Genomic DNA, 112755 nt, shown 5'->3' with positions numbered 1-112755 from the left:
ATGAAGTTTTAAAAAACAAAAGCGAATAAACGTTCGCTTTTTTCTTGTGTATTTCTCAATAAGCTAGTATACTAGAAACAGGTAGAAAATTAGGTTTTCATTTAGAGGAGGATTTCTTTTGAGCGATCGTAAAGCAGCATTAGACATGGCGTTAAAGCAAATAGAAAAGCAATTTGGTAAAGGTTCTGTCATGAAATTGGGAGAAAAAACAGACCGCAATATCTCATCTGTTTCCAGTGGTTCTTTGGCATTGGATACAGCATTAGGAATAGGCGGCTATCCGCGCGGGCGTGTAATCGAAGTATACGGCCCGGAAAGTTCTGGTAAGACAACCGTTTCTCTTCATGCCATTGCAGAAGTTCAGGCTATTGGCGGAACAGCTGCATTTATCGATGCAGAGCATGCATTGGATCCGGTTTACGCAAAAAATCTTGGTGTTAATATTGATGAATTGCTGCTGTCTCAGCCGGATACAGGCGAGCAGGCATTGGAAATCGCTGAAGCGCTTGTCCGAAGCGGAGCGGTGGACATTGTAGTTGTCGACTCAGTTGCAGCGCTAGTACCAAAAGCTGAAATTGAAGGAGAGATGGGAGACTCCCACATGGGGTTGCAGGCGCGCTTGATGTCCCAGGCTCTTCGGAAGTTATCAGGAATTATCAACAAATCGAACACCATCGTTATCTTTATCAACCAAATCCGTGAAAAAATCGGTGTTATGTTCGGTAACCCTGAGACGACTCCAGGCGGCCGTGCACTGAAGTTCTATTCATCTGTCCGTCTAGAAGTGCGTCGTGCAGAAGCATTGAAATCCGGTACTGAGATTATCGGTAACAGAACGAAAATCAAAGTAGTTAAAAACAAAGTAGCTCCACCGTTCCGTACTGCAGAAGTTGACATCATGTACGGAAAAGGGATTTCCCGTGAAGGTGAGATCGTTGATATCGGTTCTGAACTGGAAATCATCCAGAAGAGCGGTTCTTGGTATTCATACAACGACGAACGGATCGGTCAAGGCCGTGAGAATGTTAAGCAATTCCTGTTGAAGAATCCGGAAGTCCGCAATGAAATCTCTAATAAAATCCGTGAGTCTTACGGAATGGCAGCTGCATCTTATACAATTGCCGGCAGCAAGGATGAGCCTGAAGACTTTAACCTATTGCTTGACGAAGATGACGAATAAAATCATTCCAATAATCTGGAAAAGCCGCCTAGCCTAAAGCTTAGCGGCTTTTCTTCTATGCAGAAAGCAAAAGAGCTAAAATGGTTAAGGAAACATACAATATCTAATGAAAATAGTATTTCTGCTTCGCTCAACTGCCTTCTGCCTCTGTGGTTGGCACGGCTGCTTCCGCTTTTCCTGATGTCCAGCTTCAACAGCCAGATTCTAGGGTCATAAGCCATTCTGGCTGTGCGGCAAAGAACGCCGCTTCGCCAGACTGTCTTATGCCCGTCGAATCTACACGGCTGCTTCCGCTTTTCCTGATGTCCAGCTCCAGCGATCAGACTCTAGAGTCATAAGTCCCTTTGGCTGTGCGGCTGGAGAGATGCCGCTTTGTCAGATTGTCTTACACCGGTCGGAGCTAAGCGGCCGCTTCCGCTTTTCGTGGGTTGACACGACATAAGTCCATCTATACAATTAAACTTGTATAATTTACTAATTATTAAACAGTTAAAACGAAAAAATTTATATTTATTTATCTTTTTTAACTGAAAAAAATTCAATAGCAAGAGGAGGTGTCCGAATGGGTATTAATGAGTTCATCTTCGCTTTGCTTGGTATCATCGTCGGTGTAGTTGTTGGTTATTTTGCATTGAAAAAAGCAAACGATTCCAATATTGCAGGCGCTAAAAATTCTGCGGAGCAAATTGTCGAAGATGCAAAACGAGAAGCTGAAGCGCTGAAAAAAGAAGCCTTATTGGAAGCGAAAGACGAAAATCATAAATTGCGTACTGAATCAGAATCTGAAATTCGGGAACGCCGATCTGAACTACAAAGACAAGAAAATCGGTTGTTGCAGAGAGAAGAAAATTTAGATCGCAAGGATGATGCATTAAACAAAAGAGAAGCGAGTCTGGAACGCAAAGACGAAGCACTCGCAGAAAAACAACAGCATATTGAACAGATGGAGAGCAAAGCTGAAGAGTTAGTCCGCCAGCAACAGTCCGAAATGGAACGCATTTCATCTTTGACACGCGAAGAAGCGAAGTCGATCATCTTGCAAGATGTTGAAAAAGAACTTTCAACTGACATTTCTGTAATGATGAAAGAATCGGAAGCCCGCGCCAAAGAAGAATCGGACAAAAAAGCGAAAAACATTTTATCACTGGCGATGCAGCGCTTTGCTGCTGACCATGTAGCAGAAACGACCGTATCAGTGGTCAATCTGCCAAATGACGAAATGAAAGGCCGTATCATTGGGCGTGAAGGACGCAATATCCGAACGCTTGAAACCTTAACGGGGATCGATTTAATTATCGATGATACGCCGGAAGCGGTTATTCTGTCAGGATTCGATCCAATCCGCCGTGAAACAGCTCGATTGGCGCTTGAAAAACTGGTATCAGATGGCCGTATCCATCCTGCACGCATCGAAGAAATGGTCGAGAAGTCAAGACGCGAAGTGGATGAACAAATTCGTGAAATTGGTGAACAAACCACATTTGACGTAGGTGTACATAACCTGCATCCTGACTTGATCAAAATTCTTGGACGCCTCCGCTACCGCACAAGCTATGGACAAAATGTACTGAAGCATTCTGTGGAAGTTGCATTCCTGTCAGGTTTGATGGCAGCAGAGCTTGGAGAAGACGTAACACTAGCCCGACGTGCCGGCCTTCTGCATGACATCGGTAAAGCGATCGATCATGAAGTAGAAGGAAGCCATGTTGAAATCGGCGTGGAACTCGGAACCAAATACAAAGAACATCCGGTTGTCATTAACAGTATCGCCTCCCACCATGGTGACACAGAAGCGACTTCGATCATTTCGGTCATTGTTGCTGCTGCAGATGCATTGTCTGCCGCTCGCCCGGGTGCAAGAAGTGAAACACTGGAAAATTACATCCGCCGCTTAGAAAAACTTGAAGAAATTTCCGAATCGTATGAAGGCGTTGAGAAATCATTCGCTATTCAAGCGGGACGCGAAATTCGCATCATGGTTCGCCCTGAACAAATCGATGACATGACGGCACATCGTCTGGCCCGTGATATCCGGAAACGGATTGAAGAGGAACTGGATTATCCAGGTCATATCAAAGTTACGGTTATCAGAGAAACCAGAGCAGTTGAATACGCAAAATAATAAGGGTGAGGCTTCGATGAATGTCTATTCAAAGAAGCCTTTTTCTTATGGAAAAAGGTGAGTTTGTGAAAATTTTATTTATTGGAGATATTGTAGGATCGATCGGAAGAGATGCATTGGAATCATATTTGCCAAGGTTGAAAAGAAAGTATTCGCCTGATGTCATTATCGCCAATGGCGAAAACGCAGCGGCAGGACGCGGGATCACAAAAGCTATTTATCAGGATCTTTTATTCATGGGAGTGGACATGGTAACGATGGGGAACCACACATGGGACCAAAAAGAGATTTTTGATTTTATTGACGAAGTGGATTATTTGATCCGTCCTGCAAACTTTTCGGACGAAGCGCCAGGGCGCGGCATGGCGACTGTGACCAAAAATGGCCAGACCCTGTCTGTCATCAATCTGCACGGCCGCGTTTTCCTGCCGCCGCATGAGGATCCATTCCAGAAAGCGGACGAGCTTGTAGCGGAAGCCAAAGCCATTTCACCATTGGTCTTTGTGGATTTCCACGCAGAAGCAACCAGTGAGAAAATTGCCATGGGCTGGCATTTGGACGGACGGGCTTCGGTCGTTGTCGGTACCCATACACATGTTCAAACCGCTGATGCACGCATTTTGCCGAATGGCACAGCGTACATCTCGGATGTCGGGATGACTGGACCGTATGATGAAATTCTCGGAATGGCCAAAGAAGCTGTTCTGTACCGTTTCAAGACCAATATGCCGACACGCTTTGAAGTGCCTAAGCGCGGCCGTTCCGTGGTTAGTGGCTTCTTCACGGAAGTGGATGACCAAACCGGCAAAGCCATCTCTTTTGAACGGGTTTACATCAATGAAGATTACCCATTTCAAGGGTAAATCTACAGCTTTTTGACGAAACTCCGACAATTAAGCCAGACGCCTTGTAGAACATGTCTGGTTTTCAGTATAATAAAGTATCGTTTAAAAGGTTTTCGTGAACGAACTTCAGAAAAAATGATATTCTGCGCAACTGATTTAACATCAGCCAGACACAAATATACGTGGATGAATTGAATAATGTGCTTGTGCAAGGCGGGAATCTTGTCGATGGTATTCATTTACCTGTACAATCAGAATCGATGGCAATACAAAACCGATCCAAGCATCTATTCACATGTGCGCTCTATCAGGCAGTTAAAATAACGCAAACTAAAAAATGGTAGCTGAACGATGAATTTACAAAAGTCGTATCAGGCCAAGAAATGGGTGTCTAGAAATGACGTATACAAAACAGGAAATCGTCGCCAAAGCGCGCGAAGTAGCAGATATGATTGCAGCAACAGAAGAAGTGGATTTCTTTAAGCGTGCAGAAGCACAAATTAACGAAAACCAGCAAATCCGGGAAAAAATTGCCAGCTTGAAGAGCTTGCAAAAGCAAGCGGTCAACTTCCAGGCGTACGGCAAAGAACGGGCGTTGACTTTGATTGAAGGCAAAATTGCCAAAATCGAAGAAGAAATCGATGCCGTGCCAATCGTTCAGGAATTCAAGCAATCCCAGAGTGATGTCAATTCGTTGCTGCAAATGGTGTCAACCGCCATTGCCAACCAAGTAACAAACAACATCATCACCGAAACAGGCGGAGACTTGCTGCGCGGTGAAACGGGATCAAAAGTTCGCAACGACAAACCGGGAAGCTGTTAAGCAGCACGCAAAACTGAAAATTTCCCTAAAGCATCCAACTGAAAGAGCCAAAGCTCTTTCAGTTTTTTCTTTTCCGCATTGATTTTTGGTATAATGGAGAAACGACGAATCGATTTGAAAGAGGTTTTATAATGGCACCGACACCGATGATGCAACAATATTTTCAAGTAAAGTCCGAATACCTGGACGCATTTTTATTTTTCCGGATGGGTGATTTTTATGAGTTGTTTTATGATGATGCCATCAACGCATCGCAAATTTTGGAAATTACGCTGACGAGCCGTGGTGGAACTGGAGATGACCGGATTCCCATGTGCGGTGTTCCCCATCATGCAGCGAAAAACTATATTGATCAATTGATCTTAAAAGGCCATAAAGTGGCCATCTGTGAACAAGTGGAAGATCCGAAAACGGCGAAAGGAGTCGTCAAACGCGAAGTGGTGCGCCTCGTCACTCCGGGAACACACACAGAAGGAAAAAGCGTCGATTCCAAATCGAATGTATTTTTAGCGGCTGCCGACGAACTGGCGGATGGATTTGGGTTGTCTTATATCGACATCAGCACAGGTGAAGCAACGGCGACATACATAATGGGGACGGAAAAGGCCCTGCTTCAGGAACTGCAATCTTTGAATATCCGTGAGCTGGTGGTTTCGGAACAATTATTTTTATTATTAAACGAAGAAGAACAGAACTTGGTGTTGTCCATTGAAACCATGGAAACTGCCTTCCCGGTACCCCCTTCGCAAGTAGCAGAGTGCCCGGAAGATTTACGGATGAGCTGCCAGCGTTTATTGACGTATATTTCGCGTACGCAAAAGCAGTCACTCGACCATATCCAAGCCTTCACCTATAAAGAAAACAATCAGCTGTTGAGCATCGATTTTCACTCAAAGCGCAATTTGGAGCTGCTTCAGTCGATTCGCGGCGCTGAAACAAAAGGAACGCTGTTGTGGCTGCTGGATGAAACCGTCACGGCGATGGGCAGCAGGAAACTGAAGCAATGGCTGCATCAGCCGTTGGCAAACAAGCGCATGATTGAAGAACGCCAACACATGGTAGCGGCTTTGATCGAGCAGTATTTCGTGCGTGTGGAGCTTCAGGGGCTATTGAAAGAAGTCTATGACTTGGAACGCCTGTCCGGGCGCATCGCCTTTGGCAGTGCCAGTGGGCGCGATTTAGCACAGCTTCGGAGTTCGCTGGAGAAAGTGCCGACGCTTATTGAAGAGCTGGCCAATTCCGGCAACCCGGCATTGCAGGAATTCAGCGGAAAACTGGACCGCTGCATCGAGGTCTGTGAATTGCTCCAGGCTATCAGTGAAAACCCGCCGTTGTCTTCAAAAGAAGGCGGCGTCATCCGTGATGGATTCCATCAGCAGTTGGATGAATACCGGGATGCTTCCCGCAACGGCAAAGATTGGATTGCGGAACTCGAACAGAAAGAACGCAAATTGACCGGAGTTAAAACCCTGAAAATCGGCTATAACCGGATTTTTGGCTATTATATTGAAATGTCCAAAGCCAATATGCATTTGGCGGATTTGGAGCGCTATGACCGGAAACAGACTTTGGCCAATGCCGAACGCTACACCACACCGGAGCTCAAGGAAAAAGAAGCATTGATCTTAACGGCCGAAGAAGAAAGCTTGTCGCTCGAATACGATTTATTTGTGGCCATCAGAGATGAAGTCAAACAGTATATTTCGCGTATTCAGCGCTTGGCTTCTTCACTCAGCGGACTTGATGTCTTTTTAAGTTTCGCCAATGTGGCAGAGAAATACCGTTTTGTAAAGCCGGATTTTAACGAACAAAATGAAATTTCGATTATTGAAGGACGCCATCCGGTTGTGGAAAAAATGCTCAACAAGCAGCATTACGTGCCAAATGATTGTGTTCTGGCGGAAGGCCAAAACATGCTGCTGATAACCGGACCAAACATGTCTGGTAAAAGTACGTATATGCGGCAGGTAGCGTTAACTATTGTCCTGGCGCAAATCGGCAGTTATGTGCCGGCAGAATCGGCGAGCTTGCCGATTGTAGACCAGATTTTCACGCGCATCGGAGCAGCTGATGACCTGGTTTCGGGACAAAGTACCTTTATGGTGGAAATGCTCGAGTCGCAGTATGCCATTACCCACGCAACCAAAAACAGCTTATTACTGTTTGATGAAATTGGCCGCGGTACTTCGACCTATGACGGCATGGCGCTGGCCCAGTCGATGATTGAATACATCCACCTGGAAATTGGCGCAAATACGCTGTTTTCAACCCATTATCATGAATTGACGGCATTGGAAAAATCACTCGATAATTTACGCAATGTCCATGTAGCGGCAATGGAACAATCGGGCAAAGTGGTCTTTTTGCATAAAGTGAAAAAGGGACCAGCCGATAAAAGCTACGGGATTCATGTGGCCGAACTGGCGAATTTGCCGGAGCCGATCCTGGCGCGTGCCCGCGAATTGCTGAAAACCTTTGAAGAGGATAAAAAGCAGCAGCCGAAAACGATTGAACAGTTATCGTTTTTTGATGAGACAGACACTGAAAGAGATGAAATCCTGCAGGCCATCACAGATGTTGAAGTGTCTGCAATGACGCCGCTTCAAGCGCTGCAGATGCTGAACGACCTGCAGCAAAAGCTAACCAATAAGGAGTGAGACCATGGGCATCATTCGATTGATGGACGAACCTCTATCCAATAAAATAGCCGCTGGTGAAGTGGTGGAACGCCCGACGTCAGTCGTCAAGGAATTGGTGGAAAACGCCATTGATGCCGATAGCACGGCCGTTGAAGTGCTGCTGATCGAAGCGGGACTGACATCCATTCAGATTATCGACAATGGTGCCGGCATGGACGCCGATGATGCCTTGCTGTCATTTTCCCGCCACGCCACCAGTAAAATTGCCAACGAACATGATCTGTTCCGGATCCGGACGCTTGGGTTCCGCGGAGAAGCGCTGGCCAGTATCGCCTCGGTCTCTAAAGTGACCTTGCATACATCGGACGGTTCGAGCGGGACTTTTGTCCAAATGGAAGGTGGACGCCTGACTGAGCATCGCGCCGGGTCTCTTAGAAAAGGCACGGATATCAAAATCGATCAACTGTTTTTTAACACGCCCGCACGGCTGAAATACATGAAGACGCTGCAGACGGAGCTTGGCCATACGATCGATTTGCTCAACCGCTTTGCGCTGAGTTATCCAGGCGTTGCATTCAAGCTGTCGCACGATGGCAGAACTATTTTGCAAACTTCCGGCAGCGGAGAAATCAAACGTGTGTTGGCTGATATATATGGAGTAGCGATTGCCAAGAAAATGATTCCTTTCGAAGGACAGTCGCACGATTACAAAGTATCGGGCTATGCGTCGCTTCCTGAAATCACCCGTGCCAATAAAAACTACATTTCCTTGTTCGTCAATGGACGTTGGGTCAAGCATTACGCCATTGCCAATACGGTGCACAGGGCTTATCATACCTTTTTGCCGCTCGAGCGTCAGCCAATTGTCGTATTGAATATCGAAGGCGATCCGTATTTGACAGACGTCAACGTCCATCCGTCCAAGCAGCAGATTCGTTTGAGCAAAGAAAAAGAACTGATGGAATTGATCCACGAAACCATACGCCGGACCATCAGTACCGTGGTCCGTGCACCGATCATCGACAAGCCGAAGCCGGTCAAACAAGCGCCGACCAAGCAATTGGATTTATGGAAAAGCTCGTTCACAGTGCAGGAACCCAAACAGCAGATGCCCGATCGTGCAGTAGAAGACTGGCACGAACTGCCGGTAGAGAAAGCGGTCGAACCGGTTCAGCCCGATCCGCTGCCACTGGATGAAGGCCTGCCGCAAGCAGAACCTCCGGAAGATGACAGCCCGCAATTTCCCGAACTGGAAGTAGTGGGCCAGATTCACGGCACGTATATTGTGGCACAAAGCAACGACGGCTTTTATTTGGTCGATCAGCACGCCGCGCAAGAGCGCATCAAATATGAATACTTCCGTGAAAAAGTAGGGGACATCGACAGCAATGAACGGCAGTCTCTGTTGTTGCCGCTGACTTTCCATTACAGCCGGGACGAAGCGCTAAGACTGAAAGACAATTTGGATGTCCTGTCCGACAGCGGTGTATTTCTCGAAGAATTCGGAGAGACTTCCTTTATTGTCCGGGAATACCCCACTTGGTTTCCAAAAGGATTCGAACAGGAAGTCATTGAGGATTTGATCGAGCAAGTGTTGACCGAACGCAAAGTGGATGTCAAAAAACTGCGTGAAGATGCCGCTATCATGATGAGCTGCAAACGGTCCATCAAAGCCAATCATTTCTTGCAGAAGCACGATATGGAGCGGCTGTTGAAGGATTTGAAAAATGCGGAGCAGCCTTTCACATGTCCGCACGGACGTCCCGTCATCATTCATTTCAAAACTTATGATGTGGAAAAGATGTTCAAGCGCGTGATGAATTAAACCATTGATGGCTTAGCCAAAAAAGATTTGGGTATTAGTATAGAATAGGTGAAACGACTCAGTAAGGAGGGGTGTGAAGCATGCAAGTAAGCAGTGATTATATACGTGTTTCTGACGGTCACGAACTCTTTTATGTCTGCTACAAACCGCCGAGCCCGATTGGACACGTCCATATCATACATGGAATGGCAGAGCACGTTGGCAGATATGCAGAATTTGCCGAGTATCTGGCCAACCGCGGTTTTATTGTCTCTGGACACGATCAGCGAGGGCACGGAAAAACGGCAGAACGCAACGGAGTACAAGGTTATTTTGGGGACAGGGACGGTTTTGGACGGATCGTGGAAGATGCCCACGCCATTATCGCCGAAGTCCAGCATGCAACCGGCAATTTGCCGCTGATCCTGTTCGGCCACAGCATGGGGTCATTTGTCACCCGCCGCTACATGCAACTGCATAGTGAAGAAATTAGCCGCGTGGTGTTGTCCGGCACTGGCGGCGATCCCGGTACTGCAGGTAAGCTTGGTTTGGCCGTTGCAATTGCCTCGGCGAAAACACGGGGCAAGCAGGAGCCGAGCAAAACCTTGGGGAAAATGACTTTCGGCAGTTTCAACAAGCCTTTCAAAGAAGATGGCTCGCCGTATGCCTGGCTAAGCCGAGACAAAGAGGCAGTGGCGAAATACGAAGCCGATCCTTTGTGCGGTTTTGAATCGACCAACCAATTTTACATCGATCTGTTTTCTGGACTTGCGGTTATCAACAAGCCAGCGGAAATTGCCAAAATCCGCGAAGACTTGCCGGTCCTGCTGATTAGCGGCTCCATGGATCCTGTTGGCAATAACGGCAAAGGGGTATTCAGTTCTGCCAACCAGTTTGTTGATGCTGGAATGGCCAACGTTAAAGTCTATCTTGTTGAGCAAGGACGCCATGAATTGCTGAATGAAATTGATCGCCATTCCCACTTTGAACTGATTGGTGATTGGATGTGCGGCAATGATTGACGTAGTAGCCATTGTCGGCCCGACTGCCTCCGGCAAAACGGCGCTGAGCATTGAACTGGCGAAGCGGCTGAATGGCGAAATCATCAATGGCGATTCCATGCAAATATACCGGGACATGACAATTGGGACAGCCAAGATTCTGCCGGAAGAAATGGCGGGCATTCCACATCATCTATTGGATATAAAAGAGCCGGATGAAAGCTTTTCGGTAGCTGAATACCAGACACTGGTGCGGGAAAAAATCGCTGATATCCGTGCGCGCGGCAAAATGCCGATCATCGTTGGCGGATCAGGGCTATATGTCCAGGCAGTGCTGTTTGATTACCGCTTCTCAGTGGAACCTGTTGACCAAAGCTTGCGTGACAGCTTGCACCAAGAGTTGGAAGAATTTGGTCCTGCACGGATGCACCAAAAATTGATGAAGCTGGACCCCCAGTCGGATATCCATCCGAACAACACGCGGCGTGTCGTCCGTGCAGTGGAGATTTTAATGAGCAGCGATCAAGAAAAAGGTGACCGTGAGTTAGCGTTGTCGCCGATGTACAATGAAGCCATTATCGGATTGGATATTCCAAGAGACGTGCTGTATGAACGCATCAACCAGCGTGTGGACACCATGGTTGAACGGGGATTGGTCGAAGAAGTCCAAGCCTTGCGGCAAAGAGGCATCCGGGAAGTTCAATCAATCCAGGCCATAGGCTATAAAGAGATTTATGCATATCTCGACGGGCAGGGAAGCTTCGAGGAAGCCGTTGTAAAACTTAAACAGAACTCGCGGAAATACGCCAAAAGACAGTTTACCTATTTTAAGAACAAGCTGCCGATTTTTTGGATTGATGCGCGCTTGGATCTTGAAAAGAATCTTGAGGAAATAACCGCTTTCATGCAGGAAACTGACAGGAACTGTCGAATTGATAAACTGACGGCAAATCAAACACAAGTAGAGAAATAGGGGGATTTTCATGAAACCGATCAATATTCAGGATGTCTATTTAAATCAGCTTCGTAAAAATAATATTTACGTAACGGTCTTTTTACTCAATGGCTTCCAATTAAAAGGAACCATTAAATCCTACGATAACTTTACGGTGCTGGTCGAAACCGAAGGCAAGCAGCAATTGATCTACAAGCATGCCATCTCGACATTTTCTCCGTCAAAACCTGTAGCGATTGAGCACGAAGAATAAAAAGCGATTCCGGGCTGCAGCTGCAGTCCGGTTTTTTTTGTATGGATCTGGCCTTAGAGGAAGTGCGTCTTATGCCTGTCGAATCTAAACGGCTGCTTCCGCTTTTCGGTGTCCAGCTCCAGCGCCCAGTCCCTCGAGTCGCTTCAGCCTTTCCGGAAATGGCTGAAGAACGCCATTACCGGCAAGGCTTCCAGCGCTTGTCGGGACAAACACGGGCGCTTCCGCTTTTCAGTGTCCAGACTCCAACGGCTAGCTCTTCAGGTCATAAGTCAACTCAGCTTTGCGGCAAAGAGCGCCACTTTGCTGATCTGCCTTATGCCCGTCAGAGCTGAACAGCCGTTTTCGCTTTTCTAGTGTCCAGCTCCAGCAGCCAGATTCTCGGGTCATAAGCCACTCTGGCTGTGCGGCAAAAAAAACGCCGCTTCGCCAGTGCGTCTTATGCCTGTCGAATCCAAACGGCTGCTTCCGCTTTTCGGTGTCCAGCTCCAGCGCCCAGTCCCTCGAGTCGCTTCCGCTTTTCTAGTTGACAGTTAGCTTTTGGGAGTATAGCATTTTCAGGTGAATACGATTTATATTCAGGAGGCGTACACATGAAAACCATTACAGCAGATGAATTGCAACAACGAGTAGAAGCTGGAGAAGAGCTGAACATTATCGACGTTCGCGAAGCGGACGAAGTCGCTGCAGGAATGATTCCTGGAGCAAAGCATATTCCGCTTGGTGAAGTGGAAGAACGCATCGGGGAGCTGGATGCTGGCAAAGAGTATCATATGGTCTGCCGTGCGGGACGCCGCAGCGAAATGGCATCAGGTATTTTAGAATCCAATGATTTCAAGACAGTTAACGTTGAAGGCGGCATGACCGCCTGGAACGGCGAAACAATCGCATAAGCAAAAAACAGACGGCCTGGATTTTCTTCCAGGGCGTCTGTTTTTTAAAAAAATCTATGATATCTGGATTTTGCGGGCTGGCAACCTCCATTTGAATGTGTAGGACAAAATCCGCAAGATTGTGATCAAAACAAACAAGGAATAAAGCATAAGATCTGAACCTGCCAAGCCAAAACTGATGAACAGTCCGGCCAGTGCTGCCCACACGGCATAAATTTCGGATTTTAAAACAAGCGGCTTTCGTCCAGCCAGCAGATCACGGATTATACCTCCGCCTGATCCTGTTAATACCGCTGCCACAACGACTGCATAGAACGGTAATTCCAATTCCACAGCGAAGATGGCGCCTTGCACAGCAAAAGCTGATAAACCGATAGCATCAAAAAAATAGCCCCAGCGATTCCAGTGGCCAAGCAATTTATGTGGAAACAAGAATACGATTGTAATGGAGATGAGGGCAAGTTGGAACATGAATTCCTGTTCCCACAATGCCGAAACGGGTACTCCGATCAATAAGTTTCGGATGGCGCCGCCTCCAAAAGCGGTGACAGCCCCGAGAAGATAAACGCCAAAAATATCGTATTCTTCTTCCATGGCGATAATTGCGCCGGACACTGCAAACGCAATGGTACCGATGGCGCTTAAGACTTCCCAAGCCATAAGCCTATTCCTCCTTAACGTACAACTCTATGAATTGTATCAGAATTTGACGCTATTTCAAGTCATGCCGCATAATAAGGTGAGAAGTTTAAAAGAATGGAGAATTACATGTTTACACTGATTAAAACAATAGAAGAAACGATTCAAGCTCAGCTGCAGCAGGCAGATGAAATTGCCTATGTAAACCAAAAAAAAGTATTGGATGCTTTTCAACAACAGCGAGTCAGCGACCATCATTTTAATCCGTCGACAGGCTATGGCTACGACGACGAAGGGCGGGATACACTGGAACGTGTGTATGCCGATGTTTTTAAAGCAGAAGCGGCGCTCGTCCGGCCGCAGATTATCTCCGGTACCCATGCCATTACCATCTCACTTTTTGGCATACTGCGCCCAGGGGACGAATTGCTGTACCTTACGGGCAAGCCTTACGACACATTGGATTCCATTGTCTCTGGAGGAGAAAAAGACACGGGGTCATTAAAGGATTTCGGCATCAGCTATCAGCACGTAGCACTGGCTGCTGACAATAAAATTGATTGGCCAGCAGCCGAAAGGGCAATCAGCAGCAGGACAAAAGTGGTTGCCATTCAGCGCTCGAGAGGATACGACACGCGACCGTCCTTTACTATAGAAGAAATTGGAGAAATGGTGGAAAAAGTTCGCCGCTTAAAACCGGACGCCATCATTTTTGTGGATAATTGCTACGGCGAGTTTGTGGAAGAACAAGAGCCGGTTGAAGTAGGGGCAGACCTGATTGCGGGTTCTCTTATCAAAAACCCTGGTGGTGGCCTGGCTAAAATCGGTGGGTACATTGCAGGCAGAAAAGATTTAATTGAAAAATGCGGTTACCGCATGACTTCCCCGGGTATAGGAGGAGAAGCAGGAGCTTCGCTTAATGCGCTGCCCGATATGTACCAAGGTTTTTTCATGGCTCCACACATCGTTTCGCAAGCATTAAAAGGGGCGATCTTCACTTCAGCGCTATTGGAAGATGCAGGAATGGAGACCACGCCTCATTGGAGCGACAAGCGGACAGACTTGATTCAGTCGGTGTCGTTTCAAACTGCTGAACAGATGATAGCATTTTGCCAAACGATACAGGCAAGCTCGCCGGTAAATGCACAATTTAAGCCGGAACCCGCATATATGCCAGGCTATGAGGACGATGTCATCATGGCAGCTGGAACGTTTGTACAAGGGTCAAGCATTGAGCTGACGGCTGACGGTCCTATCCGTCCTCCTTATACAGCATTTGTGCAAGGCGGACTTACGTACGAACATGTAAAAATTGCTGTATTGAATTCAGTCGATGCCCTTAAAAAATTAAAATTAATCTAATCTTTATCCCGTATAAATTATACGGGATATTTTTGTGTTAGAAAACATAACATTGATTTGACAAATAACCTGACATGATATATGCTAAAAGAGTAGTAATTATTTGAAATGGGTGAAACTTATGACGAACCGGGTGCGACGCACAATGCCGCTTCTTCCCATCAGCATTGTAATGCAGCTGACGGAATTGACTGCAAGACAAATTCGTTATTACGAAGAACATGAATTGATCAGCCCTGCCCGAACGGAAGGCAATAAGCGTATGTTTTCGTTGAATGACGTCGATACCCTGCTCGAAATCAAGGATTACCTGGATCAAGGGCTGAACATGGCTGGAATTAAGAAAATATACGATTTAAGAGAAACACCTGCAAATGAAAAAGCAGAGCCGAAAAATCTAAGCGATGCAGAACTGCGCAGGCTGCTCCATGAAGAGTTGAAACACCAAGCACGTCCATTTGAAAAGGGCGGCTTCAGACAAAGTGATTTATCCCGTTTTTTTAATTGAAATGGGCTTACATACAACTATAATAGGAGAGTGAAGAGAACATGGGCAAGTATTCAAAAGAAGACATTCAACGATTAGTAAAAGAAGAGGACGTAAACTTCATCCGTCTACAATTTACAGATATTCTTGGGGTCATTAAAAACGTTGAAATACCGACATCCCAATTGGACAAAGCACTCGATAACAAAATGATGTTTGATGGATCTTCTATCGATGGGTTTGTACGCATCGAAGAATCTGATATGTACTTATTCCCGGACCTTGACACATGGGTAGTATTCCCATGGATTACCGGCAAAGGGAAAGTAGCACGCTTGATCTGTGATATCTACAGCCCGGATGGTACGCCATTTGCTGGAGATCCACGTACGAACTTGAAGCGTGTATTGAAGGAAATGGAAGAGCTTGGATTTACACACTTCAACCTTGGACCTGAGCCTGAATTCTTCTTGTTCAAATTGGATGATAGAGGCGAACCGTCTCTAGAATTGAATGACCACGGCGGCTATTTTGACTTGGCACCGATGGACCTTGGCGAAAACTGCCGACGCGACATCGTACTTGAGTTGGAGGAAATGGGCTTTGAAATCGAAGCTTCCCACCATGAAGTAGCACCAGGGCAACACGAAATTGACTTTAAATACGCAGATGCGATCAAAGCATGTGACGATATCCAAACCTTTAAATTGGTTGTTAAAACGATTGCCCGTAAACACGGCCTTCACGCGACATTCATGCCGAAGCCATTATTCGGTGTCAACGGTTCAGGAATGCACATGAACGTATCGTTGTTTGATGGAGACCGCAATACATTCCTTGATGAAGATGGCGAATTGAAATTGAGCGAAACTGCTTACCAATTCATAGCCGGCATCATCGAACATGCTAAAGGCTTTACCGCTGTAACAAACCCGCTTGTCAACTCGTATAAGCGTTTGGTTCCAGGTTACGAAGCACCTTGTTACATCGCTTGGTCTGGCCAAAACCGCAGCCCGTTGATCCGTATTCCGGCATCACGCGGCTTGTCTACACGCGTTGAAGTGCGCTCAGTTGACCCAGCAGCTAACCCGTACTTAGCAATGGCTGTTCTTTTAGGAGCAGGCCTTGACGGAATCAGAAGAAAATTGACTCCGCCAAATGCGGTTGACCGCAACATCTATGCAATGAACAAAAGAGAGCGCGAAGCAGTCGGCATTGAAGACCTGCCAGGTACTTTGTATTTAGCTCTTGAGGAATTGCAGAAAGATGAAGTAATGACAAAAGCGTTAGGCGAACATATTTTGAACAACTTCGTCGAAGCGAAAGAAATTGAGTGGGACATGTTCCGCACAAGTGTACACCCTTGGGAACGCGAGCAATACTTGAAAATGTATTAAGATGAAAACCGTTGGGGCTCTAAGGCTCCAACGGTTTTTTCTGTTTTTATAAAAGTGGTCAATTAGGCAACTTTTTTTATTTGTCCAATTTTTGCCCAACTTTTTTTAAAAAGTGCTCATATAGTCGTCAAATTTCTCGATTGATCGTTCTTCCATCTTCTTCGATACATGGCTATAAACATCTGCAGTGATTTGGTAATTTTGATGTCCCAATCGTTCCTGGACATATTTCATGTCGGCACCGGCTTCCAGTAACATGACTGCATGTGTATGCCGGGTCGAGTGAATCGGAAGGGGAGGAGCATCAATTTTAGCCAAGCAGGATTTAAAGACATTGTACAATGTTGATTTGGGAAGGGGAGAACCATCTTCCCGACAAAAGATCAAATTCAAATCATGACGATAGGCTTCACCCAAATGCAGTTTTCGTTGATTCTGATACTTCAGGTGCTCCTGCAGCTCTTTCATGAAACTCTTCCGCATTTTTAATGCGCGGACAGAACCTTCTTTTTTTGTAGGTCCAAATAGTTCAGCAGGATCATCAGGTTGAAAGTCGAGTGTTTCTTCTATATAGATTATGTCGTTTTTCCAGTCTACTCTCGGCCATTTCAATGCAGCTGCTTCTCCTTTGCGCGCACCACTTTCAAAAAGGAACTTAAAGAAAACGCCATAGACATGGCCGCGCTTGTAAATTTCCGGATACAGAGCGTTTAAAAAGGTAGGCTCTAAGTATTTTAATTTTTGAACCTGCTTCTTCCGGATCTGAACATTCTCGGCCGGATTCTTTTCGATGTAGTTATTGATCACGGCCCTCTTCAAAGCTTGGAAGCAAACATTATGAACGCGTCTTGCCGATTCAGTCGATAAATTCTTCTCTCCCAAACTATCGATGAACTTTTGATACATCATCGGTTTGATCTCATGGATGCTTATGCCACCAAAATAGGGAATCGCATGATTCTCCAAGGCGGTCCGATAAGTTTTATAGGTATTGGGCCGTAGTTTATCTTTGACGTATTGTTCCAACCACTCTCGTACATAGGCAGCAAAAGCGAATTCTCCCTTGCCATACCCTTGAAGCACACTTTTTTCTTTTTTTGCTGCGGCCAACTGAGCTTCTTTTTTTGACGTAAATCCACTCTCGGTATATTCTCTTTTCTTTTCGGAAAAGGGGTCCATAACGACCACCCGATACTGCCACGTTTTCCCTCGTTTACGAAATGATGCCATTGCAATCCCTCCCTCTAACTTATCGTTATCCAAATTCCCGTATAGTTCAATCCCTACGAAAATACATTTAGTGAAGGTTTTGCTTGTTACCTAAATCCTTCTCTAAACGGTTTCCATATTCGTCACTGTATGCTTGAACTTCACCAATCAAATCGCCATCGACACGGCGAATCTTTTTAAAGACAGGGAAGACACCAGGAAGCTCTTTCTGTCTTTGGCCCAGTTTATTTAAAGGGATGTATTCTTCTTTTTTCATCAAATTTCACTCCTATCCATATAAAAAATTAGAAAGATACTGGCGCAGTCGTTTCTCTGCAAACCATCGTTCTACTCCAAAAGTCTCCATGATCATCCATACCGCTTCTTTTTCATAGTTAGGCAGTTCCATTTTATCCAGCATGAAAGTAGGGATACAAAGATGCTGAGAAAAATTCTCGGCCTTCCACTCTTGGTATTCACGCATAGAAAGAGGAATGAGTGCTTGATCGCCGGCATGCCAGAGTGCGTGACAAAGCTCATGTCCGAAATCTTGCCATAAATATGCGTCATTTTGTCGGTTGTCCAAAAACAGATTGCCTTCTATGGCCATTGAATCATGTGGGATGTAGTAAACGGATAAGCCGAGTCTAGGGTAAATATTTTCGATAGTCAGCTGATGCGGATGGAAAATGTCGATACGATGCAGCAATTTTGTAATGTACTCTTCTAAGTTATTGTATGTATTCGCCATTTTTTCACCCCTTTAAGAACATATGTTCTAATCAAGTGTATAAGAAATCCCTGCTAATTGGAAGCAGGGATTTCAATCTTTCTATTCACAGCCGATGCCATCTTCATCACGATCTAAATGTGTTCCATAACCGGAATCACCAAGACGAATCGGATCGGCTCCGGCTTCTCTAACTGCTGTGCAATTATCATAGTATATGGAGGAAGATGGGGTAGATGTTGGTGCATCCTCAGTGACATCAGTAGAATCAGTGTTATTAGAAGAATCACCATCTGCAGTATTGTATTCACTTTGACTCACTTCACAAGGTAATCCGTCATTATCTACATCTAAATCATGGGGATCATTGTCTGCACTATAGCCATTTTCATACCAAAATGCTAGAACCTCTTCAGTGGTAGAAAAATCACCACATTCTTTATCAGAATTCGCTAATGCTTCTTCTTTTGCAATTCTTTCTGCCTCTTCCTTTTCCTTCTTCTCCACTTCAGCCTCAGCTTCTTTATCTTGCTTTTCTTTTTCAACTAGGGCAGCAGCTGCTTGTTCTTTTTGTTCTTCATCTGTTTCAGAAGCCTCTGGCTCTTCTTGGACAATTTCTGCTTCAGGGGTAGAAGCCTCTTCATCTCCGAAAATAGCTCCGCATGCTCCAAAGATTATCATGATTATAAAAATAATTCCTAAACAACCTAAACAGCCGAAGCAACCGTTTTTCTGCTCCTCTTTTTCTTTGTTTTTCATAAATACCATTCCTTTCACTTTTAATGATAGATAAAAGAAAACCCTGCTAGCAGCAGGGTGGGTAAAACTAGCAATATTATTTAGGTTTAGTTAGATACAAGTTCATCAATTACCCTTTTGTATTCTTCTTCTGAACTTAATGGTTCATTAAACCGAAGTGTGAAAAAGCCGGCAGTGTAATCGTGGTATTCTGTCCCGATAGAGGCAGCTTCTTCCTCGGTTGGCCATAGGAAAATACTTACATCCTCAGTAGTAATCAATTGAGAGCAAGGCATATTTCCTTCGCCACATTGTATGTCCGTATTATCTCTCGGATCTATCAAACTAAGTCCTTCATTTTGAAACGCTTCAACTACATTATCTGCAGTATAAGAGCTTTCGCTTTCTAAGCTTTCACTAGCTTCAACAATATTCTCAAGCATAAACTCAAATTCAACTTCCGGAACTTCAGTTAATCCGGTTTGGGCTAATCCTTTGTTTGTTAAAGCTATTTTACCGTTAGCGATGTTTTGAACTTCAACCCCGAGTTGTTTTATCGATACATGAATAGCATTAACTTCTATATCTTTTTCGCTTGATAGGGCGACGCTGTGCCGTATTAACATTTCAATCTCTTCTTCATCACGTGAATCTGTAGAAAGTATTACATAATAGATGCCGGCATCATTCAAGTTTTCTTCTACTATTTCATAGTTCGGGAGGGTAGCTTGTTTTTCAACAGTTTCTGCTTCGGCGGCTTCCTCTTCTTTTGCTGCTTCTTTTTCTCTTTCCTCAGCAATGACCTTTTCAATGCGTTTAATCTCTGCAGCTTTTTCAGCCTTTTCATCTTTAGCTTCTTGGGAAGCAACCTCTGTTTGATTATCGTCAGCTGTCACAACTTCAGCTTCCTCTTCACCAATAAAGAAAGAACCGATAAATCCGAATAGAAGCATGTAAGCAATAACAGCGGTGATCTTCTTCCAATTGGTCCCTGATCTGAAGCCTAGAATCTTTTGGTGCCACTTACGGTCAACCTTCTCTACTTTGGCGTCACTTTTTTCTGTAGCCAGATTGAAAATATTTTTACCCTCGTTCGTAAGACGATAGTTTTGACCATCTAAAGTTAAATTCGTTCGCATGGCCAGATAATCAACTTTTATTTCATTAACATCTTTCCATAAAGTGTGGATAAGAGGAATCAGTTTTTCATTTTTATAATGATAGAAAAAAAGTCCTTCATTTGTAGCGATGGCAAATTCATTTTGGTTGGTACTGCCCTCAACGTTGCCACCAGTAATAAATTGAATCCCTGAATGTTCAAGAGCAGCTAACTCTTTTACTTGATCTATTTTTGATTTAACCTCTTTTTTCTCGCTCATTCTTCACCCTCCATTATTTTATAATTTACTAATATCCAAAATAGGTAAATATTTCTTTGAAGGTTATAAGAAAACCCCGCTCAGGGCAGGGAAGATGGCTATCTAACTTTATACGGTTATTATACTATAATTTATTAATTAAAAAGGTTATAAAAACTATTTCCCTTGCGTCTTCAATACTTCCCATACAGCCAATAAAGCCTTCTTGCGTTCTTCCGAACTTTCCTTCATTTCCTTATACAACTTGTAAACCGAAGGATCGTTCACCCATGCCTCGAACTCAGCTTCGTCTCCCCAGGAAGGGTAGTCTTTACTGTCATTCTTATTATAGTTTATTGATTGAGGGTTATCTGTTCGACCGAGAAGGTAATCAGTCGAAACATCTAAAGCATCTGCCAAAGCTAAAAGCATATCATTAGAGGGAGTACTATGCCCATTTTCATAATTACTTATAGTTGCTTTTGTAGTATTGACTCGTTTAGCTAAGCCTTCTTGTGTAAGTCTTGCGGATTTACGAGCAGCTTTGAGGCGCGTAGTTAACATAAATATTCCTCCTATCTAAAGAGTACAACTATATTGTACATCAAAGGTATTGCATTAAATAATAAGTACAAGAAATTTGTATTTATAAGTTGACATATGAAATACTTGTACTTATACTAAAGGTACAAGTTAATTATACTTTGGAGGTGAGGACATGAAGAATACGAACTTGACTGAAGCTAGAGAAAAGAAAAATCTTACTCAAGAACAACTTGCAAAAATGCTTGGGAAAGCAGGGAAACAATCAGTTTCTAACTGGGAAAATGGCCACAGCAAACCACCATTGCCAATTGCTTTTCGTATTGCAGAAATACTTGAAGAAGATATCAGCTTTTTATTTAGTTTTGAAGTACAAGATTCTCATATAAAAAGACTTTCTAAAAAAAAGCGAGTCGCCGTCTGAGAAAGGAGGCAACTAACTAAACGCATCCGATCACACTCTCCAATGAGTATTTAAACCGAGCAGAGTACGCCAAGACCTTCCAAGGTAGCGAGCAACACCGAAAGGTCATGCGACGACGTTTGAATGCTGATTGGAGAGTGTGTGGAAACAGTAGGAAATATTAAACAAGCAAAACTTTCGTTATCAGTTTTTAATTAGAAAATTTTGAATAAAAACTAGGAGGAATTGGAATGGAAAATCTTTTAGTAATGCACAATGATCAAGCAGTTACCAGCTCAACAAATATCGCTGAGAATTTTAACAAGCGTCACGATCATGTAATGCGTGACATTCAAAACCTTGCGGACGATGTCCCCAATTTTGGGGAGATGTTTTTCAAAACAGTAGAGCGTGATAAAAACAATCGTAATCGCTGGATCTATTTGATGAATAGAGACGGATTTACTTTGCTGGCGATGGGATTCACCGGATCTAAAGCATTGCATTTCAAATTGGAATATATCAACGCATTTAAGGAAATGGAGAAGGCTCTTATCCAGCCGAAACAACTGTCAGAAAAAGAGCAGCTAATGGCTTCCATGAGATTGAGTCTAGAAACAGCGGGTGAAATTGAAGTGGTGAAGAAGGAAATTGCCGAGGTTCGAGATATTGCCGTTAACCAAGTGACTTTAGATCATGGAGAACAACGCAGATTACAAAAAGCAGTTGCAATTAAAGTTTATGAAATTGAAACAGACCCAGCGGGCCAACGCCGGATGTTCAAAGAGTTATATCGAGAAATTAAAGATCGTTTCGCAGTTGCTTCTTATAAGGATGTAAAACGGAAGGATCTGCAGAATGCTATCCGGTATGTGGATGCTTGGCTGCCTAGAAAAGTTTCATAAAAAAGAGAGGGCGCGAGGAACGCCCTGGAGGAGGGAAAGCGATGAGACAGTTAGTGCAATTGGATGATGTCCAATTGGAAGGGATGATTCTCGAAGAAATCAGACAGCGCTTGAATCATTTGGAACATAGACACACGTTTTGGGACTTACCTGAATTAGAGAGGCAGACCTGCATGAGCAGATCCTTCATTTTAGATCAATTTTTCTATGATGACCGATTTAAGAAAATTAGATTCAAAATTGGTGCGAAATGGTACATGCCAGCTAAAGAAACTGAGGAATTTCTATTAACTTGGTTGAGGGAGAGGCAAGAGAGCTAAGCGAGGGCTTTTCTCTCTATATAACAATCATACAACGGCCTGATGTATATAAAAATACCCTGTGCCATACAAAAAAGGAGTGGAAGACATGAAGTTGAAACGTTCCGCAAATGCTGGAGAGGCAATCAATCGCTTGATTGAGGGAGAAGAAATGACTGGAGAACAAATCGCAATGGACTTGAATATTTCAGCGCAATTAGTGAGTCACATCAAAAAAGAAAGACGCACCATGCAGGCAGATATTGCACAAGAGTCAATCGCGCTTTACGACAATCCAGAATACACAATGGATATCTTATATGAGTTTTCCGGCGGGATGACATCACCAGTGCTGCGCGGCAAAAATATCGAGCAGCACCGGTTGGTATTTAGTGCTCATGCAAAACGCGAAATTGAAGAGAGTTTGGAAATGATTCAAAAGGTTTGTTTGGCAAAACCACCAAGTTCGCTGGACGTAAATGAAAAAGAGTCGGTTAAAAATTTGATGGATGAATTGCTGGAAGCACGGATTCACATCGACAATTTGCTAAGACAAGTACAAGTTGAATACAAAATATCCATGAAAGAAAGGATTAAATCCCTAATCCCAAGATGGAAAGCGAAAGGATGGTTGGCCTAATGGAATTCGGAGAACCGTTACACATTTCAGGAATGATGGTTTTTGTTTCTTTTATAAGCCTGCTGGTTGGTATACAAGTCGGCAGCATTAAAAAGGAACACAAAAAAACCGACTGACGGCAGGGTCAGACGGCAATTACTACTCTGTAAAACAAGTATAAACGAGGGCCTTGGCTCTCGTCAATAAGCTCAGGAGCGTTATTCCCTTTTCGTTCTTGGTCTTATTGATGGGACTCACTCCATCAGAAAGGAAGTGAACACATGACAGCGCACGGACAAGCAGCAATCAGCTTAGACGAATTCGACCAGTCAACCATGATGAAGCAGATTCTACAGCTAGTGGAGGCATCGAAGGAAACAGGCAAAAAGCAAACTCACTTTGCTTTCGACGAACTTGGAACATCCAGAGAAGCAATCTTCATCATCACGCTATTGCGGATCAAAGGATACACGGTTGATTTGGGAAACAGTGAAATTATTGTGAAGGAGGAAAAGTAAATGGTTAAAAAAGTAGAAGACTTGCAGGAATACCGAGATACAAAGGATTTGGAGACACGGATACACAAGCTGCCAAGCGATGCACAGACGCGCATCATTCAAAACATTGTCAGCCAAACTTGCTGGCACGGTCCAGCTACTCGTGAATGGTTGGAGAATGAAATCTCTTCGCAAGAGCAATTGGAGACGATGTTCAGCAAGCCTATTGAAGATCATCCAGTTGAAGATGTGTTCGGTTCGGAGATCCGCACTGGTGACAAGTGGTTTGAAGACGGAGCTGGGCGCGTGGTCTTGGAAGATAACGCAGAAGATTACCTGGTTGAAGTCACAGGCGTTCAATTTTTTCGGGCAATAAAATAAACCGGCTGCAGAAGCAACCGGATCACCGTCTCCATGTGGCGTGGAGCGACTAAATAAAAAAATATCTGTGCTAATTATAGCACGAATCCCAGGAGGAGACTACATGAAACAAGTACGCGTTAACAGACTCACCTTAACCAACTTTAAAGGCGTCAAAAGCTTCTCAGTTGATATGAACGGCTCTGACGCTTTCATCTACGGCGACAATGCTACTGGAAAAACTACTCTATTCGACGCATTCCTTTGGCTGCTATTCGACAAAGACAGCCAGAACAAAAAAGACTTTGAAATCAAGACTCTGCAAGATGGCGTTGCAATTCCAATGCTTGACCACGAAGTCGAGTGCGAACTGCTGGTTGATAACCAAATCATCAAACTAGGAAAAGTTTATCGCGAAAAGTACACCAAAACTCGCGGATCTGCAAAAGAAGAGTTTTCCGGTCATGAGACCAATTACTTTATTGATGGCACACCGTTGAAGAAAACGGAATACAGCAAACGGGTGCAGTTGCTCATGGAAGAAGAGCACTTTAAATTGCTGACATCTCCGACTTACTTCAATGAACAAGTGAAATGGCAGGACCGCCGCAAGATTTTACTCGAGGTATGCGGGGACGTATCAGAAGATGACATCTTTGCTTCGAACAAAGAGCTGCAGGGGCTGAAATTGATTCTGAGAGGTAAAACCCTCGATGACTTTAAAGCCACCGTAAATAGCCGTCGCAAGGCGATCAACGAAGAGTTGAAACGAATTCCAATTCGCATCAATGAAATCCAGAAATCAATTCCAGAGGATGAAGGAAATCTACCAGAACTGCGAACAGAAGTAGATAACCTAGACTCAGAAATTGAAGAGTTGCAGGCGCAAGTCAGTTCCATCAAAAACGGCAATGCTGTACTCGCCAAGAAAGGCGAATTACAAAAAGTTGAAATGGAGATACAGAATCTAAAACGAGATTTGGAAAGCGGCTCGAAAGATGAAGTGTATCGTTTGCGAGCGAAGCTCCAGGAAGAACAGTCTCATCTTCAAACATTCCAATCTCGGAGACTCTCGGCTGAAAACCAACAGCAATATAAACAAGATCAACTAGAGCGTGTAGAAAAAACTTTAGTTAATCTACGGAATCGTTGGCAGGAAAGAAATAAAGAAGAATTCACTCATGAAGTCGCCTGTGAATGTCCATCATGTGGGCAGGAGCTGCCTGAAGAGAAGGTTCAATCAGCGAAGGAAAAAGCATTGGCTCAATTCAACGCTCGTAAATCAACGGATTTAGGAAACATTCAGGAAGATGGCAAACGCGGCGCCACTGAAAAGAAAAAGTATGAAGATGAGGTCGCTCGTCTGCAAAAGGAAATTGAAGATCTAAGCGGACCAATTGCCGAAAAGGAAAAAGTTATCGAAGAGATTAAAACTGAACTGCTCGAGACAGAAAATACGGTTAAGGATATCTCCAAGGATTCTAATTATCTTGAGCTTACAGATTTCCGGGAGAATCTTCTTGGAGACATTGCTGATTTGAAAGAACGCGCAGAAGATGCTGCTGGTGATATCGGCGATGAAATCGCTGAAAAGAAAGAGAAGCGCTCAGAATTGAATGCAGAAATTGCTCGTTACGCGAATGTCGGAGCGTTGAAAAAACGGATTGAAGATTTGATGGACCAGGAAGAACAACTGGCTGCGGAGTACGAGAAGCTGGAACATTATCTTTTCCTTTCAGAAGAATTTACCCGTGCAAAAGTCAGCATCATTGAAGACAAAATCGCCGCTAAGTTCAAATACGCACGGTTCAAGCTATTTGAAACACAAATCAATGGCGGGCTGCAGGAAGTCTGCGAAACGACCTTTGACGGTGTGCCTTATGGCTCTGGATTGAACAATGCAGCCAAAATCAACATCGGGCTGGATATCATCAATACCTTGTCCGAATTCTACGGCATCCAGGCACCGATATTCGTTGACAACGCTGAGGCTGTTACGCAATTGGCCCAAACGGATTCACAACTGATTAGCCTGATTGTATCGGAGAAAGACAAAGCACTTCGAATTGAAACACCAAATTTAGAGGAGGCAATTTAATATGACAACTCAACCACAGGAAAACCAAAACAATCTGCCCGCTGAAAAACAAAATGCAATGGTGACTAGGGTCGCCGAAAGGGTTCAAAGCATGGTCGAAAGCAATCAAATCAACATTCCAGAAAATTACTCAATCGTTAACGCGGTTCAAGCTGCTTACTTCAAATTAACAGAAGTTGATTTCAAGAAAAAAACTTCCTTGATCGACAGTGCGACGAGAGAAAGTGTCGCCTTTTCGTTGCAAGACATGGCTATTCAAGCACTCAGCGTTGCAAAGAATCAAGGCTACTTCATTGTTTACGGCGATAAGATGCAATTCACTCGTTCTTATCATGGCACACAGGCCGTTATCAAGCGCATGAGCGGTGTTAAGGATATTTGGGCCAATGTCATCTGGAAAGGTGAAAAATTCGAAGTGGAGTATAACCAGCGAGGTCAATTGGCTTTTAAATCGCACGAAGTGGATTGGAAGGCTGCGACAGGGATTAAAGAAGATATTGAAGGCGCCTATTGCATCATTGAGCGCGATGACGGTGTGCAGTTCTTGACTGTTATGACAATCGAAGAAATTAAAACATCTTGGTCTCAATCAAGTATGGCAACAGTGCAAAACAAGTACCCGCAAGAGATGGCTAAACGAACAGTTATCAATCGCGCAGCTAAAGCATTCATCAACACTTCTGATGACAGCGATTTATTCATCGGGGCAATCAATCGGACCACTGAAAATGAGTTTGAAAATGAGCGAAGAGAAATTAATCCAGAGTATGAGGTTAAGAAAAATGCCAATACTGAATCACTTGATATTAAGCCGGAAATTATTGAATCACCAAAAGCTGAGAAAAATCCAGAAATCAAACAGGAGAAAGAGCCTGAGCCAGTCGGAACTGCAACTGCAGAAGACGACGCTCCACCGTTCTAATGATTGAAATCACGACACTTGCTACTGGATCGAAGGGGAACTGCTACTACATCACGGATGGCCACACGCCCCTTCTCCTGGAAGCAGGCATCAAGTTTCGAGACGTTCAACGGAAGTTGAACTTTCAGACACGGGATATTAAGGGTTGCTTGATCACGCACGAACATAAAGATCACTGTAGCGGCGTTCCCGAGGTTCTGAAAGCCGGAATCACCTGTTACCTATCCAATGGCACAAAAGACGCCCTGGGCATCGAGCATCACCGAATCATGGCTGTCGAGAACAAGAAACAATTTCAAATCGGCACATGGACCATCTTGCCGTTCGATGTACAACACGATGTCTCTGAACCATTCGGATTTCTACTGGTCAATACAGCTGGCGATAAGCTGCTGTTCGCGACAGATACCTATTACATTAAGTACAAATTCCAAGGTCTTACCCACTTGATGGTTGAGTGTAATTACTCACAAAAGATATTGGACGAAAACATTTTATCTGGGAGAACACCAGAAGTCTTGAGGAAGCGATTGATGCGATCCCACTTTTCTTTAGAGAACATTAAAGAATTTTTAAAGGCAAATGACTTATCGGAGCTGCAGGAAATATGGCTGCTTCATCTATCAGATTCCAACAGTAACGAGGAACAGTTTCGAAAAGAAGTAGCGGAGCTGACTGGGAAGATGATTTATATACCGTAATGAGTTGAGGAGGCGCAAGGGATGAGCAAGTACAGACAAGTGCAAGTCAGTTTTTGGCAAGATGCTTTCGTTCTGGATCTAACACCTGAGGAAAAATACTTTTATATCTATCTCATGACCAATAGTAAATCAACACAGATTGGTATCTATGAGCTACCCAAGCGAATTATTGAGACAGAGACTGGCTATAACCGTGAAACTGTCGAGAAGCTGCTACAACGCTTTGTCGATTACGGAAAAATCGGTTACTACGAACCTACAAAGGAAATCTTCATCTTCAATTGGGCGAAATACAATTGGAACAACAGTCCAAAAGTAGTTGCCAGAGTCCAGATGGAATTGAAAGAAGTAAAGCACAAACCATTCGCTTTAAAGTATCTCGAATTAGCCAATGAAGTTAAATCAGATACTGTATCGATACTGTATAACAGGGCTACCGATAGTCCCGAGATACTCAGCCGTAAAGAGAAAGAGAAAGAGAATGATAAAGAGAAGGATAAAGAACAACAACAATCAGAAGAACGAGAACAAAAACCAGTTGTTGCTGCTGATGGTCCCGGAAAAGCATTTCGCTTCTACGAACAAAACATCAGCCACTTGGTGCCGCATATTGCTGAACGAATTTCCATCATGATTGATGAATCATCTGAGGAGTTGGTTCATGAGGCATTGAAACGTTCAGTCGAAGGCAATGCGCGTAACAAAATGAATTTTGCTGACAGCATCCTTTCATCTTGGAGAAGTCAGAAGATCATGACGCTGGCCGATGTTGTAGCTGCAGACAAAGAATTCGAACGACGGAAGCGAGGGAACCCGAATGGAACCACTCCAAAGCATCATGCAGGATCTCCTGACGAAGACTGGGACGGAATCTCACTCTGAAGGCGTTCGGTGCGAACATTGCAACGAAATTGTTCCGCCACTTGAAATCGACGTCTTAGGCAAGACTCGCTGGGTGCAGCCAATCTGTAAATGTGAAGCGGATATCCAGAAGGCAGAGCTCGAGACATTCAAGAATGCGCAGCGTGAACGAGAGGTGCGGGATTTGTTCTCCATCAGCGAATTGGGCAAACGGTTTGAGGAATCCAATTTTGCTAACTTTGATTCTCGTCCAGGTGCAGAAAACGCGGAAAAGATTGCTCGGTACTATGCAGACAACTTTGAAGAATTCGGTCTCGAATCCATCTTGCTTTGGGGTGTGCCGGGTAATGGGAAATCACACTTAGCAGCAGCTGTTCACAATCAATTGCGCAAACAAGCAAAAGTTGTGGTCTTTGTCTCGATGCCGGATCTGTTGAAGAAAATCAAGAATACCTTCGACAAAGGCAATACCGATAGCGAAGAGAAAATCTTGAAGGCATTGAACATCTGCGATTTGCTGATCATTGACGATATTGGCGCAGAGAAAACAAGCGAATGGGTACAGGAAATTCTTTTCTTGATCATCGATAACCGGTACCGCCGCAACAAACCGATTATGGCTACTTCCAATTTGGAGCCCAAGTTTTTAGAGGGACAGATTGGCAAGCGTTCTTATGACCGCATCTTAGAAATCTCACAGCCAATTGAAAACAAAGCGACCAGTTACCGCCGGCAAATTGCCAAAGGACGCTTATCGAGGTTTGACGACTTACTCAAAAACTAGGAGGAACCCCAATGGATAAATTACTGAACCAACTCATCCTAATAGCCGGCGCGTGGCAAAAGAACGAAGATCCTGTCATCGAGCAGCAGTTTAGCATTTTGTTTGAGGAGTTGAAGCAGATTACCAAGCTGGATCATGAGGCTGCTGTAGCGCTTATCAATAATCATCGAGTTAGGAGAGTGGCGGCGTGAGAGAGATTAAATTCAACTTTTATAACACGCATACAAAACAATATACACGCTGGGAAGAATCGAATGCCGGCATGAATATGTGTTCCTTCTTCACGCATGAACATTTGAGGTTTTTGCAGTACACCGGCCTAAAAGACAAGAACGGCGTTGAGATTTACGAGGGAGATATTATTCAAGCGGATTCTTCTTCGCCAATAGGCAATGAAGTTACAGCGCAAGTTTATTTCAAAGAGGCAGGATTTGCATTACTGACTACACGCGGAAGCGATACGAGCATAGGATATTTAGTCATGATTTGCCCCTTTGCAGAAGTCATCGGAAATATCTATCAACATAAACATCTCTTGGAGGTGCAGCATGACTAAACAAGCAGAAGATCTGCAGTTCCTTAAAGACTTACAGAAGCAGATTCGCTACGAAAGCGAACATGATTACGATATGCAAGCATCACCGCGTTTCTGGGTGATTATGTCCTATCGTATTGCTCCAGGTAATGCAGATTGTGACAACGGCTATATGCAGCGCTACTGGAACAATGGTGATCATTCCGTTTTCGATGATTTTGAAGGTTTAAAAGAATTCATTGAAGATGATTACTCCGGGAATGACGAAGAAATTCCGGAAGATTTACAAGAAGCTATAGACAGTGGCAACTTTGATGAGCTTTGGGAAATGGTCCACGAAGATTACAACGAAGACGGGTATTACAGCGAAACGTTCGTGAAAGAAGAAGAGTATATCGTGCCCAATACGCTGTTCCTGACCAAGGAAGAAGCGAAGCAGCACATTGTATGGAATAAGCATAACTTGTCCAGCAAAGCTCACACATATGCTATGACGGCACTCAGAGCGCCGAAAGTTGAACGGCTGCTGAAAATCCTGAATGAATTTGATTTTGATTCATTGGAGGTTAAAAAATGAAAACCATGTCACTAATCGGCGGCATCGACTTATACGCATTCAACAAACGTTTCAAGTCTGAGGTCAGTCCGGCTGGACGCTCGGTATTCTTTTTATCGGAAAACGGACGGGGGATCGAGCTGGAACATGCGAAGACATTGCTTGCTGAAAATCAAATTTTAACTGTCAAAGAAATCTATGTTGGACGTTCGTCTTCAACCGTCGAGTTCGAAGAGTTCCCAGGAAGAAAATTTAACACAGTTATGTTCGCTGACTTGGATGATTCAGAAGAAGAGGAAGAGGACGACTTGTGGCTGCCGTTCTAAATTTTTTTACTCTTTCAATACCAATTTTTTCTTAAAAGTGAGGATTTAACGGAAATAGATTGGAAAACAATTGAAGGAGGACGGGACATGAAGTATTGGCATAAACACATGGGCTTTTGGGTGGAAGAACTAAAAGGCTATGGCATCTATTACGGGCCGAATGGTGAGGCGCTCGAGGACATGGAGTATCACGATCTTAAAGCCTATATGGTGAAAGTTCATTTGCAGCGGGACATTGAAGTGAAAGTGAGTCCGTGGTTCTGATGACAAGAGCAAAGTGGCTCTTGTTGTATCGATGGGAAATCGGACAAAAGGTTTGGCTTTACGAACCTTTGAAGTCAGGCGGAATCAAAAAGAGGCAACAGGAAGGGTGGCGAATCGTGGGATGAACTATCAACAAGTTTCTGCACTCAAGAAAAATGAACGCATTGAAGTTTGCGAAAACGGCAAATGGAAAAAAGCAACATTTCAAGGGTTTATCAACGGTGCTGATCCGGCTGCTTGGATTGCCTACGATGAACGGCAAACGGTGCCGGGTTCAATCATTGCAACAAAAGTCTATACAGGCCTGCAATTCACAGAAGAATACTGGAATGCTCAATATAAAAATTCGATATTCCGTAGCATCTCAGAAGAGGAACTGAATGCGGAGCTGTTGGAACACATGGAGGCGAGTGGTTGAGATGTTGATGACACCTGAAACGAAAGCGCTGATTGATGAGCGCAAGAACGAATATACCGGTGGCAAAGTAAAGGATGCGAATTATGACAAGTTAGTTGCGGCCATTCCTTACTGGAAGCCGACACGTGAAATTAGAACATTTGGTATCTCGGCCATCCAACAGATTTGCGGATGCGGATTCAAAGATGCAATGGAGCTGCGTGACACTCTTGAATACCAGGGTGGATTGCCAACTAAAAAATGGAGTGACGGCATTTAGTTGCCGCACTTTTGATGGAAACACTGAATGGAGGATGGATCCGGAATGAAAACAAGATCACCGTTAATCTGGTTCGGCGGAAAAAGTAAACAAGCCGATTTCATCATGAGTAAGATGCCAGATCATAAAGTTTACATTGAACCATTCGGCGGAGCTGCACATGTGATTGCTCAAAAGAATCGAGTGAATCATGAAGTTTATAACGACATTGATGGCATTGTAGTCAACTTCATCATGCAATCGATAGAAAACACAGAGAAACTAATTGAACGCTGTACCGAGCTTCCATACAGCAGAGAACTATACGAACGGTATCGGAGGGAAGAAATGCCTCGAGATCCTTTCGAACAAGCAGTGAGATTCTTTTACCTGAATCGTTCGGCCATATCAAAAGGAAATGCAGAAGAAGTGCCAAAGACAGGATGGCGGCACAGCACCAGCTCGAGTCAGAATCCGGCAATGGGTTACATCAGCGCTTGCCAGATCATTAGAGGATTTGCCAAAAGAATGCAGGGCGTCATGATCGAGCGAATGGATTTCAGAACACTTATTGAGAAGTACGATTCTCCAGAGGCATTGTTTTATGTTGATCCACCGTATGTCGGCCGAGAAAAGTTTTATGCTGGTGGATTCACGTTAGAAGATCATTACGCGCTTGGGAAATTGCTTAATCAAGTTCAAGCGAAAGTAATTTTATCTTACTATGGTGATCCAATTATTGAAGAGATATATGGCCACTGGACTATTGAAAGACATGGTGCATTTAAACAAGCGGTAGGTGGTCAAAACGTGGGTGGCCAGGCAGAAGAATTGCTGATTATGAATTACGAGACTAAACAACTTCAATTGTTTTAGTGCAACGTCCGCACAAAAAGCGCGACTAATAAAAAGGTACCGTCATTCGTGTCGGTACCAACAAGGAGGAAAACCGTGGTCATGATATTGAATGCTGCAGTCCTAAGTTTTTGGGTTGTTACTCCCATTATCTTTTTAAATAGCTATCGTAAATTTCTGAAAGAGGAAAAAGCTCAAGTGGTGGAAGTGCCGAGAAAAGGATAGGGGGAATCGTTGATGAATCTAACAAATTTATTTGAGACGCAAAAACTACTGGATGAGGAGATTGAAAAGAAGCATCCAGTGCAGCCAGGGGAAAACAGGCTTCGCAAAAAGATTCTCGCCACTTTAACAGAAGTGGCCGAATGCGCAAATGAATTCCCCGAGGTTTTTAAGTTTTGGTCAAACAAGAAAAACAATACCCAAAAAGGATTGGTTGAACTGGTCGATATTCTTCACTTCTTGCTATCGATAGGCAATGAACACAGAAAAGTAATTGTTCCTGCACAAGATATCAAAAAGAGTAGCGATACTGAGGATTGCATGATCGACTTATGTTTCCAGATTTCCTGTATCGAGTTTGTAGAAGAAGCGTACTCATTAGCTTTCTACCGATACTCGGAATTAACTCAACGACTCGGCTTTAGTTGGGAAGAGATTGAGCAAAGCTATATGGAAAAAAATAAGATCAACTATCAGCGCCAAGAAGCAGGCTATTGATATGACTACCATCCACAACCGTAAAGTAGGGGAGAAATACCGGCCGACTGTGGAAATCGTAAAAGCAAAAAAAGACAGAGTTACCGTTATCAACATCAATGGCGAATATTACCGTTTAGATTTAGATACAACGCAAAAAGAAGAGAAGGCAAAGAACTTGCCGCTTGTGGCCAAAAAGCACCGCTTGAAGCAGATGGGACGAACTTGAATGACGAAAGAAGAACGAGAGGCCATGATCCTCACTTTATCCGTAATGACATTTAAAGCACCTGAGTACTTTGACAAAATGAACGACCGGCGATTAGCAGAAGAATATGATCGCATGATGGAAATAGTTTGAGGGGTGAGCCATTGGAGACAATCAGTTTTGAAATTATGGGAGAAGCACAAGCCCAGGGGAGACCGAGAGCCGGGAAGAGTTTTTCCGGCAAGACGGTTCTCTACGATCCGGCAACATCCAGGGACTTCAAAAAATACGTGAAGCTCGTAGCTTCTCAGCATAAGCCACAGGAGCTCATTACAGGACCGGTACATCTGGAAATGACCTTCTATCAGCCGACACCTAAGAAATATCATACGAAGCCAAAACAAGCGTTAATTGAAGCGGGATTACTGCTGCCGGTTACAAAGCCCGACGTCGATAATCTGGCGAAGGGTGTGAAGGATGGACTGACTAAGATCATCTGGCAAGACGATAGCCAAGTGGTGAGTATGTTGGTCAGAAAGTTCTATAGCATGACGCCCAGGGTTGAAGTGCAGATTAGCTATTGATAAAACATATACCTGTTCATTTTTAAGAACAGGTATATGTTTCGTTCAGTTGAAAATTTTTTGTAAAAGATTCATCTCGGGTAATGGCCATGTAGTTTTAGTCAATTCTTTTTTCATAATGTCTTCAAGAGGAATTAAATAGGTTTTTTCACTTTCTTCATTAATTTCAGAATTGGGATCTTTCGAACAAATGCATATATCTTTATTATACATTCGAATAATATAAAGGTTATCACTATCGACTTCAGGCAGAACTATTTGAAATTTGTAATGACTCTTAATGCGAAAGTTTTGAACTACTTTAATGATTTTACCCACGAGTAAAAATGATACTAAAGCTATGAGCAAAGAGAGAATGAATACAGCCACAACGTAATTGAAGTCAATAACTTCATTTTCAATACCAGAAAAAAGCATAATAATACAAAAAGCCTCGATGAAAATGATGAAAGAAAGCATAGAAAGTCTATAATAATAAACTTTCAATTTTAGTTCATCCGTAAAAAAGGCCTGACTTAGTTCGGATTTAGAATTTAAAGAATTGTACTTAATTAGGAAGCTAATACAAGTAACTAATAATGCAATTACTCCTGAAATAATTCCAATTGCTACGATAATAATCACTCTTTCGTTGTTATTTAGCGAGCTAGGCTAATTGTAAATATAGAAAATTATACCATAGGAGGGAACAATTTTGAGGATGGAACCGGTAGAAATTTCCGAGACAGGGGAACTAAAGTTGGATATAATGAAGTTACCCATAAATTGTGTTCTGATTATTTCAGAAGGCCGAGTTAAGATGGGTGAGCTTCCTCCATATGCTGAAACGCGTATCAAGACGCATGGCGGGAAAGTTAAGCATGTGAATTTTGATGAGGGGGAAGAGTTTTGAGTAGTGAAATAATAGTTATGATTACAGCTTTGCTTAGTGCGCTATTAGGTGCATCGCTACCTGTGGCAGGCAAATTTATAGAGCTTAAGATAAAAAGAAAATCTGATTTAAAAGAAAAACACGAAGAGGTTATTCGCATTATATTGAGCGACTTTTTGCCGGAAATTGATCAAGCATTGAACTCAATTGAAGATTACTATGAAGCGGTCGATGATGTGAAGGTAGATTTTAATCTAGCTCGTTTATATGAAATAAATGAATTGTATGTTAATAAAATAAAAAATAGCTCACCACTAGAATTAATCGCAGACTTAGGAGAATTAAATTTCTCGATTAAGAGTTTAAATTACCTAATGATATTAGATGTTACAGAGGGAATTAAGTTTCATTATGATGAAGTATATTTAGAAGCAAAGGAATATTATAATAATCTAAAATTGAGAATTAATAAAACATATTTATAGTCCCACCAGACAACTGGAGGACACATGACAGCTTAACCGCTGTTTTGTGTCCTCTTTTTTATTTACTTAAAAGGAGAGATGGGGTCATGAGAACAATTCAGCAGCCACTTACAGAAAAAGGACTCTCAGATGGTCCAGGACGCATTGAACAAAAACCAAATGCAAATACTAACAGACAGATAAAAGAAACCTATAGCCGCAAAGAATGGGAAGAATTAATGGGCTTAAATCGTCCGACTTATCAAAAGCAAGGCGGCACTGTCCGGAGAAAACGATAGGGGGAATCAGAATGACATTCAATGACATGGAGCAATTGATCAGGGATTATCGCTGGATAAAAAATGAAGTAACACGGCTGCAACTAATCATTTACGGCTACCAGGTTCCCATGAACAGTTGGGGAGTTGCTCAGTACGGAATTGATGCTGCTATGCCGAAAGGTTCCTCCATCCGCAGCGTAGAAGAAATGGACGCTATGGATCTGCGCGATAAACGACAGTGGGATCGCTTAAAGAAATACGAGTCTTATATCTATGCGGTAGAGAAGGCGCCCGATTTCTTAGCAGGAGAAAAGAACAAAATTGTATTTGATTGCATGCTCGAAGGAATGAGTTACCGGAAGATCGGCAGCCATCTTGAAATATCCCGGGACAAAGTAAGAGAAGTTAAAGAAGACATTATCAGCCAATTATGCCAAAACGGCCATTTTAGTCAATTGTTGAATTGCGACAAATGCGCATAGTACACTGGAAGGCAGGTACGGGTAGGCAGGTTGTTCGAGTGATACACCTGGCTGCACGTTCAATTGAATACGGAATTTAACCCCTATCACTGGGGCTTTGAGCACCGTCACTTGGAGGTGCTTAGACTTTTTTATTTTGTGGGTAATATTGTATTTAAAGGTTTTTATTACTCCTCTAACGAATTTTAATAATATGGAGGAGGTGATAAGAATGAAATTATCTGAAGAACAATTAAAACAAGTAGAGCAAGCTCTATTAGAAAAAGGTATTGATTTGATTTGTAAAGAATGTGGCACTAAGGGTGCGGTTATAGTTGACGAAATAATAGTTTACAAACAAGCAAGTGGAGGAATAATGCCTGCTATCATGACTGGGTGCAGTAATTGCGGTAGAACGACTTCTTTTATGGCAAACAGATTAGTGCCCGGATTAGTGCCGCATGGTAGCCTAAAAAATTAGTTTTTGAAATTATGAACGTCTCTTCGGAGGCGTTTTTATTATGTCTAAAAACGCGACTAGCATAGAGGAGTGAATGCCTTTGAAAGATTTAGTGAAACGCAAGAAATCTGAGGTTCGGTATTGTGAAGCTCTTAGCAACGGCCAGCTCTTGAATGTTTACTTCTTTCGCAATAGAGAATCGGTACTTGAAAAAGAAGTAGATGTCTGGAATGTAGCGGTAATGATTTCCAAAACTCGCAAGCAAGCAAATGACTGGTTTAATCATACGAGCAAGCAGGATGACGAATTGATTACTGGCTGTTGTGGACTTGAGGGGTTGAAGAAGTCTTTGGATATCATCATCCAGTTTAGAAATAGTTTGAAAAAGAATGAGTATTTGTTTGTTCGTCCGAGTGATGATAAACGCAAGAGTGCCTATCGACGGTTGAAAAAATATGAATTTGAAGAATTTTATTTAGATGATGATTTTTACACTTATGCTGCTGTGAATCCTGCTTATTGGACATGGGTAGAAAATTAAATGGGTTATTTTATTAAGGGGGCGGCAGGTGATGTAAATGGCCAGAAAAAGAGATCCACGCAGAGATGAAGCGTTTGAGATATGGAAGAAGCATAAAGGCGATATTAAGTTAAAGGATATTGCTGAACGGTTAGGTGTCCTTGATACTCAAATACGTAAGTGGAAGAGCCAAGATAAGTGGGAACCTTCCAAAGGGAACGTTACTAATTCGAAAAGGAACGTTACCAAACCAAAAGAAGATAAAGAAGTCTTTGTTGAGTCGGAAGGGTTAACCGATAAGCAGAGGCTTTTTTGTATTTACTACATTAAGAGCTTTAATCAAACAATGGCAGCTATTAAAGCAGGCTATAGTCCGGACAGGGCGCACGTCACCGGAAGTGAACTGGTAAGAAATCGTAAGGTCGGCGAAGAAATACGGCGGCTTAAAGGTGAAATGCGACAGGGCATCTTCATTGATGCGATGGATATTCTTGAGAAGTATATCAAAATCGCTTTCTCTGACATTACGGACTATGTTCAATTCGGCACAAGAGAATCACCGGCAGTCAATATTGTTACTGGCGAACCACTCTTAGATGGAAACGGCGATCAAATCATGCAGCCGTATACGTATTTGGATTTAGGTGAATCTGCAATAGTTGACGGATCCTTACTTACAGAAGTTAAACAGGGTCGAGATGGCATTTCTGTAAAGCTTGCTGACAAGATGAAAGCTTTAGAGATGCTCTCGAAGTACTTCGACTTATTGTCTGAAGATGATAAGAAGCAGTTGCAGAAAGAAAAGCTGAAAGTCGACATCGCAAAATCGAATGCCGAGATTGAAAAAATCAATGGCGATGACGACGGCGGCCCAATCGAAATCATGATCAGCCGAAAGGGTGGTCGCTGATGGTTCTCGTTGAAAAAGAAGCCAATCCTCATTTCGAGGATTTTTTGTTTGACTGGAATCAGAAGTTTCAATTCCTGGTAGGCGGTTACGGGAGCTCGAAAAGTTACCATGCCGCTCTCAAGCTGATTATGAAGCTGCTGGAAGAGAAACGAACCGCTCTTGTCGTGAGGGAAGTCTATGACACACATCGGGATTCAACCTATTCGTTGCTTGAAGAAATCATCAATGAGTTGGGATTAGAAAATCGGATTCGCTGCGTAACTTCTCCCATGCAGATCCGCTTCCCAAATGGTTCGAAGATCATCTTCAAAGGAATGGACAAGACAGCCAAGCTGAAATCCATTAACAACATATCGATTATCTGGATTGAGGAATGCTCAGAAGTGAAGTATTCAGGCTTTAAGGAATTGCTCGGACGGCTGAGACATCCTTTCTTGGATTTGTTCATGATTTTAACAACGAACCCTGTGAGCGAAATCAATTGGACATTCAAGTATTTCTTTAAGGACCAAAAGAAAAAGATCCTGGTCCTGGACGACCAAGAACTTTATAAACGCCGCACAATCGTTGTGGGCAATACGTATTATCATCATTCAACAGCAGATGACAACTTATTCCTTCCCGAAAGCTATGTGGAGCAGCTGGACGAACTGGAAGCGTTCGATCCGGACTTGCACCGCATTGCTCGAAAAGGGCAGTTTGGTGTAAATGGTATTCGAGTCTTTCCGCAATTCCGTGTCAAATCGCATAGTGAAGTCATGGCTGAGATTGAACGCATCAGACGGCCACTCAAGAGAACCGGAATGGACTTTGGTTTCGAGACATCCTATAACGCATTGGTTCGCATGGTCGTGGATCGAGAGAAGCAAATCCTCTACATCTTCGGTGAATACTACAAGAACCGTCAGACTGACGACGTGACCGCTGAGGACTTGAAACACCTGAAGCGGGAGAACATCAAGGCTGATCCAGCAGAACCTAAGACCATCGCCTACTTTAGTAAGAGCGGCTTTCGTATGGAAGGTGCGAAAAAGTTTGCCGGCTCCCGCTTACAGTACACGAAAAAGGTTAAGCGGTTCACACAGATTATTTGCTCGGATGAATGCGAGAACACCATCTTCGAGCTGGAAGATTTAACATTCAAGGTCAATAAGCAAGATGAAATAGTCGAAGATGATTTCTCTATTGATCCGCACACACTCTCGGCCATCTGGTATGGCTTGGACGATTATGAGGTAGCGGATTTAAAAGGAGATTCAGTATTCAGTAGCGCGAGGGGGTATTAGAGCATGAACGAATGGACAGAATGGAACGAAGCGGTAGTCAAAGATGCGCATGGCGACATTCACAATTACCGAAAACTATATAACGGACAGCATATTGATCTTTTCCCTCGTGCGAAACGCTTAATTGAGGAAGAGGAAGCTTACGATGCTGATGAAATTGACGGCAAAGTCTCGGCGAATGTTAAGACGCCGTACATCATCGCTAACTTAGCAAAGCCTATTTGTGAGATTCCGGCAACGTATGTCAGCCGCTCCATTGGGAATGTGAAATCATCCATTGCCTATAACGAGCGGACGCAAGAGCAGAGTGAGTCGGACAATATCATCGAAGGACCTGAGGGTGATGCGGTTAATAATAGAGTCGAGGATTTGCAGCAGGAAACCATTGACCAGATCACAAAGAACAGCCGTTTGAAATTTAGACATTGGCAAAACGTGGTGCAGCATCAGATTGACGGCGGCATTATCGGCGTACCCGTGATGGACGATATTGGCATTCGTATTGATTTTAAAAAGCGGGACCTGTATTTCCCTCATGAAGATGGATTGGGAATTGATTTGCCCTACTACTTTAAAAAAGATGACATCGAGTATCTGCATGTTTATACAGAGCGCGTGGAAATCGATAACACTGAAAACGACCGCTCTTTGATCACGAGCAATACCTTGTATCAATTAGGAACAAGCACCAGTTTAAGAGCGCTTGATGAAGACGAAACGAAAAGAATTCTTGGAATGGAAGAGCTCATTAAAATATATGAAGGCCGCTCCACTCCATTTATTATGTATTGGGCCAATGATCCGACATTTGATGAGCCTAATGGGAAGAGCGTGTTAAAAGGACAGTTTGGTCGCCAGGATGAAATCAACTGGACGTTGACCAAGGCTTCTTCTATTTTCACGAAGAATGGCGAGCCGAAGATGGCCGTCTCAAAAGAAATCTTTCAAGCGGCTCAAGATAAATCATATGAGCGGTATCAAGAAGAAGGAATCATTGATTATCGGGATTTAAATATCGTTACCTACGACGAAAACGGGAAAGCCATGGAGCTCATTCAATTGGACACAACGAAGATCGGCAACATGGAGTGGGTACGGTCCCAACAGCGGGACATGCTCGCAGAAACGCGTACCAGCGAAAAGGCGGTCGATTTGTTCTCTGAAGGGAGCGGCGCCCAATCCGGTGAAGCGAAATGGTACGACCTGCTGACATCCATTATGAAATCCGAGCAGATACGTGATGAATACATTGCTTTCTTAAAGGAGCTCTATGAGTCAGCTTTGTGGCTTGTTCACTACGAGGAAAAGCAGAAGAATCCTGCAGTGCAGCCGCGCATCATCATTGAAGAGCCAAACATTGAAATGAGAGAAATGATTCCGTACAGCAGAAAAGAGCTGGTGGAGGAGAACATCAAAGCCTTCAAGGATGGTGCCCAGTCGCTTGAAACAACCCTTCGTAATATTCATCCATATGCTTCTGATGAGTGGATTGAAGATGAAATGGCGCGCATCGAAGCAGAGAAACAATCGGATGATACGACGACCTTGACTGCCGGGCGCAGTACATTGCTCAATTACATGGATAATCGAGACGCTAATGGTCAGACCGTAGAGGAGTGATTCTATGAATGAAGAGCAGCTGCTCAAATACTTTGAAGAAATCATTCTGGAACTCTCGATAGCTATTGCTGAAAAGGATTTAACGGAAGAAGAGCAACAAGCTGAATTGGCTGAAGAGATTCAATTGTTATTTGAAAGCTATGGAGCGGCCATCCTCGAAGCGATTCCGCAATTGATTATCGAGAAGTATTTCGGTGGTGTGGATCAAGCGACTGGGCTTCTGGTGAATGCTGGGGTGGCTGTCCAAGCAACTGCCGCTTTGACAGTTGGCGGACTTGTCGCTAAAGAATATCAGAAGAAGATTCATCTGGATGCTGTCGCAGAAATACTGGACGATACCTTATCAGACCTACAAGCCGCTTTTCGGACCGCTGAGTTAAACGCGATCAGCAATATCAATGAAACGGTTGCGAACGTCAAAGGGGATATTGCCAAAGGGTTAATTATAGGCGATCCACGCAAAGTTATGCAGGCAAAGGTGGCCAAGTCCTTTTCTGAAGGCGGCCTTACATCTTTCGTGACGAAAGACAATAAGGAATTGCCTCTCGATTTCTACGCTATGACTGTCACACGAACGAAGATGCGTGATGCTGCTGTCAAAGGCTCTGCTGATCGTTACACGGATTCTGGGCAAGATTTGGTGAAGATAGTAGGCAATAGCGATTTGTGTGGCGTCTGTGCGAAATATCGCAACCTTGTTGTCAGTTTATCCGGCAATACGCCAGGCTATCCGAAGGTCGGGGATAACGGAATAAAGCTCCCGCCGTTTCATCCGAATGATCGCTGTGGTGTTCAGCCTTTTGTAGCTCGCTTTAAAACAGATGATGAAATAGCAGAAGCGAAAAAGCGCAATGGTCAATATGATCCTGAAAAGGATAATCGTACAGCTGCTCAAAAACGCGCGTATGAGAAAGAGCAAACAGCACGGCGTCAGGCGAATGCAGAAAAGAAACAGTTCATGCGTTGGCAACAGGCTTTAGGAGCGGACGCACCAAAGACATTAGGTGCTTTCAGAAGAATGAAGAGATCGAACAGTCCGAAGTTCCAAGAACTGCAATCGAATTACCGTAGCTTGATGCAGACGAAAACAGGGGAGTAGCCATGCGGCTGCTTCTTTTTTATGTATTTGAAAGGTGGTGATGGATTTGAAATGGTACCTAAAGCAATTGCTGCCACTAACCTACCGCACTCATTACGAAGAAGGTGGAGTCAGACACTTCACAGTTTGGAAAATGTGGTTCGGCCGTTCTTTTGCAATCGATGATTATATTATCGGGTAGGAAGGATGTGATCCATCATCTCCTTTGGTCGTTGGGTAACGACTAGTCCATATCCGCGATTGGCGACTTTAAACTTCGTGAGTATCGGTTCCTGCACCTTACGCAGAGGAGGTAATAACATGAAATCGTTTTACACCATGTACGTTTGGCTTGTGGCCATGATTCAAAACCTATTTAAAAGCGACCTTCCCGCTCCAACGGAAGAGAAACAATATAAGCCGCTCCAGCTTGATTTGCAGTTCTTTGCAGATGAAGGGGACGACGATGATTCTGACGACGACAATGATGATTCTGGAGACGATGACGACGCGGATGATGACGAGCCAAGCTTAGATGAGTTACTGAAGAATCCTGCCTTTAAAAAGCAGTACAATCAGAAGCTCAAAGATCAGTTGGGCAAACGCATGAAGAAATTCGATGGCGTGGATCCGGAAGAATTTAAACGTCTAAAAGCGGCAGCTGAAAAGAAAGACGGCAAAAAATCTGATGAGGATGACGATCCATCTAAAGATGTCGAGCAACAAAAACGCCTCCTGCGTGCGGAACGCAGAGAAAAGAAAGCGGTAGTGAAAGAGTTTGCGGTTGATAACGGCCACAATCCGAAGCTGCTTGCACGTTTGCTTGATGTCGATTCCATTGAATTGGATGAAGACGGCGAGCCGGAGAACTTGGATGAGCTCTTCGAAGAGTTAGAAGCTGAGTTTCCTGAGCATTTCGGTGCGAAAAATGAAGCCGATGATGAAGAAGAAGATGACAAATCTTCTAAGCAAAAGAGCGGGTACGTTGCCGGACGCATGCAAAAAGGAAACAAGCAGAAGAAAAAGGATCCAAAAGCACGCGGGCTTGAATTGGCCCAAAGAATTTATGGAAACAAGGAGGAAAAATAAATGGGAAACTTACAAACACGCCGTGATTCAACGGTCTCGCGTCCCGAATTCCTACGTAACGCTGTAGGTCTTCAATACAAAACAGGTAATGTTATTTTAGATGTTACAAAACTAACACCAGGTACAAACGTAAATGGCGGCACGGCTGTCCATTACAACGAAACTTCACAGATGTATGAGCCAGTTGTAGCTGAAACACCTGCAACGATGGTCGGAGCGGTTCTGACGCGCGATGCTACTAAAGTATACGCCGGACAAAATCCGATGGTTGGTGCCCTTACGGCATGCAACGCAATTGAGCAACGCTGCACAGGCGTAACAGCAAACTTCAAAGATGCTGTTAAAGGCCGCATTGTTTTTGACGTTTAAAATAAACAAGTTTAACTAAAAAGGAGGAACATAGAATGGTTTTAGAATATGAAGATTTCGCACAACCGACATTAACAACGTTCGTCGAGAACGTACGATCACCAAGAACTTACCCACTGGCAGCGGTATTCCCAGAAGAGCCGACTGACGACATTGATTTCGCTTACGGCATCATCACTCAGCAGTACGCAAAAGCAGCATCGATCACAGGGTTCAACTCATCCGCTCCGCTCCGTTCTCAAAAGGAATTGGAGAAAGTAACAGGGGAACTGTCAAAACTACAGCATGCCCTTTACTTGGATGAGAAGGACTTGTACAAATTTAGCAATCCACGTACAGATGCAGAACGTCAGCGCATTATTGACCGGACGCTTACGAGTGTTGGTGACTTGTCTATTGGTGTTCAAGACACGAAAGAGTTATTGCGTGCCCAGGCTACTTACAATGGCCGCATCGAGTACCGTGACTCTGTAAACAAAACAGGAGTTGATGTGGTTTTCGACCGTCCTGCTGGAAATGACATCACGACGACGGTTCCTTGGACTGACAAAGTGAATTCAACGCCGCTTGCGGATCTTGAAGCAGCTGTTACTCAGTACAAAGCCGAAAATGGTCAAGTGGCTCCTGCTCGTTTGCATATTACATCAGCGACTGAATCATTGCTTAAAGGGAACGAAGAAATTCGGGTTCAGGTATTTGGTTCTGTGAGCGGTGGATCTCGTCGATTGAATTCAGAGGACATTCAAGGTGCTTTGACAGAGCTGGGAATTCCACGTTATGCAATCGATGATAACTTTACTGTTATGGAAGATGTGGATGGCGATGACCTTATTGTTAAACACTTGTCCGATGACAAAGTGGTCTTGTTCGCAGATACACTCGGCAAGACAATGATTGGGCCAACGAAAGAAAAAGGTTGGGCAACAGGCGTCTTCGCTAAGCCGATTGTTATGGAAGATCCAGAAGGCGAAAAAGTAATCGTGGGCGAAGCAACATTCCCTGCATTCGAAAAACAAAACTCAACCGTCATCGTAACAATCAAATAATCAAGGGAGTGTCTAACTGGCACTCTCTTTTTCTATTCTCAAAAAACAAGGAGGAAACACAATGCCAAAGTTCACAGCTAATTCATACCTATCTCACAAAGGGGCTCTCGTGAAACCCGGAGCGGAACTGGAATTAACCGAAGAGCAGGGCAAACGCCTGGCTGATAAAGTCACGCCGCATGCATCCGTTCCAGAAAAGCCATTAGATGAAAAGACGGTTCCAGAGCTGAAAGCGGAAGCGAAGCAACTCGAAATCGAAGGCTACAACGATCTGAAAAAAGACGAGCTCGTTAAAGCAATCACTGAATCACAAAAGTAAGGAAGTGGTCTGAATGGACTTCCAATCCGTAAATACCTATTTAGGCAAGATGCGCAAAACAGCTGGATATTTCGACTTAGATGTTACCGACCAAGAAAAAGAAGTGTTTGAAGCGATTGAATTGTTGAAAGATAATTTCGAGGCGTCAAAGCTGACTGATCGGGCGGTGGCGTTGCAAGTCATCTATACACTGGAAGGCGAAGAAGAGGAATACGGCAAGCTGAAAAGGCATGGGGTTAAATCGTATTCCGTTAAAGGCGTCTCCGTATCGTTTGAAGGCACAGGGATTTCTCCTGATGTCATTAGTCTATTGCTGCCGAAAGAACACAAGGCGATGGTAGGTAGGCTCGTATGATGCCGCCTATGAAACAGCGCGTCATCGCCTTCTTGCCTGTCTTAGATGAAAACGGCAATATCAGCAAGGATGAATTCGGTCGTCCATTGAGTGAGCGCAAGGTCGATTCAAAAGCCCGGGTACAGTTTAAATCGCAATTGGTCCAGGACGCACAAGGTCAAGAGCATCGGGTAGCGCTCGAAATCGACATTCCACCGAAATTTAATCCGGATGTCGGTACCGAGGTTGAATACCAGATGATTGATGGCCGGAAAGCTAAAGGGGTTATCCGGGCAAAAGATGAAGCGGTCAATTTGACGGGATCTAAGGTTTATTATCGGACGGTGTTTGTCGATGGTTAATCGCGGATTGAACTTCAACTTTGACTTGGATGGACTGGCTGACTTTGAGGATAAATTGAAGGACATGGAAAAAGAATTTGTGCGAAATGTCGAAACAGGCATGCGCGAATACTCCATGTTGGCAGAAGAAGGTTCTCGATCACTTGCTCCGAGAGATAGTGGTGATTTGGAAAGTTCCATTCATGCCACTTTGCCGGTTTGGGTAGGTGACCGAATTGAGAGCAGCGTCGGTTCTAATTTGTCTTATGCCTTATCTGTACACGAACGTCCGCAAGTACCTGGTACTCGGGACAAATACGATAACGGCGTGAAGTTCGAACGCTATTACCTAAATGGTAAAGGGCGTCGGACTTTCAGAAAAGCGAACTGGCGTGGTTTGAAAGCTGGACGTAAATTTATTGAGCGAGCTGTAGTTGCTACTGAAGAAGAGTACGAACAGATCATGGCTGAAGCTCTCGAAAAAACATTAGGAGGGAATTAATGATACAGACATTCTTAAAAGATAAGCTGGACGAATTGCTTCCTGACCTAATGTGGACTGCGAGTTATCGGCCGACTAATGATAATGTGGGTACGGTTTATTACGAAGGCGGCGGAAAGCCCGCTCAGTATGACGTGCCAACGCGTTACCCACGGTATATGGTTTATGTCTCATCTTCAGACTGGAAATATGCTGAGTATGCTGCAGAGGCTGTATATGAGGCCCTTCATAAGCTTGAAAACGAAATGGTCGAAGTGAGTTTTTATAAAGATGGAAACGTGGTGGCTACCAAAAGCTACCGCGTTTTTTTGATCACCGCAGCAGGTGAGCCAATTGATCTTGGCGTCAGCAATGACGTGCGGGATTTCAGCATCAATTTTGATGTGACATTAACAGAAATCAAAGGAGGCAACACAATATGAATCCAGAAGTGCGAAAGATTCCGTTCGGCCAATCCAATTTTATTATTGGAGAGGGCGATGACATCATGAAATTCGATGGTAAAGAGCAGCTGCAGGCAGAGGGCGGAGAAGTTACACTAACACCGATGTTTGAGGACGTTAATATTGCGGATTATGGTCCGGCTGTATACGACAAGCGTTTCGTGGGAATGGAGACGGCAGTCACAATTGTTGCTGCAGAAGAAACCATTAACATCATGGAGTTAGCCATGGGCGCTACAACTGCCATTACTGCAACAGACGGAGGCGCAACTGTCGGCCTAATGGATGCAGCAATTGGCACGAGCATGCGAGCAAAAGGCAAGCGCGTATTCATTCACCCTCGTCAGTACGCAGATACTTACACTGACTTGGATATCACAATCTACAAAATGATTGCAGATGGCGAATACACACGTTCTGCTGCCAATGAGCAAGGAAACGTCACGGTTACATTGACTGGCCTTCCGCGTGATGGTATGGATCCATCTAAACCAGGTAACTTCTACTTCATCGGCGGTACTGATCCGAATGCAGCAGTACCAGCAGGTTGATAAATGGATTTGAGAGAACTATGGTTCTCTCTTTTTTTGTACTCAAATTTTAGGAGGAAAAGACAAATGACAAAAGTAACTTTGAAGATGAAAAAAGGGGAAACCGTAGAAAAATCGCAACACGAAATTGAATCACTGACCATCGAACAATTCCAAGAATCCATGGGTGTGATCAAAGAGGTATTTGAAATCGTGCAATCAAACGAGGCTCTTAAAGACATGTTCAATCAGTTTTATAAAGACGAAGAACTGGACGATAAGGAACTATCAATTGACCTCATCTTTCAATATGCCATTGGCGCATATGATTTATTGCTAATTAATCTGCCAGACCAAGCGATTCGCCTTGTTTCTGCTATGTCAGGCATTAGCTTGGATGTGCTGAAGAAACAGAAACTAGAAGATTTCTATGATTTCTACGATGCAGTCCTTGAAGAAAATGATATTGAAAAGTTGTTTAAGCGGGGGAAGTTGTCTTTAGCTACAACCAAGATCAAGCTCAGCTTCGCGAAGAAACTCAAGAAAGCGACAGCTTAATCAGTCCAACCATTGCAGAAGCATTTGTTTTCAAACTCGGAAAGGTACTGGGCGGCCGTAAGGAAGTTGTGACTGCACCAGCAGTGGAGTTGCTTCAGTTTATGGACATGGAGTTGAAGAAAGAAAACCAACAGGCGGAGCGCGAACGTGCACGGGTCTGGCTGAATTACCTGGTCAACGTATTCACTCAACCCTCTATGGGCAAAGAAGATCCTAAGTTTTCGATGGCCAAGAAAGAATTTATCGAATCGATTAAGCCGGAGCAGAAAAAAGGGCCAGCTAAAGTTTACGAATATGACTTCGAACTTATGAAGAGACTGAAAGCGTCACAGGAAGGAGGATGATGAATGGCAACAGTCAGAGAATTAAAGGCGATGTTTTCTGCAGAAACTAAAGGCATCAAGGCAGCCTTTAAACAGATTCAGCAGGAAGCAGCCAAATTAAGCGGTACCACGAAAAAGACAACCGATGATGTGAATAAGCACTACAACAGCCTGACTCAATCAACGGACAAGCTTAAACGTGCATTAGAAGAGACGAACAACGTTGAAGCGTTCTCCGAGTTAACAGAAGCCTCTGAACTAGCACAAGAAGAGCTTCGGGAGACAGGCAAGGTCAGCGAACAAACCATGAATGATATGGAATCTGCTGTAGAGGATGCGGCTCGACGATTCAATTCATTGGGCCCGGATGCTCGTTCTAGTTTTGATGTAGTGGGTCGAGCCATTGAGGATATTAACGGAGATCTTGCTTCTTTACGCGATACTGCCGGCGATAGTTTGGACACGTTGGTTGATGCACAAGCAGATGCGGTACAAGGCTTTGAAAACTTGGGACAATCAGCAGGACGCATGAGAGATTCCATTCAAGTTGCCGGTCAGACAGATACCTTTTCTGAATTAACGGAAGCTGCAGACAGAGCGCAGCGTGAAATTGAAGAAACGGGATCTGTTACTGAAGACACGATGCAAGTACTGAGAAATGCGGTCGATGGATCGAGTTCGCACTTCAATTCACTTAGCATTGAAGCACGTTCAAGTTTGTCTGATGTCGAAAATGCGATTAACTGGATCAACGATGATTTAGCTCGATTGGAGCAGGCCTCTCAAAATAGCTTGAATGGATTGAGCGGAGCTTCTCAGAACGCACAACAGGATTTAAACAATGTTGGCGACGAGGTTAACGAATTAGACAATGAATTACAAAATCTCGGTGATGATAACGGCTTACAAGATGTCAATGATGATGCGGAAGAGTTAGGCGACACACTTGGTTCACTTGGTGGCGCAGGCGGTGTTATTGCAGGTGTCGGTGGTGCTTTCTTAGTTGCAGCAAGTGGTTTACTTGGTTTTGTAGCAGCAGGCGCCGGTGTCATCGGCTTTGTAAAGTCCAGTGATGAACTAAAGAGAGCTGTCAATGGTCTTGAAGCTTCAACTGGCGCAACCAATGAAGAAATGGATGAAATGCGACAGTCGTTGATTGATATTTACGGAAATAACTACGGCGACGGTTACGAAGATATTGCTACGTCAATAGGTGAAGTCAAGAAAGCACTGAATTTAACGGGAGACGAGCTGGAATTGGCTACAACTAAGGCGCTGCTGCTTAGAGATTCATTAGGCTGGGAAGTCCCTGAAACCATGATTGCCGTTAGAAGTATGATGGTTAATTTCGGATATGACGCTGAAACGGCCATGAACCTGTTAGTTCAGGGTGAGCAGGACGGCATCAACGTTGCTGGTGACTTACTAGATGTGTTCAACGAATTTTCAGGGGCGTTCAATGACCTTGGCTTTAATGGCGAAGATGCAATGAACATGATCCGAAGCGCGATGGATGCCGGAGCAAAGGACGCAAGTATCGCAGCCGATTCTGTCAACGAGTTCGCTACATTGATTCGTGATGGTTCTGATGCAACTAAAGAAGCTTTGCAAGATGCCGGATTAGATGCAAATTCGATTCTAAAGGAATTCGACAAAGGTGGTCCAGCTGCAGCTGCAGCATTCCAAAAAGTTACGGAAGCAGTTGGCGGAATCGGCAGTCAAGCCAAGCAAGAGCAGGTTGCTGTGTCGCTATTTGGTTCAATGGCTGAAGATGCCGGCGTAAAAGCTGTACTTGCACTCGGAGACGCAACTGGGCAAGTGGATGCAACGAAAGATACACTGACCGCTATGGACAGCGTTAAATATGACACACTTGGCGAAGCGATAACCGGAGTTGGAAGAAAAGCGGTAGCTCATGTTCTAATTCCGTTGCAAGACAAAGTAATGCCTGGTGTAAATGGTGCCATTAACGGAACTATCTCAAATATCGGTAGTTTAGTCGAGGCTTTCGGTTCCTTCATCCGAGGAGATGAGTCATCTGAAGATATCTTGAGTAGCTACGGGCTCGATCCAGACAATTTCAAAGGCGTTCTGGATGCCATGAACTTGATCCCTCACGCTTTATCTCGTATTCGAAGTGGATTCACAACTGTTGGAGACGTAGCAAAAGCGCTATTTGCTTTATTCCGTAACCAAGATGGTACGGCGATTGAATTATTGGCTGGACTCGGACTGGATCCACCGCAAATACAAGCGGTGATGAATGCGGTAGATAATGTTAAAAATGCCTTTACTGGATTCCTTTCATTCGTCGGTGACAATATCGATCGAATGAAGAACTTGTGGTCTTCCGGAGGTTCGGACATATTCGGCACCATTAAACGAGTCTTTATTGATTCGTGGCCAACTGTAAAAGAAACCTTGGCGGCAGTCGTTGGATTTATCGGCGGTCAGATTGCGAAGATCCTAGAGTTTTGGAATGAAAATGGCTCGCAAATTATGGCAGCTGTATCCAACATCTTCAATGGCATCATGGCAGTGGTCGAGTTCGTTATGCCGCTTGTTCTCGGTATTATCAAAATGGTATGGACAAACATAAAAGGCGTTATCTCCGGTGCACTGGATGTCATTATGGGACTTGTTAAAGTGTTCTCGGGTCTTTTCACCGGCGACTTCTCCAAGATGTGGGAAGGGCTCAAACAGGTATTTATGGGAGCGGTCACGTTCTTATGGAACTTTGTGCAGCTTACTTTCTTCGGAAAGATTCTTGGGGGTCTCAAGGTTTTCATTTTAAGTTTCCGTACGTTTTTTGACGATTTATGGAAAGGTATTATTTCACTTTTCAAAGGACAGACAAATTCGGCTATGACTACCATTCAGGTAGCTTGGCAAACGATCTTACGAGAAACAAAGTCAGTTTTTAATAACATCTATTCCTTTTTTAAAGACATTTTCCTATTTATTAAAAACGTCATAACAGGTGCGGTAAACGGATATCTTCGTATAATTCGAATCACATGGTCCACAATTTACAACACAACTCGTTCGACATTTACGAATGTGTGGAATTTCTTCAAGTCAATATTCACGACAATTCGAAACTTTATTTCAAGCTCCGTAACGGGCATCTACACAAGAGTAAGAGATACCTGGTCGATGTTACGGACCAACACGTCAAATGCGTTCCGTGATATTTTCAACGGCATTAAGTCAAGATTCACTAATATCGTTGATGCAGCCAAAGCGTTGCCGGGGCGTATCGGTGACGGCATTGGCTCAATGGCATCAAAAGTAACTTCAGGAGTCACAAAAGTCATAAATAAACTGGCTTCGACTCTTGGAAAAGGCGTAAACGGTGTCATCGGCGGGATTAACTGGGTGCTCGATAAAATCGGAGTAGACACTGACATACCTAAATGGACGGTTCCGGAGTATGCACAGGGTACTAAGCATAGGCGAGGAGCGCATCCGGGCGGCCCGATGATCGTTGGCGATGGAACGGGTAGCAATAAAGGGCCTGAACTAATCGAGACACCAGACGGCAAGCAGATGCTCTCTCCTTCGAAACCAACGTTAATGAACGGCGAAGAAGGAACAAAAGTCTGGTCGGCTACGGAAACGAAGAAAATCATGGCAATGGTTCCGCATTATGCTTTAGGAGACCTTAAAGATGGACTACGCTCTGCAGGCGATTGGGTAGCTGACAAATACAATGCTGGTAAGAAGAAAGTTAAAGCGGTCGGTTCGAAAATCAAAGATGTGGCAGTTAATGCATTCGACTACATCAAGTCCCCTGGCAAGTTCCTTGACCTGGCTTTGAAAACGCTCGGTATTGAGAAACCAAAAGGCGGTACCTTTATTGGCGACATGGCTGCAGGTGGATGGAACAAGGCGAAAGAAGAAGCGATCAACTATGTAAAATCCAAGTTGACGACCTTCGGTGCATCCCAAAGCGGCATCGCCTTAACTGGCGGCAACGGCGGAGGATTTGGTGCGCCATTCCGATTCACTTCGGGACCAGGGCCACGTAACACAGGAATTCCGGGCGCTTCAACGTATCACAAAGGCTGGGATTGGGCAGCTCCAATCGGAACCCCGATTCCTTCTGTCACAGACGGCGTTGGACATCGTGTAGGCTATCACCCTCTCAGCGGTAACTTTGTTGAGGTTCGTGACGCTTCCGGTAAAGTTCACCGTTACCAGCACAACAGCAAGAACATTATGCGTGTTGGGCAGCAGGTTAAAAAAGGACAGACTGTTGCGCTTGTTGGAGACACCGGCGTAGGGTCAGGCGCCCACCTTCACTATCAGGTAAATGGATATGAAGATGGCGGCATTGTTGATGGTCGCATGGGTGCGCAGTTGGCATGGCTTACAGAAGGAGGCTGGTCTGAATCGGTTATCAGCCACGATCCGGCTAAGAAGACAAGTCAAAAAGCAATATGGGAACAGACCGGGAAAGAGCTTGGTTTTAATACAAGTGATCCAAGGGTTCTTGAGTTCTTAGAAAGAATCGCAACCTCCAATGAGAGACTTCTTACTGAAGGTATTCCTCACGGTCACGATATTAGTGTCAATGGACGTCGATTCGCCAGTTTGTTGGAACCATTCATTACAGATAAGCAAGAGTTGAACAAAGCAGTGAAAAATGAGTTTAAACGTTAGGAGGTGGTAATTTTGGAAGGTTTAGGATTAACTTTTGGCGAAAGAAGACCTCCATTTGATTTAAGGGTTATAGAAAAACAAATAGGGCGCATTGCGCCCATCAGAAGAAAGTCACTCGTCATACCTGGTCGTCCAGGAGCCGTGCCGAATGGCTACGATACTGACGTACGTCCAATTAAAGTTGTGGTAGATTTTGAAGCTGAATCAAAACAAGAGTGGCTCGATAAACTCGAAGTGTTAGCTGCTTGGTTTATTCGTGAAGATCCGGAACCGTTAGTTTTTGAACAAGAACCCGGCCGGATCTACATGGCGGAAATGGATGGCGAAATCGAAACAAAAGAAATTGGCATTTACGGTCAAGTTACCATTAATTTCATTTGCAACGATCCGTATGTTTACAAGGGACAGTTTGCTACAAATTTCATAGAAGGAGTCGCTATTGTTCTTAATAACGGGAAGGTTGAGACTCCGCCAATCTATGAAATCGAGGTTTTGGACAGCATCACACATCTGGATATTTTTACGGATAAAAGCTACTTGAGATTTGGGGAACCGGCGCCGATTGAAAATGTGGTTTACCAACGTCAAACGCTCATTCTAAATGACAGCATGAAGTCTATGAATAACTGGACCACTCCGACAGAAATTGATAATGGTTATATTGGTGGAACGATGGTTGCCACACAGGCGGGATTTGAAGCTACTTCATTCGGTGCAGCTATTCAACCTTTAAAGTGGCAAGGTCCGGCAAAGCAGCGTTCATTGCCTGAGACAGTCCAAAATTTCCGTGCTGATATTCCAATTGAGCTATTAAATGTCACAAAGGAAACCGGCATGATTGAGATTTATTTTTTAGATGCCTTGGGAAACACAATCGCAAAGATTGGCATGGAAGACGTGTGGCCAACTCTTAAAAAGAATCAAGGGAAGTTTCAGCTTGGAAATGTCGATAACCGGAAATTAGAATACCACCGCCAAGCAGACTATGCTCCTGCATGGAATGATTTTAAAGGAATGCTTCGCGTACATCGTGACGGCAACTTATTTCGCCCTTACTTTGCACAAATTCAACCAGACGGAAAGCATGTGTGGGTATCTCAACAATGGAGTTATCGAGATGAAGCCCTGCAATATATGGCTCCTATTGCTCAAGTGAAGGTTGCTATTCGCAAATGGCCTGGAACCAGTACAAGTCAGGCGAATATGAGAATCAAAGGCATCAAAGTTTGGCGATACAACGATCCAGCAGAAGGGATTCCTTACATCGCAAACCAAGGTGACAAGTTCGTTATCGATACCGGAACAGGAATCGTCACATTGAATGGGGAAGAACGCGAGGATATGAAAGATTTCTTCAGTGATTTTTTTGATATCGAACCAGGAATGAACACCTTGCTTTTGCACCCCTTTGACAAGTTATCTGGAAAAGTAATCATTCGGGAGCGATCGCGATGAAAATATTAGCCCTCAATCCGCAAACAGATATGTTGTTAGGTGAATTAAATAATCGGGGAGATAAAATATTTTCTGAAGATAAGCATATTAAAGAAATCGATGGTGAAAATTCTTTTCAATTCATCACACCAATAGGAATTAAAGAAGCAAAGTTCTTTGATCAAAGAAGTCGAATCTTAATCCCCTCTGAAACAGGATCATTCGAAGAATTCATCGTCTTCCATACGAATGAATCAATGGATGATAAGAAGGAAGTCGTTTCGACAGCAGCGTACACCGAGATGGACAAAGAGTATGTTATTTCACCAGGTACTTATGTTGGTACGCTTCCGGAGTTAGCGAACGAAGCGTTGGCCTTCACAACATATGACTTAGGTGTTTATGAAAGCATACAGAAAAAAACCATCGTCGTAACAGAGCATGTCGGAGTCTATACCTATCTTTCTCGCTTAGCTAAAGAATTTGAGTTAGAAATGCCCGTTCGCGTTGAAACTTCAGGTACACGCTTCACCGGTCGCTTTGTCGATTTTGTAAAACGAATCGGACCAGATTTGAAAAAAGAGGTCATTTACGGTCGAGATTTAACCGGTATTGATAAAACGGTATATAGTGATCGGATCGTCACTGAACTTTTGTGCATTGGTCCTGAGCGTGAAGATGGTAGCCGTTTAAATACGGTTGTTAGAGATGAAGATGCGTTCCAGCGGTGGAATCGCAATGGTAAACCGATTATTGGAATTTATATTCCCGAATCCTCTGAACAGGATATGACATTGAAGCAACTTGAACAATACGGGCGGACAGAATTAAACAAACGGATTGCTTCGGTTGTTGAATATGTGATAACAGCAGCTTCAATGGAAAAAGCATTCCCGAATCAGAAAGTGGTGCTCGGTTGTTCACTCCGTATTAAAAATCCTGAATTTGATCCGCCTTTATATGCAGAAGCAAGAGTTATTCGCGTAGAACGTTCAATCTATGATGAAACCCAGAAGATTTATCACATCGGCGAGGTCAAAACCTATTCAGAAGAGGACATCTACAAAACCTTCCGGCAGCTGCAGGCGCAGTATAACTTGCGCGTCATTCGCTCGATTGATAGACCGGCAGGGAGCGCAAACAGAATCTGGATTCAGATAACTCCAGACAGTTCATTGGAGATCCCGCACGTATGGAGCGCTGAACTGAACGACTGGGTGAAGATTGCCCCCTCGACTGCAGCCGAAATTGGCGCAGAAACACCGGAAGGGGCACAGGATAAAGCAGATGAGGCTTTGCGGTTGGCGCGGGAAGACATATCAGGTGTTCAGGATGCCCTGGATTCATTGGAAGTGGGGATCAATACCACCTTTGCAGACGGTATTATCGAGGAAGCGGAAGCACGGGCTATCGAGACGTATCTGAATACAATTGGCACGGAGAAAGTCAGCGTGGACAATCGCTACACGGCAATTTATAGTGATGTGCTTTTGATTGGAACCGTAAAATCAACGTTATCCGAAGCGAAAACCCTGTTCAACATCGCACATGCCGATTTGACCGGATCCATCCGGATGGCCATTTCAGATGGCCGGACCACTGCAACGGAAAAAGCGGATGTGGAAGTGAAGTTCACGGCTTACCGCACACGGCTGGCAATACTGGCCACGGCCTTTGAAACGGCCGGCAGCGCCATCGCTTCAGCCAAAGCGGCAGTGGCCACCGAGGACGCTAAAGATTATACCGATGATCAACTGAGCAGTTTTGTTCCATTTATTGAGTACACCAATAAGCTTGCTGAGCTGCAGTCCCAGATTGATGGATCGGTCATGACCTGGTTTGAATTCGGACAGCCAACCGCTCAGAATTATCCAGCTTTGGAGTGGACGACAGAGGAGATGCGCAATATCCATCTCGGAGACGTCTACTACGACAAAGACACTGGATTCGCGTATCGATACACCATTGAGCAAGGAGTGCATACATGGACAGACCTCAAGGACAGTGATGTGACGAAAGCATTGAAAGATGCGGCAGAGGCAAAGGATACAGCCGATGGAAAACGACGCGTCTTTATTGCACCACCAATCCCCCCGTACGATCCAGGCGACTTATGGACGCAAGGTGCAGGCGGGGATATTTTGCGTTGCGTAAAACAGAAAATCATTGGCCAAGTCTATGCAGCTAGTGACTGGCAAAAAGCCGCAAAATATACTGATGACACACGTGCTGTACAAGCGGAAGAAAATGCTAAGGATCACGCAGACCAGCGTAGCACGGAGATCGCAGCAGAGATCAATCAGACCATCCAGCAAACCCGTATCAACCTGGAAACCGAACTCGCGGCCAAAGCAGGACTCAATTACGTCGATGGTCAATTCAATCTAGTTGATAGTGAATTGAACAGCATGCTCGGTAACATCAACCTAATCACCGGTGACGTTTCCGGAATTACTTCTCGAATCGATGGCCTGCAAGCCACTTCAAGTGATCTGCAGTCACGTGTTGCCCTGAATGAAGATGCGCTATTAGCCGGCAATGGGCGCATGACGACGTTTGAAACCGATGTGAATGAGCTGGCAGGCACCATGTCGACCACGATTACGCAGCTGTCGAACATCGAGGGCACGATTACCAATCAGCAGGCGCAGATTGAGGCGAATGCCACGGCAATCACTCTAAAAGCGAGCCAAGCTTCGCTGGATACGCTAACTGGCGAAGTCAGCGACATTGGTGCGGAACTGAGTGTTCAGGCAGGGAAGATCACTTTAAAAGCGGAATCTTCTGCTTTGGCGACGGTGGACAACAAAGTGACCGGTGTCCGGAACGATTTGGCGACACTTGAGGTTGGCGTATCCGGTATATCTTCCAGCGTAACAAGCTTGCGTACTGAATTTGATGGGTTGGAGATTGGTGGGCGGAATTTCATCCTGAACAGTAGCGATGCCTTTCGAAATTCAAGCGTCGGCACTTACACAGGTAGGCTTTCCCTTGAAGGCGATATTATATATCTTGCCGACTACGATATTAAGGTAGGCGATAAAATTACCTTCCGTGTCTATTTAGATTGTACTCAAAACACCCTTAAAGGTGGCCGGGCCCGCATTTCTTACTATCGTCCGGACAACACGTACAGCGCAGTTACTGGTGTAATTATAAATATCGGCCAAGAAGGTTATTCCACAGTTTCATGGGTTGTCGCAGAAGGTTTTAATCGCGTCCAAGTATTGATTCAAAACAGTAATACAGCAGTAACCACGGCAGAAGCAGTTCCATACAAAAAGGCGAAACTAGAAAAAGGAAACAAAGCCACGGAGTGGACGCCGGCGCCTGAAGATGTTGACTTGTCCATAAATAGCGTTCAGCAATTTGCATCCACCGTTGACCAGAAGGCAGATTCCATCATTTCCAACGTCAATTCCTTAACGCAAACAGTTAATGGGCATACTACTTCCATCTCGAATGCGCAGAGCAGCATCACGCAGCTGAGTAACAGCGTTGCTTTGAAGGCCGAACAGACGCAAGTCGAAACCATGGGAGGACAAATAGTCGCAGTAGATAACCGGGTAGCGAATTTAACCGTCGACGTGAACGGCATCTCTACTGGCGTTACTGCACTTTCACAAAAAGTCGATGGACATACGACTTCTATTTCAAATGCGCAGAGCAGCATCAACCAGCTGAGTAATAGTGTGGCTTTAAAAGCAGAGCAGACGCAGGTAAATACGATTGCCGGCCAAGTTTCAACTATGCAGAGCGACGTATCCAGTCTGACAGTAGGTGTGGATGGAATTACAACGAACGTTTCCAGTTTGCGCAGCGATTTGAACGGGTTGGAAGTCGGCGGAAGGAATTTACTAGTTGATAGCGAAAATATAAATTTTATCTCTAACAACAATGCAGTATACCCTATTACAGACCAGGTTTTTGAAAGCCATAGACGCGTTCGCAGAGCGTTCAATCAAACATCGACAGACGTTCGTTTATCAACTTATACTGCTAGGTTTTATCCGGTTGTAGAAGGACGTAACTATATAGAATCAATTGAAGTGAAGCCAGAATTTGAAGTTAGGTTGGCATTATCTTCGACAGGAGCTTATAAGCTTTGTCCCGCCGGTGTATGGACAAAGCTTATTGCGATGTTGACGCATACGGGCGCAGCTACAACAAAACGCTTTATGGGTATATACGGTTCTGGATTCTCGCTGGAATTTAATCCGTGGATTGAATATCGAAATCTAAAGTCTGAAGAAGGCAACAAAGCTACCGACTGGACGCCGGCACCCGAAGACACAGACGCTGCTATAGCTGCAGTGGGCTCACGAGTGACATCTGCTGAGTCTTCCATTACGCAGCTGTCGAATTCCATTGCGTTAAAAGCGAGTCAAAGTAGTATGGATGGCTTAACCGGAAGAATGAATTCCGCCGAATCCGCACTGACTGTGCAGGCTGGACAGATTTCATCGAAAGTGAGCACGACGGATTTCAACGGAAACAAACTCGTGTCACTGATCAACCAATCAGCCACGACTGTGGATATTGAGGCCAGCCGGATCAACTTAATCGGTGCGGTGACGGTTTTGTCCGATATCACCGGGCAATTGGGGAACATTACGGCAGGGACAATCGATGGGGTGACCTTCAAATCCGGCACTGGAACTTCCCGCAGCTTTACCTTGGCCGGGGGTATGGCCGAATTTATTGAAAAAAGTGGCCAGAGTGGCGTAGAAGTTCTGACACGGACGACGCTCAACGATAATGCGCTTTCCATCACTAACAGTATCAGCGGGGAAGTCTATTATTCTTCGCAGTTGCGGGCAGATGTCTTGCTGTTGAATTCCCAAGGACTAAATGCCGAATACGGGCACGACCGACTTTTGCTTCACCGGGGACTGACATCAGAAATTGCGTTATATGCGAACGCTTTTGCAAGTTCCGTCGTTTCAGCTAATGCGCTGCAATTGAGTGGAAAAGGGCAGACACTTTCTATTGAAAACGAAACCTTGCGTTACAATGGTTCGCCAATCGGTTTTTCTGGTAGGGAAGTTTTGTGGACAGGTGCCTTCTTTATGCGCGCGAATCAAACGATAACACCGCCGAGAAAACTTTCCGATTGCCCGACAGGTTGGCTATTGGCTTGGTCCAGATATGTCAACGGCGCTCCTGCAAACAGTGACTGGAATTATAAACTTATTCCTAAATCACATGCAGAAGAAGGCGGTGGGATATGGATGGACATTACAGCGGCCGATGTAAATGCCGACGTTCCACCGACAGCCCGAAAATACGTTTATGTAACGGACACGACGATAATTGGCCATGATCGAAACGGTACCGGGACTGAAACCGGCCAAGTATTGAGAAAGATAATAGCATTTTAACTAACAGGGGGAATCATTCATGCAAGTTAAAGTCCAGTATTCACAGTTAAGCAATACCATTAATTTATTGGCGGAAATGCCCTTAAAAGGGCTTAAATCGATTCATCGCACGCGATTTCAGAACTTGCTGCAGGAGCGTTTGAACCAAGTCGCGGAAGAAGAGATGGCCATCATCAAAGAACATGCCGGAATTACGATGGTAAATGGAAAAGAAGAGCCCAAGCGCAAAGAAAATGGTGAATTTGACATTGAAGATGTCGCCGCCTTTAAGCAGCAGCAGGAAGAGTATTTTAAAGAAGATTATGTGATTGATGGCGGCGATTCGCTCGTGATGCTGCTTTCTTTGAAAAATGCCATTGAGGACTATGAAGGCGAACTATCCGGAAAACAAGCCATTGCTTACGAGCATTTATATACAGCATTTGAACACATCAGCGAGACTAAAACAAAGGAAGGAGAGGATAAAGCGTGATGGATAAACTAAACATTGCGGTCAGTAACATTCGATTTACAGAACAGGACGGGGAACCGGTAGTTCAGGTCCACTTTAATACTATGGGTGGACAGATCAATATCAATGGCCATGTAGTTGTGGCACAAGCTGAGTTCTTTACAAACAGCGGATCCACAGAAGCAATGACCGAGATGGTCCGTGTAGAATTGACAGAATTATTGTCGCCAGTAACTTCTTAAAAGGAATTTTCCATCCCATTGTCGAATAACGACATTGGGGAAAGGGGAAAGAGAAATGAATCCTAATTTTAAAGAAGGCCTGACGTATCTTGATTGGCCAAAAAGACGAGCAATTGTACATTACAGATCAGAGGGAATTATGGTGGTTCGTTTGGTGTTCAACTTCAAAGAGGGCGTACCAGATGAACTGGATGAGGCGTTAAAGTTTTTTATGCGCTTTAGAAGCCAAGAAGAGGAAGATGAATACTTGAAAGCGAAGCGCAAGGAAGTATGGGATAAGCTGTGTAAATCTAGACAGAAACTTATATGAAGAGCGTCCATCCGGACGTTCTTTTTGTTTAATCATATAAATTTAATAATTGCTTCATTTAAAACTAAAAAACTTCCTGAAATAAACAGGAGTAAGGAAGAAATAAATATTAAGATAATATTGCTAAATTATCATAATTGTATTATTATTAAGAAAATAATAGTTCCCATTTCCTGTTTACATAATGATAAATATGGAAGGAGGGATAATTATGAATAACAAGTTTTTTTATTTAAAAGGCGTATTGGAAGAAAATATGGTGAACTTAGACACACGGTATAAGAACGCAAAAATCAGAGCAATTATTATGAAATTGATTCTAATTAGCTTAGCAGCAACGGTAACGTATTTAATTGGAGTAGATGCTTCTAAAGAGGTAATGCTAGCATTTAGTAGTGTATTGATGGTTTTTACGGGCATGGATCAATTTTTAAACATTACGGGTAGCCATAAGGTTCTTAAAAAAAGACTTGATCAAATCACTCATTTACATTTAAGTATGCATTTGTATTCCTTAGACAATAATAATATTACAAGAGAAGCATATGAAGAATTTAACAGACGTTTTGAAGATCTACTAGAACAAGTATTAACGACGCCAGATTCTCCTGCTGATCCTGGCGCCACTCCCGGTGCTAATCCTGGCGGCGCAGCAAATGCGAATCCGGTCATCAATCCCAATACTAGTCCGCGTCCGTAAAGTAATAATAACAACTGAATCTTTCAATGACTAAAATATTTATATAATTAAATATCGAATTGAAGGAGGTATTATCATGAGTGAGAAAAACTCTGAAAGCAAAACTGTAGAGAGATTAATACACATATTAAAGGATAAAAATTATATAAATTTACAAGAATTCGAAGAACTAAATAATCTTTTGAATGAAAGAAAAGATACTGTATTAAAGAGGCATCGAGAAATGTTTAAGGTTAGATCCGATGAAAAAAAATTCACTTTTAAAAAAGGTGATTAGTAATAGCAATTCAATAAGCTTAACAAATTTAGAGTGTCCAATCGGGCGCTCTTTTTTCTATGACAAAAATAGAGATAAGGGGGATGAGTATGCCTGATGGTAAAGGAGATGGCTCGATGTATAAAAAGATAGAAATAATCGACGACACGTTAGATGAACACGGAAATCGTATATCGGCTCTGGAAAAAGCGGACACTGAAAAAACCGAAACTATCAATCTCTTGGAAAACCAATTCACCAGTATCAAGTTGGACTTTACAAATTTAGAAAACACCATATGGAAGACGGCACAATCCACACAAGATATGATGACCAGTCAAAACACGCAGCAATGGAAGTTGATCGAGGCGTTGAATGGCGGAAATCAGGAAGAAAGAGCAAGGAAACATGATTTAGATAAAACGAAAGCAGAGAAACGTTGGGAGTTTGCGGGTAAACTGACGGCTCTTTTATTAAGTTCTGGCAGCGTTTTATATGTGATTTTGGAAATGGCATCAAAATAAAAGGAGGAATTACAATGGCAGCAGTATTAATATTCGCAGCAGTTCTCGCACCGATTATCACAGCATTAGTTGAAATGATCAAAAAGGCAGTGAACATGCCCATCAACTTTATTCCAGTTCTGGCTCTCCTAGTCGGCTTACTGATAGGTTTAATAGCACAACCGTTCACCGATTTAGATTACGTCAATCGACTATGGGCAGGTGGTTTAGCAGGTCTAGCCGCTACCGGCCTTTTTGAATTGGTGAAACAGCGTGATGGACAACCGAAAGAGGGGGAATTTTAAGATGGCAAAATTACTAAATGACAAAGGGCACGGTTTTAATACCTATCCACCTTCCAAAGGAATCGCGGCTGCTGGTGGCGTTTCAGGAATGGCCGAGCACTCGTTTAATGCAGCAGTCGGAGATGAAGTCGAACGCCTGTTAAAAGGTAAGCTGACAACCTATGGTGCTCAACCTTCTAACCGTGCAGACGTCTCACTTGCTACTCGTATCGCTAACTACAACGCGCAGTACCAATCAGATCATACCTCAATAGGGATGTCGCATCACGGAAACGCCGGAGCATCTTCTGTTAGAGGCTTTGGTGTTTTTTATTGGCATACTTCAGCAAATGGCAAAAAGTTGGCGCAAATGGTGCTGGCTGAATACAAGAAAGAGTTCCCAGGCTATCCGATTTGGGGCACTGGCTTATTCCCTTGTGTTCCTGGTACTTGGACAGACTTCTATCTGGTACGAGAAACAGCAGCACCTTTCGTCCTGATTGAGTGGGAGTTCTTTACGAACCACGCAGCACGGAAATTAATGTTGACAGTTGATTACCGTAAGCGTTGCGGTAGAGTGGCAGCTAAGGCCGCTTGCAATTGGTATGGCATTAAATTTGAAGAAAGCCAGCCAGTCGTTGCTCCGAAACCGGTTGTGAAACCAGCAGCACCGAAACCAGTGACAAAACCAAAGGAGGAACCTAAAGTGGACAAACCGATACCTGCATGGAAAGTAGAGTACAATCGTCAATCGGTACTAGCTAAAAAACTTGGCTTTACTGATGGAACGAGACCAACAGAAAACACTTCAAGAGAAGAGAGTGGCGTTATTGCTGCCAGAGTTTTTGAAGCTGTGCTTAAAGAATTAAAGGAATAAAATAAGAGTTGGAAACTAAATAGTATTACTTCACTAAAAGCCTAATGATTTGCCGGGAGTCGGTCATTAGGCTTTTTTTATTTGTCCAAATAGGATTGTTCATCCAATTTCAGTGGTATTATAAGAACGTACGTTCTTATTTTAACGAGGGGGTGGTCAATATGAAAGTAAATAAACATTTAAAACAGGTGGGGAATATCAAGGACCGCGGAGTGATTAAGTGGCAGGGAATGATGTTGACCGAACATGTGGATTTAATCCGTGCTTGGTACGAAGAGGATAAACAAGAAGCAAAGCCGGATTTGGATGAATACGATCTGCAACTGCTACAGGAAGAATTGATCTTGGCTGCGCAACGGATGTGCCAGGTGAAAATGAAGTCGTGGAAGGATAAAAAGTTTCATTATCACATCGGAATTATTCAGAAGCTGGATGGCCATACACGTTCCATTGTTTACAAAGATCCAATGGGAGTTCATCGGTTGCCAATGAATGAACTGATCGGCGTCTGGATGATTGATTGAAAGAAAAAGCCCTCAACCATAAAAGCGGCTGAGGGTTTTGTTATTCCTATTTATCAGCTAAAACTTCATCAGTCAAAGAAGTTAGCACCAAATCTTGGAATTTTTCTAGTTTGTCTTTATTTAATGCCAGCATATTATAATCTTTTTGCTTAGTTTCAATTTTGCTCACAAAATAGGGAACATCGATATTAGAAAATATTTCTAATATATCTTTTGTGTAATCAAAATCGCCGATTAAATAAAATTGTGCATTAATTAAAATGAAAGTTTTATCAACGCAATATTTATAAGAAAAATCATTAAAGTCAACTTTATGGACTCCAGTATCGTAACTTATGTTTTTTTCTAATAAACTTTTCTTAGTAATATCAGTCATTGCTTTACTTAAAGAAATATAAGTTAAATTTGAAGAGAGAATTTTAATGATATATCCGGCTGCACTATAGTTCTCTATTTCATTTGCTTTTACTGCAGCGTAGTACAAACCAACTTTATTCTCATGCGATAAATTTATTATCAAGTCTCTCTGTTTTACCTCATCCTGAACTGTTTTTTTCTTTTTACTAGAAAGTACTGAAAGAGCTTTGCTATTATCTGGTTTCTTCTCTTCTTCAACCAAAGTGAGAAAAATAGCCATTATAGTAGACAGTTTTTGAGTAATCTGAAGCTCTATCATGCTTATCAAAACAGAAAGGAATAGATGCTCAAAACGCTCTTTCCGAGACTTATTACCAAAATACATAGCATTTTCTTTAGGAGAGTTCATAAAAGAATCGATTCCCAACTCATCAGATTGTAACAGTTCAAATATTTCAAAGTTGTCATTTTTTATTAAATTAATAAATAGTGAGTACAATTCTTTAAAATAAATTTCTTCTAACTTTGAGGCTCTTAAACCAAATTCTTCTTTAGTTATATTTGTGTATATTTCGTCCTTGTATGCTAAACCAGTAAACATTGAAATCAATAATGTTTTATTATAAGTCCGGTAATCATAGCTACCCGAAGTTGCTAAAATTAGTTTCGAGTGTTGGTGTAGTAAACCCTGATAAATATCACTTAAAGGTTTTGGAACATTATTTTCTTGTTTGACGTGGAATAGCATCATTGCAAGCTTGCTGAAAGTAGAATTCCACCTAGTAAGATGCTCTTCCATACTTTTATCAGACTTTTTTTCAATGGTGTAGGTCAAATTTTGACAGTGGATTTCAATATCCAATATAAGATTTTTTACTTCTTTTTGTGACAAACTTACGGTTCTAATAACTCGAGTATTTACTCTTCGAGAAATTATTTGAAAAAATTCATCTACAGCAATTGTATATTTTAGAGTTGATAAAAGTAGCTTTTTTAGAACTACCATAGGTTGATGGGTATTTATCGCTCTCGATATCAATGAGTAACTATATTTTTGATTCTTATGATTCCTAATTATTATATTTAATATCTCTTCAGAGTTTTTCAATATTTGTTTTCTTTCTCTGAATAGAATAATAGGACTGGTGGGGTATATTCTTTTATTGATCTTTTTATTAAATCTTTTCATATTGTAATCAATCTTAAAACCTAAAATAAAATTGATTAGTGTAATTATAAATAGAGCTATTGAAACTAGATTTAAAAGTGAATAAAAGATTAAGAAGTTTTTTAAGGTTGTGCTTGTTACTTGATAATCAATTATAAAATTATAATTAGATATCAGCATTCCCGTGAATATAATAAACAAATTTACTACAATATTAAAAGTAAGCAACCCAATTTGATAAGATGCCCACATTATTGAAGACGAAATTTTTATTCGTGTAGTGTAAATATATATATTAGCCGAGACTGTTAATCCTAAAATAAATATAACTACTCTATTTGTATTTGAGATATAGTTTGTAATTTTACTAGTAGTTAGTTGGCTAGATGGAAAAACAAAATCATAAAAGTCTTGTGAAAACGTCGTCAAAATATCAAAAAAATCTTTAAACGTCGACATTAAAAAAAGGAGATTCAATTATGAACCTCCTCATTCACACGGAAGAAATTTCTTATTGCTTCATTCTCTATGAAAACTTTGAAGTTTTGTTGGGCATCTGTCCAAGGTGCTTCTTTATGAGTTTGATCAACAAGCTGAAAAGCGCTCATGTCCTTTAATTGAGTCCAGACAGCCTCAATTGTATCTTTTTGCGAAGGAGTCAGATTATCAAAATTATACTCGTCAGTTTGTATATCATTTTGACCGAACTTTTTAAAATAAGCATAAACCTCTCTAATAACTGGACCATAATCCCAAGCTTCAAATAGAGAATCTGTAATCAAGATATCATTGTCCCATTTGTAATGGCCGCCTTGACAATAATATAGTATTTTTTGAAGTTTTAAATTGGTTAGGGAAAAGTAGTGGCCACTTTCTTCATCCAAATCTCTAAGGTGAATTAAATAATTAGCAACATCCATTGCTTTTGCCAAAAAAACCCCTCCTTTTGAATTAATATAATTAACTGAATAAATAATTATATTAAAACTGTTCATTACTAATATACCCCATTAGTACCAAAATTAATACCCGTAAAATTAACTCACTTGTGTATTATTTATTAAAACTTTTATGTTCCATTATTTGAATGAAAAGGAGAGTCAAAACAGGCATTAGAAAATATATAAACAAGACTCCTTTTATATAGAAGGAACTCATTTTATAGAGACTCCTTTTTTGCCCAACAAGCATTTTAGAAATTGCCCAACTTTTGCCCAACTGCCCAACTACAAATAAACACAAATAAACAGAGTATTTTTTAAGAACGTTGATTTATTAATAACTCACCTCACACAAACACACTTAAAAACAGCGGGTATATAATCCGCACAAGCGTCCACCCTTGGGAACGCGAGCAATACTTGAAAATGTATTAATAGTTAAACTGGAACCGCTGAAGCTTTTGGGCTTCGGCGGTTTTTTTGTATTTAAGGCAATTTGAATAGCTACAAGCAACTTTTCTCTACTCTTCAAATATATAATAATCTCCTACCATCAGCACAATAAGCGCGAATCGTATGAGCCACTGCCCATTTCCTGTATGCTTAGTTTAATGGAAGGAACAGTTTCTTCCATTCAGAGGGGCAGCAAAATGGTGAATGAGAAAGTGAAGACGATGGAATCAGTTGTCAGCAGACTTTCTTCAACAATCCTGCGAACCCATTTCGGCAAAGGGCCAAAGTCAGTTTATGTAAATATAGTGCATCCGTATGTCTGTATTCAAATTAGAGAATTTATATCGCCTGTGGAGAAGATTCTTCTTAGTAAAAATGAAGGCACCAAAGTTTTTGAGCTTAGAGACTTGATGATGGACGAAATTAAAAGTGAGTTCAAAAGAAGTTTTTGGAAAGAAGCAGAGCTTGATGTAGTTGAACTATATGCCGATTGGAACTTAGATGGAAAATCTGGCATGATCCTGGCTATCCTCAAAGAAGGAAAAATTGAAAAACAGCTATGGCTAGAAGATGTAAACAAAAAAGATCTTCTGGAGGAGATCAGCAAGGTTAGTGAAGTGAGCCAAAAAGAACCGGGATCGACGGAGGTGTTTTGGCTGAGTGATAGATCCTTACTGATTCGGCGCATAGATATATTTACGCTGCTTGAAAAAGAACTAATTAACTTAGGATTTACAAAAACACTGAAATTGGCAAAACGGCCAATAGAGCAAAACCTTTTTAAACAATCTAATTTAGAGAGCATCCTGAAATGTTCCATACGTGAGATTTACATGGACTGGAATTTTAACGAAGACAAAGGGTACGCCGTTCTGGTATTGCAAAAATATAATTAAAAAAAGCATCCCTTTGGGGTGCTTTTTAATTTAAATATGACAGAATTAAAAGAATGGTTCATATTGAACTATAGAATTGCAGAAAACCTGCATCTTCAGCAACAGCTTCCATTTTAAAGTTGGTAAACATCTGTAAAATTCATTAAAAATTTCAGTGTTTAAATTGTTTACAACAGAATTTTTCAGGTTATAATTAAGTGCAGCCTTTATGTTTAATAACTCATACTGAATTTTCCTTTTAACGAAGGAAGATTTTGTGGGAGGGGATTAAATTGAGGAAAATACAAGGACTTCCAAGCCTCATTGAGTATTTGGAGTCAGTAAATTATCCGCTGGCTGCAGAGCAGATTACAGATTTGATGTCGAAAAGAAAGATTCCGCACCGCAAAGCATTCCAGGATACTGTGATTTTTAACTTAGAACACATAGACTGGTGGATTGCCGAGCAGCAGAAACGATCATAAGTTAAAGAATGTGCTGAACTGAAAAGAAGATCTCGCGCCCGTTCTGCAAGAACTGGGAACGGGGTTTTTCTTTTTTTCTTTTTTGGAAACTTTATACACTTTTGACCGTCTACTGTTATAATAATCTAAAAACCAAGGGGGTTCGGCTATGCGCTTTTTGATGACAATCCTTATCTTCCTCATCTTTTTTTCTTTTGCGGGAATTGGGGCTTATGTGGTAGGCCCGGATTTCTCAGCGGATCGTTTGGTTGCAGAAGCGACGGAAGAGTTGCGGAATACTGGCCAGATGGACAAAATAGTTGAGTATGTAGAAAGCGACCCACAGATGCTGGAGTACATAGAAGAAGCTCAAATTGCGGAACAGGACAGCGAATCTTTGCCATTTGAAACAAGCGGCGATGCAGCGGGTACCGTGATAAAAAAGGTGGGCATAACCGACTTGGCTAAAATGAAATCGGGAATTGAGGATGGCACGATGTCCGCTGAACAAGTGATTCAGGAACTGGAAGAAGATTTAAATGAAGAAGAAATGCTGGCGCTGAAAGTGCTCATGTATAAGGAACTATACAAACAGCAATAAAACATAGAATATGGTAGACTGATTCACGGAGACAAAGTAAATAGTTCAAAGGAGGCCATCGCATGAAATCATTTCAAGTAAAATTTAATTTTGATCAGGGAAATACAATTGTTCATAACGTTGAGGCTGTGGACAAAGAGTCGGCATTGGGTAAAATTCCTTCCAATGGGACTTATGAAATTTCTGATGTGGAGACAGGCCATATTTATCGCATTACAATCAATTTAGTTAAATATATAAAAGTCAGCGAATTGTAGAAGAATCTTTCTTGATAAGCTGCACAGGGGTGCTGCTTATGCGGCGCCTTTTTTTGAGCACATATTTACAAGCGACTAATCTGACAATGGAGGGATTACATGAAATTCAAAGGTTCAAGTGTATATGAAGAGAAAGATTTTTTAGCCAACTACCTGCAAAGAAGGAATCGAACGGATAGTCCGAATAACAGCATTGAAAAGCCGATGATCTACGAATTGCTTGGAGCCGTCCAAAACAAACAGATACTCGATTTAGGCTGTGGGGACGCACAGTTTGGAAAAGAACTTCTCCATGCGGGTGCAGGCAACTATCATGGAGTCGAAGGGTCTAAAGGAATGGAGGAGCTGGCAGCTCAAAATCTGAAGGGTCTGGATGCGCATATAACTTTAGCGACAATGGAATCATTCGATTACCCGAAAGAAAGCTACGACATTGTTGCTTCGCGCTTGGCAATCCATTATTTGCCCACTGTAGATGAGGTGTTCCGAAATATCCATCGAACATTAAAGCCTCTAGGAAAGTTTGTTTTCAGTGTCCAGCATCCGCTGACGACATCTACTTTCGAAAGTAAAAAATCGGGCGGAAAAAGAAGCAACTGGATTGTAGATAATTATTTTGCGGAAGGAGAACGTGAAGAGCCGTGGATCGATAAGTTAGTGGTTAAGCACCATCGGACCATCGAAAGCTATTTTACAGCGTTGACCAAAGCAGGCTTCGCGGTTACAGGACTTCAAGAAGGCATGCCAAAACGGCAGCACTTTGCGGATGAAACGGAGTATACGAGAAGAAAGCGGATACCCATCATTTTGGCTTTTGGCTGCACCAAACAATGAGCAGAAGTCTTTGTTTACATAATAATAATATAAATAAAAAACACCGGAGAATTTTCTCCGGTGTTTTTTAGTGGATCTGGCGGTAAACGCCAACAACTTTTCCGAGTATGGACACTTGGTCGACAATGATCGGGTCCATCGATGAGTTCTCAGGCTGGAGGCGGAAGTAACTTTCTTCACGGAAGAAACGTTTGACTGTCGCTTCATCTTCAGCTGTCATTGCAACAACGATGTCGCCGTTATTGGCAGTTTGCTGTTGCTTGACGATCACATAGTCGCCGTTTAAAATACCTGCCTCAATCATACTTTCGCCCATGATTTCCAGCATAAAGATGTGGTCATCTTCTGTGCCATAGCTTTGGGGAAGCGGGAAAAACTCTTCTACGTTTTCAATAGCTGTAATAGGAATGCCGGCTGTGACTTTACCGATTAAGGGCACGTGCAAAACTGGACTTTTATCAATAAGCGCTTCATCAGTGCTGATTACTTCAATTGCTCTTGGTTTTGTTGGATCACGTCGGATCAGGCCTTTGCTTTCAAGGCGTGCCAAGTGGCCGTGTACGGTCGAACTGGATGCCAGGCCGACTGCTTCACCAATTTCACGAACGGACGGTGGATAGCCTTTTAGGCGAACTTCTTCTTTTATGAATGTCAGAATATCTTCTTGTCGCTTGGATACTTTTTTCAACAGTTTCACCTCATTTGAGTAATTCTACTTGATTTCTACCAATAGTATACCAACTCGGGCTGTGAAATGCAAACATAGGTTCGAATTTAATTCTTGACAAAAACACCTGTTCGCATTATTATGAGAACATACATTCCGAACATATATTCTCAGGAGGCGATCAGAATGACAATCATCCGACAAAATTCTTACTTAATCGTATTTTTTGCTTTAATTGTGGTATTTACTTTTTATGCGATCCTGTCCCATAATACGAACAGTGCACAAATGAGCCAAGTTGAAATAGAAGAAGGCGATACACTTTGGACTTTAGCTGAATCGTTCAGCGGCACGACTCCCCATCATGAGTGGATAGAGGAAATCATGAAAGAGAACAACCTTTCAACTTCTAAAATTATCGCAGGACAATCTCTTAAGATACCCAGCGACCAATTAAAATTTGCTCCTGATGAGACCATTAAATTTGCAGGTGATGCTGAATGAAAAAAAATGCATTAATTTATTGCCGTGTCAGCACGACCAAAGATACTCAGGAATCTTCGCTTGAGAGACAGGAAGAGGAACTGATGAAGTTTGCGTTTGAACAATCCTATAAAGTAGAGGGCGTTTTTGCAGATCAGCACAGTGGCTACGAAATGGACCGCGAAGGGCTGCTTGAGATGTTGAACTCAATCAAAACCGAACAGGTCGATGCAGTATTCATTCAAGATGAAACGCGCTTAGGCAGGGGACATGCCCGCATCGCATTATTGCACGTGATGAAAAAATACGGTGTAGAAGTTTATACCCTATCTGACCGGGGACCCATTGCATTAAATGACATGGATGATATGGTCCTTGAAATATTGGCGGTCGTAGAAGAATATCAGCGCAAAATACATAATGCCAAAATTAAGCGGGGCATGAAACGCGCTGTGGAAAATGGCTATCAACCGGAAAAAAATTTAAAAGGCAAAGGCAATCCGGATGGCCGCGAACGCTTGGATTTGCCCATTGACCAAATTGTCAGTTTGAAGACCAATGGCCTCACTTTCAGCGAAATCGCTGTTACCCTGCGGGGATTTGGCTATCAGGCGAGCAAAGCTACCGTCCATCGCCGGTATAAGGAATATGAAAAGCTCATGAAAGACTAAAACATTGCAGAAATCCGACTTTTTTTGTACCATATGAAAAGAAGAAAGGTGGATGTCTATGTTATCGCCAGATAAATTAAACCGAATAAATCAGCTGTCACGCAAGTCGAAAACTGCTGGTTTATCAAAAGAAGAAGCGAAAGAGCAATCCCTTTTGCGCCAGGAATACCTGCAGACTTTCCGCAAAACAATGCGCGGCACAATTGAAAATGTAAAAGTGATTGACCCTAATGGAAATGATGTCACTCCGGATAAGGTCAAAAATATTCGAGAGAATAAGTATTTGAATTAAATACTTATTCTCTTTTTCATTGTATTCTTTTCTATTGTTGACTAAACTAGAAAGGGATTCTATTTTTGTTTAAGAGAGGATGTTACTATGTCAACCCACGCAGATCAACTTGCAGTGACTACAATTCGTACACTTTCCATCGATGCTATTGAAAAAGCAAATTCTGGCCATCCAGGATTGCCAATGGGCGCAGCTCCAATGGCGTATACATTGTGGACTAAACACATGAACCACAACCCGAAAAACCCGGATTGGTTTAACCGCGACCGTTTTGTGTTGTCGGCAGGACATGGTTCCATGCTTCTATACAGCCTGCTTCACTTGAGCGGCTATGGTTTGGAAATGGATGAAATCAAGAATTTCCGCCAATGGGACTCGAAAACACCAGGCCATCCGGAATACGGCCACACTACAGGCGTTGAAGCAACAACAGGCCCACTAGGCCAAGGAATTGGCATGGCAGTCGGCATGGCAATGGCTGAGCGCCATTTAGCGGCTACATATAATAAAGAAGGCATGAACGTCGTTGATCACCATACTTTTTCATTGTGTGGAGATGGTGATTTGATGGAAGGCGTTGCCGGAGAAGCGATTTCTCTTGCTGGCCACTTGAAATTAAATAAATTGGTTGTATTATATGACAGCAACGACATTTCATTGGACGGGCCGCTGGGCAAAAGTTTCTCTGAAAATGTTCAAAAGCGTTTTGAATCATACGGCTGGAACTACTTGCGCGTTGATGACGGCAACGAATTGGATGATTTGTCTGAAAAAATTGCACAAGCTAAAAATTCATCAGACAAGCCAACATTGATCGAAGTCAAAACGGTCATCGGCTACGGAGCTCCAAACAAATCCGGTAAAGCAGATGCGCACGGCGCGCCGCTTGGTGAAGATGAAATGAAACTGGTTAAAGAATATTACGAGTGGACTTTCGATAAGGATTTCCATGTACCTGATGAAGTATACGCAACGTTCGAGCAAGCAACAGAAGAACTTGGCGCAAAAGCTGAATCACAGTGGAACGAATTATATGAACAGTACAAATCGGCACATCCAGAGCTGGCTGAACAATTGCAAAAGGCAATTCGCGGCGATCTTCCAGAAAACTTTGATGCAGAATTCCCGACATATGAGTTTGGCAAAAAACAAGCAACTCGTTCGTCTTCTGGAGATATGATCAATGCCATCGCGAAAACGGTTCCTTCATTCTTTGGAGGCAGTGCAGACCTTGCAGGATCCAACAAGACAAACATCAAAGGCGCTGGCGATTTTGATGCGGAACATCCTGAAGGACGCAATATCTGGTTCGGTGTCCGTGAATTTGCAATGGGCGCTGCGATGAACGGTATGGCTTTGCATGGCGGTTTGCATGTGTTTGGCGGAACGTTCTTCGTCTTCAGTGACTATGTGCGTCCGGCGATTCGTCTGGCTGCATTAATGGGTCTTCCTGTAACTTATGTCTTCACGCACGACAGTGTAGCAGTTGGGGAAGATGGCCCAACACATGAACCGGTTGAACATTTGGCTTCTCTTCGTGCAATGCCGAACTTAAGCGTAGTTCGTCCTGCTGATGCCAATGAAACAAAAGCGGCATGGCGTTTGGCATTGACAGCTAAAACAACACCTACTTTATTGGTGCTTTCACGTCAGGACCTGCCAATTTTGGAAAACAGTGCAGAACTGGCTGAAGCTGGTGTTGAAAAAGGTGCTTATGTTGTATCACCTGCTGAAAATCCACAGGCACTATTGCTGGCGACTGGATCTGAAGTAAGCCTTGCTGTAGAAGCACAGAAACAATTGGCTGAAGAAGGCATTGCCGTATCTGTTGTTTCGATGCCATCTTGGGACCGTTTCGAAAAACAGGATAAGGAATACAAGCAATCCGTTATTCCGAAAACGGTAAAAAAGCGCCTGGCTATCGAAGTCGGTACTTCATTCGGCTGGGATCGTTATACAGGCGACGAAGGCGACATTCTGGCAATCGACCGTTTCGGTGCAAGTGCTCCGGGCGAACGGATTATGGAAGAATTCGGTTTCACTGCTGATAACGTAGCAAGCAAAGTGAAAAGTTTGATCAACGAAAAATAAGTTGGAGAATGGAGGCAGCTGATGCCTCCATTTTTTTGTTCTTTTGTGATGAAAACATCTGCATGGTTGCTTAATAGAGCTCAAAAGAAGTTTTTCAAAACGAAGTTTCTGTTAATTATTCTCCTGCTTATGGTCACAAATCTTTTTTTATAGTATAATCCATTGTGGTGCACTACTTATTTACGCAACACGAAGGAGGTAACAAGAATGGATACATGGATCTGGATCGTAATCGTTATCGTGGCTTTACTTGCAGGTGTTGCACTTGGATTCTTTATCGCACGCCGATATATGATGAAATATTTGCAAGACAACCCACCAATCAATGAAGAAATGCTGCGAATCATGATGATGCAAATGGGACAAAAACCGTCTCAGAAAAAAATCAATCAAATGATGTCTCAGATGAATAAAGCGTCAACTAAACCTGGCAAACCAGCTAAAAAATAAAAAGTACTCTGCGGAGTGCTTTTTTTATTTTGTCTTTAAACAGCTATTAGAGTTCCGCATAACGGGTATGTTGCCTGTAAGATCCTGGTTTTATTGCTTCACAGAAAGTGAAAAATAAAGGAGGCGCTTTAAATGGCAGATCACGAAGAGTTGAAGTTTTACTTGCCGGTTATCGAAGAGGATGAAAAAGAAAAAGGGAAATTCCATCTGGAAAGCACGAGTTTAACAAAAGCATTTCCGGTTTCATTAGACAAAATTCAGGAACTGGTGAAAGACATGACGGACTACAACTTGGATACTATTGAACTACATGTCACGGGCATTGTGAAGAGCGGGCCGATTACCGAACTGTTCATTGGAGCAGAAGGGCAGGCAGGCATGAAGCTGGTGCTCAATAAAAAGAAAGCGCCATAAGAAAAAGCACGCCGCGGCGTGCTTTTTACTTTAAATACGTCGGAACAGCTGTAGCAGATTTCCTATGTGATTCTTGCTGCTTAGGCGTCAGCAACCTGTATTTCATCAGAAATTCAGCCACAGCTTCTTCATATTCCTCCGGATTTTTATTGAACGATTGTGCATGGGCGCCCTCTGTAAACAACTTCAACTCTTTTGGGCCTTGCTTCAAGGCATAAAGCTCTTCGCTCATTTTTGGCAGAACAAAGTCATCGTTGACGCTGTGGATAAACAGAACAGGTTTCTCAATGTTTTTGACCGTTTCCCGTGGCGATACCGTGGAAATGGAATAACCATCCCGCATTTTCATGAACAAACTGGCAAGGCGCAAAGCCAATGTTGTGCGCAGCGGGGTTGTTGTTTTCATCACATGAAGAACTTGTTCATAAATATCGGAGTAGGCACAATCGGAAATATAGAAATCTGCGGTATCTTCCATGCCCGCATAAAGAAGCGTTGTCGCGGCTCCCATTGATTCACCGTGGATGCCGAAAAACAAGTCATTACCGATATGCAATTGCAAGGCTTGGACAACAGCCTTCAAATCAATTTTCTCGAAATGTCCAAAGCTGGTCGTTTTCCCTCCGGAATCGCCATGGCGGCGATGATCGTAAACAACAGAATTAAAGCCAAGACGCTCGAACATCCGTGCAAACTTGAATGAGTTGACTTTGCTTTCTGTCACTCCGTGGCAAATGATGACATAACGATTGGTATCATGCGGCTCGAGAAATATAGCTTTGATCGGGTAGCCATTTTGGGACTCGATCCACTGCTCGCTTTTTGGAACATTTGCGTACCATACTTCATCATAGCGTTTGGCGCTGGTTTCCCGTTCCAGAATCAACTGTTCATCTTTTTTCTTTACATACATCAGCCTGTTGCTGGCGATGAATCCTGCAATAGTGGCCGATGCTGTAAGGAGGCTGGAAACAATGGCAGAAGTCCAAATCAATTTTTTCTTCATGGCAGAAGCTCCTTAAGCCTGGTTTTTGTATAGCGTATACATGCCCGTAGCAACTGGATTCGTCACATGCGGCTCGATTTTTTCAATAGCCTGGCAAAGCAGGTCCAAATCGATTCCCGTCTGAACACCCATACGGTGAAGCATGTTAACGACATCTTCTGTCGCGACGTTGCCGGTAGCGCCAGGGGCAAATGGGCAGCCGCCCAATCCGCCTGCAGAGGCATCAAAGCGGGTTACACCTGCTTGGAGTGCTGCTGTGATGTTGGCAAGAGCCATTCTGCGTGTATCGTGAAAATGTGCAGTCATCAATACATTCGGAAAGGCTTCATGCAGCTTCGCGAACAATTCATAGCTTTCTTTCGGATTTGCCATGCCAATGGTGTCAGCGACACTCAATTCATCGACTCCCCAATCCACGAATTGGCGGCATAGCGCAATGGTAGCTTCCGGTGAAACAGCCCCTTCGAACGGGCAGTAGAATGCAGTTGAAATGCAGGCACGGACAAAAACATTCTGTTCTTTCAAGTTAAGGATCAGCGGCTTTAATGCAGCCATGCTTTCTTCGGTGGTTTTATTGATATTTTTCTTATTAAAGCTATTGGACACACCGACAAATACGGCAAGTGACTGCGCGCCTGCTTCCAGAGCAGCAGTGATGCCGCGTTCATTTGGCGTCAACACGAATTGTCTCCCAACTTTTTTCGTTTGGGCAACAATCTCCCTGGCATCGGCCATTTGAGGCACCCACTTTGGCGACACAAAAGAAGTTAACTCCATTTCCTGGATTCCGGCTTTCTGCAAAGCAGTAATAAATTGAAGCTTATCTTCGGCTTTTACAAGTTTCCCCTCGTTTTGAAGGCCATCTCGAGGTCCGACCTCGATAATCGTTGCATTTTTTGGTAAACTGAACATAGTATCCCCCCTGCTTTCCATTGTATAGAGGGAAGGGATAAAAGAGCAACTTGCAAACAATCAACCAAGGGGGAAAAGTTAATGTCACAGGAAATTGTTATTGTAAGCGCTGTCCGAACAGCGGTAGGTTCATTCCAAGGGGCGCTTAAAGATGTATCCGCAACACAGCTGGGCGCAATCGTCATTAAAGAAGCAATTGAACGTGCAGGCGTTCAACCGGAGCAGGTTTCTGAAGTCATTATGGGAAATGTTCTTCAGGCAGGCCTTGGACAAAATCCAGCACGGCAGGCGTCTGTCCATGCAGGACTGCCGGAAACCGTTCCGGCTATGACCATCAATAAAGTATGCGGTTCTGGATTAAAGTCGATCCAGTTGGCTTACCAGGCGATTTATGCAGGAGATGCAGAAATTGTCGTGGCAGGCGGAATGGAAAACATGAGCCGAGCACCTTACTTAATGGAAAATGCCCGCAGCGGTTTCCGCATGGGGGACCAAAAAGTTGTGGATAGCATGCTGGTTGATGGATTGACTTGTGCATTCAACGATTATCATATGGGCGTAACAGCGGAGAACTTATGCGACCGCTACGACATTTCACGCGAAGAACAGGACAAGTTTGCAGCCCGGTCACAGGCGCGCGCCACAGCGTCAATGGAATCCGGCAGATTTGATGATGAAATCGTGCCAGTGGAAATTCCGCAGCGCAAAGGCGATCCAATTATCTTCAAAAAGGATGAGTACGTCAAGAGTGATTCAAATGAAGAACGTCTAGGGAAGCTGCGTCCAGCTTTCAAAAAAGATGGCAGTGTAACAGCAGGCAACGCATCAGGCATCAATGACGGGGCAGCAGCCGTTGTGGTCATGTCAAAAGCAAAAGCCGAGGAAATGGGGCTGACACCTCTTGCGACTGTAGTAGCTAATGGCAGTGCAGGCGTTGATCCGGCTGTGATGGGCATCGGTCCTGTTCAGGCTGTGAAAAATGCCTTGCAAAAAGCTGAAATGTCACTTGGGGACATCGAACTGATCGAAGCAAATGAAGCCTTTGCGGCGCAATCGATCGCGGTTGACCGTGAACTGAAATTCAACCATGACATCTTGAATGTCAATGGAGGCGCCATTGCGATCGGACATCCGATCGGAGCAAGCGGCACCCGCATTTTTGTCACTTTGCTGCATGAAATGATTAAGCGCGATGCCAAAACCGGCCTGGCGACGTTGTGCATTGGCGGCGGGCAAGGAATTGCGACTGTCATTAAACGTCCTTAAGGAGAGAAGAATTATGGCTAAAAGAAAAGAAGAATCCAACAGTGTGCTGTCTGAAGACATATTGGCAAAACTGAAACAAACAAAAAAAGACTTGCTGAAAGAAGAACAAAAGCAGGAAGAAGAAAAAGAAGCACAGCGCTTATTTGAACGCAAAGAACGCGAAAAGAACTTGTCGTTCGCGGAATTGCTGGAGCGCCATGGAGATAAAGGCAATAAGTTTTAACAGCGTGTTTGCTGTTAATTCAAAATCTATATTGCTAAAAAATAGCCAGTCCCCTTTTTACAAGGGACTGGCTATTTTATTTATCGATTTAGTTTTTTATAGGCTGCTGCTATTTCCCGATACAATTCTTCTGTCGATTTTGAACTGTTGAGTTTGAGAATTGGGCTTTGGGATAGTTCAAGTTCATGCATATGGGCTTCGTATGTACCAACTGCGGTTTTATCGGTCGATGTGTGGTAGGTTTTACACCATTCTATAAAATCATTGGTGGGTTTGCCTTGCTGGTCTGGCCACATGTTATTAAGGTTGCCCCGATTTGCTTCCCGCTCCAACAGGCGTTTCATCCGTTCCGCTTCATCTAGTTCCAAAAAAATAAAAAGTTCCCGGTTGTTGAAACCATCTTTGCACCACGAAAAAACAGAGCCCGACACGGCGTAGCGGTCTGTCGATTGCATATCCTTCTTGTAAAGCTCCAACCGCTTTTCTGCCGGGTGATTTTCAGTAAAAGAGCTGTCTTTCCAAAGATAGCGATCTGTATCAATCCATACACAGTTTTCTTGTTCGCTGATGTATTTCGCTAATGTGCTTTTGCCGGTGCCGGAACCACCGATGACTTGAATTTTCATCCTCTTTCCTCTTTTCTTAAGACGATATGATAGGTGTTACTGTTTTGCTGCAGTGGGATAAAATCTTGATTTCAGTAAAAGCGACAGCGCAAAAATAACGAATGACAGAGCGGCCGAAATGACCAGTGCCGTTTGTTCACCGTAGTGTTGGATAATGTAAGTATAAACGATGGGTGAAATTGCCGACAATAAGAAGCCGGGTACGAGAAGCTTTCCGACAAGCGATCCATAAGTTTTGTGGTCAAACAAAACGAGCGGCAATGTTCCTCTCGTAATCGTCATGAGCCCGTTGCCGGCGCCGAAAAGAAAGGCGAATAGCAGCGCAGCTGCAAGAAACTGTCCACTGAAAAGACCAAAAATAAATCCGACAGGCAAAAACAAGGATGCCAGGATGGTTAAGGAAATAGGGTGGAGGCGTGCGCCGAACAGGACTTCACAGACCCGGGCGAAGGATTGTCCAATTCCCCTCAGCGTTGAAATCCATACGGAAAGAGCGGCAGTAAGCCCGAGTCCTGCCAGAAGAGTAATCATATGGGTAGACATAGCAGAATTCAAAAAGTTCAATAATGTAAAGATCAGTGCATACAAGCTCCCGGCTGCCCATTGCTCTCTCGCAGTAGCAGCAGAAGGAGAAGGAAACGACAGTTGTTTAACATCAGCTGCCTTTGTCTGATCGCCGAATCGGCTGGTGGGAATTGACAGATGCAGAGGGATTGTCAGCAAAGCAAAAAGGGCATAAATCATAAGAGCTACTCGCCAGCCGAAAGTTTCAGCTAAAAAGAAGCCAATCGGCCAAAAAACAGTGGAAGCAAGTCCGCCTAAAAGCGTGATTTGGGAGATGGGACGCTTAGCGTGTACTCCCCCAATACGTGCCAATGCTGCAAAAGCCGCATCATAAAGACACAAGCGCATAGCAAATCCCAACATCATCCAGGAGAGATAATAAGCTTCAATAGAGTAGGAAAGGGCAATTCCCCCGCAGCCGATTGCGAGCATTAGTGAACCTGCAGTCATTACAATTTTGCCGCCAAATCGGTCGATGGCCAGGCCAGTCAGTGGTGAAGTTACAGCCATAATGATCAAAGCGGCTGAAAAGCCGCCATAAACAAGAGGTTCACCCCATCCGAGCTCCTCAGCAATCCGTGCGCCAAAAGCGGCAATCAAGTAATAGGAAATTCCCCAGCAGACGAGCTGGGATATGCCAAGTGAAATGACTGTATGACGGGTAATCATGAATTCACCTCCCCGAATAAATTAGGTAATCGATGAATGGTTTTAATAACTTCATTATAGTTTTTTTATGGAATTAGATGTTGTTTAATCAAGAAAAAGAAGAGGAGCCCGCAGCCGCGGATTCCTCTTCTTTTATGGTTTACTGTTGTTCAGAATACTCTAAAGCTCTGTCCATAAAGACAGCAAATTCGGCTCTTGTTACATTGGCTTTCGGATTGAACTTTCCGCCAGACGAACCAATTGTGATTCCAGCGGCATATAGCGTGTCGATATACTCATCGGCCCAGCCTTCTTCAACATCAGGGAAGTTGTGGGAGCCTTCTTCAGTAATTTCGAATGCTGTCACTAATACCTTAGCCATTTCCTCACGGGTTAGCTGTTCTTTAGGACGGAACTTATTTTGATAGCCTGTAAAAATTCCAGCCTGTTGTGTAGCCATGATTTCTTCGAAATAAACATGTGTGTCTGGAATATCATCAAACATTTCATACGGTGAAGAGCTTTCCAGGTCCGGTAAAGCCCGGTCGAACATCAAAGCAACGTGTTGTCTTTGAATGCCATTTCTCCATCCGAAAGTCCCATCAGGATTACCTATAATGATCCCTTTGCCAGCTATTTTTTCGATTGATTCATATGCCCATTTTGGCTCGTCAGGACTGACATCAGAGAAAGTCGGATCCGGATTTGGTTCCGGTTCTGGCTCCGGTTCTGTTGATCCCGTCGTAAATCGGTAAATTGCCGATTTTTCGCTTTCATCTGCCGCATTGGTCATGTTCATGTACCAGTGATACGTCGTGTTTTTACTTAGGCCATTCCACTCGACTGAAGCTGTATCACCTGATTGGAGATTTGTATCTTGGCCGATAAGTTGATCTGTGTAGACATTGACAGCCATGTAGTCCGTTTCGATTTGTCTAGGATTTTCTTTGGCTTCTACATCCGCCAAATCAAATTGTGCTGTAAAGCTTTCTTTTGCAGGGTCGAACTGGTCGAAATCATAATCGTCAAGATAAGGTGAATATGAAACAAAGTCCAATGTTTCATCTGTTGGATCAAACGTCAACATCTTCAAATATCCTTGCCCACGGTCTGGAGGGGTATTGCCTTGGTGATTCGCCAACACTTCAAGAACTTCACGGTCTGTACCGTCTTCATTTTCAAGTTTTTTCACACGGTAGTTTGCGCCATGGTGATGTCCGCTGAGGACCATTTTGACGTTTTCATTTGGAACGACGATTTCTCTGTTGACGATTCTTGCTTCTTCGGTCACATATTGTGCCAAAGAGTTAATGTTTTCATGCATACCGACGATCGCATTGCGGTCTGCATGCTCTGCTAGGACCTTATTTGCCCATTCGACAGTTTCAGCTGACCCGTCTCTGCCGAATCCAAGGTAAAGGAAAATGAAATCATGGTCGCCAAATGAGAACAGATCATAATGGTTCTGATTTTCATCATTCATCGCTTCGCCAAACCAAGGCTTGTCTTGGAAGCGGTCAATTCCAGCATATCTTTGGAAGATCGTGTAATCATAAGTCTTGTTAAGTTTGTCAATAACTACATCATGATTTCCGGCTAACACACCATATGGAATGTTCGCCGCATCCATCCGGTCCAGATTTTCCTCGGCTACTTTCCATTGTTCCTCATCGAGTACTTCGTTTACAAGGTCACCGGTGTGCATTGCGTATTCATAGCTTCCTTTTTTAAATTCCTCAATCATCCAATCTGTCATGGAAGTCCAGACTTCCGGATAATCCTGGGCGTAATATTGTGTGTCTGTAAACCAAAGCATTGTAAAGTCTTTATCTTTTGAATCGGTAAGGGTCCCAGAATCATGGACCATTGCCTGGACTTTGCCGTCTTTGACAAATCGGTCTTTGTCAATTTCCGCTTTTAGTACAATTTCATCGTTATTGGCATTTCCTTGTGTTTGGCTCAAAGCTACCCAGTTGCCGGCTTTAAAGTCCCATGCAGATAAATTGGCCAATCCACTTGCTAATGTTTTTCCTTCCCAATAAAGCTCAATTGAGTTGCCCGCTGCCAAATCTTTTGATACATCAACTTCGAATCGCTGGGAAGGGAAGCCGTTGCTGCTTTTTGTTATTGCTGTCTTGTCATCACTAAATGCCATTGCGTCTATCTGTCCGCTAGTTAAAGGGGTGGCGTTTGTTTGGATTGGGACAGATATGGGGTTGTCGGCTGTATCGTTCTCAAAGCCCGATATGCTATTGCTGCCCGCAAAGTCATATGTAAACCCTTTTTTGAAATCAACTGCTTTAATGCCCGCTCCTGTTGAATCCTTGATAATTCCTTCCAAAGTGGTGCTAAGGCTGATATCCGATGCATAATTAGCCGGTTTGATATTCGTCGGCTTTTCCAGGCTCGTTTCTGCCAAAGGTGCTAATGAAACATTTGTTAACACCAAAGCTAATACGGCAGTTGTAGTGAAAATTTTCTTAATCATTTTTCGTCCTCCTTTAATAGGTGTGCATTTCTTATATGAAATTCTCAGGCTTCCCTGAAAAATGAGCACAAAATACTACTCTAATAGGGACATATATTCTTTTTGAATATAAATGGTGAACCTATTTATTCATAATACCAAAAATAAAATAAAAAACAACTTAATTTTCCATATTTTTTGAATATTTAATTATTTGAGACAGTACAATTGGCTTACAAATCTCAGTCTTGCCCTTTTGGGGGATAAAAAGACGTTGAAAATAGAAAGGAGAGGCTGATTTTTTGTGTCTAACCTTGGAGATAGATAGAATAAGAATCGGATATACATTTATTGAAAAATCCAATGAGATGAGGCGAAGTAGATTGAACCAAGACAAAATGACTGCATTGGGTTTTTATAAACCCAATTCAACGACAGAGGCACCAAATTTCGAACGGGTAGAAATTGAACGCCCTAAAGCTACCGGCAGAAACTTGCTGGTTGAGGTAAAGGCGATTTCAGTCAACCCAACTGATTTAAAGACGCGCGACGGCAAGAAGGAAGATGACCAGTCAGTGACAATTGTCGGCCGTGACGCTGCTGGAGTAGTTGTCGAAGTAGGAGAAGATTGCAGTTTCTTCCAAGTGGGAGATGAAGTTTTCTATGCGGGAACGAGCAATATTCCAGGGAGTTTGAGCGAAGTCCAACTGGTAGACGAGCGGATAGTAGGCAAGAAGCCGAAGAACATCAATTTTCCAGAAGCCGCAGCTTTGCCTTTGACCAGCATCACAGCGTGCGAAGCAATTTTTGATCGGCTGGGTGCCTCACGAGAACCGGCTGAAAACAAAGACAAAGTGATCTTGATTATTGGTGCGGCTGGTGGAGTTGGCTCGATTGCGACACAAATTGCAAAATTGGCTGGCTTGACGGTAGTAGGCACAGCTTCACGTCCAGAATCGAAAGAGTGGGCGTTGGATCATGGCGCAGATCACATCATCAATCACCGTGAACCATTCAAACCGCAGTTGGAAGCTCTTGGATTTTCAGGGGTCCATTATATTTTCAGCCTGACTAATGTAGATGACCACATGGAAAACATGGCAAAAATAATCTTTCCGCAAGGAAAAATCTGCTCTATTCTGCCAGCTTTCAAACCGCTTCACCTGGATTTGTTTTCGAAATCTGTCACGTTTTCCTACGAACTTATGTACACACGTTCAGTTTTCCAAACAGAAGACATGGTTTCCCAACATCATATTTTGACGCAGCTGTCAGACTGGGTGGAAGACGAGAAAGTCCGCTCGACCATGACCAAGCACTTGTCGCCTCTCAACCCGGAAACTTTAAAAGAAGCCTACGATGGCCTTTTGACGGGACGGACAATCGGCAAGATCGTAGTAGAAGGACCGATACAAAAATAAATTTATACAGCAAAAAGCAGGCATTACTCCTATAAGAGTAGCGCCTGCTTTTTTTGATCATTGAATCGCTTATTCCCGGTGTTCCTGGTAAATATCCTGGCGAGTCAGTTTTTTTGCCTGTGTAATTTGTTCGGCTGATACCGGAGTGTTGTAGGCATCAATGGTTGCTTTGATCTGATCCGCAGAACTGGCACCTGCAACGACCGAACTGATCGTGTCGTGCTCTAATACGCTGTGCAATGCTACTGCATGAAGATTATCGTGAACCGCTAATAGATTTTCCAGAACAGTTTTTAATTCAAGGTCGCCATAGCTTAAATAGCCATTCATCTTAGCTGCCCGCTGAAGCCCTTCGCCGGTCAGTAAGCCTTTCGCAAGCGATCCGCGGGTCACAACTGATTTGCCTGCTTGACCGATGCGATCGAGCAATTCTTCCGGGCGGCGGTCCAACAGGCTGTATTGCATCATGATCGAGGCAATATTTCCATTGGCCAAAAAACGTTTGATGACATTTGGACGAATCGAAGAAATGCCATAAGCACGAATCAAGCCTTCTTTTTTCAATTCTTCAAAAGCTTCAATAGTTTCTTCTGAATCATCGGTAATCATGCCGCCATGCAATTGATACAGATCGATGTAATCTGTCTGAAGGCGTTTCAGGCTCGCATGGATCTGTTCTTTAATGTACGCTTTGGTCGGATTCCAGTTAACTTCATCCGACTGAGCATGCCACTGGTTTCCTACTTTGGTCGCCAAAACAATATCTTTTCGATGGCGCTTTAATGCTTTACCGACCACTTCTTCGTTTTTACCCTTATTATACAAATCGGCAGTATCAAAATAATTGATGCCCTGTGCAATTGCTTCGTCAACAATGATGCCTGCTTTTTTTGCATCACTCGGCAAAGACATACAGCCCAGAGCGATTTCGCTTACTTCAATTCCGCTATTGCCCAAAAAGTTTTTCTTCATTTCTCCACCTCGTTTAGTCTGTCGTCCCCTATATGGTATACTTTTCCTTAGAGAAACCACAAATGAAAAGAGGATTTCAATGAAAAAATTTGAAGAAAAAACCATCCATTCCAATCGCTTATACGAAGGAAAAATCATCAACTTGAAAGTTGATGATGTGTCACTGCCAAATGGCCATACATCTAAACGTGAATTGATTGAGCACCCGGGAGCAGTTGCCATCATTGCCATCACTCCGGAAAACAAAATCATCCTGGTGGAGCAATACCGGAAAGCGTTGGAGCGTTCACTAATAGAAATTCCGGCGGGCAAGCTCGAGCCTGGAGAAGCACCGGAATACACCGCAATGCGTGAACTGGAAGAGGAGACAGGGTATACAGCTGAAAAGCTGGTTAAAATCCAGACTTTTGCGACCTCTCCAGGCTTTGCCAATGAGGTAGTCCATCTGTTTGCGGCTGAAGGCCTAAGCAAAGCCACCAATGGTGCGGTGTTGGACGATGATGAATTTGTAGAGTTGATGGAAGTGACAATTGAAGAAGCAGAGCAAATGGTCGTTGATGAAAAGATTTATGATGCAAAAACCGCTTTTGCAGTGCTGTGGGCAAAGCAGCGATTTTCAATTGAGAATTGAAACAATTCTCTCTTTATAACGATTATAATTAAAGGGCAGATAGTATTGTTGTAATTGAGAACTCCCTTTTGATATAATAGAGGCAGTTTGAGGGAGGGCGTCGCATGGAAACCAGGATTGATCGGATTAAAAAGCAATTACACGCTGCGAGTTACAAATTGACGCCACAGCGTGAAGCGACAGTTCGAGTTTTGTTAGACCATGAAGAAGACCATTTGAGTGCAGAGGACGTCTATCTTTTAGTAAAAGATATTGCACCGGAAATCGGATTGGCAACTGTGTACCGTACACTAGAACTTTTAACAGAATTAAAAATTGTCGATAAAATAAATTTTGGTGACGGCGTGTCGCGTTATGATTTGCGTCAGGAAGGCGCAGCACATTTTCACCATCACCTTGTGTGCCTGGAATGTGGAGCAGTGGATGAAATACAGGAAGATCTTTTGGAAGATGTGGAGAATATCGTAGAGAAACGCTGGAATTTCCAAATTAAAGACCACCGTCTTACTTTCCATGGCATCTGCTGGCGCTGCAACGACAGCAGTTCTCAAAATCCATCAGAATAAGGGATGCCAAAAGGACGGCCCATAATGGCCGTCCTTTTTTTATGGGAAAACGGAAAAGCTTTAGCGGCAGAATGATTGTCTTAAATATAAAATACCAGGGAGGCAGACGCATGAACTTTGGCAAAGATGCACTCGATGATTACCTGCATTTTCTGCGTGTTGAAAAACAGCTTGCAGATAATACGTTATCGTCATACCAACGGGATCTCAAAGTCTATCTGCAGTATTTAAAAGAAGTTGAGCAGCTGGAGTCGCTTAGCAAAGTTGAGCGGGTACATATATTAAATCACTTGCGCCATTTGAAGGAATCGACGAAAACGCCGCGTACTGTTGCGCGCCATATTTCGTCTATTCGTTCGTTTCACCAATTTCTAATCCGTGAACGCATTGTTGAAACCGACCCTACTGTCCATTTGGAGATGCCTCAGATGGACAAGAAACTGCCTAACATCCTGTCTATTGAAGAAGTGGATGCGTTGATGCAGGCGCCTGCCACCAACAAGGCCAATGGGCTGCGGGATCTGGCAATGCTGGAACTGTTATACGCCAGCGGGATGCGAATCAGTGAATGCATCAATTTGGATGTGGAAGATGTCCATTTGACGATGGGGTTTGTCCGCTGTACAGGCAAAGGCGGAAAAGAGCGGATAATACCTTTAGGGAAATCGGCGCTGAATTCCTGCCAAACCTATCTTGAAAAAGGGCGGATAGACCTGCTGAAAAGTGGAGAAAAAACCGATGCCATGTTCATCAATCAGCGCGGCAAACGGCTGACCCGCCAAGGCTTTTGGAAACTGCTCAAGCAGCATGCCCAAAAAGCTGGAATCCAAAAACAATTGACGCCGCACACGCTGCGCCATTCTTTCGCTACGCACCTGCTGGAAAATGGAGCGGACATACGGGCAGTACAGGAAATGCTTGGCCATGCAGATATTTCAACAACTCAAATTTATACTCATGTTAGCAAAACACGCCTTAAAGATGTGTATTCCCAATTTCATCCACGCGCTTAAACAAAAGAGGTCTGACTTCTGACGAGGGGCGGATATGTGGTAAGATAAAAGCGAAAATAAGGAGGAAGACTTATGACAAACAAACCTTTCAAACGTGTACATTTAGTTGTATTGGATTCAGTGGGGATCGGTGAAGCGCCGGACGCAGAAGCCTTTGGAGATACAGGATCAAATACGCTCGGCCATATTGCAGAAGCAGTAGGCGGGTTGAACATGCCGAATTTGGAGAAGCTGGGGCTAGCAAACATCGTTCCAGTGAAAGGGCTTGCAGCTACTGATGCACCAGCAGCCTATTTCGGCAAATTAGAGGAAGCTTCGGTCGGCAAAGATACGATGACTGGCCATTGGGAAATCATGGGATTAAACATCGATACGCCTTTTAAAGTTTATCCGGAAGGGTTTCCTGAAGAGTTGATTCGGCAGCTGGAAGAAAAAACTGGCCGCAAAGTTTTGGGCAACAAGCCGGCAAGCGGCACTGAAATTTTGGATGAACTGGGCCAGCAGCATATGGAGACGGGAGCTATTATCGTCTATACATCGGCTGATCCGGTTTTGCAGATTGCGGCTCATGAAGAAATCATTCCATTGGAAGAGCTTTACCGCATTTGTGAGATAGCACGGGAATTGACATTGGAGCCTGAATACTTAGTCGGCCGTGTTATTGCACGTCCGTTCCTGGGCCAGCCTGGGGCATTCAAGCGGACAACAAATCGCCACGATTATGCTCTGGCGCCATTTGACCGCACTGTCATGAACGAGTTGAAAGATGGTGGGAAAGACGTCATCGCCATTGGGAAAATTGATGATATTTACAATGGCGCAGGGGTTACAAAATCTTTGCGGACAAAAGACAATATGGATGGCATGGACAAGCTCGTGCAAGTTGCCGGTGAAGACTTTCAAGGACTGAGCTTCTTGAATCTGGTGGACTTTGATGCACTTTATGGCCACCGCCGAGATCCGCAAGGGTATGGAGATGCACTGGAGGCATTCGATGTCCGGTTGCCTGAAGTGCTGGAAAAAATGCAGGAAGATGACTTGTTGATTATTACAGCAGATCATGGCAATGATCCAACATTCCCTGGCACTGATCATACTCGTGAATACGTGCCGCTATTAGTTTATTCGCCGCGTTTTGCTGGCGGCGAGCAGCTGGAAACAGGCAAAACATTCTCGGATATCGGCGCTACTATCGCTGAAAACTTTTCAGTAGCAATGCCTAAATTCGGCAAGAGTTTTTTAGCTCGTTTAAATAAAGAATAGAGTCTCTACAATAAAAATAATCCGATATGCTTTTAGTTGATCTGTTCAGAAACTAACCTAAAAAGGCGGTAGAATTCATGAGAATGGTAGATTTGATTGAAAAGAAAAGAGACGGCAATGAGTTATCGACAGAAGAAATAAAATTTGTCATCACCGGCTACACAAACGGTGACATTGAAGATTATCAGATGAGCGCATTCCTGATGGCTGTCTATTTCCAAAACATGACGGAGCGCGAACGTGCAGATCTGACAATGGCAATGGCTGAATCGGGCGATCAAATTGACTTGTCAGCGATTGAAGGCATCAAGGTCGATAAGCATTCCACCGGCGGCGTCGGCGATACAACGACTCTTGTGCTTGGACCATTAGTCGCAGCATGCGGCGTTCCGGTTGCCAAAATGAGCGGGCGCGGCCTTGGCCATACTGGCGGTACCATTGATAAATTAGAAGCAATTGATGGTTTCCATGTAGAACTGTCGACTGAGGATTTTATCAAACAAGTAAATGACCATAAACTCGCAGTGATTGGCCAAAGCGGCAATCTGACTCCTGCAGATAAGAAAATGTATGCACTCCGTGATGTAACAGGAACTGTCAACAGCATTCCATTGATCGCAAGCTCGATCATGAGCAAAAAAATCGCAGCTGGAGCTGACGCTATCGTTCTGGACGTTAAAACAGGCGAAGGTGCATTTATGAAAACGCCGGAAGACGCGAAAGAATTGGCACACGCTATGGTTGGGATCGGCAACGCGACAGGCAGAAAAACGATGGCCATCATTTCGGATATGAGCCAGCCTCTGGGCTTTGCCATTGGCAACGCTCTGGAAGTCAAAGAAGCGATTGAAACCCTGCAAGGCAAAGGACCAGAAGATTTGACAGAATTGTGCATGGTGCTCGGCAGCCAGATGGTAGTTGTTGGCGGCAAGGCGGATACGTTGGAAGAAGCACGGACAATGCTCGAAAACGTTATTGAAAATGGGCAAGCACTGGAATTCTTCAAACAGTTTATAGCCGATCAGGGCGGCAATCCGGCAGTGGTGGATGATGTCACATTATTGCCACAAGCTGAGTTTGTTACAGAAGTTCCTTCCAAAGAAGAAGGCTACATTTCGTTTATGGAAGCGGATGAGATTGGCACAGCGGCTATGGTGCTGGGAGCAGGCAGAGCAACAAAAGAATCTCAAATCGACTTGGCTGTCGGCATTGTCCTTCACAAAAAAGTAGGGGACTTCGTTAAAGCGGGCGAGTCGATCGCTACAATTTATTCCAACACACAAGAACTCGCAGAATGTTCTAATATGATATATAATAGTATCGAATATACAAGTGAACCGGTTGAAAAAATCAAGCTGATTTCTGCTTTGATCACCGATTGACAAAAAATCTTGCTGGGTAGCTGCTCAGCAAGATTTTTCACATACATATACCATCAGGAGGGGCTTTTATTGCATTTATACGGCACACAAACTATCAATGAGCAGGGCCATTTGACGATTGGCGGAACCGATTCGGTCGAATTGGCGAAAACATATGGCACACCGCTGTACGTCTACGACATTCAATTATTCCGGGACCGCGCAAAAGCATTTCAGCAAACCTTCGAAGAAGCGGGGATTGGCTATCAGGTCGCTTATGCCAGCAAAGCATTCTCGACCATTGCCATCTACCAGGTAGCCGCAGAAGAAAATCTATCCTTGGATGTGGTTTCCGCAGGCGAATTGTACACAGCCGTCAAAGCTGGTTTCCCGGTTGAAAGGATCCATTTCCACGGCAACAACAAAAGTTTGGAAGAGTTGCAGATGGCGTTTGAAGTTGGGATTGGCTGCATTGTTGTTGATAATTTCCATGAAATTAACTTATTGAAGAAACTTTCCGAGCAATCCAAACGACCAATGAACATCTTGTTGCGCGTGACTCCTGGAATTGAAGCACATACACATGATTACATCACGACCGGGCAGGAAGATTCAAAATTCGGCTTTGACTTGAAGAATGGCCAAGCGGATCGAGCGTTCCAGCAAACCTATGACCACGAATATTTGAAACTGATGGGTCTTCATTGCCATATCGGCTCTCAAATATTTGATACAGGGGCATTCCAGCTGGCAGCCGAAAAGCTGCTCCAGAAAATGGCTGGATGGAAATCAGAATTTGGCTACACGTGCCCGGTATTAAATCTCGGCGGAGGTTTCGGCATCCGATATACAGAGGAAGATGAACCGCTTGAACCCGCTGTTTATGTAGAGCAAATGATTGGCACGGTCAAGCAGACTTCGGAATCTTCAGGCTATCCAGTTCCTGAAATTTGGATTGAACCGGGCCGCTCGCTGATTGGCGATGCCGGTACGACGCTCTACACAATTGGCTCAACGAAAGAAGTTCCGGGTACCCGCAACTATGCGGCGGTAGACGGTGGCATGTCGGATAATATTCGGCCGGCCCTGTACGGAGCAAAATACAGCTCGCTTGTGGCCAATAAAGCAAATGCTGCATTGACTGAGCATTACACAATTGCAGGTAAATGCTGTGAATCTGGAGACAAACTGATCGAAAAAGCGGAGCTGCCTCCTGTTGAAGCAGGAGATCTTCTTAGTGTTTTCTGTACAGGCGCCTATGGCTATTCAATGGCCAGCAATTATAACCGCATTGCGCGGCCAGCTGTTGTTTTCGTCGAAAACGGTGCGCATCAGCTTGTCGTAAAGCGTGAAACAAATGAGGATTTAGTCAAGCAGGATTTGATCTATTCCACAAAGGCTGTACAACAATGAAAAAAGAGAATCTTGTCTTGCTGCTTTTCATCTTAGCTATGGCCATCGCCTGGGGATTTGTTTATTGGGTCTTTTTCGCAGAAAATGTCGCGGGCGGCTGAAAAGTTGCTCTCTTGAGTTATCAAGAGAACTATAGTAGTATGGTAAAAGCCGCTTTTAGACGAAAATGAGGGATTTAATTATGTTATTCAGATATAAAAAATCATTCGAAAAGATCGCTATGGGGCTGCTGTCATTTATGCCTAAAGAGCGAGAACTAAAAAAACTGCAGCAAACTATGCACATCTACGAAGAAAATCCGGATTGGCAGTTATTCCTTTGGAAAAAAGGGGATGATTTTGTCGGGTTATTAGGTGTGGAAGTTGGCGAAAAGTCATATACGATCCATCATTTATCTGTGAACCCTTCGCATCGCGGAGATGGAATTGGCCATGAAATGGTGGACAAAATTCAGGATATCATGCAAGACCGCAAAATGCTTGCAACAGATGAAACCGAAGCGTTTCTAAAAAAATGCCCAGTAAAAAAAGGCGGCCTTTAATTTAAAGGTTCCGCCTTTTTTTTTGTTCGCGCAAACTGATGATGGAAGACCGGTCGCGAAGCCGATGCTTATGCATCAGGTAGTATGGGTCCTGTTCGATCAGAGGCTGTTCGGAATAATAGGATTCCACAGCCTGCTTCAGCTCTTCTGAAACAATCGGGATTTCCTGAATGAAAAATGGCTTGCGTTCTGTTACAGCCTCGATTGAAGTGGTTAAGATGCCGATCAGCTTTTCATGGTCGAATCCTTCCACCCATACGCCGCCTGAAGCCAATTTGACCTTAGCGCGGATAAAAGAGCGCAAGGCTCCCGGGTAATTGCTTCTTCGCCAATGGTACATGCCGACCGCCAATTGGATCCAGCCGGTCAGGGGATGCATTTTGTCTTTAGGTGCAACGGACTTCCAGTATTCTTCGCCTACTTCATGGCATTCAAAATAATCTTTTTCTTTATTGAAATTAACGATGTATTGAATAAACAGCGGATGTTGAAGTGGATGCATTTTGATCCCCTTTCTACTATAATAAATGTAACTGCCCATTAATGGGGATGAATGAGTATTTTAACAGTCAGGTGGTACAGTCATGTCTTACGAAGTAAAAGTAGAGGCCTTTGAAGGCCCTCTTGATTTATTATTGCATTTAATCCACCGTTTGGAAATTGATATTTACGATATTCCTGTTTCACAGATTACTTCACAGTATATGGAACACATACGAGCGATGCAAGTTCTGGAACTAAACGAGGCGAGTGAATACCTGGTCATGGCAGCCACATTGCTGGCGATCAAAAGCAAAACTTTGCTGCCGGTCCATGAAGGCGAGCTGGATGAAATTGAATACGAGTTCGACGAGCAGGATCCGCGCGAAGAGCTGGTATCGCGTCTTGTAGAATACCGGAAATTCAAGGATGCCTCCGAGAATTTAAAGGAGCTGGAAAGCAAACGGTCCTTTATTTACACAAAAGCGCCTATGGATTTATCGGAAATTCAAGCAGCCATCCCCTACGCCCAAGTAGACCTCGAGGTAAACGCTTATGACATGCTTGGGGCATTTCAGAAAATGCTCCGCCGGAAGCAATTAAAAGCGCCATTGTCTGCGCGCATCGCCAGACAAGAGATTTCTATCAAACACCAAATGACCTCGATCGTCGATCAGTTGAGGTTGTCAAAGGGACGCACATCTTTTAGCAATCTGTTTCCATCAGACGACAAAACCGTTCTGGTGGTATCGTTCTTGTCAATTTTGGAATTAATGAAACGGCAAGTCATTGCGGTGGAGCAGGAAACAAACTTTACCGATTTAATGGTGGAACTCAGAAAGGACAAGTGGGAATATGAAGACGAATCTTTCCAGTAAGATAGAGGCGCTGCTTTTTGTGGCAGGAGACGACGGCCTCACGTTAAAGCAGCTTCAGTTTTTGACGGAATCGGACGGTGTCGAGCTGCAGGATGGCATCAAGGAATTGGAGGTACGCTGCTCCGACTCTGCATGCGGCATCTGCCTGAAGGAACTGGCAGGCGTCTTTCAGCTGGTGACCAAGCAGGAAGTGGCAGAAACCATCCAAAAGCTGGTGGAAAATCCGACTGTTCAGGCCTTGTCTCAAGCCTCCTTGGAAGTTTTGGCTATCATTGCCTACAAGCAGCCGATTACGCGGGTAGAAGTCGAAGACTTGCGCGGTGTGAAAAGCGAAAAAGCATTGCATACTTTGGCTGCTAAAGGCCTGGTTCAGGAAACGGGAAGGGTTGAAGGAACAGGCCGTGCTATTTTGTATGGCACAACAAAAGAGTTCTTAAATTATTTCGGATTAAAAAATTTGGACGAACTGCCGCCATTGCCTGAAGCAGCGGCGAGCGATTCAGATGATGAGACAGATCTTTTTATGACCAGCTTTCAAGAAACTTTTAAAGAGGAAGTAGAAGTGTAAAGCATTATTTGCGGAAGGCTGCGCTATTGACAGTCTTCTTTTCTTTTGAGCTTAGAGCTTCCGCTTTACGAAGAAATGTGACATAATTCCGAGAGGAACGAACGGCATATCGAGTTATTGTAATACATTTGCAGTGCTTGGCGGGAACGTCCGAAAACGCACTTTTCGGTCTTTCCTGCTGCAGTGTCCGGCCAATGAGCTGAACAAGCGCGTACGCTTTTCGAAAAAAATACTAATGAGGTGAACTTATTTATGGAAAGATTACAGAAAGTACTTGCACATGCAGGCGTGGCATCAAGACGTAAGTCGGAACAATTGATTTTGGACGGCAAAGTGAGAGTCAACGGAAAAACGATCAAAGAATTGGGTGTCAAAGTTTCAAGCACGGATAAGATCGAAGTTGAAGGTGTCCAGCTTGAAAAAGAGCAGAAAGTGTATTATTTGCTTTACAAGCCGCGCGGCGTAATTTCTGCTGTTTCGGATGATAAAAACCGCAAAGTCGTCACAGACTTTTTCGGGGATATTGAAAAACGGATTTATCCAGTCGGCCGCTTGGATTATGATACGTCCGGGTTATTGATTATGACCAACGATGGCGAATTTGCCAATATGCTGACGCATCCAAAATTTGAAATCGACAAAACATACGTAGCCCGTTTAAAAGGGATTCCGGAAAGAGATGACCTGAAAAAATTGGAACGCGGCATCAAGCTCGAAGACGGCATGACTGCACCTGCTAAAGTAAAGCTGTTATCGGGAGATAAAAAAACAGGCAAAGCCATTGTCCAGATCACGATTCACGAAGGAAGAAACCGTCAAGTCCGTAGAATGTTTGAAGCGATCGGCTACCCGGTACAGAAATTGAGCCGTGAACAATTTGCTTTTCTGACACTGCACGGTTTGAACGCGGGCGAGTCGCGGGAGCTTTCTGCGCATGAAGTTAAACTATTACGTGTTCTGGCTGAAACGGGCAAGCGCGTCTAACGTTCACAAACACTTCAAAACTCCAGACTTGTGGCTGTTTAAACTTTGTTATAATTAAGTTTGCATAATATCCCTCGAAGGAGGAACAAGCATGGATGAACGAGCAGTTCCACAAAAGAACGACAAAAAGAAAAAAAGAGCAGTAATGAGAACCATTATTTTGGCAATTTTAATAGCTGCCATTGGCTATACCATCTACAACAGTGCTACAGCCGAGGAAGTCAGCCTGTTGGAAGTCGGAGATAAAGCACCTGACTTTACCCTGGTGGATCTTGAAGGCAACGACCATAAACTATCGGATTATGAAGGCCAAGGAGTCTTTTTGAATTTCTGGGGTACTTGGTGTAAACCATGTGCGAAAGAAATGCCAGCTATGGATCGGCAGTATGAGGCTTTCTCGAACGATGGTGTTCAAGTGCTCGCGATAAATATTGCTCAATCTGATTTTGAAGTCCAATCTTTCGCTGATCAATATGGTTTGTCTTTTCCAGTAGTGATCGATAAAACAAAAAGTGTAATGACGGCCTACAGCATAAGGCCATTGCCAACCACCGTTCTTGTTAACCCGGACGGCAACATTCAGCGCATCGTTACAGGAGAAATGACAGAACAGGATATTGAAGGGTTTATGGAAGAAATCAAACCTGAATAAGGAGATTTTTTGGATGGAGAATTTACAATGTCAATGCGGTCATACGAATCCGCCTGGTACGAAACTTTGTGAGTCGTGCGGGCGGTCTTTGACTGAAAAAGATCAAAACAGCAAACTGGTGGACATGCGATACGAAGGAACGGCCAGACGTTCACAAACTTACAACAAATCAATTATCGACAAAATTTGGAATTTCTTTTCAAGTGTTAAAGTGGGAGTCAGCATTATTGTGGTCCTGCTGGTAGCAGCAGCCATTGGAACAATACTTCCGCAGCAGGCTTTTGTTCCTGCGAGCACTGAGGCGACAATCCAAGCATATTATGCTGATACGTATGGCAGTATTGGACGCGTCTATCATGCGCTAGGGTTCCACGATCTGTACAGCTCCTATTGGTTTATCGCGTTAGTCGGAATGTTGGCTATTTCGCTGGTAATTGCCAGCCTAGACCGTTTTGTACCGCTTTATAAGTCATTAAAAAATCAACGGGTTCTGCGCCATCCCAGCTTTATGGACAAACAGCGCATCTATGGAAGCGGTCCTGCAGCTGAAGATACGCTGGAGAAGGCGGAAACAAAGTTAAAAGAATTGAAATACAATGTCCGGACGGATAAAAATGGGCTGTTAGCTGAAAAAGGCCGCTTTTCCAGATGGGGTCCCTACGTAAATCATATCGGCTTGATCATCTTCCTTTTTGGCGTCATGCTGCGCATGATTCCAGGGTTTTATATTGATGAAAGCCTATGGCTGCGTGAAGGCGAAACAAGAGCCATTCCTGAAGTGCCGGGCTACTACCTTGAAAACAAAGGATTTGCACTTGAAAATTATACAGGTGAAGGCGGAGAAGAAGTTTTCGGTGAAGCCTTGGACCGTGTCGGTACGGTAGCAAAGAATTATCAGACAGATGTTGTGCTTTATCAAAATTCGGAAGACGCATTGCCTGGCGCAGCTGATAGCCAAGAAGTTGTGGCAGAGTACCCGATTCGTGTCAACCAGCCGTTGAAGTTTGATGGCTATGCCATCTACCAGATGGATTTCAGGTTGGATGAGCTGAAAGCAATGACGTTTGCACTGACGAATAAAGAAACAGAAGAATCGCTTGGTGAATTGACCATAGATTTAATCAATCCGGTCGACAACTATGAACTCGAAGGCGGGTCAACGGTTGAATTGCTTGGATATTATCCGGATTTTTCAGGGTTTGAAAATGGTGAACCGCAAACGGCAACGCCATTGCCAAACAATCCCGGTTTCTTGGTGGAATTGACTACTCCGGAAACACCTGAAGGAGAAACCAGTTTTATTACGATTCAAAATACTGTGGAGCCTTTAGGAGAAAATGACTTTAAATTAACTTTCCTAAGTGCAGATACACGGGATGTTTCGGGCCTTACCGTACGGAAAGACAGCACTTTGCCGATTCTTGGGCTTGGCGGTTTAATCTTTATGATCGGTGTAGCGCAAGGAATGTACTTTAATCACCGTCGTTTCTGGATACAGCAGAAGGCGGATGGTACGGTCTTGTTAGCCGGCCACACCAATAAAAACTGGTTCGGCTTGAAAAAAGATCTTGATCGAGTTGTGGAATATGCGTCATTGCCCGCTTACACAGATCAGCAGGATGAAATCGATAAAGTAGAGAAAGCGGAAAAGGAAGGTGAAACACTGTCATGAATTTAGCCGATTTAAGTTCAAATCTTCTATATGTGGCGTTTGTTGCCTACTTGATTGCTACATTTGTTTTTGGTGGAGCAGTAAAAGGCAATAAAGAAGGAACATTCAACTCTGAAAAACGGTGGGGCAAAGTTGCAATCACTATTACACTGATTGGCTTTGCGGCGAACCTTGGGTATTTCTTTACTCGCTGGGGAGCAACAGGCCACGCACCACTCAGCAATATGTTTGAATTCACTACTGCTTTCGGCATGACGTTAGTCGGAGGATTCATTATTTTGTATTTCCTATACAAAACGGCGGTTCTCGGCATGATCGTATTGCCTGTAGCTTTATTGATCATCGCATTTGCGAGTATGTTCCCGAGTGAAGTAAGTCCGCTTATTCCGGCTCTTCAAACAAGCTGGTTGGCGATTCACGTCAGCACAGTTGTTATTGCAGAGGGGATTCTCGCCATCAGCGCTGCTGCAGGCTTGATCTATCTGCTGAAAGTAGTGGATCCTGCAAAGAAATCCAAGCAGCGTTTCTGGTTGGAAGCTATGATGTACTCATTAGTCCTGGTTGTTGGATTTGTTGTAGTCAGTTCTTTCTTTTCTCTAACCGGCTATGAAGCCGAATTCACTTATGTAGATAAAGAAGATCAGGAAGCTGCCATTACTTATGCTATGCCTCCTATTTTTGGTATGAATGAGTATGTGGCTTTAACCGACGGCGCAATGACGCCTTTAGTTGAAACGCCGGCGCTTGTCCATGCTGGAAAACTGACGACCGTAGTCTGGTCTGTACTCGTCGGTACAATCCTTTACTGGTTGATTCGCTTGATTTTCAGAAAACGCATCTCAGCGCTGTTAAAACCTTTTGTCAAAAATGTCAATTTGCAGCTGATGGATGAAATTGGCTACCGCGCCATTATTATTGGTTTCCCAATATTCACTTTGGGTGCGTTGGTTTTCGCCATGATCTGGGCACAAATCGCCTGGTCCCGTTTCTGGGGATGGGACCCGAAAGAAGTATGGGCACTGATCACTTGGCTGTTCTATGCTGCTTACCTGCATTTGCGTTTGGGCAAAGGGTGGCAAGGTGAAAAATCCGCATGGCTGGCAGTTATCGGCTTTGCAATCATCATGTTCAACCTGGTTGCTGTCAATTTAATAATTGCCGGATTGCATTCTTACGCATAAAGAGACGGGCCTTTTCCGGTAACGGAAAAGGCTTTTATTATTGTCCAGGTACCAATATGCAAATTGCAAGTTTGTAATGCACTTTGTGAGGGATGAAACGCCGCTTCGCCATTGTGGCTTATGCCCGTCAAATCTGCATGGTGCTTATGCTTTTCTTTATTTTTGACAGAGTTATCGGTACAATGAAACATAACAGAAGAAAGTTGGAGGGGTTATCATGTCGGAAGAGATTACGGTGTTGGTAGTGGATGACGAGGAACGGATTCGCAGATTGTTGAAAATGTATCTGGAGCGTGAAGGCTATTCGGTGGAAGAAGCTGAAAATGGCGTCCAGGCATTGGAAATGGCAATGGAAAAAGATTATCATTGCATCCTGCTGGATTTAATGATGCCCGAAAAAGATGGGGTAGAAGTGGCTACTGAGTTGCGCGAAACAAAAATGACACCAATTATTATGCTTACCGCCAAAGGAGAAGAGGCCAATCGAGTGGAAGGTTTTGAGTCCGGCGCGGATGATTATATTGTTAAGCCATTCAGTCCGAGAGAAGTGGTGCTGCGTGTCAAAGCAATTTTGCGGCGTTCATCGGCATATTCGCCAATTTCCAACTCGACCGTCTCTAAAGACCTGGTAGTATTCCCGCACCTGACGATCGATCACGATGCACACCGCGTAACTGCTGATGGTGTAGAAGTGAATTTAACCCCAAAAGAATACGAACTATTGTACTTTTTAGCAAAAGCACCGGATAAAGTTTTTGACCGTGAGCATTTGCTGAAAGAAGTTTGGCATTACGACTTTTTCGGTGACTTGCGGACTGTCGATACGCATGTTAAACGATTGCGTGAAAAATTGAACCGCGTTTCGGAATCTGCAGCGAAGATGATTGTCACTGTCTGGGGCGTCGGCTATAAATTCGAGGTTGGCAATGAATAGAATATGGAATAGTGTTGTCGGGAAGCTTTGGATTACGATCCTGCTTCTCGTTTCCTTTGTCCTTTTTATTGTGACAGTTCTGCTTTTGGAGTTTCTTGGAAACTATCATAGCGAAACCGTAGAAGAAACATTGAACAGCGAAGCGAACATGATCGCAAATATTTTCAACGATCATGCTGAAGTGGCAAGTTCGCTGGAAATTATCGAAGATGTTATCGGAACAGAAACCAATGCGGTAATAGCAGAAGTGCCTTATGACGATAGCTACTATATTCATGACGGACTGAACGGTTCTGAAACCCGTGAAAAAATATTAAACGAACCATCTTTTCAGCAAGTATTTGAATCGGATGAGACGGTAATGAAAGAAATGCTCCTGCCTTCATTGACAGAACAAAATCGTTTGGAATCATATATTGTACTGGCCAGCCCGCTGCAAACAGGAGAAGAACAGCACGGTGTGGTGTTCATATATCAGTCATTGGAAGTTATGGATCGAACTGCTGAGCGGACAACCAATATTGTTTTCTTGTCAGCCTTTATTGCCCTTTTATTAACAACCTTTTTTGCTTTCTTCCTATCATCGCGAATTACTTCACCGCTTCGAAAAATGCGGGAAGGTGCATTTGAACTGGCAAAAGGCAATTTCGATACAAAGGTCAGAGCAACTTCCAGTGACGAGATTGGCCAGTTGGCGACAGCCTTCAATCAAATGGGACGCCAATTAAAGCATCATGTGGAAGTGATCAACCAGGAAAAAGAACAATTATCGAGCATATTGACGTCGATGGCGGATGCCGTCATTACCTTTAATCAGGACAAAACTGTTTTACTGAGCAATCCGCCGGCAGAGAAACTCATGCAGCAATGGGTCTTTAAAAATGGTTCCACTGAAGCTCAGCCTCTGCCAGCCGAGATGCTCCATATGCTTGATCATGTGCTGGTTTTTGAAGAAGAAATTGAAGAGGAACTGGAAATTGAGGGAGCTTACTATGCCATCAATTTCAGCCCCTTGTACAGTGGAGCTTCCATCCGGGGCGCAGTGGCAGTTTTGCATAACATGACCGAGCAGCATCGCCTGGAGAAGCTTAGAGAAGATTTTATCGCCAATGTTTCGCATGAACTGCGTACCCCGATTGCTATGCTGCAAGGCTATAGCGAAGCCATCTTGGATGACGTCGGCGCAACGGAAGAAGAACGCCGTGAGATGACCAAAATCATCTATGAAGAATCGCAGCGGATGGGCAGATTGGTTACGGATTTGTTAAATCTGGCGCGGATGGAATCTGGCCATATGCGGATTTACAAGGAAATTGTCCAATTGAACAATGCTATTGAACGCATGACCCTCAAGTTTTCGCAAATTGCCAAAGACAGCGGTGTTCAATTGACTTTCGAAACCACACTTGATGACTGGGCAGCCAGTGAAATTGACGAAGATCGGATCGAACAAGTCATGACCAATTTGATAGATAACGCAATTCGTCACACGCCTAAAGAAGGGCAAGTAGTAGTCCGTGTCGAACAACAACAGGAGTATGCAAAGATATCAATCAACGATAATGGAATCGGAATTTCGGAAAAAGATTTGGAGTTTGTTTTTGAACGATTCTACAAAGCAGATAAAGCAAGAACACTTGGCACAGGTGGAACAGGTCTTGGGTTGGCAATCGCCAGCAACATCATTAAAGTTCATGAAGGCAAAATCTTTGCAGAGAGTACTGTTGGACAAGGTACTTCATTTGTCTTTTTGCTGCCATTAAAGAATATGTAACTTTACAAAGACCAAGACGACTAATCCTAAGAACGGGGGGAGTATATTGAATGACTCCGTTTTCCATCGGTTGTACGAAGAGTATCACCAGGATGTTTTCCAGTTTTTAATTTACTTGGTGAAAAACAGGCATCTGTCGGAAGATTTGATGCATGAAGTATATATACGTGCTTTTCGGGCTTACGATCGTTTTGAAGGGAAAAGCTCTGAGAAAACATGGCTTTTTTCGATTGCAAAAAACGTGGCAATTGACCATTTTCGAAAAACGGCTGTACGCAAAAAGCATTCGATGGAATATTTTGATTGGGAAACACAGCAATTGGTTTCGTCGGAGCGGATTCCTGAAGAAGTTTCATTGCTGAATGAAGATAAAGTGCTGCTGTACAAAACCTTGGACACTTGCACAGGAGACCAAAAAATGGTCATTATCATGCGCTTTTTCCAGGACTTATCAATAGCGGAAACCGCAGATGTATTAGGCTGGACAGAAGGAAAAGTAAAAACAACTCAGCACCGCGCAATCAAAGCCTTGCGTGAAAAATTAACAGCGAGGGAAGGGGGAGATGAAAATGCCGAATAGCAAATGGACCGATGACTCCATCGAAGATTTGTTAAAGGATTTCCCCGCTATCAAAGACAACCGGTCAAAAGAAGAAGTTTACAATCGGCTTGCCCACAATGAAAAGGTTCAAAAACGTCCGAAAAAGTGGCTTCCATTGCTGGTAGCCGCCTTGGGATTTATCACAGTTGGAATATTGGTAGCCACTATCATCAGTCAAAATGGCATTGATACTGCTCAAAATCCCCAGGAATCAACTGAAGATTCAGCAGCTACGAGCGAAGCAGAGGATCAGGCGCAAGAAGAAGCTGCAGGATTTTCAGAAACCGAAGATTCGGAAGCTGAAGAGTCTGGCCAGTTTTCATCAGCCCAGGTTGACGCTCCACTGCGCACAGCTGTTTATGAAGACAGCATCGGGGATCAAACTTTAATGACTATTGGACTGACCGAGAACGCATATGTGGTGCCCGTTTCCTTCCTGATTCCCCGTGATCAGACAGAATCGGCATTCGGAGGTGAAACCCCATCATCGTTTGATCTGTATCAGGAATACGCTGGTGATATTGATGAAGAGCTGCTGGGATTTGATGAGTATCATCCGTATATAGGAAGATTTGAGGAAATAACTGGCGGCATTCGCCATCTGCTGCCACAGGATCACCAGTATGACCTTGCTTCTGCCAGCATGGGAGTTTACTTTAATACGCTGACAGAGACGTTTACGGATGTGGAGCAAATTGAAGTGGCCAACGAAGACGGTTCAGCAGCAGAGTTTTCTGAAATCGGTCCGGTCGAACCGGTAGTGGCGATGGAAGAAAACGTTGCCTATTATTCCTTTGAATCTTCAACGGGTGATGTTTACCTTGCACCCGGATATGATATGCCGTTTACTGCTGCGAGCGAGGCAATTCGTGCACTTGCAGAAAGCCCCAATGATTTTTATGGGGCAACAATTCCGCAAAATATTGAAGTTCGAGTTTCGGAAACAGCAGACCTTGTACAAGTCCAATTTGAAGATGGACTCGATTTAAGTTCACTGGATCCTTTGGAAGCTGTTCGAATGATTGAAAGCTTTGCATTGACTGCTGATGCATTCGGGAAAAAGGTAGAGGTGGACGGGTTGCATTCTGAAACTTGGAATGGATTCGACTTTAGCCAGCCGTTGCCGATTCCGGCAGCCCCTAATCTGTTGGAATGGCCATTACAGTAAGATAAAAGAGCGTTGTAAACAAATTTGTTTACAACGCTCTTTCTATATACTAAGATTAGGGCATAACAAAATATCGATTCATCTTCGGGGCAGGGTGCAAGTCCCTACCGGCGGTAATTGAACTCTGTTCATAAGCCCGCGAGCCGTAAAACGCAGGATTTGGTGAGATTCCAAAGCCGACAGTATAGTCTGGATGGGAGAAGGTGAAGGTGCGGACGTTTGTCGTTTACATGTAGACGGAACGCTTATTAAGTGTGCCTTTTCTCCCTTAAGTTATTATTGCTTAAGGGATTTTATATGTAAATGCTAGGTCCAAGCTTTTCTTCTGGTGAATCACTACAAGGAGAGAGGAATATGAAGAACAAGAAGTTGCAAACGATGATCGTCATCGGAATGTTGAGCAGTATTTCATTTATTTTGATGCTTTTCAACTTTCCATTACCCGCATTACCTGCTTTTTTGAAAGTGGATTTCAGTGATGTGCCTGCGCTGATCGCAGCGGTTACAATGGGTCCGGTAGCAGGAATTTTAGTCGCATTCTTTAAGAACGTATTGGATTGGCTGTTTGCAGGAAGTCCTACAGGGGTTCCGGTTGGCCACATGGCGAACTTTGTAACAAGCCTGTTGTTTATTTTGCCGGTTTATTTCATCTACCACAAAGTAGCAACTAAAAAGGGAATGGCTTTCGGCTTGGCTGCGGGTACACTATCCATGGCAATCGGCATGAGTATTTTAAACTACTTGGTATTTCTGCCGATGTACACGTATTTCCTTAACATGCCAGCTGAAACAGGCAGTGTGTTATTTGGAACAATCGTTCTGGGAATTTTACCGTTCAACTTAATCAAAGGCCTGCTTTTGACTGCAGTTGTCCTGCTGATGTTCAGCAGCATGCACACGTGGATCGAAAAACAGCGTTCCTATTATTTATCATAGATAGAAAAGCGTAAGCGCCCAACAGCAGAAGCTAACCTAAGGGCGCGACATCGTGTCGCAACGGTTAGCTGACCCGCATCCTGCGGGCCCTCGACGGGCATAAGACAGACCAGAAGTGTGGCGTTCTTTGCCGCTCAGCTGGGTTGACTTATGACCCAAGAATCTGGGCGCTGGAGTCTAGACATAGAAAAGCGTAAGCAGCCGTTTAGCCCCGACAAGCGCTGGAAGCCTTACCGGTAATGGCGTCCTTCAGCCATTGCTGGAAAGGCTGAAGCGACTCGAGGGGCTGGCTGCTGAAGTCTAGACATAAAAGAAAAGCATAAGCGCCCGTGTAGCTCTGCCGGGCATAAGATAGAAAACAAAAAAGAAGGCGTTCGGCAGTTTATCACTGCCGAGCGCCTTTTCTACTTGTCATCAGTCTTCGTATTTTAAAGGATCGCCTTCAAAAGATGAATCTGCAACTTTGATGGAATCTGTTGGACAGCCTTCAAATGCATCTTCCATATCTTCCTCGAGTTCGTCTGGAACTTGTTCTGTCCCCATGTTATTATCTAAAATAACAAAAGCGATTCCTTCGTCATCGTAATCGTAAATATCAGGTGCTGCTGCACCACATGCACCACAAGCGATACAAGTATCCTTGTCGACAATGGTATACTTAGCCATATTGTTTTCCTCTCCTTTATCTCCGAACAAGTTCAGTTATACTATCGTATTTATTCTAAAGGTGTTTGAGTAGTTTTTCAACCAAAAACCGCTAGGGGGCGCAAGCTTGTTATTTTCCGAACTCATTCTGGCCATTATGAAGGCCGTTAATCGGCAGCGGACCATCTCTTCCCCTTATCATTTGATTAAAGGAAAGAAGTCCGGACAAACTATACAGGATATCGGCTATTTTAGCCTGTATCCTTATTTTGGCGTGTTGCCGAAATTGGATAAGAAAGCCTATGACCAAGCGGTTCAGCGCTTATTTGCAGAAGGCTGCCTGCTGGATAATGACCAGGTGGTTGACTTGTCCCCAAAAGCGATGGATTTGGATATCGCCGCATCGCCGCTAAATGGCTGGAAATACCGGGGCAACGAGAATTTGTTTTTTTCACGTTTGTCACTAATTGTTCAAACTTTTTCCCATATTAGCCAGCAAGAAAAAACTTTCGACCCCATTGTCATCAACGAAGAAGTTCAGAGTTGGGTAAAAAAATACCTGAAACAGATTGATTTTCGTGATTTGGCAGTGGCCCAAGCATTTAAAAAGGAGCTCTTCACTACATTAACCGATAGTGGGATTTCTGAAACACATAAAATGATTGTTACGGAACGTTTGACGGGATTGGCTTTAAGTGGCTTAACATGGCAGCAAATTGCCGATTCAAAAAACCTTCTTCTCTTGGATGTTCAGTTGATGTGGGTAGAAGCATTACATAGTTGGATGGGAGTCATTGAACAATCCAAGCCTCCGCTCCTGTTTGGGTTAATGGAAGGGATTATTCAGCAATCCTCCTTGACAGAAACGGCACAGCGTACAAAGAAGTTATTCGACAAAGGGTTCTCGCTGGAGCAGATTGCATCGCTGCGCCAACTAAAGACCAGTACCATTGAAGACCATTTTGTGGAACTGGCGATGAACGATCCATTTTTTAATTACACAGCGTTTGTAAATCCAGCCTTGTTCGAGGCAATTATAGCCGAAAGCCGGAGCCGAAAAACAAAGAGATTGCGTGAAATCAAAGAGCATTTGCCGGAAGCCAGCTATTTTCAAATCCGCCTTGCTTTGGCGATTAGGGAGGAACAAAGATGAATTTGGACGAATTGCTGTATAACACATATGGATTTTCTTCGTTTCGTCCTGGGCAGCGGGAAATCATTGAACGTGTATTAGCTGGTGAAGATGTCATTGCGCTGCTGCCGACGGGTATGGGGAAATCAATCTGCTACCAGCTGCCTGCAAAAGTGCTACCGGACAGCATCTTGATCGTTTCCCCATTGCTATCGTTAATGCAGGATCAAGTGGCGCAGTTAAAAAAAATGGGCGAAAAATCAGTAGTTGCCATCAACTCTTTTTTAAAGCCGGAAGACAAAGAAAGAATTTGGAGTACGCTCAGCTCATATAAGTTTATTTTTATTTCGCCAGAAATGCTTGTCCAGCCTTTTGTTAAACAAAAGCTGAAGCAGATCCGAATATCTTTGCTGGTGGCTGATGAAGCCCATTGCATTTCTCAGTGGGGATTTGATTTCAGGCCGGACTATCTCCGGATTTCTGAAATTCTGCCCCACTTGAACTTTCCGCAAGTGCTGGCACTGACAGCGACGGCGACCGATAAGGTCACTGAAGAAATAAAGAAATACCTGGCGCTGTCAGAGCCTTATGTTTACAGTCACCCGATGGATCGTAAAAACATCGTCTATGACATTAAAAAGTTTGAAGAAAGCCGAGACAAAATTGAATTTATAAAAGAATTTGTTCAAAAATACAACGGTCCTGGAATTATTTATGCCGGAACCAGAAAAAAGTCCCAGGAACTCTCTATGCTTTTGACGGAGTTAGGAGTTTCTGCAGCATTTTATCATGGGGGTATGGAGCACCAGGACCGTGTTTTCGTCCAACAGCAATTTCAAAACGGAGAACTGCAGTGGATCTGTTCAACAAACGCTTTTGGCATGGGGGTCCACATTCCGAACATCCGGCATGTTATCCACTACCAGCTGCCGACTTCCATAGAAGGCTATGTCCAGGAAGTGGGGAGAGCCGGTCGGGATGGGCAGCCATCTTTGGCTACACTGCTGTACGCACAAGGTGATGAGGCGCTTCTCGATAGCCTGGTGATGGATGACTTGCCGACGCAGCATGAAATCGAAGCAGTCTACCGCCACGGTGCCGGTGCGCTGCATTTAATTGATCAAGGGATTGTCCGAGAGACCGCGATGCGGGTGATTTCCTATTGGATGACTCAATTGCCGGTTGAAGGCGTGATAAAGCAGATGGAACTTTTGAGGAGCGGCAAAAGGCAGCAAGTTTTAAAAATTCGTGAACTGATCGGGCTCCAAGGGTGTCTGCGCAGCTTTATTGTTCAATGTTTTGATCAGCAGCTTGGAGGCAAGCCGGACAATTGCTGCATCAATGATGGGATCGATTATGATGCGTTTGAAGTTTTTTCTCCTTCTACAGAAAAGCATTTCCCCCTCCAATGGCAAGAGCGTTTAAGTGTAATATTACCTATTTAAGATTCTCATTAACTGTCATTTACAAATGAGCCTTTTTTCGTCATAATAGATATATTAGTACAGATAGGGGTCGTCATGTATGGGAAATCATAGTTATCATGAGTCGATTGAGAAAAATCGACAGGAAATATCGGTGGACAAAAATTCAGCATTGTCCAGAGCAGCTCAGCGGCAGGCACAAAAGCCTAAGGCCAAAAAAAGCAAAAGCCTTCTGATGCCTGCATTATTTTTTATCTTCATATTAATACCGGTTTCTTTACTGATTTATGTAGTTTTCTTATTCGAACCCGATGATACATTGACAGCTACACCTGCAGAAAACGAAGTAAGCTTTGAGATGAATTCCCAACCATCCACAACTTCTGTCGCTGTAGCCGATGATGAAGAAGACAAGCAAGAACAAGCAGAAAAAGAGGCAGCAGCAGAAAAAGAAGAGGCTGCTGCAGAAAAAGAAGCAGCTGAGGTAAAGGCGGCTGAAAAAGCGGAAGCCGAGGCTGCCGCAAAAGCAGACGCTGAAGCGAAAGCTGATGCTGAAGCTAAGGCAGCGGCAGAAGCAGAAGAACAGGCAGAAGCAGCGGCTAAAGCTCAGGCAGATGCCGAAGCCAAGGCAGAAGCAGAGGCCGCAGCTGAAGCTCAAGCTCAAAAAGAAGCGGAAGCAAAAGCTAAAGCGGAAGCCGAGAAAAAAGAGGAAGCACCAAGCGCTTCCGGTAAAACATATGTTGTGCAATCCAGTGAAACGTTGTACCGCATCGCCGTCAATAATTATGGAGCAGCCGGAGCAGCAGCGGCTGTAGAGAAAATTAAGCAGGCAAATGGCTTGAGTTCAAACAGCATAAGCCCTGGGCAAACTTTAGTTTTGCCATAGGCATCTGTCTTGATTAGCAGATGAATAGTTGGGGAATATATATGACAGATTAGAAAGTGGGCGATCAGATGTTTGTTAAAAGTGCATTGGTTAAAAAAGAGAAATGCATTACAGTCAAAATGGAAGATTCTGTGAAAGTAGGTTTTGACCTGCTGGAAAAGCATTCAATTGATGCCATACCGGTTGTGGCAGGGACAGAGTATAAAGGTATTTTTACTTGGTACCATGCATACCGTGCGTTTTTCTACTCTGGAAAATCAAATGAGGATTTTATCACTTCAACTAAGATTAGTGATGTGATGGTAAATGAGCGAGTTTATTTGAGTATTGATGACGTTTATGAAAAAGCGCTGGTTGAACTGAATGATTTTCCAATCATTGCCGTCGTCGAAGACCACCAATTTTTAGGGATTGTTACCCGCTATGATATCGTCAACCAATTGCAAAGCGCTTTTGGAATGAACAAGCCTGGATACCGCATCACCTTCACTTCGGTGGAATCAGAAGGCCGAATTGGCCGCCTTGGAGAAATTATCGAAAAATACAAGGAATCTGTAGTCTCTCTTGTCACGTTTGATGAAACCAATAAAATGGTCCGCCGAATTGTTTTGAAGATCAAAAAGAAAGACAATATCGACCGGTTTGTAAAAGAGCTGGAGAAATCCGGTTTCCGTGTTTTGGACATAGCAGAAGATTAATAGCAGAATAAGACGAAAAAGCATAAGCCTCGCTTATGTTTTTTTCTTCTTTTGGAAGGAACTCTTACATGAAATATTTAATTCGCATTGCCCTGGCAGCTTTGGCGCTGCTTCTTTTTATGGTCCGGAATGCCTTTTCGGAAAAACTTGTGATGGAAACAGTGGAATTGCGTGCAGCCAAGCCCTTCAAACCGTTTAAACTGCTGTTTATTGCAGATGTCCACCGCAGGGTCATACGGGCTGACTTGCTTGATAGTCCCGTCGATATTGTCATAATCGGAGGCGATTTGGCCGAAAGGGGCGTACCGTTAGAACGGGTCGCTGAGAATATTAGAAGACTCATGGCTATTGCACCTGTCTATTTTGTCTGGGGTAACAATGACCGGGAAGTGGACGAAGCTTCGCTTAGGCAAATTTTTGAACAGTCGGGTGTGATTGTGCTGGATGATCGATCAGTTTCGCTTTTTGGCAACGAACAATTAAAACTGGTCGGGCTTGACCATTTTGCCTACAAACCCGACGGATTCGAAAATGCCTTTAAAAATGTAAAGGCCAATGATACTGTTTTATTTGTTTCACATACCCCTTTCGACTTCTGGAAAGTAAAAGATGCCTATTTTGCGGATTTGCTGCTTGCCGGCCATACGCATGGCGGACAAATTCGCATTGGACCATTCGGTTTATTCAAAAAAGGTTCCATGAAAGTCAAAAAAGATCGCATAGAACTGATCAGCAACGGTTTTGGTACGACCACTTTGCACCTGCGGCTGGGTGCACAGGCGGAATACCATGTGCTGACCGTGCGCCCGAAAATCGAAGCGGACAAATAAAATTTGTCACACCGAGGATAAATCCATTATGCTTAGAGAAGGATCAAGTACAGGAGATGTTTTAAAATGGACTATGTAGATGCATTAATTATTGGAGGCGGCCCCTGTGGTTTGTCGGCGGCAATCGAACTGAAAAAACTCGGTCTCGATCCTGTCGTGATCGAGAAGGGCAATATCGTCAACGCGATTTTTAATTACCCGACGCATCAAACCTTTTTCAGCACCAGTGAAAAACTGTCGATCGGCGATGTGCCCTTCATCATAGAAGGGCGTAAACCTAAACGCAACCAGGCATTGGTCTACTACCGCGAAGTCGTAAAGCGAAGCGGGATTCAAGTTCATCCCTTCGAGACGGTGGAGCGCGTAGAAAAGGATGGCCTATTTACCGTGACCACGAGCAAAGGCCAATACCAGGCCAAATATGTAATTGCCGCCACCGGCTATTACGATCAGCCCAATACGCTGGAAGTGGATGGCGCAGATCTGCCGAAAGTGATGCATTATTTCAAAGAAGGCCATCCTTATTTTGATCAGGACGTTCTTATTATCGGAGGCAAGAATTCTGCGGTTGATGCGGCTCTGGCTTTGCATAAAGCAGGTAGCCGAGTGACGGTATCCTATCATGGCACGAGCTATTCCAAGAGCATCAAGCCGTGGATTCTGCCGGAGTTCGACGGCCTGGTGAGAAAAGGGGAAATCACGATGCTGTTTGATTCGATGGTCGACAAAATTACAGACAGCACGGTAGAACTGACAGTCAACGATCAAAAAGAAACCATCCCCAATCAGTTTGTCTTTGCGATGATCGGCTACCATCCGGACCATCAGTTTTTGCAGTCGATGGGCATTTCCATTGATGGGGTTTCCGGACGTCCAACATTTGATGAAGAAACGATGGAAACCGAAGTGAACAATCTATATGTTGCCGGGGTGATTGCGGCAGGCAATAATGCCAATGAAATCTTTATTGAAAATGGACGCTTTCATGGACAGCAAATTGCGGAAGCTATTGCAAAAAAAGAAAGCACATCTTGATTGTGCTTTCTTTTTTATGATTTTAAAATGAATTGCGGAAAATCGGGAAAGGGAGTTAGATTATGAAAAAGAAAGTATCCTTGATCACCACAGGCGGAACCATCGCCAGCAGAGAAATTTCCAATGGGTTATTAAAATCAGGTGCCATCTCCGGAAAGGAATTGGCTGAGCTTTGCCAGCTGCCTGAAGAAATAGAAGTGAAAGTGATCGATGTCTTCCAATTGCCGAGCATGCATATCGGCTTTGAACAAATGCTGACGGTCAGACAAGCGATTCTCCAGGAATTGCAGGATCCTGAAGTTGAAGGGATTGTGGTAACGCATGGCACGGATACTTTGGAAGAGACTGCCTATTTTCTGGATTTGACAATTGATGACGACCGTACAGTGGTCATCACAGGTTCTCAGCGTTCTCCTGAGGAAGTCGGGACTGATGTCTATTCCAATCTCCGTAATTCAATTTACGTGGCGGTAGACCCCAGCCTAAGAGGAATAGGGGCGGTTGTCGTCTTTAATGAGCGGATATATAGTGCCAAATACGTCAAGAAAGTGCATTCCAGCAACTTGCAGGGATTTGATTCTTTTGGGCATGGCTATCTCGGCATTATTGACAATGACACAGTGCGCGTTTACCAAAAACCCGTGATGCATGAAGTGCACACAGTCAGCGGTCCTTTGCCGCGTGTGGATATCATTAAATGCCATTCCGGGCAAGATGGGTATTTGATCGATATGCTGGTATCTGGGCCGTCCAAAGGCATAGTATTGGAAGCGGCAGGCAGAGGGCAGGTGTCTCCGCATATGATGGAGGCAGTCGATCATGCAGTCAGAAAAGGAATTCCAGTCGTCCTGACGACAAGTGCTGAAGAAGGCAATGCTTATCCTGCCTACAGCTACCCGGGCAGTGCGCATGACTTGTTGACCCGCGGCGTTGTTCTCGGAAGTGACTACGACAGCAAAAAAGCACGCATCAAACTTTCGGTTTTATTATCCGCCGATGGGCCTATACAAGCAGATGCTTTCGAGAGGTAAGGGGTGGCAGGAGACTGCTCAGAAGGGCTGAAAATGATGTTGAAAAACATGATACAATAACTGTAATTCAAACAAAGGGGTAGGCATATGATTATTCTATTAACTGTAGCAATAGCCCCGAGTTTAGCGCTTTTTAGTTATTTGTATTTGCGTGACCAATTTGCCAACGAACCATCCAGACTGTTATTCCAAAGTTTTTTGTATGGAGCCGCTTTGACCTTCCCGATTCTTTTTGTTCAATATGTGTTCGATGCAGAAGGCGTCTTTACCAATAGCTTTGCACAGAATATCCTGTTTTCCAGTATAGTGGAAGAGTTTTTCAAATGGCTGGTGCTGTTGATTGCGGTCTATCGCCATGTTGACTTTGAGGATCCGTACGATGGCATCCTTTATGGTGCCAGTGTATCCCTCGGATTTGCGACAGTCGAGAATATTTTGTATTTGTTGGAATTCGGTCTTCAGACTGCTTTCATCCGTGCTTTTTTGCCGGTATCAAGCCACGCTTTGTTTGGTGTGGTGATGGGCTATTATTTCGGGAAAGCCAAGTTCAGCGGGGGCAGCAAACGCTGGCGTTGGATCGGTTGGGCTTTTGCAAGCTCAGTGGTTCTTCACCTTGCATACAATACCAGTTTGTATGTATACGATAATATTATGTATGGAGCCATTCCATTTATGCTGTTTCTCTGGTGGTTTGGCCTTCGAAAAGTAAAGCAGGCACATCAACTTTCCCTGTCGCATTACCATGATCACAATTCATCAGCACAATCTGGTGAATAATACGAATATCCCCAAAAAAGTCTTGTACATGAAGACTTTTTTTTAATTAAAAAAGCTTTTAGATTTTCGGGCAGTGTCCATTCTTCAAGGGCGCTTGCGCTTTTCTTATGTTAAAATATGATGAATACATATGATGAGGTGACTATTTTGACGAAACCGATACAAATAGCGATCGATGGGCCGGCAGCTGCGGGCAAAAGTACAATAGCCAAAATTGTGGCGGAAAAACTGGGCTATATTTACATCGACACCGGCGCTATGTACCGAGCGATTACACTGAAAGCTTTAACTGAAGGAATAAACATGGCCAGCAATGAAGAGGCGGGCCAATTATTAGCAAAAACAGAAATTGACCTGCAGCCATCCGAAAACGGCCAATTGGTCTTCCTTGATAAAAAAGATGTAACAGAAGCGATCCGTTCCCAGCATGTTACAAAAGCCGTATCAGAAATGGCAGCTCATGAACTGGTTCGGCTACGTATGGTTGAGCTGCAGCAGCAATTGGCGGAAGGGCGCGGTGTGGTCATGGATGGGCGGGACATCGGAACAGATGTACTCCCGGATGCCGCGCTGAAAGTCTTCATGTCAGCATCTGTCGAAGAGCGGGCAAGAAGAAGGTTTGAAGAAAACAAAAAAAGAAATATTTTAACACCGCTTGAGGAGCTTCAAGCTGAAATCGCCAAGCGGGATAAAATGGACAGCGAGCGCATTGTTTCCCCGCTGCGCCAGGCAGATGACGCGATTTACCTTGATACAACTGACCTGACAATCGATCAGGCAGCCCAAAACATACTAAAACTGGCTGAAGAGAGGTTGCTGTAACGTGAATTTATATGCATTTGGCAAAGGACTTGTGAAAACAGTATTAAGCCCCTTATACCGCTTTGAAATAATCGGGGCTGAAAATTTTCCGAAAGAGGGCGGCATTCTTCTTTGCTCCAACCACATACATGCACTTGATCCCCCGGTAGTGGGAATGACAGCTCCAAGAACTGTCCACTTCATGGCGAAAGAAGAGT

133 protein-coding genes and 1 riboswitch (1 of these 134 running past the window's edge) are annotated in these 112755 nt (G+C 43.7%); of the genes, 114 read left to right on the top strand and 19 right to left on the bottom strand.

The genetic code is table 11. From position 1 onward, the window contains the following. Nucleotides 1–118 precede the first annotated feature (118 nt). From recA to QOZ98_RS02715, 11 genes are all read left to right on the top strand, one after another. Nucleotides 119–1180 carry a recombinase RecA gene (gene recA, locus QOZ98_RS02765; protein ID WP_142826526.1) on the top strand — a complete coding sequence of 354 codons (1062 nt, stop codon included), beginning with the start codon at nt 119–121 and terminating at the stop codon, nt 1178–1180. A 562-nt stretch (nt 1181–1742) separates the two neighbouring features. Beyond that, nucleotides 1743–3302 (top strand): ribonuclease Y, encoded by a 1560-nt coding sequence (rny, locus tag QOZ98_RS02760; RefSeq protein ID WP_308786005.1) that lies wholly within the window; start codon nt 1743–1745, stop codon nt 3300–3302. Nucleotides 3303–3367: 65 nt separating this feature from the next. After that, on the top strand, nt 3368–4165 hold the full coding sequence (locus QOZ98_RS02755; protein ID WP_308786004.1) for a TIGR00282 family metallophosphoesterase: 798 nt from the start codon (nt 3368–3370) through the stop codon (nt 4163–4165). Nucleotides 4166–4544: 379 nt separating this feature from the next. Further along, nucleotides 4545–4970: a RicAFT regulatory complex protein RicA family protein gene (locus QOZ98_RS02750; RefSeq protein WP_142826522.1), complete on the top strand. Its 426-nt coding sequence runs from the start codon at nt 4545–4547 to the stop codon at nt 4968–4970. 131 nt (nt 4971–5101) lie between these two features. After that, on the top strand, nt 5102–7627 hold the full coding sequence (gene mutS / locus QOZ98_RS02745; RefSeq protein WP_407676691.1) for a DNA mismatch repair protein MutS: 2526 nt from the start codon (nt 5102–5104) through the stop codon (nt 7625–7627). Between the two features lie 4 nt (nt 7628–7631). Next, nucleotides 7632–9434: a DNA mismatch repair endonuclease MutL gene (mutL, locus tag QOZ98_RS02740; RefSeq protein WP_308786003.1), complete on the top strand. Its 1803-nt coding sequence runs from the start codon at nt 7632–7634 to the stop codon at nt 9432–9434. 80 nt (nt 9435–9514) lie between these two features. Continuing rightward, nucleotides 9515–10435 (top strand): alpha/beta hydrolase, encoded by a 921-nt coding sequence (locus QOZ98_RS02735; protein ID WP_308786002.1) that lies wholly within the window; start codon nt 9515–9517, stop codon nt 10433–10435. Then, nucleotides 10428–11387: a tRNA (adenosine(37)-N6)-dimethylallyltransferase MiaA gene (gene miaA, locus QOZ98_RS02730; protein ID WP_308786001.1), complete on the top strand. Its 960-nt coding sequence runs from the start codon at nt 10428–10430 to the stop codon at nt 11385–11387. The genes QOZ98_RS02735 and miaA overlap by 8 nt, the downstream gene beginning before the upstream one ends. Nucleotides 11388–11397: 10 nt before the next feature. Next, nucleotides 11398–11622 (top strand): RNA chaperone Hfq, encoded by a 225-nt coding sequence (gene hfq, locus QOZ98_RS02725; protein WP_142826517.1) that lies wholly within the window; start codon nt 11398–11400, stop codon nt 11620–11622. Between the two features lie 71 nt (nt 11623–11693). Continuing rightward, complete coding sequence (locus tag QOZ98_RS02720) at nt 11694–11954, top strand: hypothetical protein (RefSeq protein ID WP_308786000.1); 261 nt, start codon at nt 11694–11696, stop codon at nt 11952–11954. Between the two features lie 258 nt (nt 11955–12212). Further along, entirely contained in the window at nt 12213–12512 is a 300-nt protein-coding gene (locus tag QOZ98_RS02715; protein WP_142826516.1) for a rhodanese-like domain-containing protein, read from the top strand. 54 nt (nt 12513–12566) lie between these two features. On the opposite strand, the gene QOZ98_RS02710 is transcribed toward QOZ98_RS02715, so the two are convergent. Further along, nucleotides 12567–13172, bottom strand: coding sequence for a trimeric intracellular cation channel family protein (locus tag QOZ98_RS02710; RefSeq protein ID WP_308785999.1), 606 nt, complete (start codon nt 13170–13172; stop codon nt 12567–12569). A 96-nt stretch (nt 13173–13268) separates the two neighbouring features. Here QOZ98_RS02710 and QOZ98_RS02705 point away from each other — a divergent pair, with 96 nt between their 5' ends. The 3 genes from QOZ98_RS02705 to glnA all read left to right on the top strand — a co-directional run bounded on the left by QOZ98_RS02705 (nt 13269) and on the right by glnA (nt 16397). Further along, on the top strand, nt 13269–14513 hold the full coding sequence (locus QOZ98_RS02705) for a methionine gamma-lyase family protein (RefSeq protein ID WP_308785998.1): 1245 nt from the start codon (nt 13269–13271) through the stop codon (nt 14511–14513). 121 nt (nt 14514–14634) lie between these two features. Continuing rightward, entirely contained in the window at nt 14635–15021 is a 387-nt protein-coding gene (locus QOZ98_RS02700) for a MerR family transcriptional regulator (protein WP_308785997.1), read from the top strand. A 41-nt stretch (nt 15022–15062) separates the two neighbouring features. After that, complete coding sequence (gene glnA / locus QOZ98_RS02695) at nt 15063–16397, top strand: type I glutamate--ammonia ligase (RefSeq protein ID WP_142826513.1); 1335 nt, start codon at nt 15063–15065, stop codon at nt 16395–16397. 105 nt (nt 16398–16502) lie between these two features. Here glnA and QOZ98_RS02690 read toward each other — a convergent pair whose 3' ends face one another. The 6 genes from QOZ98_RS02690 to QOZ98_RS02665 form a co-directional block, all read right to left on the bottom strand. Then, nucleotides 16503–17627: a site-specific integrase gene (locus tag QOZ98_RS02690; RefSeq protein ID WP_308785996.1), complete on the bottom strand. Its 1125-nt coding sequence runs from the start codon at nt 17625–17627 to the stop codon at nt 16503–16505. A gap of 67 nt (nt 17628–17694) precedes the next feature. After that, nucleotides 17695–17883 (bottom strand): hypothetical protein, encoded by a 189-nt coding sequence (locus QOZ98_RS02685; protein ID WP_308785995.1) that lies wholly within the window; start codon nt 17881–17883, stop codon nt 17695–17697. A gap of 12 nt (nt 17884–17895) precedes the next feature. Next, nucleotides 17896–18357: an ImmA/IrrE family metallo-endopeptidase gene (locus QOZ98_RS02680; RefSeq protein ID WP_308785994.1), complete on the bottom strand. Its 462-nt coding sequence runs from the start codon at nt 18355–18357 to the stop codon at nt 17896–17898. Between the two features lie 81 nt (nt 18358–18438). Continuing rightward, complete coding sequence (locus QOZ98_RS02675; protein WP_308785993.1) at nt 18439–19095, bottom strand: excalibur calcium-binding domain-containing protein; 657 nt, start codon at nt 19093–19095, stop codon at nt 18439–18441. A gap of 86 nt (nt 19096–19181) precedes the next feature. After that, nucleotides 19182–20453: a hypothetical protein gene (locus QOZ98_RS02670; RefSeq protein WP_308785992.1), complete on the bottom strand. Its 1272-nt coding sequence runs from the start codon at nt 20451–20453 to the stop codon at nt 19182–19184. A 156-nt stretch (nt 20454–20609) separates the two neighbouring features. Continuing rightward, nucleotides 20610–20996: a helix-turn-helix domain-containing protein gene (locus QOZ98_RS02665; protein WP_308785991.1), complete on the bottom strand. Its 387-nt coding sequence runs from the start codon at nt 20994–20996 to the stop codon at nt 20610–20612. Between the two features lie 154 nt (nt 20997–21150). Between QOZ98_RS02665 and QOZ98_RS02660 the strand changes: the two genes are divergently transcribed. The 24 genes from QOZ98_RS02660 (at nt 21151) to QOZ98_RS02545 (ending at nt 34107) form a co-directional block, all read left to right on the top strand. Then, complete coding sequence (locus QOZ98_RS02660; protein WP_308785990.1) at nt 21151–21399, top strand: helix-turn-helix transcriptional regulator; 249 nt, start codon at nt 21151–21153, stop codon at nt 21397–21399. A 230-nt stretch (nt 21400–21629) separates the two neighbouring features. Further along, a complete protein-coding gene (locus tag QOZ98_RS02655) occupies nt 21630–22283 on the top strand; it encodes a Rha family transcriptional regulator (RefSeq protein ID WP_308785989.1) in 654 nt (217 codons plus the stop codon). A 41-nt stretch (nt 22284–22324) separates the two neighbouring features. Next, nucleotides 22325–22603, top strand: coding sequence for a hypothetical protein (locus tag QOZ98_RS02650; RefSeq protein ID WP_308785988.1), 279 nt, complete (start codon nt 22325–22327; stop codon nt 22601–22603). Between the two features lie 88 nt (nt 22604–22691). Beyond that, entirely contained in the window at nt 22692–23222 is a 531-nt protein-coding gene (locus QOZ98_RS02645) for a hypothetical protein (protein ID WP_308785987.1), read from the top strand. A 260-nt stretch (nt 23223–23482) separates the two neighbouring features. Then, nucleotides 23483–23719: a hypothetical protein gene (locus tag QOZ98_RS02640; protein WP_308785986.1), complete on the top strand. Its 237-nt coding sequence runs from the start codon at nt 23483–23485 to the stop codon at nt 23717–23719. Further along, nucleotides 23720–24079: a YqaI family protein gene (locus QOZ98_RS02635; RefSeq protein ID WP_308785985.1), complete on the top strand. Its 360-nt coding sequence runs from the start codon at nt 23720–23722 to the stop codon at nt 24077–24079. A gap of 103 nt (nt 24080–24182) precedes the next feature. After that, nucleotides 24183–26156 carry an AAA family ATPase gene (locus tag QOZ98_RS02630; RefSeq protein WP_308785984.1) on the top strand — a complete coding sequence of 658 codons (1974 nt, stop codon included), beginning with the start codon at nt 24183–24185 and terminating at the stop codon, nt 26154–26156. Nucleotide 26157: 1 nt separating this feature from the next. After that, nucleotides 26158–27078 (top strand): RecT family recombinase, encoded by a 921-nt coding sequence (locus tag QOZ98_RS02625; RefSeq protein WP_308785983.1) that lies wholly within the window; start codon nt 26158–26160, stop codon nt 27076–27078. After that, complete coding sequence (locus QOZ98_RS02620) at nt 27078–27779, top strand: MBL fold metallo-hydrolase (RefSeq protein WP_308785982.1); 702 nt, start codon at nt 27078–27080, stop codon at nt 27777–27779. Before QOZ98_RS02625 ends, QOZ98_RS02620 begins: the two co-directional genes overlap by 1 nt. Nucleotides 27780–27800: 21 nt before the next feature. Beyond that, complete coding sequence (locus QOZ98_RS02615) at nt 27801–28661, top strand: DnaD domain-containing protein (RefSeq protein ID WP_308785981.1); 861 nt, start codon at nt 27801–27803, stop codon at nt 28659–28661. Next, nucleotides 28597–29424, top strand: a complete 828-nt coding sequence (locus QOZ98_RS02610) for an ATP-binding protein (RefSeq protein WP_308785980.1) — start codon at nt 28597–28599, stop codon at nt 29422–29424. Before QOZ98_RS02615 ends, QOZ98_RS02610 begins: the two co-directional genes overlap by 65 nt. An 11-nt stretch (nt 29425–29435) precedes the next feature. Next, nucleotides 29436–29615 carry a hypothetical protein gene (locus tag QOZ98_RS02605; protein WP_308785979.1) on the top strand — a complete coding sequence of 60 codons (180 nt, stop codon included), beginning with the start codon at nt 29436–29438 and terminating at the stop codon, nt 29613–29615. Continuing rightward, on the top strand, nt 29612–29980 hold the full coding sequence (locus tag QOZ98_RS02600; RefSeq protein WP_308785978.1) for a YopX family protein: 369 nt from the start codon (nt 29612–29614) through the stop codon (nt 29978–29980). Before QOZ98_RS02605 ends, QOZ98_RS02600 begins: the two co-directional genes overlap by 4 nt. Beyond that, nucleotides 29973–30536 (top strand): hypothetical protein, encoded by a 564-nt coding sequence (locus tag QOZ98_RS02595; protein ID WP_308785977.1) that lies wholly within the window; start codon nt 29973–29975, stop codon nt 30534–30536. The genes QOZ98_RS02600 and QOZ98_RS02595 overlap by 8 nt, the downstream gene beginning before the upstream one ends. Next, a complete protein-coding gene (locus tag QOZ98_RS02590; protein ID WP_308785976.1) occupies nt 30533–30841 on the top strand; it encodes a hypothetical protein in 309 nt (102 codons plus the stop codon). Before QOZ98_RS02595 ends, QOZ98_RS02590 begins: the two co-directional genes overlap by 4 nt. A gap of 87 nt (nt 30842–30928) precedes the next feature. After that, nucleotides 30929–31105 carry a hypothetical protein gene (locus tag QOZ98_RS02585; RefSeq protein WP_308785975.1) on the top strand — a complete coding sequence of 59 codons (177 nt, stop codon included), beginning with the start codon at nt 30929–30931 and terminating at the stop codon, nt 31103–31105. 121 nt (nt 31106–31226) lie between these two features. After that, entirely contained in the window at nt 31227–31523 is a 297-nt protein-coding gene (locus tag QOZ98_RS02580) for a hypothetical protein (protein WP_308785974.1), read from the top strand. Beyond that, complete coding sequence (locus tag QOZ98_RS02575; protein WP_308785973.1) at nt 31516–31782, top strand: hypothetical protein; 267 nt, start codon at nt 31516–31518, stop codon at nt 31780–31782. Before QOZ98_RS02580 ends, QOZ98_RS02575 begins: the two co-directional genes overlap by 8 nt. Nucleotides 31783–31827: 45 nt before the next feature. Then, nucleotides 31828–32637, top strand: coding sequence for a DNA adenine methylase (locus tag QOZ98_RS02570; protein ID WP_308785972.1), 810 nt, complete (start codon nt 31828–31830; stop codon nt 32635–32637). 75 nt (nt 32638–32712) lie between these two features. Next, complete coding sequence (locus QOZ98_RS02565; RefSeq protein WP_308785971.1) at nt 32713–32841, top strand: hypothetical protein; 129 nt, start codon at nt 32713–32715, stop codon at nt 32839–32841. Nucleotides 32842–32853: 12 nt separating this feature from the next. Further along, nucleotides 32854–33336, top strand: coding sequence for a dUTP diphosphatase (locus tag QOZ98_RS02560; protein WP_308785970.1), 483 nt, complete (start codon nt 32854–32856; stop codon nt 33334–33336). 1 nt (nt 33337) lies between these two features. Beyond that, entirely contained in the window at nt 33338–33544 is a 207-nt protein-coding gene (locus QOZ98_RS02555; protein WP_308785969.1) for a hypothetical protein, read from the top strand. Then, on the top strand, nt 33545–33676 hold the full coding sequence (locus QOZ98_RS02550) for a hypothetical protein (protein ID WP_308785968.1): 132 nt from the start codon (nt 33545–33547) through the stop codon (nt 33674–33676). An 11-nt stretch (nt 33677–33687) separates the two neighbouring features. Further along, nucleotides 33688–34107 (top strand): RusA family crossover junction endodeoxyribonuclease, encoded by a 420-nt coding sequence (locus QOZ98_RS02545; RefSeq protein WP_308785967.1) that lies wholly within the window; start codon nt 33688–33690, stop codon nt 34105–34107. 45 nt (nt 34108–34152) lie between these two features. Here QOZ98_RS02545 and QOZ98_RS02540 read toward each other — a convergent pair whose 3' ends face one another. After that, nucleotides 34153–34593, bottom strand: coding sequence for a hypothetical protein (locus tag QOZ98_RS02540; protein ID WP_308785966.1), 441 nt, complete (start codon nt 34591–34593; stop codon nt 34153–34155). Nucleotides 34594–34807: 214 nt separating this feature from the next. Here QOZ98_RS02540 and QOZ98_RS02535 point away from each other — a divergent pair, with 214 nt between their 5' ends. From QOZ98_RS02535 to QOZ98_RS02370, 34 genes are all read left to right on the top strand, one after another. Continuing rightward, nucleotides 34808–34999 (top strand): XtrA/YqaO family protein, encoded by a 192-nt coding sequence (locus QOZ98_RS02535; protein WP_308785965.1) that lies wholly within the window; start codon nt 34808–34810, stop codon nt 34997–34999. Then, the gene (locus QOZ98_RS02530) at nt 34996–35463 is read left to right on the top strand and encodes a hypothetical protein (protein WP_308785964.1); all 468 of its coding nucleotides are present in this window, start codon (nt 34996–34998) and stop codon (nt 35461–35463) included. The genes QOZ98_RS02535 and QOZ98_RS02530 overlap by 4 nt, the downstream gene beginning before the upstream one ends. 86 nt (nt 35464–35549) lie before the next feature. Then, nucleotides 35550–35741, top strand: coding sequence for a hypothetical protein (locus tag QOZ98_RS02525; RefSeq protein ID WP_308785963.1), 192 nt, complete (start codon nt 35550–35552; stop codon nt 35739–35741). 11 nt (nt 35742–35752) lie between these two features. Further along, on the top strand, nt 35753–36205 hold the full coding sequence (locus QOZ98_RS02520; RefSeq protein WP_308785962.1) for a sigma-70 family RNA polymerase sigma factor: 453 nt from the start codon (nt 35753–35755) through the stop codon (nt 36203–36205). A gap of 211 nt (nt 36206–36416) precedes the next feature. Then, on the top strand, nt 36417–36665 hold the full coding sequence (locus QOZ98_RS02515; protein WP_308785961.1) for a hypothetical protein: 249 nt from the start codon (nt 36417–36419) through the stop codon (nt 36663–36665). Nucleotides 36666–36744: 79 nt separating this feature from the next. Beyond that, on the top strand, nt 36745–37185 hold the full coding sequence (locus tag QOZ98_RS02510) for a hypothetical protein (RefSeq protein ID WP_308785960.1): 441 nt from the start codon (nt 36745–36747) through the stop codon (nt 37183–37185). A 37-nt stretch (nt 37186–37222) separates the two neighbouring features. Continuing rightward, nucleotides 37223–38074 (top strand): terminase small subunit, encoded by an 852-nt coding sequence (locus tag QOZ98_RS02505; protein ID WP_308785959.1) that lies wholly within the window; start codon nt 37223–37225, stop codon nt 38072–38074. Beyond that, on the top strand, nt 38074–39360 hold the full coding sequence (locus tag QOZ98_RS02500) for a PBSX family phage terminase large subunit (RefSeq protein WP_308785958.1): 1287 nt from the start codon (nt 38074–38076) through the stop codon (nt 39358–39360). The genes QOZ98_RS02505 and QOZ98_RS02500 overlap by 1 nt, the downstream gene beginning before the upstream one ends. Nucleotides 39361–39363: 3 nt before the next feature. Beyond that, nucleotides 39364–40980, top strand: coding sequence for a hypothetical protein (locus QOZ98_RS02495; RefSeq protein WP_308785957.1), 1617 nt, complete (start codon nt 39364–39366; stop codon nt 40978–40980). Nucleotides 40981–40984: 4 nt separating this feature from the next. Beyond that, nucleotides 40985–42079: a phage minor capsid protein gene (locus tag QOZ98_RS02490; RefSeq protein WP_308785956.1), complete on the top strand. Its 1095-nt coding sequence runs from the start codon at nt 40985–40987 to the stop codon at nt 42077–42079. Nucleotides 42080–42125: 46 nt separating this feature from the next. Continuing rightward, the gene (locus tag QOZ98_RS02485; RefSeq protein ID WP_308785955.1) at nt 42126–42260 is read left to right on the top strand and encodes a hypothetical protein; all 135 of its coding nucleotides are present in this window, start codon (nt 42126–42128) and stop codon (nt 42258–42260) included. 119 nt (nt 42261–42379) lie between these two features. After that, nucleotides 42380–43147, top strand: a complete 768-nt coding sequence (locus tag QOZ98_RS02480; RefSeq protein ID WP_308785954.1) for a hypothetical protein — start codon at nt 42380–42382, stop codon at nt 43145–43147. Further along, nucleotides 43148–43516 carry a hypothetical protein gene (locus QOZ98_RS02475; RefSeq protein ID WP_308785953.1) on the top strand — a complete coding sequence of 123 codons (369 nt, stop codon included), beginning with the start codon at nt 43148–43150 and terminating at the stop codon, nt 43514–43516. 35 nt (nt 43517–43551) lie between these two features. Then, the gene (locus QOZ98_RS02470; protein ID WP_308785952.1) at nt 43552–44562 is read left to right on the top strand and encodes a major capsid protein; all 1011 of its coding nucleotides are present in this window, start codon (nt 43552–43554) and stop codon (nt 44560–44562) included. Between the two features lie 61 nt (nt 44563–44623). Beyond that, nucleotides 44624–44881, top strand: coding sequence for a DUF7210 family protein (locus QOZ98_RS02465; RefSeq protein ID WP_308785951.1), 258 nt, complete (start codon nt 44624–44626; stop codon nt 44879–44881). Between the two features lie 13 nt (nt 44882–44894). Then, nucleotides 44895–45236: a hypothetical protein gene (locus QOZ98_RS02460; protein WP_308785950.1), complete on the top strand. Its 342-nt coding sequence runs from the start codon at nt 44895–44897 to the stop codon at nt 45234–45236. After that, a complete protein-coding gene (locus tag QOZ98_RS02455; RefSeq protein WP_308785949.1) occupies nt 45233–45577 on the top strand; it encodes a hypothetical protein in 345 nt (114 codons plus the stop codon). Before QOZ98_RS02460 ends, QOZ98_RS02455 begins: the two co-directional genes overlap by 4 nt. Beyond that, complete coding sequence (locus QOZ98_RS02450) at nt 45570–46058, top strand: HK97 gp10 family phage protein (RefSeq protein ID WP_308785948.1); 489 nt, start codon at nt 45570–45572, stop codon at nt 46056–46058. Before QOZ98_RS02455 ends, QOZ98_RS02450 begins: the two co-directional genes overlap by 8 nt. Next, entirely contained in the window at nt 46058–46480 is a 423-nt protein-coding gene (locus QOZ98_RS02445; protein ID WP_308785947.1) for a hypothetical protein, read from the top strand. The genes QOZ98_RS02450 and QOZ98_RS02445 overlap by 1 nt, the downstream gene beginning before the upstream one ends. Beyond that, complete coding sequence (locus QOZ98_RS02440) at nt 46477–47052, top strand: hypothetical protein (RefSeq protein ID WP_308785946.1); 576 nt, start codon at nt 46477–46479, stop codon at nt 47050–47052. The genes QOZ98_RS02445 and QOZ98_RS02440 overlap by 4 nt, the downstream gene beginning before the upstream one ends. Before the next feature lie 66 nt (nt 47053–47118). After that, on the top strand, nt 47119–47589 hold the full coding sequence (locus tag QOZ98_RS02435) for a hypothetical protein (RefSeq protein ID WP_308785945.1): 471 nt from the start codon (nt 47119–47121) through the stop codon (nt 47587–47589). Nucleotides 47590–47657: 68 nt separating this feature from the next. Further along, nucleotides 47658–47933, top strand: a complete 276-nt coding sequence (locus tag QOZ98_RS02430) for a hypothetical protein (RefSeq protein ID WP_308785944.1) — start codon at nt 47658–47660, stop codon at nt 47931–47933. 369 nt (nt 47934–48302) lie between these two features. Then, complete coding sequence (locus QOZ98_RS02425; protein ID WP_308785943.1) at nt 48303–52577, top strand: peptidoglycan DD-metalloendopeptidase family protein; 4275 nt, start codon at nt 48303–48305, stop codon at nt 52575–52577. Nucleotides 52578–52589: 12 nt separating this feature from the next. Next, complete coding sequence (locus tag QOZ98_RS02420) at nt 52590–54032, top strand: distal tail protein Dit (protein ID WP_308785942.1); 1443 nt, start codon at nt 52590–52592, stop codon at nt 54030–54032. Further along, on the top strand, nt 54029–59392 hold the full coding sequence (locus tag QOZ98_RS02415) for a phage tail spike protein (protein WP_308785941.1): 5364 nt from the start codon (nt 54029–54031) through the stop codon (nt 59390–59392). The genes QOZ98_RS02420 and QOZ98_RS02415 overlap by 4 nt, the downstream gene beginning before the upstream one ends. A gap of 19 nt (nt 59393–59411) precedes the next feature. Next, nucleotides 59412–59864 (top strand): hypothetical protein, encoded by a 453-nt coding sequence (locus tag QOZ98_RS02410; RefSeq protein ID WP_308785940.1) that lies wholly within the window; start codon nt 59412–59414, stop codon nt 59862–59864. After that, nucleotides 59861–60085 carry a hypothetical protein gene (locus QOZ98_RS02405; RefSeq protein ID WP_308785939.1) on the top strand — a complete coding sequence of 75 codons (225 nt, stop codon included), beginning with the start codon at nt 59861–59863 and terminating at the stop codon, nt 60083–60085. The genes QOZ98_RS02410 and QOZ98_RS02405 overlap by 4 nt, the downstream gene beginning before the upstream one ends. Before the next feature lie 55 nt (nt 60086–60140). Next, nucleotides 60141–60395 (top strand): hypothetical protein, encoded by a 255-nt coding sequence (locus QOZ98_RS02400; protein ID WP_308785938.1) that lies wholly within the window; start codon nt 60141–60143, stop codon nt 60393–60395. A gap of 211 nt (nt 60396–60606) precedes the next feature. Next, complete coding sequence (locus QOZ98_RS02395) at nt 60607–61095, top strand: hypothetical protein (RefSeq protein WP_308785937.1); 489 nt, start codon at nt 60607–60609, stop codon at nt 61093–61095. A 76-nt stretch (nt 61096–61171) separates the two neighbouring features. Continuing rightward, nucleotides 61172–61372: a hypothetical protein gene (locus tag QOZ98_RS02390; RefSeq protein ID WP_308785936.1), complete on the top strand. Its 201-nt coding sequence runs from the start codon at nt 61172–61174 to the stop codon at nt 61370–61372. Between the two features lie 89 nt (nt 61373–61461). Next, entirely contained in the window at nt 61462–61875 is a 414-nt protein-coding gene (locus tag QOZ98_RS02385) for a hypothetical protein (protein WP_308785935.1), read from the top strand. Between the two features lie 14 nt (nt 61876–61889). Then, a complete protein-coding gene (locus QOZ98_RS02380; protein WP_308785934.1) occupies nt 61890–62159 on the top strand; it encodes a holin in 270 nt (89 codons plus the stop codon). A gap of 1 nt (nt 62160) precedes the next feature. Next, nucleotides 62161–63015, top strand: coding sequence for an N-acetylmuramoyl-L-alanine amidase (locus tag QOZ98_RS02375; protein ID WP_308785933.1), 855 nt, complete (start codon nt 62161–62163; stop codon nt 63013–63015). A 161-nt stretch (nt 63016–63176) separates the two neighbouring features. Further along, nucleotides 63177–63539 (top strand): YolD-like family protein, encoded by a 363-nt coding sequence (locus QOZ98_RS02370; RefSeq protein ID WP_308785932.1) that lies wholly within the window; start codon nt 63177–63179, stop codon nt 63537–63539. Nucleotides 63540–63585: 46 nt separating this feature from the next. Here QOZ98_RS02370 and QOZ98_RS02365 read toward each other — a convergent pair whose 3' ends face one another. Together QOZ98_RS02365 and QOZ98_RS02360 are read right to left on the bottom strand one after the other, a co-directional pair. Further along, nucleotides 63586–65541, bottom strand: a complete 1956-nt coding sequence (locus QOZ98_RS02365; protein WP_308785931.1) for a hypothetical protein — start codon at nt 65539–65541, stop codon at nt 63586–63588. Further along, nucleotides 65538–65996: a Panacea domain-containing protein gene (locus tag QOZ98_RS02360; protein ID WP_308785930.1), complete on the bottom strand. Its 459-nt coding sequence runs from the start codon at nt 65994–65996 to the stop codon at nt 65538–65540. Before QOZ98_RS02360 ends, QOZ98_RS02365 begins: the two co-directional genes overlap by 4 nt. A gap of 659 nt (nt 65997–66655) precedes the next feature. Here QOZ98_RS02360 and QOZ98_RS02355 point away from each other — a divergent pair. The 5 genes from QOZ98_RS02355 to QOZ98_RS02335 all read left to right on the top strand — a co-directional run bounded on the left by QOZ98_RS02355 (nt 66656) and on the right by QOZ98_RS02335 (nt 69489). Beyond that, on the top strand, nt 66656–67354 hold the full coding sequence (locus tag QOZ98_RS02355; protein WP_308785929.1) for a Na-translocating system protein MpsC family protein: 699 nt from the start codon (nt 66656–66658) through the stop codon (nt 67352–67354). A gap of 272 nt (nt 67355–67626) precedes the next feature. Continuing rightward, nucleotides 67627–67818: a hypothetical protein gene (locus QOZ98_RS02350; protein ID WP_308785928.1), complete on the top strand. Its 192-nt coding sequence runs from the start codon at nt 67627–67629 to the stop codon at nt 67816–67818. A gap of 148 nt (nt 67819–67966) precedes the next feature. Then, nucleotides 67967–68398: a hypothetical protein gene (locus tag QOZ98_RS02345; RefSeq protein ID WP_308785927.1), complete on the top strand. Its 432-nt coding sequence runs from the start codon at nt 67967–67969 to the stop codon at nt 68396–68398. Nucleotides 68399–68460: 62 nt separating this feature from the next. After that, nucleotides 68461–68655 (top strand): hypothetical protein, encoded by a 195-nt coding sequence (locus tag QOZ98_RS02340; protein ID WP_308785926.1) that lies wholly within the window; start codon nt 68461–68463, stop codon nt 68653–68655. A gap of 99 nt (nt 68656–68754) precedes the next feature. Beyond that, nucleotides 68755–69489 carry a class I SAM-dependent methyltransferase gene (locus tag QOZ98_RS02335; protein WP_308785925.1) on the top strand — a complete coding sequence of 245 codons (735 nt, stop codon included), beginning with the start codon at nt 68755–68757 and terminating at the stop codon, nt 69487–69489. Between the two features lie 67 nt (nt 69490–69556). Here QOZ98_RS02335 and lexA read toward each other — a convergent pair whose 3' ends face one another. Beyond that, a complete protein-coding gene (gene lexA / locus QOZ98_RS02330; RefSeq protein ID WP_142826508.1) occupies nt 69557–70177 on the bottom strand; it encodes a transcriptional repressor LexA in 621 nt (206 codons plus the stop codon). Between the two features lie 165 nt (nt 70178–70342). Here lexA and yneA point away from each other — a divergent pair, with 165 nt between their 5' ends. From yneA to QOZ98_RS02300, 6 genes are all read left to right on the top strand, one after another. Beyond that, a complete protein-coding gene (gene yneA, locus QOZ98_RS02325; RefSeq protein ID WP_308785924.1) occupies nt 70343–70660 on the top strand; it encodes a cell division suppressor protein YneA in 318 nt (105 codons plus the stop codon). Next, nucleotides 70657–71310 carry a YneB family resolvase-like protein gene (locus tag QOZ98_RS02320; protein WP_308785923.1) on the top strand — a complete coding sequence of 218 codons (654 nt, stop codon included), beginning with the start codon at nt 70657–70659 and terminating at the stop codon, nt 71308–71310. The genes yneA and QOZ98_RS02320 overlap by 4 nt, the downstream gene beginning before the upstream one ends. Before the next feature lie 58 nt (nt 71311–71368). Then, on the top strand, nt 71369–71602 hold the full coding sequence (locus tag QOZ98_RS02315; RefSeq protein WP_308786133.1) for a DUF896 domain-containing protein: 234 nt from the start codon (nt 71369–71371) through the stop codon (nt 71600–71602). Between the two features lie 87 nt (nt 71603–71689). Beyond that, nucleotides 71690–73693: a transketolase gene (gene tkt, locus QOZ98_RS02310; protein WP_308785922.1), complete on the top strand. Its 2004-nt coding sequence runs from the start codon at nt 71690–71692 to the stop codon at nt 73691–73693. Nucleotides 73694–73900: 207 nt separating this feature from the next. Next, nucleotides 73901–74143 carry a YneF family protein gene (locus tag QOZ98_RS02305; RefSeq protein ID WP_058384996.1) on the top strand — a complete coding sequence of 81 codons (243 nt, stop codon included), beginning with the start codon at nt 73901–73903 and terminating at the stop codon, nt 74141–74143. Nucleotides 74144–74275: 132 nt separating this feature from the next. Continuing rightward, a complete protein-coding gene (locus QOZ98_RS02300) occupies nt 74276–74557 on the top strand; it encodes a hypothetical protein (RefSeq protein ID WP_308785921.1) in 282 nt (93 codons plus the stop codon). 25 nt (nt 74558–74582) lie between these two features. On the opposite strand, the gene QOZ98_RS02295 is transcribed toward QOZ98_RS02300, so the two are convergent. Next, nucleotides 74583–75563, bottom strand: a complete 981-nt coding sequence (locus QOZ98_RS02295) for an alpha/beta hydrolase (RefSeq protein ID WP_308785920.1) — start codon at nt 75561–75563, stop codon at nt 74583–74585. Between the two features lie 12 nt (nt 75564–75575). Further along, entirely contained in the window at nt 75576–76475 is a 900-nt protein-coding gene (locus QOZ98_RS02290) for a hydroxymethylglutaryl-CoA lyase (protein WP_308785919.1), read from the bottom strand. Nucleotides 76476–76556: 81 nt separating this feature from the next. Here QOZ98_RS02290 and QOZ98_RS02285 point away from each other — a divergent pair, with 81 nt between their 5' ends. Together QOZ98_RS02285 and QOZ98_RS02280 are read left to right on the top strand one after the other, a co-directional pair. Beyond that, complete coding sequence (locus QOZ98_RS02285; RefSeq protein ID WP_308785918.1) at nt 76557–77741, top strand: acetyl-CoA C-acetyltransferase; 1185 nt, start codon at nt 76557–76559, stop codon at nt 77739–77741. 13 nt (nt 77742–77754) lie between these two features. Continuing rightward, nucleotides 77755–77964 (top strand): DUF3886 domain-containing protein, encoded by a 210-nt coding sequence (locus QOZ98_RS02280; RefSeq protein ID WP_308785917.1) that lies wholly within the window; start codon nt 77755–77757, stop codon nt 77962–77964. An 80-nt stretch (nt 77965–78044) separates the two neighbouring features. Here the strand turns inward: QOZ98_RS02280 and QOZ98_RS02275 are convergent, their stop codons facing one another. The 3 genes from QOZ98_RS02275 to QOZ98_RS02265 form a co-directional block, all read right to left on the bottom strand. Beyond that, entirely contained in the window at nt 78045–78590 is a 546-nt protein-coding gene (locus tag QOZ98_RS02275) for an AAA family ATPase (RefSeq protein WP_308785916.1), read from the bottom strand. 36 nt (nt 78591–78626) lie between these two features. Next, complete coding sequence (locus QOZ98_RS02270; protein ID WP_308785915.1) at nt 78627–79823, bottom strand: MFS transporter; 1197 nt, start codon at nt 79821–79823, stop codon at nt 78627–78629. A gap of 139 nt (nt 79824–79962) precedes the next feature. Then, complete coding sequence (locus QOZ98_RS02265; protein WP_308785914.1) at nt 79963–82290, bottom strand: S-layer homology domain-containing protein; 2328 nt, start codon at nt 82288–82290, stop codon at nt 79963–79965. Nucleotides 82291–82652: 362 nt separating this feature from the next. Here QOZ98_RS02265 and QOZ98_RS02260 point away from each other — a divergent pair, with 362 nt between their 5' ends. Continuing rightward, the gene (locus QOZ98_RS02260; RefSeq protein ID WP_308785913.1) at nt 82653–83690 is read left to right on the top strand and encodes a zinc-binding alcohol dehydrogenase family protein; all 1038 of its coding nucleotides are present in this window, start codon (nt 82653–82655) and stop codon (nt 83688–83690) included. A 69-nt stretch (nt 83691–83759) separates the two neighbouring features. Here the strand turns inward: QOZ98_RS02260 and QOZ98_RS02255 are convergent, their stop codons facing one another. Further along, a complete protein-coding gene (locus QOZ98_RS02255) occupies nt 83760–84662 on the bottom strand; it encodes an aldo/keto reductase (RefSeq protein WP_308785912.1) in 903 nt (300 codons plus the stop codon). 79 nt (nt 84663–84741) lie between these two features. Between QOZ98_RS02255 and QOZ98_RS02250 the strand changes: the two genes are divergently transcribed. The 7 genes from QOZ98_RS02250 (at nt 84742) to QOZ98_RS02220 (ending at nt 91450) form a co-directional block, all read left to right on the top strand. Beyond that, a complete protein-coding gene (locus QOZ98_RS02250; RefSeq protein ID WP_308785911.1) occupies nt 84742–85293 on the top strand; it encodes an NUDIX hydrolase in 552 nt (183 codons plus the stop codon). 104 nt (nt 85294–85397) lie between these two features. Further along, nucleotides 85398–85859 (top strand): ferric iron uptake transcriptional regulator, encoded by a 462-nt coding sequence (fur, locus tag QOZ98_RS02245; RefSeq protein WP_006829823.1) that lies wholly within the window; start codon nt 85398–85400, stop codon nt 85857–85859. Nucleotides 85860–85969: 110 nt separating this feature from the next. Further along, a complete protein-coding gene (xerD, locus tag QOZ98_RS02240) occupies nt 85970–86872 on the top strand; it encodes a site-specific tyrosine recombinase XerD (RefSeq protein WP_308785910.1) in 903 nt (300 codons plus the stop codon). A gap of 72 nt (nt 86873–86944) precedes the next feature. Beyond that, the gene (gene deoB, locus QOZ98_RS02235) at nt 86945–88135 is read left to right on the top strand and encodes a phosphopentomutase (protein ID WP_308785909.1); all 1191 of its coding nucleotides are present in this window, start codon (nt 86945–86947) and stop codon (nt 88133–88135) included. Nucleotides 88136–88212: 77 nt separating this feature from the next. Beyond that, nucleotides 88213–89517 (top strand): pyrimidine-nucleoside phosphorylase, encoded by a 1305-nt coding sequence (locus tag QOZ98_RS02230; RefSeq protein ID WP_308785908.1) that lies wholly within the window; start codon nt 88213–88215, stop codon nt 89515–89517. Between the two features lie 69 nt (nt 89518–89586). Then, nucleotides 89587–90909, top strand: coding sequence for a diaminopimelate decarboxylase (lysA, locus tag QOZ98_RS02225; protein ID WP_308785907.1), 1323 nt, complete (start codon nt 89587–89589; stop codon nt 90907–90909). Nucleotides 90910–91090: 181 nt separating this feature from the next. After that, entirely contained in the window at nt 91091–91450 is a 360-nt protein-coding gene (locus QOZ98_RS02220) for a GNAT family N-acetyltransferase (protein ID WP_308785906.1), read from the top strand. Between the two features lies 1 nt (nt 91451). Here QOZ98_RS02220 and QOZ98_RS02215 read toward each other — a convergent pair whose 3' ends face one another. After that, the gene (locus QOZ98_RS02215) at nt 91452–91952 is read right to left on the bottom strand and encodes a DUF309 domain-containing protein (protein WP_308785905.1); all 501 of its coding nucleotides are present in this window, start codon (nt 91950–91952) and stop codon (nt 91452–91454) included. A gap of 82 nt (nt 91953–92034) precedes the next feature. Between QOZ98_RS02215 and QOZ98_RS02210 the strand changes: the two genes are divergently transcribed. The 11 genes from QOZ98_RS02210 to QOZ98_RS02160 all read left to right on the top strand — a co-directional run bounded on the left by QOZ98_RS02210 (nt 92035) and on the right by QOZ98_RS02160 (nt 103278). Continuing rightward, the gene (locus tag QOZ98_RS02210; RefSeq protein ID WP_308785904.1) at nt 92035–92808 is read left to right on the top strand and encodes a segregation/condensation protein A; all 774 of its coding nucleotides are present in this window, start codon (nt 92035–92037) and stop codon (nt 92806–92808) included. Next, nucleotides 92786–93376 carry an SMC-Scp complex subunit ScpB gene (scpB, locus tag QOZ98_RS02205; RefSeq protein WP_308785903.1) on the top strand — a complete coding sequence of 197 codons (591 nt, stop codon included), beginning with the start codon at nt 92786–92788 and terminating at the stop codon, nt 93374–93376. The genes QOZ98_RS02210 and scpB overlap by 23 nt, the downstream gene beginning before the upstream one ends. Before the next feature lie 252 nt (nt 93377–93628). Beyond that, entirely contained in the window at nt 93629–94360 is a 732-nt protein-coding gene (locus QOZ98_RS02200; protein ID WP_142826486.1) for a pseudouridine synthase, read from the top strand. 91 nt (nt 94361–94451) lie between these two features. Then, on the top strand, nt 94452–95012 hold the full coding sequence (resA, locus tag QOZ98_RS02195) for a thiol-disulfide oxidoreductase ResA (protein ID WP_308785902.1): 561 nt from the start codon (nt 94452–94454) through the stop codon (nt 95010–95012). A gap of 13 nt (nt 95013–95025) precedes the next feature. After that, nucleotides 95026–96684: a cytochrome c biogenesis protein ResB gene (locus tag QOZ98_RS02190; protein WP_308785901.1), complete on the top strand. Its 1659-nt coding sequence runs from the start codon at nt 95026–95028 to the stop codon at nt 96682–96684. Next, nucleotides 96681–97865: a c-type cytochrome biogenesis protein CcsB gene (gene ccsB, locus QOZ98_RS02185; RefSeq protein WP_308785900.1), complete on the top strand. Its 1185-nt coding sequence runs from the start codon at nt 96681–96683 to the stop codon at nt 97863–97865. Before QOZ98_RS02190 ends, ccsB begins: the two co-directional genes overlap by 4 nt. A 217-nt stretch (nt 97866–98082) precedes the next feature. Then, nucleotides 98083–98799 carry a response regulator transcription factor gene (locus QOZ98_RS02180; protein ID WP_308785899.1) on the top strand — a complete coding sequence of 239 codons (717 nt, stop codon included), beginning with the start codon at nt 98083–98085 and terminating at the stop codon, nt 98797–98799. Continuing rightward, entirely contained in the window at nt 98792–100573 is a 1782-nt protein-coding gene (locus tag QOZ98_RS02175; RefSeq protein ID WP_308785898.1) for an ATP-binding protein, read from the top strand. The genes QOZ98_RS02180 and QOZ98_RS02175 overlap by 8 nt, the downstream gene beginning before the upstream one ends. 46 nt (nt 100574–100619) lie before the next feature. Then, nucleotides 100620–101153, top strand: coding sequence for an RNA polymerase sigma factor SigX (gene sigX / locus QOZ98_RS02170; protein WP_407676690.1), 534 nt, complete (start codon nt 100620–100622; stop codon nt 101151–101153). Then, nucleotides 101143–102342 carry a hypothetical protein gene (locus QOZ98_RS02165; protein ID WP_308785897.1) on the top strand — a complete coding sequence of 400 codons (1200 nt, stop codon included), beginning with the start codon at nt 101143–101145 and terminating at the stop codon, nt 102340–102342. Before sigX ends, QOZ98_RS02165 begins: the two co-directional genes overlap by 11 nt. Nucleotides 102343–102418: 76 nt before the next feature. Next, nucleotides 102419–102551: riboswitch (FMN riboswitch) on the top strand. Between the two features lie 145 nt (nt 102552–102696). Beyond that, nucleotides 102697–103278 (top strand): ECF transporter S component, encoded by a 582-nt coding sequence (locus tag QOZ98_RS02160; protein WP_308785896.1) that lies wholly within the window; start codon nt 102697–102699, stop codon nt 103276–103278. A 414-nt stretch (nt 103279–103692) separates the two neighbouring features. Here QOZ98_RS02160 and QOZ98_RS02155 read toward each other — a convergent pair whose 3' ends face one another. Then, the gene (locus QOZ98_RS02155; protein WP_142826477.1) at nt 103693–103944 is read right to left on the bottom strand and encodes a ferredoxin; all 252 of its coding nucleotides are present in this window, start codon (nt 103942–103944) and stop codon (nt 103693–103695) included. 106 nt (nt 103945–104050) lie between these two features. Here QOZ98_RS02155 and QOZ98_RS02150 point away from each other — a divergent pair, with 106 nt between their 5' ends. From QOZ98_RS02150 to QOZ98_RS02105, 10 genes are all read left to right on the top strand, one after another. Continuing rightward, complete coding sequence (locus QOZ98_RS02150; RefSeq protein WP_308785895.1) at nt 104051–105076, top strand: helix-turn-helix domain-containing protein; 1026 nt, start codon at nt 104051–104053, stop codon at nt 105074–105076. Then, a complete protein-coding gene (locus tag QOZ98_RS02145; RefSeq protein WP_308785894.1) occupies nt 105073–106500 on the top strand; it encodes a RecQ family ATP-dependent DNA helicase in 1428 nt (475 codons plus the stop codon). Before QOZ98_RS02150 ends, QOZ98_RS02145 begins: the two co-directional genes overlap by 4 nt. A gap of 79 nt (nt 106501–106579) precedes the next feature. Further along, nucleotides 106580–107365: a LysM peptidoglycan-binding domain-containing protein gene (locus QOZ98_RS02140; protein ID WP_308785893.1), complete on the top strand. Its 786-nt coding sequence runs from the start codon at nt 106580–106582 to the stop codon at nt 107363–107365. Nucleotides 107366–107433: 68 nt separating this feature from the next. Further along, on the top strand, nt 107434–108063 hold the full coding sequence (locus tag QOZ98_RS02135; RefSeq protein ID WP_308785892.1) for a CBS domain-containing protein: 630 nt from the start codon (nt 107434–107436) through the stop codon (nt 108061–108063). 68 nt (nt 108064–108131) lie between these two features. Continuing rightward, complete coding sequence (locus tag QOZ98_RS02130) at nt 108132–108893, top strand: metallophosphoesterase (RefSeq protein WP_308785891.1); 762 nt, start codon at nt 108132–108134, stop codon at nt 108891–108893. A 66-nt stretch (nt 108894–108959) separates the two neighbouring features. Continuing rightward, the gene (locus tag QOZ98_RS02125) at nt 108960–109928 is read left to right on the top strand and encodes a YpdA family putative bacillithiol disulfide reductase (RefSeq protein ID WP_308785890.1); all 969 of its coding nucleotides are present in this window, start codon (nt 108960–108962) and stop codon (nt 109926–109928) included. Between the two features lie 62 nt (nt 109929–109990). Then, nucleotides 109991–110959, top strand: coding sequence for an asparaginase (locus tag QOZ98_RS02120; protein WP_308785889.1), 969 nt, complete (start codon nt 109991–109993; stop codon nt 110957–110959). Nucleotides 110960–111046: 87 nt separating this feature from the next. Beyond that, nucleotides 111047–111736 (top strand): glutamic-type intramembrane protease PrsW, encoded by a 690-nt coding sequence (prsW, locus tag QOZ98_RS02115; RefSeq protein ID WP_308785888.1) that lies wholly within the window; start codon nt 111047–111049, stop codon nt 111734–111736. Between the two features lie 147 nt (nt 111737–111883). After that, entirely contained in the window at nt 111884–112558 is a 675-nt protein-coding gene (gene cmk, locus QOZ98_RS02110) for a (d)CMP kinase (RefSeq protein ID WP_308785887.1), read from the top strand. 1 nt (nt 112559) lies between these two features. After that, nucleotides 112560–112755, top strand: the beginning of a protein-coding gene (locus QOZ98_RS02105) for a lysophospholipid acyltransferase family protein (protein WP_308785886.1). Its footprint extends 395 nt past the window's final position; 196 of the gene's 591 nt are visible here — the first part of the coding sequence; the start codon lies at nt 112560–112562; the stop codon falls past the right edge of the window.

This window comes from Planomicrobium stackebrandtii (assembly GCF_030814955.1).
GTDB lineage: Bacteria > Bacillota > Bacilli > Bacillales_A > Planococcaceae > Planococcus > Planococcus stackebrandtii.
The sequence above is the reverse complement of the archived record's forward strand: the minus strand, read 5'-3'. Positions and strand labels throughout refer to the sequence as shown.

Coding starts and splice junctions, on each gene's coding strand:
- glnA (WP_142826513.1), top strand. CDS start 15,063: ATGGGCAAGTATTCAAAAGAAGACATTCAACGATTAGTAAAAGAAGAG.
- QOZ98_RS02355 (WP_308785929.1), top strand. CDS start 66,656: ATGGTGAATGAGAAAGTGAAGACGATGGAATCAGTTGTCAGCAGACTT.
- QOZ98_RS02395 (WP_308785937.1), top strand. CDS start 60,607: ATGAATAACAAGTTTTTTTATTTAAAAGGCGTATTGGAAGAAAATATG.
- QOZ98_RS02200 (WP_142826486.1), top strand. CDS start 93,629: ATGGAAAGATTACAGAAAGTACTTGCACATGCAGGCGTGGCATCAAGA.
- QOZ98_RS02215 (WP_308785905.1), bottom strand. CDS start 91,952: ATGCATCCACTTCAACATCCGCTGTTTATTCAATACATCGTTAATTTC.
- QOZ98_RS02295 (WP_308785920.1), bottom strand. CDS start 75,563: ATGAAGAAAAAATTGATTTGGACTTCTGCCATTGTTTCCAGCCTCCTT.
- QOZ98_RS02595 (WP_308785977.1), top strand. CDS start 29,973: ATGACTAAACAAGCAGAAGATCTGCAGTTCCTTAAAGACTTACAGAAG.
- QOZ98_RS02640 (WP_308785986.1), top strand. CDS start 23,483: ATGACAGCGCACGGACAAGCAGCAATCAGCTTAGACGAATTCGACCAG.
- QOZ98_RS02590 (WP_308785976.1), top strand. CDS start 30,533: ATGAAAACCATGTCACTAATCGGCGGCATCGACTTATACGCATTCAAC.
- QOZ98_RS02445 (WP_308785947.1), top strand. CDS start 46,058: ATGATACAGACATTCTTAAAAGATAAGCTGGACGAATTGCTTCCTGAC.
- QOZ98_RS02300 (WP_308785921.1), top strand. CDS start 74,276: ATGGCAGATCACGAAGAGTTGAAGTTTTACTTGCCGGTTATCGAAGAG.
- miaA (WP_308786001.1), top strand. CDS start 10,428: ATGATTGACGTAGTAGCCATTGTCGGCCCGACTGCCTCCGGCAAAACG.
- QOZ98_RS02690 (WP_308785996.1), bottom strand. CDS start 17,627: ATGGCATCATTTCGTAAACGAGGGAAAACGTGGCAGTATCGGGTGGTC.
- yneA (WP_308785924.1), top strand. CDS start 70,343: ATGACAATCATCCGACAAAATTCTTACTTAATCGTATTTTTTGCTTTA.
- QOZ98_RS02705 (WP_308785998.1), top strand. CDS start 13,269: ATGGAGAATTACATGTTTACACTGATTAAAACAATAGAAGAAACGATT.
- ccsB (WP_308785900.1), top strand. CDS start 96,681: ATGAATTTAGCCGATTTAAGTTCAAATCTTCTATATGTGGCGTTTGTT.
- QOZ98_RS02605 (WP_308785979.1), top strand. CDS start 29,436: ATGGATAAATTACTGAACCAACTCATCCTAATAGCCGGCGCGTGGCAA.
- QOZ98_RS02220 (WP_308785906.1), top strand. CDS start 91,091: ATGTTATTCAGATATAAAAAATCATTCGAAAAGATCGCTATGGGGCTG.
- QOZ98_RS02415 (WP_308785941.1), top strand. CDS start 54,029: ATGAAAATATTAGCCCTCAATCCGCAAACAGATATGTTGTTAGGTGAA.
- QOZ98_RS02130 (WP_308785891.1), top strand. CDS start 108,132: ATGAAATATTTAATTCGCATTGCCCTGGCAGCTTTGGCGCTGCTTCTT.
- QOZ98_RS02660 (WP_308785990.1), top strand. CDS start 21,151: ATGAAGAATACGAACTTGACTGAAGCTAGAGAAAAGAAAAATCTTACT.
- QOZ98_RS02480 (WP_308785954.1), top strand. CDS start 42,380: ATGAAATCGTTTTACACCATGTACGTTTGGCTTGTGGCCATGATTCAA.
- QOZ98_RS02655 (WP_308785989.1), top strand. CDS start 21,630: ATGGAAAATCTTTTAGTAATGCACAATGATCAAGCAGTTACCAGCTCA.
- QOZ98_RS02335 (WP_308785925.1), top strand. CDS start 68,755: ATGAAATTCAAAGGTTCAAGTGTATATGAAGAGAAAGATTTTTTAGCC.
- hfq (WP_142826517.1), top strand. CDS start 11,398: ATGAAACCGATCAATATTCAGGATGTCTATTTAAATCAGCTTCGTAAA.
- QOZ98_RS02680 (WP_308785994.1), bottom strand. CDS start 18,357: ATGGCGAATACATACAATAACTTAGAAGAGTACATTACAAAATTGCTG.
- QOZ98_RS02570 (WP_308785972.1), top strand. CDS start 31,828: ATGAAAACAAGATCACCGTTAATCTGGTTCGGCGGAAAAAGTAAACAA.
- QOZ98_RS02550 (WP_308785968.1), top strand. CDS start 33,545: ATGACGAAAGAAGAACGAGAGGCCATGATCCTCACTTTATCCGTAATG.
- QOZ98_RS02460 (WP_308785950.1), top strand. CDS start 44,895: ATGGACTTCCAATCCGTAAATACCTATTTAGGCAAGATGCGCAAAACA.
- scpB (WP_308785903.1), top strand. CDS start 92,786: ATGAAGACGAATCTTTCCAGTAAGATAGAGGCGCTGCTTTTTGTGGCA.
- QOZ98_RS02700 (WP_308785997.1), top strand. CDS start 14,635: ATGACGAACCGGGTGCGACGCACAATGCCGCTTCTTCCCATCAGCATT.
- QOZ98_RS02275 (WP_308785916.1), bottom strand. CDS start 78,590: ATGAAAATTCAAGTCATCGGTGGTTCCGGCACCGGCAAAAGCACATTA.
- QOZ98_RS02440 (WP_308785946.1), top strand. CDS start 46,477: ATGAATCCAGAAGTGCGAAAGATTCCGTTCGGCCAATCCAATTTTATT.
- QOZ98_RS02265 (WP_308785914.1), bottom strand. CDS start 82,290: ATGATTAAGAAAATTTTCACTACAACTGCCGTATTAGCTTTGGTGTTA.
- QOZ98_RS02535 (WP_308785965.1), top strand. CDS start 34,808: ATGGAACCGGTAGAAATTTCCGAGACAGGGGAACTAAAGTTGGATATA.
- QOZ98_RS02370 (WP_308785932.1), top strand. CDS start 63,177: ATGAAAGTAAATAAACATTTAAAACAGGTGGGGAATATCAAGGACCGC.
- deoB (WP_308785909.1), top strand. CDS start 86,945: ATGACAAACAAACCTTTCAAACGTGTACATTTAGTTGTATTGGATTCA.
- QOZ98_RS02135 (WP_308785892.1), top strand. CDS start 107,434: ATGTTTGTTAAAAGTGCATTGGTTAAAAAAGAGAAATGCATTACAGTC.
- mutL (WP_308786003.1), top strand. CDS start 7,632: ATGGGCATCATTCGATTGATGGACGAACCTCTATCCAATAAAATAGCC.
- QOZ98_RS02555 (WP_308785969.1), top strand. CDS start 33,338: ATGACTACCATCCACAACCGTAAAGTAGGGGAGAAATACCGGCCGACT.
- QOZ98_RS02120 (WP_308785889.1), top strand. CDS start 109,991: ATGAAAAAGAAAGTATCCTTGATCACCACAGGCGGAACCATCGCCAGC.
- QOZ98_RS02145 (WP_308785894.1), top strand. CDS start 105,073: ATGAATTTGGACGAATTGCTGTATAACACATATGGATTTTCTTCGTTT.
- QOZ98_RS02675 (WP_308785993.1), bottom strand. CDS start 19,095: ATGAAAAACAAAGAAAAAGAGGAGCAGAAAAACGGTTGCTTCGGCTGT.
- QOZ98_RS02620 (WP_308785982.1), top strand. CDS start 27,078: ATGATTGAAATCACGACACTTGCTACTGGATCGAAGGGGAACTGCTAC.
- QOZ98_RS02455 (WP_308785949.1), top strand. CDS start 45,233: ATGATGCCGCCTATGAAACAGCGCGTCATCGCCTTCTTGCCTGTCTTA.
- QOZ98_RS02345 (WP_308785927.1), top strand. CDS start 67,967: ATGCGCTTTTTGATGACAATCCTTATCTTCCTCATCTTTTTTTCTTTT.
- QOZ98_RS02390 (WP_308785936.1), top strand. CDS start 61,172: ATGAGTGAGAAAAACTCTGAAAGCAAAACTGTAGAGAGATTAATACAC.
- QOZ98_RS02650 (WP_308785988.1), top strand. CDS start 22,325: ATGAGACAGTTAGTGCAATTGGATGATGTCCAATTGGAAGGGATGATT.
- fur (WP_006829823.1), top strand. CDS start 85,398: ATGGAAACCAGGATTGATCGGATTAAAAAGCAATTACACGCTGCGAGT.
- QOZ98_RS02610 (WP_308785980.1), top strand. CDS start 28,597: ATGGAACCACTCCAAAGCATCATGCAGGATCTCCTGACGAAGACTGGG.
- prsW (WP_308785888.1), top strand. CDS start 111,047: ATGATTATTCTATTAACTGTAGCAATAGCCCCGAGTTTAGCGCTTTTT.
- QOZ98_RS02710 (WP_308785999.1), bottom strand. CDS start 13,172: ATGGCTTGGGAAGTCTTAAGCGCCATCGGTACCATTGCGTTTGCAGTG.
- QOZ98_RS02375 (WP_308785933.1), top strand. CDS start 62,161: ATGGCAAAATTACTAAATGACAAAGGGCACGGTTTTAATACCTATCCA.
- QOZ98_RS02630 (WP_308785984.1), top strand. CDS start 24,183: ATGAAACAAGTACGCGTTAACAGACTCACCTTAACCAACTTTAAAGGC.
- QOZ98_RS02250 (WP_308785911.1), top strand. CDS start 84,742: ATGAAAAAATTTGAAGAAAAAACCATCCATTCCAATCGCTTATACGAA.
- QOZ98_RS02140 (WP_308785893.1), top strand. CDS start 106,580: ATGGGAAATCATAGTTATCATGAGTCGATTGAGAAAAATCGACAGGAA.
- QOZ98_RS02270 (WP_308785915.1), bottom strand. CDS start 79,823: ATGATTACCCGTCATACAGTCATTTCACTTGGCATATCCCAGCTCGTC.
- xerD (WP_308785910.1), top strand. CDS start 85,970: ATGAACTTTGGCAAAGATGCACTCGATGATTACCTGCATTTTCTGCGT.
- QOZ98_RS02625 (WP_308785983.1), top strand. CDS start 26,158: ATGACAACTCAACCACAGGAAAACCAAAACAATCTGCCCGCTGAAAAA.
- QOZ98_RS02290 (WP_308785919.1), bottom strand. CDS start 76,475: ATGTTCAGTTTACCAAAAAATGCAACGATTATCGAGGTCGGACCTCGA.
- QOZ98_RS02505 (WP_308785959.1), top strand. CDS start 37,223: ATGGCCAGAAAAAGAGATCCACGCAGAGATGAAGCGTTTGAGATATGG.
- QOZ98_RS02190 (WP_308785901.1), top strand. CDS start 95,026: ATGGAGAATTTACAATGTCAATGCGGTCATACGAATCCGCCTGGTACG.
- QOZ98_RS02285 (WP_308785918.1), top strand. CDS start 76,557: ATGTCACAGGAAATTGTTATTGTAAGCGCTGTCCGAACAGCGGTAGGT.
- QOZ98_RS02490 (WP_308785956.1), top strand. CDS start 40,985: ATGAATGAAGAGCAGCTGCTCAAATACTTTGAAGAAATCATTCTGGAA.
- QOZ98_RS02470 (WP_308785952.1), top strand. CDS start 43,552: ATGGTTTTAGAATATGAAGATTTCGCACAACCGACATTAACAACGTTC.
- QOZ98_RS02160 (WP_308785896.1), top strand. CDS start 102,697: ATGAAGAACAAGAAGTTGCAAACGATGATCGTCATCGGAATGTTGAGC.
- QOZ98_RS02465 (WP_308785951.1), top strand. CDS start 44,624: ATGCCAAAGTTCACAGCTAATTCATACCTATCTCACAAAGGGGCTCTC.
- QOZ98_RS02380 (WP_308785934.1), top strand. CDS start 61,890: ATGGCAGCAGTATTAATATTCGCAGCAGTTCTCGCACCGATTATCACA.
- QOZ98_RS02635 (WP_308785985.1), top strand. CDS start 23,720: ATGGTTAAAAAAGTAGAAGACTTGCAGGAATACCGAGATACAAAGGAT.
- QOZ98_RS02685 (WP_308785995.1), bottom strand. CDS start 17,883: ATGAAAAAAGAAGAATACATCCCTTTAAATAAACTGGGCCAAAGACAG.
- QOZ98_RS02315 (WP_308786133.1), top strand. CDS start 71,369: ATGTTATCGCCAGATAAATTAAACCGAATAAATCAGCTGTCACGCAAG.
- QOZ98_RS02435 (WP_308785945.1), top strand. CDS start 47,119: ATGACAAAAGTAACTTTGAAGATGAAAAAAGGGGAAACCGTAGAAAAA.
- QOZ98_RS02585 (WP_308785975.1), top strand. CDS start 30,929: ATGAAGTATTGGCATAAACACATGGGCTTTTGGGTGGAAGAACTAAAA.
- QOZ98_RS02125 (WP_308785890.1), top strand. CDS start 108,960: ATGGACTATGTAGATGCATTAATTATTGGAGGCGGCCCCTGTGGTTTG.
- QOZ98_RS02580 (WP_308785974.1), top strand. CDS start 31,227: ATGAACTATCAACAAGTTTCTGCACTCAAGAAAAATGAACGCATTGAA.
- QOZ98_RS02280 (WP_308785917.1), top strand. CDS start 77,755: ATGGCTAAAAGAAAAGAAGAATCCAACAGTGTGCTGTCTGAAGACATA.
- tkt (WP_308785922.1), top strand. CDS start 71,690: ATGTCAACCCACGCAGATCAACTTGCAGTGACTACAATTCGTACACTT.
- QOZ98_RS02615 (WP_308785981.1), top strand. CDS start 27,801: ATGAGCAAGTACAGACAAGTGCAAGTCAGTTTTTGGCAAGATGCTTTC.
- mutS (WP_407676691.1), top strand. CDS start 5,102: ATGGCACCGACACCGATGATGCAACAATATTTTCAAGTAAAGTCCGAA.
- QOZ98_RS02230 (WP_308785908.1), top strand. CDS start 88,213: ATGAGAATGGTAGATTTGATTGAAAAGAAAAGAGACGGCAATGAGTTA.
- QOZ98_RS02180 (WP_308785899.1), top strand. CDS start 98,083: ATGTCGGAAGAGATTACGGTGTTGGTAGTGGATGACGAGGAACGGATT.
- QOZ98_RS02385 (WP_308785935.1), top strand. CDS start 61,462: ATGCCTGATGGTAAAGGAGATGGCTCGATGTATAAAAAGATAGAAATA.
- QOZ98_RS02715 (WP_142826516.1), top strand. CDS start 12,213: ATGAAAACCATTACAGCAGATGAATTGCAACAACGAGTAGAAGCTGGA.
- QOZ98_RS02320 (WP_308785923.1), top strand. CDS start 70,657: ATGAAAAAAAATGCATTAATTTATTGCCGTGTCAGCACGACCAAAGAT.
- QOZ98_RS02750 (WP_142826522.1), top strand. CDS start 4,545: ATGACGTATACAAAACAGGAAATCGTCGCCAAAGCGCGCGAAGTAGCA.
- QOZ98_RS02450 (WP_308785948.1), top strand. CDS start 45,570: ATGGTTAATCGCGGATTGAACTTCAACTTTGACTTGGATGGACTGGCT.
- QOZ98_RS02255 (WP_308785912.1), bottom strand. CDS start 84,662: ATGAAGAAAAACTTTTTGGGCAATAGCGGAATTGAAGTAAGCGAAATC.
- QOZ98_RS02410 (WP_308785940.1), top strand. CDS start 59,412: ATGCAAGTTAAAGTCCAGTATTCACAGTTAAGCAATACCATTAATTTA.
- QOZ98_RS02515 (WP_308785961.1), top strand. CDS start 36,417: ATGAAATTATCTGAAGAACAATTAAAACAAGTAGAGCAAGCTCTATTA.
- QOZ98_RS02155 (WP_142826477.1), bottom strand. CDS start 103,944: ATGGCTAAGTATACCATTGTCGACAAGGATACTTGTATCGCTTGTGGT.
- QOZ98_RS02305 (WP_058384996.1), top strand. CDS start 73,901: ATGGATACATGGATCTGGATCGTAATCGTTATCGTGGCTTTACTTGCA.
- rny (WP_308786005.1), top strand. CDS start 1,743: ATGGGTATTAATGAGTTCATCTTCGCTTTGCTTGGTATCATCGTCGGT.
- QOZ98_RS02720 (WP_308786000.1), top strand. CDS start 11,694: ATGCCTGTCGAATCTAAACGGCTGCTTCCGCTTTTCGGTGTCCAGCTC.
- resA (WP_308785902.1), top strand. CDS start 94,452: ATGGATGAACGAGCAGTTCCACAAAAGAACGACAAAAAGAAAAAAAGA.
- QOZ98_RS02670 (WP_308785992.1), bottom strand. CDS start 20,453: ATGAGCGAGAAAAAAGAGGTTAAATCAAAAATAGATCAAGTAAAAGAG.
- QOZ98_RS02500 (WP_308785958.1), top strand. CDS start 38,074: ATGGTTCTCGTTGAAAAAGAAGCCAATCCTCATTTCGAGGATTTTTTG.
- QOZ98_RS02165 (WP_308785897.1), top strand. CDS start 101,143: ATGCCGAATAGCAAATGGACCGATGACTCCATCGAAGATTTGTTAAAG.
- QOZ98_RS02340 (WP_308785926.1), top strand. CDS start 68,461: ATGAAATCATTTCAAGTAAAATTTAATTTTGATCAGGGAAATACAATT.
- QOZ98_RS02665 (WP_308785991.1), bottom strand. CDS start 20,996: ATGTTAACTACGCGCCTCAAAGCTGCTCGTAAATCCGCAAGACTTACA.
- QOZ98_RS02475 (WP_308785953.1), top strand. CDS start 43,148: ATGGGAAACTTACAAACACGCCGTGATTCAACGGTCTCGCGTCCCGAA.
- QOZ98_RS02495 (WP_308785957.1), top strand. CDS start 39,364: ATGAACGAATGGACAGAATGGAACGAAGCGGTAGTCAAAGATGCGCAT.
- QOZ98_RS02175 (WP_308785898.1), top strand. CDS start 98,792: ATGAATAGAATATGGAATAGTGTTGTCGGGAAGCTTTGGATTACGATC.
- QOZ98_RS02400 (WP_308785938.1), top strand. CDS start 60,141: ATGAATCCTAATTTTAAAGAAGGCCTGACGTATCTTGATTGGCCAAAA.
- QOZ98_RS02525 (WP_308785963.1), top strand. CDS start 35,550: ATGAGAACAATTCAGCAGCCACTTACAGAAAAAGGACTCTCAGATGGT.
- QOZ98_RS02645 (WP_308785987.1), top strand. CDS start 22,692: ATGAAGTTGAAACGTTCCGCAAATGCTGGAGAGGCAATCAATCGCTTG.
- QOZ98_RS02560 (WP_308785970.1), top strand. CDS start 32,854: ATGAATCTAACAAATTTATTTGAGACGCAAAAACTACTGGATGAGGAG.
- QOZ98_RS02520 (WP_308785962.1), top strand. CDS start 35,753: ATGACATTCAATGACATGGAGCAATTGATCAGGGATTATCGCTGGATA.
- QOZ98_RS02735 (WP_308786002.1), top strand. CDS start 9,515: ATGCAAGTAAGCAGTGATTATATACGTGTTTCTGACGGTCACGAACTC.
- QOZ98_RS02210 (WP_308785904.1), top strand. CDS start 92,035: ATGTCTTACGAAGTAAAAGTAGAGGCCTTTGAAGGCCCTCTTGATTTA.